Origin of the sequence: Bacillus sp. KICET-1 (assembly GCF_027721405.1) — a bacterium.
In the GTDB taxonomy this organism is placed as follows: Bacteria; Bacillota; Bacilli; order Bacillales; family Bacillaceae; genus Bacillus; species Bacillus velezensis.
In genome coordinates this window covers 2,878,438-2,993,780 of sequence record NZ_CP113515.1, presented here as the reverse complement: position 1 = coordinate 2,993,780, position 115,343 = coordinate 2,878,438, and the positions used below count along the sequence as shown (strand labels likewise).

General features: G+C 45.1%; 104 protein-coding genes, 1 tRNA gene and 5 pseudogenes (1 of these 110 running past the window's edge). 12 read left to right on the top strand and 98 right to left on the bottom strand.

From position 1 onward, the window contains the following. The 12 genes from bamA to OVA33_RS15315 form a co-directional block, all read right to left on the bottom strand. Positions 1–8,769, bottom strand: partial view of a bacillomycin D hybrid PKS/NRPS BamA gene (bamA, locus tag OVA33_RS15370; RefSeq protein WP_063636653.1) — the 5' portion only. The gene continues 3,180 nt to the left of window position 1, outside the view; the window shows 8,769 of its 11,949 coding nt (coding positions 1–8,769); its start codon is at positions 8,767–8,769; the stop codon falls past the left edge of the window. A gap of 19 nt (positions 8,770–8,788) precedes the next feature. Beyond that, positions 8,789–9,991, bottom strand: coding sequence for a bacillomycin D biosynthesis malonyl-CoA transacylase BamD (gene bamD, locus OVA33_RS15365; RefSeq protein ID WP_017417904.1), 1,203 nt, complete (start codon positions 9,989–9,991; stop codon positions 8,789–8,791). 559 nt (positions 9,992–10,550) lie between these two features. Beyond that, complete coding sequence (locus tag OVA33_RS15360) at positions 10,551–11,336, bottom strand: 3-hydroxybutyrate dehydrogenase (protein WP_014418050.1); 786 nt, start codon at positions 11,334–11,336, stop codon at positions 10,551–10,553. Positions 11,337–11,348: 12 nt separating this feature from the next. Beyond that, positions 11,349–12,011: a CoA transferase subunit B gene (locus OVA33_RS15355; protein ID WP_007410136.1), complete on the bottom strand. Its 663-nt coding sequence runs from the start codon at positions 12,009–12,011 to the stop codon at positions 11,349–11,351. 17 nt (positions 12,012–12,028) lie between these two features. Next, positions 12,029–12,730 (bottom strand): CoA transferase subunit A, encoded by a 702-nt coding sequence (locus OVA33_RS15350; protein ID WP_017417905.1) that lies wholly within the window; start codon positions 12,728–12,730, stop codon positions 12,029–12,031. Between the two features lie 24 nt (positions 12,731–12,754). Continuing rightward, positions 12,755–14,200, bottom strand: coding sequence for a GntP family permease (locus tag OVA33_RS15345; RefSeq protein WP_017417906.1), 1,446 nt, complete (start codon positions 14,198–14,200; stop codon positions 12,755–12,757). Positions 14,201–14,504: 304 nt separating this feature from the next. Continuing rightward, positions 14,505–15,701: a cytochrome P450 gene (locus OVA33_RS15340; protein WP_017417907.1), complete on the bottom strand. Its 1,197-nt coding sequence runs from the start codon at positions 15,699–15,701 to the stop codon at positions 14,505–14,507. 1 nt (position 15,702) lies between these two features. Continuing rightward, on the bottom strand, positions 15,703–16,722 hold the full coding sequence (gene bioB, locus OVA33_RS15335) for a biotin synthase BioB (protein WP_017417908.1): 1,020 nt from the start codon (positions 16,720–16,722) through the stop codon (positions 15,703–15,705). Positions 16,723–16,724: 2 nt separating this feature from the next. Then, positions 16,725–17,426, bottom strand: a complete 702-nt coding sequence (gene bioD, locus OVA33_RS15330) for a dethiobiotin synthase (RefSeq protein ID WP_025650125.1) — start codon at positions 17,424–17,426, stop codon at positions 16,725–16,727. After that, a complete protein-coding gene (gene bioF / locus OVA33_RS15325) occupies positions 17,423–18,583 on the bottom strand; it encodes an 8-amino-7-oxononanoate synthase (RefSeq protein WP_017417910.1) in 1,161 nt (386 codons plus the stop codon). The genes bioD and bioF overlap by 4 nt, the downstream gene beginning before the upstream one ends. After that, positions 18,573–19,919: an adenosylmethionine--8-amino-7-oxononanoate transaminase gene (gene bioA / locus OVA33_RS15320; RefSeq protein WP_017417911.1), complete on the bottom strand. Its 1,347-nt coding sequence runs from the start codon at positions 19,917–19,919 to the stop codon at positions 18,573–18,575. The genes bioF and bioA overlap by 11 nt, the downstream gene beginning before the upstream one ends. Next, positions 19,919–20,686: a 6-carboxyhexanoate--CoA ligase gene (locus OVA33_RS15315; protein ID WP_014418059.1), complete on the bottom strand. Its 768-nt coding sequence runs from the start codon at positions 20,684–20,686 to the stop codon at positions 19,919–19,921. The genes bioA and OVA33_RS15315 overlap by 1 nt, the downstream gene beginning before the upstream one ends. A 277-nt stretch (positions 20,687–20,963) precedes the next feature. Here OVA33_RS15315 and OVA33_RS15310 point away from each other — a divergent pair, with 277 nt between their 5' ends. From OVA33_RS15310 to OVA33_RS15300, 3 genes are all read left to right on the top strand, one after another. Beyond that, positions 20,964–21,371 (top strand): GtrA family protein, encoded by a 408-nt coding sequence (locus OVA33_RS15310; RefSeq protein WP_025650124.1) that lies wholly within the window; start codon positions 20,964–20,966, stop codon positions 21,369–21,371. A gap of 6 nt (positions 21,372–21,377) precedes the next feature. Next, positions 21,378–22,271, top strand: a complete 894-nt coding sequence (galU, locus tag OVA33_RS15305) for a UTP--glucose-1-phosphate uridylyltransferase GalU (protein ID WP_063636654.1) — start codon at positions 21,378–21,380, stop codon at positions 22,269–22,271. A gap of 74 nt (positions 22,272–22,345) precedes the next feature. Further along, entirely contained in the window at positions 22,346–22,936 is a 591-nt protein-coding gene (locus tag OVA33_RS15300) for an undecaprenyl phosphate transporter UptA (protein WP_007410125.1), read from the top strand. A gap of 55 nt (positions 22,937–22,991) precedes the next feature. Here OVA33_RS15300 and OVA33_RS15295 read toward each other — a convergent pair whose 3' ends face one another. The 24 genes and pseudogenes from OVA33_RS15295 to OVA33_RS15190 all read right to left on the bottom strand — a co-directional run bounded on the left by OVA33_RS15295 (position 22,992) and on the right by OVA33_RS15190 (position 57,283). Then, the gene (locus OVA33_RS15295; RefSeq protein WP_017417914.1) at positions 22,992–24,521 is read right to left on the bottom strand and encodes an acyl-CoA carboxylase subunit beta; all 1,530 of its coding nucleotides are present in this window, start codon (positions 24,519–24,521) and stop codon (positions 22,992–22,994) included. Positions 24,522–24,538: 17 nt separating this feature from the next. Then, positions 24,539–25,318, bottom strand: a complete 780-nt coding sequence (locus OVA33_RS15290; RefSeq protein WP_015239964.1) for an enoyl-CoA hydratase — start codon at positions 25,316–25,318, stop codon at positions 24,539–24,541. Positions 25,319–25,331: 13 nt separating this feature from the next. Next, positions 25,332–26,231 carry a hydroxymethylglutaryl-CoA lyase gene (locus OVA33_RS15285; RefSeq protein WP_007410122.1) on the bottom strand — a complete coding sequence of 300 codons (900 nt, stop codon included), beginning with the start codon at positions 26,229–26,231 and terminating at the stop codon, positions 25,332–25,334. A gap of 15 nt (positions 26,232–26,246) precedes the next feature. Further along, entirely contained in the window at positions 26,247–26,459 is a 213-nt protein-coding gene (locus OVA33_RS15280) for an acetyl-CoA carboxylase biotin carboxyl carrier protein subunit (RefSeq protein ID WP_007410121.1), read from the bottom strand. Continuing rightward, positions 26,456–27,805, bottom strand: coding sequence for an acetyl-CoA carboxylase biotin carboxylase subunit (locus OVA33_RS15275; RefSeq protein ID WP_063636655.1), 1,350 nt, complete (start codon positions 27,803–27,805; stop codon positions 26,456–26,458). The genes OVA33_RS15280 and OVA33_RS15275 overlap by 4 nt, the downstream gene beginning before the upstream one ends. 21 nt (positions 27,806–27,826) lie before the next feature. After that, positions 27,827–29,467, bottom strand: a complete 1,641-nt coding sequence (locus tag OVA33_RS15270) for an AMP-binding protein (protein ID WP_017417915.1) — start codon at positions 29,465–29,467, stop codon at positions 27,827–27,829. Between the two features lie 44 nt (positions 29,468–29,511). Then, on the bottom strand, positions 29,512–30,654 hold the full coding sequence (locus OVA33_RS15265; RefSeq protein ID WP_017417916.1) for an acyl-CoA dehydrogenase family protein: 1,143 nt from the start codon (positions 30,652–30,654) through the stop codon (positions 29,512–29,514). Between the two features lie 140 nt (positions 30,655–30,794). After that, a complete protein-coding gene (locus tag OVA33_RS15260) occupies positions 30,795–32,333 on the bottom strand; it encodes a glycoside hydrolase family 10-like protein (RefSeq protein WP_017417917.1) in 1,539 nt (512 codons plus the stop codon). A gap of 120 nt (positions 32,334–32,453) precedes the next feature. Continuing rightward, positions 32,454–32,834: a DUF1360 domain-containing protein gene (locus tag OVA33_RS15255; RefSeq protein WP_017417918.1), complete on the bottom strand. Its 381-nt coding sequence runs from the start codon at positions 32,832–32,834 to the stop codon at positions 32,454–32,456. A gap of 73 nt (positions 32,835–32,907) precedes the next feature. Continuing rightward, positions 32,908–36,711 (bottom strand): non-ribosomal peptide synthetase, encoded by a 3,804-nt coding sequence (locus OVA33_RS15250; protein WP_017417919.1) that lies wholly within the window; start codon positions 36,709–36,711, stop codon positions 32,908–32,910. An 18-nt stretch (positions 36,712–36,729) separates the two neighbouring features. Next, positions 36,730–45,720, bottom strand: a complete 8,991-nt coding sequence (locus tag OVA33_RS15245) for a non-ribosomal peptide synthetase (protein WP_423753182.1) — start codon at positions 45,718–45,720, stop codon at positions 36,730–36,732. Beyond that, complete coding sequence (locus tag OVA33_RS20700; RefSeq protein ID WP_423753181.1) at positions 45,707–47,515, bottom strand: condensation domain-containing protein; 1,809 nt, start codon at positions 47,513–47,515, stop codon at positions 45,707–45,709. The genes OVA33_RS15245 and OVA33_RS20700 overlap by 14 nt, the downstream gene beginning before the upstream one ends. A 25-nt stretch (positions 47,516–47,540) precedes the next feature. Next, a pseudogene (locus OVA33_RS15240) lies at positions 47,541–50,129 on the bottom strand (condensation domain-containing protein); the annotation flags it as partial. Positions 50,130–50,309: 180 nt separating this feature from the next. Next, the gene (locus tag OVA33_RS15235) at positions 50,310–50,720 is read right to left on the bottom strand and encodes a DUF421 domain-containing protein (protein WP_076983292.1); all 411 of its coding nucleotides are present in this window, start codon (positions 50,718–50,720) and stop codon (positions 50,310–50,312) included. A 60-nt stretch (positions 50,721–50,780) separates the two neighbouring features. Beyond that, positions 50,781–50,834: pseudogene (locus OVA33_RS20630) on the bottom strand (hypothetical protein); the annotation flags it as partial. A gap of 247 nt (positions 50,835–51,081) precedes the next feature. Then, positions 51,082–52,575 carry a phospholipase D-like domain-containing protein gene (locus tag OVA33_RS15230; protein ID WP_017417921.1) on the bottom strand — a complete coding sequence of 498 codons (1,494 nt, stop codon included), beginning with the start codon at positions 52,573–52,575 and terminating at the stop codon, positions 51,082–51,084. 351 nt (positions 52,576–52,926) lie between these two features. Continuing rightward, positions 52,927–53,434, bottom strand: a pseudogene (locus OVA33_RS15225) (DUF421 domain-containing protein). Between the two features lie 116 nt (positions 53,435–53,550). Continuing rightward, positions 53,551–54,411 carry a DUF421 domain-containing protein gene (locus tag OVA33_RS15220; RefSeq protein WP_017417922.1) on the bottom strand — a complete coding sequence of 287 codons (861 nt, stop codon included), beginning with the start codon at positions 54,409–54,411 and terminating at the stop codon, positions 53,551–53,553. Positions 54,412–54,440: 29 nt separating this feature from the next. After that, on the bottom strand, positions 54,441–54,647 hold the full coding sequence (locus tag OVA33_RS15215) for a DUF1657 domain-containing protein (RefSeq protein ID WP_009336483.1): 207 nt from the start codon (positions 54,645–54,647) through the stop codon (positions 54,441–54,443). An 11-nt stretch (positions 54,648–54,658) separates the two neighbouring features. Further along, positions 54,659–55,009 carry a stage V sporulation protein AE gene (gene spoVAE, locus OVA33_RS15210; protein WP_017417923.1) on the bottom strand — a complete coding sequence of 117 codons (351 nt, stop codon included), beginning with the start codon at positions 55,007–55,009 and terminating at the stop codon, positions 54,659–54,661. Continuing rightward, positions 55,006–56,025, bottom strand: a complete 1,020-nt coding sequence (spoVAD, locus tag OVA33_RS15205) for a stage V sporulation protein AD (RefSeq protein WP_013352386.1) — start codon at positions 56,023–56,025, stop codon at positions 55,006–55,008. The genes spoVAE and spoVAD overlap by 4 nt, the downstream gene beginning before the upstream one ends. Beyond that, complete coding sequence (gene spoVAC, locus OVA33_RS15200; protein ID WP_013352385.1) at positions 56,025–56,504, bottom strand: stage V sporulation protein AC; 480 nt, start codon at positions 56,502–56,504, stop codon at positions 56,025–56,027. The genes spoVAD and spoVAC overlap by 1 nt, the downstream gene beginning before the upstream one ends. Positions 56,505–56,521: 17 nt before the next feature. After that, on the bottom strand, positions 56,522–56,995 hold the full coding sequence (locus tag OVA33_RS15195; RefSeq protein WP_009336487.1) for a YhcN/YlaJ family sporulation lipoprotein: 474 nt from the start codon (positions 56,993–56,995) through the stop codon (positions 56,522–56,524). An 81-nt stretch (positions 56,996–57,076) separates the two neighbouring features. After that, a complete protein-coding gene (locus OVA33_RS15190) occupies positions 57,077–57,283 on the bottom strand; it encodes a DUF1657 domain-containing protein (protein WP_013352384.1) in 207 nt (68 codons plus the stop codon). A gap of 484 nt (positions 57,284–57,767) precedes the next feature. On the opposite strand from OVA33_RS15190, the gene OVA33_RS15185 reads away from it, so the two are divergent. After that, a complete protein-coding gene (locus OVA33_RS15185; protein WP_013354185.1) occupies positions 57,768–57,908 on the top strand; it encodes a hypothetical protein in 141 nt (46 codons plus the stop codon). Between the two features lie 401 nt (positions 57,909–58,309). After that, complete coding sequence (locus OVA33_RS15180; protein ID WP_000701228.1) at positions 58,310–58,762, top strand: hypothetical protein; 453 nt, start codon at positions 58,310–58,312, stop codon at positions 58,760–58,762. 249 nt (positions 58,763–59,011) lie between these two features. Here the strand turns inward: OVA33_RS15180 and OVA33_RS15175 are convergent, their stop codons facing one another. Next, on the bottom strand, positions 59,012–59,587 hold the full coding sequence (locus OVA33_RS15175; protein ID WP_001169292.1) for a recombinase family protein: 576 nt from the start codon (positions 59,585–59,587) through the stop codon (positions 59,012–59,014). A gap of 147 nt (positions 59,588–59,734) precedes the next feature. Between OVA33_RS15175 and OVA33_RS15170 the strand changes: the two genes are divergently transcribed. Next, positions 59,735–62,701, top strand: a complete 2,967-nt coding sequence (locus OVA33_RS15170; protein ID WP_128974092.1) for a Tn3 family transposase — start codon at positions 59,735–59,737, stop codon at positions 62,699–62,701. 87 nt (positions 62,702–62,788) lie between these two features. Here OVA33_RS15170 and OVA33_RS15165 read toward each other — a convergent pair. The 4 genes and pseudogenes from OVA33_RS15165 to OVA33_RS15150 form a co-directional block, all read right to left on the bottom strand. Next, positions 62,789–67,831, bottom strand: a pseudogene (locus tag OVA33_RS15165) (amino acid adenylation domain-containing protein); the annotation flags it as partial. A 479-nt stretch (positions 67,832–68,310) separates the two neighbouring features. Next, entirely contained in the window at positions 68,311–69,786 is a 1,476-nt protein-coding gene (gene dacB, locus OVA33_RS15160; protein WP_017417931.1) for a D-alanyl-D-alanine carboxypeptidase/D-alanyl-D-alanine endopeptidase, read from the bottom strand. A gap of 18 nt (positions 69,787–69,804) precedes the next feature. Further along, positions 69,805–70,773 carry an aldose 1-epimerase gene (locus OVA33_RS15155; protein ID WP_022553248.1) on the bottom strand — a complete coding sequence of 323 codons (969 nt, stop codon included), beginning with the start codon at positions 70,771–70,773 and terminating at the stop codon, positions 69,805–69,807. Between the two features lie 114 nt (positions 70,774–70,887). Next, complete coding sequence (locus OVA33_RS15150; RefSeq protein ID WP_017417933.1) at positions 70,888–72,276, bottom strand: MATE family efflux transporter; 1,389 nt, start codon at positions 72,274–72,276, stop codon at positions 70,888–70,890. Between the two features lie 228 nt (positions 72,277–72,504). Here OVA33_RS15150 and OVA33_RS15145 point away from each other — a divergent pair, with 228 nt between their 5' ends. The 4 genes from OVA33_RS15145 (at position 72,505) to OVA33_RS15130 (ending at position 76,590) form a co-directional block, all read left to right on the top strand. After that, a complete protein-coding gene (locus OVA33_RS15145; protein WP_017417934.1) occupies positions 72,505–73,047 on the top strand; it encodes an IseA DL-endopeptidase inhibitor family protein in 543 nt (180 codons plus the stop codon). Between the two features lie 342 nt (positions 73,048–73,389). Then, a complete protein-coding gene (locus OVA33_RS15140) occupies positions 73,390–75,216 on the top strand; it encodes a T7SS effector LXG polymorphic toxin (RefSeq protein ID WP_065180828.1) in 1,827 nt (608 codons plus the stop codon). Positions 75,217–75,231: 15 nt separating this feature from the next. Beyond that, positions 75,232–75,672, top strand: a complete 441-nt coding sequence (locus OVA33_RS15135) for an SMI1/KNR4 family protein (RefSeq protein ID WP_024085400.1) — start codon at positions 75,232–75,234, stop codon at positions 75,670–75,672. Between the two features lie 192 nt (positions 75,673–75,864). Further along, positions 75,865–76,590, top strand: a complete 726-nt coding sequence (locus OVA33_RS15130) for a hypothetical protein (protein ID WP_123117860.1) — start codon at positions 75,865–75,867, stop codon at positions 76,588–76,590. 570 nt (positions 76,591–77,160) lie between these two features. On the opposite strand, the pseudogene OVA33_RS15125 reads toward OVA33_RS15130, so the two are convergent. From OVA33_RS15125 to OVA33_RS14870, 52 genes and pseudogenes are all read right to left on the bottom strand, one after another. Beyond that, a pseudogene (locus tag OVA33_RS15125) lies at positions 77,161–77,643 on the bottom strand (peptidoglycan recognition protein family protein); the annotation flags it as partial. A gap of 48 nt (positions 77,644–77,691) precedes the next feature. Further along, positions 77,692–78,114 carry a phage holin family protein gene (locus OVA33_RS15120; protein WP_123117862.1) on the bottom strand — a complete coding sequence of 141 codons (423 nt, stop codon included), beginning with the start codon at positions 78,112–78,114 and terminating at the stop codon, positions 77,692–77,694. Between the two features lie 51 nt (positions 78,115–78,165). Then, on the bottom strand, positions 78,166–78,354 hold the full coding sequence (locus tag OVA33_RS15115) for an XkdX family protein (protein ID WP_043867136.1): 189 nt from the start codon (positions 78,352–78,354) through the stop codon (positions 78,166–78,168). Continuing rightward, complete coding sequence (locus OVA33_RS15110; RefSeq protein WP_063636435.1) at positions 78,351–78,713, bottom strand: hypothetical protein; 363 nt, start codon at positions 78,711–78,713, stop codon at positions 78,351–78,353. Before OVA33_RS15110 ends, OVA33_RS15115 begins: the two co-directional genes overlap by 4 nt. Then, positions 78,710–79,987 (bottom strand): phage baseplate upper protein, encoded by a 1,278-nt coding sequence (locus tag OVA33_RS15105; protein WP_123117353.1) that lies wholly within the window; start codon positions 79,985–79,987, stop codon positions 78,710–78,712. Before OVA33_RS15105 ends, OVA33_RS15110 begins: the two co-directional genes overlap by 4 nt. A gap of 16 nt (positions 79,988–80,003) precedes the next feature. Continuing rightward, positions 80,004–82,565: a peptidase G2 autoproteolytic cleavage domain-containing protein gene (locus OVA33_RS15100; protein ID WP_106067981.1), complete on the bottom strand. Its 2,562-nt coding sequence runs from the start codon at positions 82,563–82,565 to the stop codon at positions 80,004–80,006. A 39-nt stretch (positions 82,566–82,604) separates the two neighbouring features. Further along, positions 82,605–84,308: a phage tail spike protein gene (locus tag OVA33_RS15095; RefSeq protein WP_106067982.1), complete on the bottom strand. Its 1,704-nt coding sequence runs from the start codon at positions 84,306–84,308 to the stop codon at positions 82,605–82,607. A gap of 11 nt (positions 84,309–84,319) precedes the next feature. Continuing rightward, the gene (locus tag OVA33_RS15090; protein ID WP_063636439.1) at positions 84,320–85,159 is read right to left on the bottom strand and encodes a phage tail domain-containing protein; all 840 of its coding nucleotides are present in this window, start codon (positions 85,157–85,159) and stop codon (positions 84,320–84,322) included. Beyond that, positions 85,159–89,034, bottom strand: a complete 3,876-nt coding sequence (locus tag OVA33_RS15085) for a phage tail tape measure protein (RefSeq protein WP_065180835.1) — start codon at positions 89,032–89,034, stop codon at positions 85,159–85,161. The genes OVA33_RS15090 and OVA33_RS15085 overlap by 1 nt, the downstream gene beginning before the upstream one ends. A gap of 12 nt (positions 89,035–89,046) precedes the next feature. After that, positions 89,047–89,232: a hypothetical protein gene (locus OVA33_RS15080; protein WP_223255071.1), complete on the bottom strand. Its 186-nt coding sequence runs from the start codon at positions 89,230–89,232 to the stop codon at positions 89,047–89,049. Positions 89,233–89,234: 2 nt separating this feature from the next. Then, entirely contained in the window at positions 89,235–89,573 is a 339-nt protein-coding gene (gene gpG / locus OVA33_RS15075) for a phage tail assembly chaperone G (RefSeq protein ID WP_065180836.1), read from the bottom strand. A 51-nt stretch (positions 89,574–89,624) separates the two neighbouring features. Beyond that, positions 89,625–90,233: a major tail protein gene (locus OVA33_RS15070; RefSeq protein WP_065180837.1), complete on the bottom strand. Its 609-nt coding sequence runs from the start codon at positions 90,231–90,233 to the stop codon at positions 89,625–89,627. Beyond that, complete coding sequence (gene gp17 / locus OVA33_RS15065) at positions 90,234–90,722, bottom strand: tail completion protein gp17 (protein ID WP_079891351.1); 489 nt, start codon at positions 90,720–90,722, stop codon at positions 90,234–90,236. It lies immediately after the preceding gene. Further along, entirely contained in the window at positions 90,611–90,994 is a 384-nt protein-coding gene (locus OVA33_RS15060) for an HK97-gp10 family putative phage morphogenesis protein (RefSeq protein WP_065180839.1), read from the bottom strand. Before OVA33_RS15060 ends, gp17 begins: the two co-directional genes overlap by 112 nt. Then, on the bottom strand, positions 90,987–91,346 hold the full coding sequence (locus tag OVA33_RS15055) for a phage head closure protein (RefSeq protein ID WP_039251289.1): 360 nt from the start codon (positions 91,344–91,346) through the stop codon (positions 90,987–90,989). Before OVA33_RS15055 ends, OVA33_RS15060 begins: the two co-directional genes overlap by 8 nt. After that, a complete protein-coding gene (locus OVA33_RS15050) occupies positions 91,279–91,626 on the bottom strand; it encodes a head-tail connector protein (RefSeq protein WP_065180840.1) in 348 nt (115 codons plus the stop codon). The genes OVA33_RS15055 and OVA33_RS15050 overlap by 68 nt, the downstream gene beginning before the upstream one ends. A gap of 14 nt (positions 91,627–91,640) precedes the next feature. Beyond that, positions 91,641–92,051 (bottom strand): hypothetical protein, encoded by a 411-nt coding sequence (locus OVA33_RS15045; protein ID WP_065180841.1) that lies wholly within the window; start codon positions 92,049–92,051, stop codon positions 91,641–91,643. 27 nt (positions 92,052–92,078) lie between these two features. Beyond that, positions 92,079–92,390: a hypothetical protein gene (locus tag OVA33_RS15040; protein WP_063636446.1), complete on the bottom strand. Its 312-nt coding sequence runs from the start codon at positions 92,388–92,390 to the stop codon at positions 92,079–92,081. Between the two features lie 11 nt (positions 92,391–92,401). Further along, positions 92,402–93,595 carry a phage major capsid protein gene (locus OVA33_RS15035; protein ID WP_123117863.1) on the bottom strand — a complete coding sequence of 398 codons (1,194 nt, stop codon included), beginning with the start codon at positions 93,593–93,595 and terminating at the stop codon, positions 92,402–92,404. Between the two features lie 39 nt (positions 93,596–93,634). Then, on the bottom strand, positions 93,635–94,261 hold the full coding sequence (locus OVA33_RS15030; RefSeq protein WP_015968215.1) for an HK97 family phage prohead protease: 627 nt from the start codon (positions 94,259–94,261) through the stop codon (positions 93,635–93,637). Further along, positions 94,251–95,501 carry a phage portal protein gene (locus tag OVA33_RS15025; RefSeq protein ID WP_061046715.1) on the bottom strand — a complete coding sequence of 417 codons (1,251 nt, stop codon included), beginning with the start codon at positions 95,499–95,501 and terminating at the stop codon, positions 94,251–94,253. The genes OVA33_RS15030 and OVA33_RS15025 overlap by 11 nt, the downstream gene beginning before the upstream one ends. 247 nt (positions 95,502–95,748) lie before the next feature. Continuing rightward, positions 95,749–97,458 carry a terminase large subunit gene (locus tag OVA33_RS15020; protein WP_063636448.1) on the bottom strand — a complete coding sequence of 570 codons (1,710 nt, stop codon included), beginning with the start codon at positions 97,456–97,458 and terminating at the stop codon, positions 95,749–95,751. Then, positions 97,458–97,964 (bottom strand): phage terminase small subunit P27 family, encoded by a 507-nt coding sequence (locus OVA33_RS15015; protein ID WP_046559655.1) that lies wholly within the window; start codon positions 97,962–97,964, stop codon positions 97,458–97,460. Before OVA33_RS15015 ends, OVA33_RS15020 begins: the two co-directional genes overlap by 1 nt. Positions 97,965–98,050: 86 nt before the next feature. After that, positions 98,051–98,386: a transglycosylase gene (locus OVA33_RS15010; protein ID WP_223255067.1), complete on the bottom strand. Its 336-nt coding sequence runs from the start codon at positions 98,384–98,386 to the stop codon at positions 98,051–98,053. After that, positions 98,346–98,720: an HNH endonuclease signature motif containing protein gene (locus OVA33_RS15005; RefSeq protein ID WP_063636450.1), complete on the bottom strand. Its 375-nt coding sequence runs from the start codon at positions 98,718–98,720 to the stop codon at positions 98,346–98,348. The genes OVA33_RS15010 and OVA33_RS15005 overlap by 41 nt, the downstream gene beginning before the upstream one ends. Beyond that, positions 98,717–99,139, bottom strand: coding sequence for a hypothetical protein (locus tag OVA33_RS15000; protein ID WP_048367370.1), 423 nt, complete (start codon positions 99,137–99,139; stop codon positions 98,717–98,719). The genes OVA33_RS15005 and OVA33_RS15000 overlap by 4 nt, the downstream gene beginning before the upstream one ends. Then, on the bottom strand, positions 99,139–99,366 hold the full coding sequence (locus tag OVA33_RS14995) for a hypothetical protein (protein ID WP_063636451.1): 228 nt from the start codon (positions 99,364–99,366) through the stop codon (positions 99,139–99,141). The genes OVA33_RS15000 and OVA33_RS14995 overlap by 1 nt, the downstream gene beginning before the upstream one ends. A 565-nt stretch (positions 99,367–99,931) precedes the next feature. Further along, the gene (locus OVA33_RS14990) at positions 99,932–100,474 is read right to left on the bottom strand and encodes a site-specific integrase (RefSeq protein WP_017417279.1); all 543 of its coding nucleotides are present in this window, start codon (positions 100,472–100,474) and stop codon (positions 99,932–99,934) included. After that, positions 100,471–100,923 carry an ArpU family phage packaging/lysis transcriptional regulator gene (locus OVA33_RS14985; protein WP_017417278.1) on the bottom strand — a complete coding sequence of 151 codons (453 nt, stop codon included), beginning with the start codon at positions 100,921–100,923 and terminating at the stop codon, positions 100,471–100,473. Before OVA33_RS14985 ends, OVA33_RS14990 begins: the two co-directional genes overlap by 4 nt. 18 nt (positions 100,924–100,941) lie before the next feature. Further along, positions 100,942–101,118 (bottom strand): hypothetical protein, encoded by a 177-nt coding sequence (locus OVA33_RS14980; RefSeq protein ID WP_017417277.1) that lies wholly within the window; start codon positions 101,116–101,118, stop codon positions 100,942–100,944. A gap of 105 nt (positions 101,119–101,223) precedes the next feature. Continuing rightward, complete coding sequence (locus OVA33_RS14975) at positions 101,224–101,658, bottom strand: hypothetical protein (protein ID WP_017417276.1); 435 nt, start codon at positions 101,656–101,658, stop codon at positions 101,224–101,226. 2 nt (positions 101,659–101,660) lie between these two features. Further along, on the bottom strand, positions 101,661–101,906 hold the full coding sequence (locus OVA33_RS14970; RefSeq protein WP_026092239.1) for a hypothetical protein: 246 nt from the start codon (positions 101,904–101,906) through the stop codon (positions 101,661–101,663). Then, on the bottom strand, positions 101,903–102,211 hold the full coding sequence (locus OVA33_RS14965; protein WP_017417274.1) for a hypothetical protein: 309 nt from the start codon (positions 102,209–102,211) through the stop codon (positions 101,903–101,905). The genes OVA33_RS14970 and OVA33_RS14965 overlap by 4 nt, the downstream gene beginning before the upstream one ends. Before the next feature lie 189 nt (positions 102,212–102,400). After that, positions 102,401–102,583, bottom strand: coding sequence for a hypothetical protein (locus tag OVA33_RS14960; protein WP_110085345.1), 183 nt, complete (start codon positions 102,581–102,583; stop codon positions 102,401–102,403). 15 nt (positions 102,584–102,598) lie between these two features. After that, positions 102,599–102,826 (bottom strand): hypothetical protein, encoded by a 228-nt coding sequence (locus OVA33_RS14955; RefSeq protein WP_063636452.1) that lies wholly within the window; start codon positions 102,824–102,826, stop codon positions 102,599–102,601. Next, a complete protein-coding gene (locus tag OVA33_RS14950; protein WP_242490562.1) occupies positions 102,823–103,125 on the bottom strand; it encodes a hypothetical protein in 303 nt (100 codons plus the stop codon). The genes OVA33_RS14955 and OVA33_RS14950 overlap by 4 nt, the downstream gene beginning before the upstream one ends. 1 nt (position 103,126) lies before the next feature. After that, positions 103,127–103,804 carry a dUTP diphosphatase gene (locus OVA33_RS14945; RefSeq protein ID WP_063636454.1) on the bottom strand — a complete coding sequence of 226 codons (678 nt, stop codon included), beginning with the start codon at positions 103,802–103,804 and terminating at the stop codon, positions 103,127–103,129. Further along, entirely contained in the window at positions 103,801–104,124 is a 324-nt protein-coding gene (locus OVA33_RS14940; protein ID WP_063636455.1) for a hypothetical protein, read from the bottom strand. Before OVA33_RS14940 ends, OVA33_RS14945 begins: the two co-directional genes overlap by 4 nt. 109 nt (positions 104,125–104,233) lie before the next feature. Beyond that, positions 104,234–105,244, bottom strand: coding sequence for a DNA cytosine methyltransferase (locus tag OVA33_RS14935; protein ID WP_083058892.1), 1,011 nt, complete (start codon positions 105,242–105,244; stop codon positions 104,234–104,236). A 4-nt stretch (positions 105,245–105,248) separates the two neighbouring features. Continuing rightward, the gene (locus tag OVA33_RS14930; RefSeq protein WP_083058894.1) at positions 105,249–105,503 is read right to left on the bottom strand and encodes a YrzE family protein; all 255 of its coding nucleotides are present in this window, start codon (positions 105,501–105,503) and stop codon (positions 105,249–105,251) included. Beyond that, entirely contained in the window at positions 105,500–105,907 is a 408-nt protein-coding gene (locus tag OVA33_RS14925) for a hypothetical protein (protein ID WP_101605419.1), read from the bottom strand. The genes OVA33_RS14930 and OVA33_RS14925 overlap by 4 nt, the downstream gene beginning before the upstream one ends. Then, complete coding sequence (locus tag OVA33_RS14920) at positions 105,904–106,284, bottom strand: hypothetical protein (RefSeq protein ID WP_017417264.1); 381 nt, start codon at positions 106,282–106,284, stop codon at positions 105,904–105,906. The genes OVA33_RS14925 and OVA33_RS14920 overlap by 4 nt, the downstream gene beginning before the upstream one ends. A gap of 140 nt (positions 106,285–106,424) precedes the next feature. Next, positions 106,425–106,628 (bottom strand): XtrA/YqaO family protein, encoded by a 204-nt coding sequence (locus OVA33_RS14915; protein ID WP_024085436.1) that lies wholly within the window; start codon positions 106,626–106,628, stop codon positions 106,425–106,427. Between the two features lie 79 nt (positions 106,629–106,707). Further along, a complete protein-coding gene (locus OVA33_RS14910; protein ID WP_164461509.1) occupies positions 106,708–106,863 on the bottom strand; it encodes a hypothetical protein in 156 nt (51 codons plus the stop codon). Between the two features lie 12 nt (positions 106,864–106,875). Further along, positions 106,876–107,016: a BH0509 family protein gene (locus tag OVA33_RS14905; RefSeq protein ID WP_015387918.1), complete on the bottom strand. Its 141-nt coding sequence runs from the start codon at positions 107,014–107,016 to the stop codon at positions 106,876–106,878. A 108-nt stretch (positions 107,017–107,124) separates the two neighbouring features. Then, on the bottom strand, positions 107,125–107,673 hold the full coding sequence (locus tag OVA33_RS14900; RefSeq protein WP_065180849.1) for a hypothetical protein: 549 nt from the start codon (positions 107,671–107,673) through the stop codon (positions 107,125–107,127). Then, positions 107,670–107,828, bottom strand: coding sequence for a DUF6906 family protein (locus OVA33_RS14895; RefSeq protein ID WP_015387915.1), 159 nt, complete (start codon positions 107,826–107,828; stop codon positions 107,670–107,672). Before OVA33_RS14895 ends, OVA33_RS14900 begins: the two co-directional genes overlap by 4 nt. Continuing rightward, the gene (locus OVA33_RS14890; RefSeq protein WP_015387914.1) at positions 107,825–107,974 is read right to left on the bottom strand and encodes a hypothetical protein; all 150 of its coding nucleotides are present in this window, start codon (positions 107,972–107,974) and stop codon (positions 107,825–107,827) included. The genes OVA33_RS14895 and OVA33_RS14890 overlap by 4 nt, the downstream gene beginning before the upstream one ends. A gap of 14 nt (positions 107,975–107,988) precedes the next feature. Next, on the bottom strand, positions 107,989–108,822 hold the full coding sequence (locus tag OVA33_RS14885) for an ATP-binding protein (RefSeq protein ID WP_065180861.1): 834 nt from the start codon (positions 108,820–108,822) through the stop codon (positions 107,989–107,991). After that, entirely contained in the window at positions 108,806–109,678 is an 873-nt protein-coding gene (locus OVA33_RS14880; RefSeq protein ID WP_038458327.1) for a phage replisome organizer N-terminal domain-containing protein, read from the bottom strand. Before OVA33_RS14880 ends, OVA33_RS14885 begins: the two co-directional genes overlap by 17 nt. A 228-nt stretch (positions 109,679–109,906) precedes the next feature. Beyond that, positions 109,907–110,230: a DUF771 domain-containing protein gene (locus OVA33_RS14875; RefSeq protein ID WP_038458333.1), complete on the bottom strand. Its 324-nt coding sequence runs from the start codon at positions 110,228–110,230 to the stop codon at positions 109,907–109,909. Position 110,231: 1 nt separating this feature from the next. Beyond that, positions 110,232–110,471: a helix-turn-helix domain-containing protein gene (locus OVA33_RS14870; protein WP_051590111.1), complete on the bottom strand. Its 240-nt coding sequence runs from the start codon at positions 110,469–110,471 to the stop codon at positions 110,232–110,234. A gap of 174 nt (positions 110,472–110,645) precedes the next feature. Here OVA33_RS14870 and OVA33_RS14865 point away from each other — a divergent pair, with 174 nt between their 5' ends. Next, positions 110,646–111,059: a helix-turn-helix domain-containing protein gene (locus OVA33_RS14865; protein WP_038458336.1), complete on the top strand. Its 414-nt coding sequence runs from the start codon at positions 110,646–110,648 to the stop codon at positions 111,057–111,059. A gap of 260 nt (positions 111,060–111,319) precedes the next feature. On the opposite strand, the gene OVA33_RS14860 is transcribed toward OVA33_RS14865, so the two are convergent. Both OVA33_RS14860 and OVA33_RS14855 read right to left on the bottom strand, forming a co-directional pair. Then, a complete protein-coding gene (locus OVA33_RS14860; protein WP_257986730.1) occupies positions 111,320–111,448 on the bottom strand; it encodes a hypothetical protein in 129 nt (42 codons plus the stop codon). A gap of 18 nt (positions 111,449–111,466) precedes the next feature. Further along, the gene (locus tag OVA33_RS14855; RefSeq protein ID WP_065180850.1) at positions 111,467–112,567 is read right to left on the bottom strand and encodes an AimR family lysis-lysogeny pheromone receptor; all 1,101 of its coding nucleotides are present in this window, start codon (positions 112,565–112,567) and stop codon (positions 111,467–111,469) included. Between the two features lie 242 nt (positions 112,568–112,809). Here OVA33_RS14855 and OVA33_RS14850 point away from each other — a divergent pair, with 242 nt between their 5' ends. Then, entirely contained in the window at positions 112,810–113,916 is a 1,107-nt protein-coding gene (locus OVA33_RS14850; protein ID WP_024085448.1) for a tyrosine-type recombinase/integrase, read from the top strand. 158 nt (positions 113,917–114,074) lie between these two features. Here OVA33_RS14850 and OVA33_RS14845 read toward each other — a convergent pair. The 3 genes from OVA33_RS14845 to OVA33_RS14835 form a co-directional block, all read right to left on the bottom strand. Further along, positions 114,075–114,147: transfer RNA gene (locus tag OVA33_RS14845), tRNA-Arg, on the bottom strand. Positions 114,148–114,189: 42 nt separating this feature from the next. Continuing rightward, positions 114,190–114,735: a site-specific integrase gene (locus tag OVA33_RS14840; RefSeq protein WP_003153850.1), complete on the bottom strand. Its 546-nt coding sequence runs from the start codon at positions 114,733–114,735 to the stop codon at positions 114,190–114,192. A 316-nt stretch (positions 114,736–115,051) separates the two neighbouring features. Further along, complete coding sequence (locus OVA33_RS14835; protein ID WP_003153848.1) at positions 115,052–115,282, bottom strand: excisionase family DNA-binding protein; 231 nt, start codon at positions 115,280–115,282, stop codon at positions 115,052–115,054. Positions 115,283–115,343: the final 61 nt, after the last annotated feature.

Genomic DNA, 115,343 nt, shown 5'->3' with positions numbered 1-115,343 from the left:
AGACAATGTCATCTCCGGCTGCTCAACAAGGCTGTTTAAAATGGCGGTATAGTGTCTGGTGATCTGTTCAATGGTGTCTTTTGTGAATCGTCCCGGTTTATAATCAAAATGCATCTCTATCTGTTGACCGGCATCTTCGATCGTGAGCATCAAATCATATAAAGAGACCCCTGGATTTCGTTCTTTCACTTTAAATGTACATTCATTGTGCCGGATTTCATGAAATTCAATGTTTTGAAACACAAACATCGTGTTAAACAGAGACTTTCCGGTTGTTTCCCGCTGCACATTTAATTTTTCCACAAGCCGGTCGAATGGATAGTCTTGGTTTTCGAAAGCGTCAAGCGTCTGCCGCTTTACTTCTTCCAGATAATCCGTAAACGTTCTATTGGCGTGCGGCTTCGTCCGGATTCCGATGGTTTGTATGAAAATACCGATGATCTTTTCGATATCGGGATGATTTCTTCCTGAAGCAGGCGTGCCTACGACAATGTCTTCTTGTCCCGTATATTTATGAAGCAGCACATTATAGGCGGCCAGAAGCACCGTATAGAGAGTCGTTTCCGCCTTTTGTGCCAAGTCTTGAAGCGAACGGATGACATCCTGCTGTAAGGAGCATGTCACACGCTGTCCCTCAGAAGACCGTTCTGCCGCTTTTGAACCGTCTGTCGGCAGGTCAAGGATGGGAATTTCGTCTTGAAATTGTTCCAGCCAATATGTCTCCTGCCGCTTCATGGCATCGTCATTCAGCCGTTGGTTTTGCCATTCTGCGAAATCTTTATATTCAAATTCAATGTCCGGTAATGGTTTCTGATGATATAAAGCCAGCAATTCATTTGTCAGGATGTTGACGGAATAACCGTCCGAAATGATATGATGCATATCGATGAGCAGTTCGGCCTGCTCGTTTTCAATCTTGATCAGCTCCGCACGAACTAACGGAGCTTGGTCCAGGCGGAACGGTTTTACAAACCCTTCTGAATAGGCATCAAATTCGTCCCGGCTCATTGTCCGGACATGAACGTTAAAATCAACTTCGTTTTCAAGTTTCTGAACGATATCGCCATCTATAATGTCGAAATACGTGCGAAACGCTTCGTGCCGCTGCATCACTTGTTGAAGAGATGAGATCAGGGCTTGCTCATCGTACTTCCCTGTTATTGATATGTGGCCGAACATATTTTGCGCCAGCTGATCCGGTTCCAGTTGGTGCAGGAAATATACTCTTTGCTGCGCCGGCGATGTCGGGTAATACGCTTTTTTCTCGGCAGCCTTCATCGGGAGGTGCACGACTTTCGTTTCGTTCTGAATGAAACGTGCTAATTCCTTAACAGTCTGGTGATTAAAAAATTGTCCGATGGAAACCTTTTGATGAAATGTCTTCTGAACTTTGGAAAGCATAAGCGTCGCCTGGAGTGAGTTTCCTCCCAGAGCCAGGAAGCGATCTGATCTGCCGACCCGTTCAAGGCCGAAAAGTTCCTCCCAAATCCGCGCCAGCTGCCGCTCCGTTTCATTTACCGGCGCCTCATAGACTTCAGTAAAATTTGCCGTATTGCTTCCTATTGAAGAGACCCGCTTCTGGTGTTCGGCGTAAAGTGCTTGTAAATCATGCTGTTCTTCATCGGAAAACATCATCATGGCGTCAAGAGGGATTGAATCTCCCTCAACCATTTTTTGCAGCAATTTTGCAAAACCCGCTCCCCACTTTTTCATGATTTCCGGACTGATGACGTTCGTATTAAAATCGAAATCAAGAACATATTCTTGATGCGCGTCAGTTATGTTAAGAAATAAATCGTACAGGGTGCATTTTACCGGGTATGCAACGGGCTCCGCCTCCGCCTTTCCGAAATGCAGCTTTCGAAAAGGCCTGTCTAAATTAAAGATAATACGCATATCCGGCACTTGATCGTGCGGAAGCTCTCTGGCCACCAATGTCATCGGGACGGCTTGGTGCCGCATTGCAAGATTCACGCTTTCTTTCATATTGCCAAGATAACCGGATAAAGTGCTTTCTGAAGAAGACGTGTTCTTCACCGGAATCATATTGACGCAATTTCCAATCAGAGCATGCTGTTTCATATGCGATTGACCTGCTGCGGGGATCCCGATCACAAGGCCTGACTGTTTGGTAAGCCGGTGCAGAAAAAGATGAAATGCACCCAGCATCGTCACAAATACGCTATTTTTCATCTGAATGCTTAATGACCTTAAAGCCTCGCTCAATGGCCGTCCAAGCCTGACGGTACACCGGTCTCCCTCATACCCGTTCGGATAACGGACAGAAGCTGTGCTTGGCAGAATTGGCTGCTGTATCGGTTCAGAGAAATGACGCCGCCAATAACGGACCCCTTCTTCATAATGGCCGCTGTCAATCTGTGCCTGCTGCCAGTCTAAGTATTGGCGAAACGAAACATCTGCCTCTTTCGGTGAAATCGGTTTTCCTTGTACTATTGCCGCGTAGTTGCTCTCCAGTTCTTGAACAAAAACGGCGATTGACCATCCATCGGCAATGATATGATGGAACGTGAGCACAATCAGATGTTCATTGTGAGCCGATGTAAGCACATGGATTCTAAACAAAGGCTTTTGTTCATGGAAATGAAACGGCCGCTTGGCATCTTCTGTCAGCCATTTTTGGATTTCCGGCTCCCGATGTTCATGCGGGTGACCGGTAAAATCAATGACAGGTATTTCTATATTCATCCGTTCCTGCACTTGCTGTACCTCGTCATCGGGATGAATCACCGTACGTAAAGCTTCATGACGGTCAACGATATGCCGGACGGCTTGTTTTAATGATGTATACTGCAGTTCGCCCTTCACTTTCAGCATAATGGACTGGTTTAAAGCGGCGGAAGCTTCATTCCCGTAATGGGATGCCATAACCAACTGCTTTTGTTCAGGTGAAAGCTCGCGCGTCCCGGACTTTTTACGGCCTCCGCCATCAGGGGAATCCGGACCTTCCGGGATAAATCCGCCTCGGCGAAGATCCTCCACCGTGTCTTTCACCGCTTGAATAATATTTTCGATATCATCCGCGGTATGCGCGGCAGACAAGAAGCAGTTGCGTCCTTCCCACACATAGACCCCTTTATAGTTGAGGTGGTAAAAGAACAAGTCATTATCAAGCGATGAGACAAACCGGAATAAAGAACCGAATCGAACCATGCGGATAGGCACTTGCGCTTGTTCGAAGCAGCGATTCAGCTCATCGACCAGGTAGGCTGTTTTTTGATTAAGCTGCTCATACAGATGTTCTCCCTCGGTTTGCAAATGGCGAAGGACGGCTAATGACATCCTCATGGTAAGCGGGTGAGTATTGAAGGTGCCGGCCACAAACGTGCGCTTCGCCTCGTCTTGCGGGTAGGAATCGTCCCCATACTGCCAGGTACCCCCGTCGATCGCATTCATGAACTCAGCTTTTCCGGCAACTACCCCTAACGGCTGTCCGCCGCCGATGATTTTTCCGTAGGTCACTAAATCAGCCTGAATGCCGAACCATTCCTGTGCGCCGCCGAGACCGATCCGAAATCCGGTAATAATTTCATCCATAATCAGAGCTGTTCCGGATTGCCGCGTGATCGCCCGCAATTCTTTCAAAAATGCCTGCGGCTGCAAATCCGGTCTGCGGCTTTGTACCGGTTCCACCAGTACGGCTGCCAATTCATCACCAAGACTGCGGATCACATCCAGCGAATCGGGATTGTTGTAATGTAAAATAATCAAATCATCCATAAAGCTCTGCAATATGCCCGGAGCCAGCGGATTCGCAGACGCAGCCCCGCCTTTTGTGCCGGCAACCCCTAATACGCCGTCAAACGTGCCGTGATAAGATCCTGAGAACGCCACGACTTTCTTTCTTCCTGTTGCCGCCCGCGCCAAACGCAGGGCAACCATGACGGCCTCTGTTCCGGAATTATAGAAAGCGACCCTTTCCACTCCGGTACATGTGCGGATCCGGTCGGCAACTTCACCGGCGACATCTGACATCGGGCCCAGCGGAGGCAATGATGAACGGGTTGAATCATCGATAACCTGTGTAATAAAGGAAGGATGATGCCCGAAAAGGTTAACCCCGAATCCCATGGTGATATCGATATATTCATTTCCGTCAATATCCCACATTTTAGAACCGTCAGAACGTTCGGCGATAATCGGGTATACGATTTCTTTCCAATACGAACGGAAGCTGGACAAATTGCGGTTGTTTGCATGAGCAAATCGGGTGTTGTCCGTATATTGTTTGGAACCTTTCGTTTTATCTGCGTATTTCTTGATGAAATCTTCTAAGTATTGTTTTTGCCGTGCGGTATAGTGTCCCTGATCATTCAGGTTCTGAGGCTGGAAAGGAACATAGGGTTTCGCTTCTTGAGCCGCTTTCTGTTCTGCATTGACGGTCGGAGGCCCCTGCTTGACAGAAGGAATTGATTTCTCTTGCGCTTTAGCGTATTCTTTCTCACCGGAATGATGTCCGCTGTTTCTCAGCAAATTAAAGCTATTTAATTGAGCTTGCAAGGCATCCTGAATTAATTGATTCTGAGATGCGATTATTTTTTCGAGCGTATACTCTTGATGACCATCTCTGCGATCCGATTCAGGCTGCGCTTCTGAAATGACCTGTTTTTCCTGCGCCGGAACATTCTCTTGAGGCGGAGCGGATGCAAAGGACGATGGAACGGTATCAGCCAAGTAATCTATGACACTTTGAAGGTTGGTCAACGTATCAAAAAAACGATCCATCGGGATGTCTACCCCAAATTCGTCCGCGATGGCTTTTTTGACCTGTGACAGCATGATAGAATCCATTCCGAGCCCGATAAAATGAGCATTCAGATCGAGTTCCTCCGCTCTGATCCCCGAAGCATTGCTGATTACAGTTTTCAAGAAGGATTCAATGTGCGCTTTCGATTGATTGATATTCAATGCTGCTCCTCCTTTCTTTTCGCCCTCGTTTAAGCGCAATTGGTCAGCTTCAGCCCAGCATCGGCTCCGTTCAAACGGATACAGGGGCAATGGCGTCTTTTGTACAGTTTCACCGGAATAAAGCGCGCGCCAATCGATAACGGCTCCTTGCACAAATAATTCGGCTGCGCGATGCAGCCATGTGATCCGTTCATCTTGCGTACGTAAACGCTGCTTAATCAGAGCGGCTGCTTGTTGATTCAGCTCTTCTTTATGAGCAGGCAGCATTTCCTTCATATTCTTGTAACCGATGTATACACCGGGAAGGTTTCTGTCTCCCTGAATCAGGCGGGTCAGCTTATCCGATAGTTCTTGTTTACCGGATACAATCATGGCAATGCCATGATCCAAATGAGCCCTGCCCGTACTGGCTGTATAACAAATGGACTTTAATGAAGCTTGGCTGTCATCCGATACATATTGCCGGTACTGCTGTGCGAGTTCATAGAGTGATTTTTCAGTATGAGCGGATAAAACAAATAGGTGCGGCCCATGTTCATCCTCGGGCGCATACTCACTTTGAGAAATATATTCTTCCAGTACCACATGAGCGTTCGTTCCGCTAAAGCCAAATGAGCTGACTCCGCCTCGCAGCGGCTCATCACCCGATGTGAACTCCGAAACTTCCTGATTCACATAAAATGGTGATGAGTGAAAATGAATGAGCGGATTAGGTTCATTAAAGTGCGCTAACGGCGGATTTTTCTTGTGATTCAGCATGAGGACAGATTTGATCAATCCGACGATGCCTGCCGCTTCAAACAAATGACCGATGTTCGATTTAACAGAACCAATCGCACAAAATTGTTTTTTTGCCGTATACTTTTCAAACGCTTTACAAAGCCCGTTAAATTCAACCGGATCGCCGAGCTTCGTTCCGGTGCCATGCGCTTCGATGAAAGATAGTGTTTCAGGAGCAATGCCCGCGTCTTTCCAAGCCGTCTCAATGACCTCAGTCTGAGCTGCCGGATTCGGTGCTGTAATCCCGGCGGTTGTTCCGTCTTGATTCATCGCGCTTCCCTTGATTACGCCGTAAATATGGTCTCCGTCGCGAACAGCATCCTGCAAAGGTTTTAGCAGGACTGCGGCCGCGCCTTCACCTGTGCCCGTTCCGTCTGAATCTTTGCTGAACGTTTTCGTGTACCCGTCCGAAGATTCCATATCAAGCCCGATACAGATCGGCAAGAGCGATGTCCGGATACCGCCGGCAAGAGCCATTTCACAATCGCCGGACATTAAAGATTTACATGCCATATGAACGGCGGCAAGCGATGAGGAGCATGCCGTATCCACTGTGACCGCCGGCCCTTTTAAATTTAAGAAATAAGCGATTCGGCTGGCTAGCACGGAAGGGAGATTGCCCACGATATATTGATGAAGTTCCTCCGGATAATTCGCAGAAAGGAGACGTTCATAATCGTAGCCCACCTTCGAGTACCCTGCATATACCCCGACACGGCTCCCGTTCATGCTGCCGCCGGCATAGCCCGCATCTTCAATCGCATGCCATGCAGACTGCAAAAACAGTCTTTGGTTAGGGTCCATAAACTGAGCCGTTTTAGGAGCTAAACCGAAGAACGAATAATCAAAGCGGTCGATTTCATCTAAATAGCCGCCCTTCACAAACTGATTCTCATTGAATTCGCTTTGGATGGACTTTAAATAATCCGCCGCATCTTTCAGCCGGGATTCGGGGTATTCTCGAATGCTGTGCTCACCTTTTTCAAGCAGATTCCAAAAATCACTTTTCGTTGACGCTCCCGGGACATTGAGCGACATCCCGATAATGGCGATATCTTTCGGTGTCACATGGCTTGGTTTCGCTGCCGCGTCCTGCTTGATTTCAGCCCGGCTTTCAGACAGATATACCGCTAAATCAGTGATAGAAGGATACGTAAAGAGATCTGAAACGGAAAGCTCGCGTCCGAATTTCTGTTCTATGCGCTCGGCAATCTGCGATAACTGTAATGAATTTGCTCCCATATCAAAATAACTGTCAGCGAGGTGAACCTTTTTTCCATCGAGCACTTCGGAAAAGATAGACAGCAATTCCGTTTCTATCTCATGAATGGGTGTCTGTCCGGATGTTTCCGTGCTGCTCCCCAAACATTCATTGATGGCGGCAGACTCTGTTGAAAAATTCCCTGCCTCATACTGTCTGGCAAGTTCGTAGCGTTTAACCTTTCCGCTGGTTGTTTTAGGGAGTTTTCGGATCGGAAGGACTTCTTTTATGCTCCAGCCGCCCCGCTTGTACAAATGTTTTTTTATCTCTTTGACAAGCGGTGCGAATTTTTCAGGTGATTTTTTGTAAACAACAAAGAGCACGATTTCTCCGCTTTGTGTCTTTTGATCATATACACCGCAGGCGGCAACCCTTCCTAAGTCAACCTCTTCCATTTCAATCGCGACCCGTTCAATATCGTGCGGGTAGATATTTTTTCCGTTCACGAAAATAATGTCCTTTTCTCTTCCGGTTACGACTAAGTTACCACTTTCACTAATAAATCCGAGGTCTCCCGTTTTTACCCAGCCGTCAGAAGTCAGCGCTTTTTCCGTACTCTCGGGGTTGTTGTAATACCCTTGCGTCACATTGTCTCCTTTGATCTGGATATGGCCGATGATTCCGTCTTCTACTCTTTCATTTGTTTCATCGGAGATCCGAAGCTGACAATAGTCAATAGGTTGTCCCACCTCGACGAATGAAGCGCAATGTTGGTCCTCTTTGCTGACTTTTACAGCTCTTTCACCAAGATTTAAATAGTCACGATGCAAATAAACGGGAACGAATTCTTTACCTATTTTAGAGAACGCTGCGCCAACCGAAGCTTCCGCTAAACCGTAAACATTCAAAATGGCGGATCTTTTCAGATTGAATGCTGCGCATCTTTTTAAAAATTCGTCACACAGCTCCGGCAATATCGGTTCTGCACCGTTTGCGATGACCTTGATGTGGGATAAATCCCAGTCTGGTTCGTTTTTCAGAAATTTAAGGAAGTAGTTGTACCCGAAATTAGGAGATGATAGAATACTGGCTTTATGTTCATGAGCTTTTTTCATCCAAAGAATAGGTCTGCGAATAAATAACTCTGTAGGCATTAGATTTTGATTGATTCCGGTTATGAAGGGAACAAGGTGGCAGGCGATGAGCCCCATATCATGCGTTAAAGGCATCCATGATAAGAAAGAGTCTTTCGAATGAACGTGTAGGGCATTCCCAATGGCGCACGTGTTATGTATTAAGTTGTGATGCGTTAACATGACTCCTTTTGGATCTCCTGTCGATCCGGAAGAAAATTGGATAAAGGCGAGTTCATCCGCATCAGGTTCATAAAACGAAGCGGGGTAATCGTAGGTTTGATCTTGAATGACGTCAGATTTTTCGTTTAATTGATGATGGAAATCCTGTAAATCGTGTTCTGCAGCGTATTTCTTTATTTTGTCCAATACTTTTTCAGAGGCAATCAGAAACGGATGATTTAATATATTCCAAATGCGCCAGACCTTCAGCTTATGGTCATCATCTTCTCCGATACTGACCGGCACCGGGATCATTCCTCCTAATATACAGGCCCAAAAAGCAACGACAAATGATTTGTTTTCTTGGATTTGAAATACAATTTCCTGCTTCGGCTTAATGCCGAGATGCTGTAAATAGCCAAGATACCCTTGCGCCTCTTCAAACAATTGGCGGTAAGAGACAACCGTCTCGTTTTTATCGGATTCGATAAAACGGATCCCGCGATCAGAGATACTGCTTCTTTCCCGAATGACATCTACTAAGGTTTGGAATTGACTGGTATACATAGGTCCCCTCCTGGGCGCTTTATTTTAAAATCCGCAATTCTTCCCAAGCCGGAAGCTGTTTAGCTTCACAAATTAATTTGCATAAATGGATCGAATGTTCGAGTTCTTGTTCTGAAAGCACGTCTTCATGCCTTTTCATTCTCTCTTTCAGCTCTTGGATTTGCGTAAATAATGGCGTCGTCATATTGGAATAAGCCGCTGAATCCTTGTTGTAATTTCGCGCAATGACGGATTGAATCATCAATTTATTCAGTTGTTTTTTGCGTAAATGGACAATATGTTTCTTTCTTTCCGCTGGATTGGAAAGCGGGGGAACATCAGATGTCTGTCCTAAGGGATAAGGTACAATGTGATTCGTTGTTTTTCTCAGCAGACCGGATAAGACATTGTTCGGACCCATTTCGATGACTTCTGTGATTCTATGTAAAAGCAAGTAATGCATCGATTCTGTCCATCTAACCGGCATCGTCATGTGCTGCTTGAGATGTTCGCTGATCGAATTTCCGCTGCTGTAAGGGCGCGCGGTGACATTTGAAATGATCGGCCATGCGGCATCTCGGAAGGAATAGCGGTGTAAAACAGTCTGGAATTGTTCGGAGGCTGATCGTATCATCGAACTGTGAAAAGGCGCACTGACATTCAAATAAGTGTATGCCGCACCCTTTTCCTCCGCCATCTTGATGACACGTTCCACAGCTTGCCGGTGTCCGGAAATCACATGCTGCTGTTCTGAATTCATGCAGGCTACACCTGCCGGAAAGTCTTCCGTCGATACTTTCGAACATATTTCCTGCAACGTTTGGAGAGAGAGCTGTGTCACGGCGGCCATCGTCCCCTGCTGCTGGGGATCCGCATTTTGCATAAGAATTCCCCGCTCCCTTACAAGTGTAACGGCATCCTGAAAAGAAAGGGCGCCGGCACAGACAAGCGCTGAATATTCGCCTAAGCTATGGCCTGCCAGGAAGCGGGGCTCCACCCCTATTTCCTGCATATACACTTGAAAAGCAATCACACTGACCGTTAAAATAGCGGGCTGCGCGTTCATTGTCTTTGTCAATTCATTCATATCTCCGTTAAAACACAGTTTTTTTACATCCAAGGAGATCGCATCGCTCGCTTCTTCAAACAATCTCTTTGCGAGCACAAAATCATTCCAAAATTGTTTGCCCATTCCTACAAATTGAGACCCTTGTCCAGGAAATAAAAAGGCAAGATTGTTCATGAGATTCCTCCGATCATATTGAACAGGGGATACAATATCCTACAAAATATCCCTTTATCTAACATCCTAGCATGATTATAACAAATGTGTATAGAATACTTTCGGAGGAGTTATTGTTCGTTTTCACAAACGAATTAGATATATTTATTCATAAAATAAAACATGGGGGTTTCGCCGAAAATCAGTCTTAAAGAGAGATGATGAAAGCCGGGGTGGAGCCTGTTACCGGCTCTTCTTCACTTAGAACGCGCTCTTTATGTTTCATATGTTTTAGGGCTATCGGCATAATTGTGTCAGAAATTACATATTTTCTGTTTATTGTAAAAATTCATTTGTATATCTGTGAAGGATTGTAAACTGATTGCGCTTAATTATAAATGTGGTGCAAGAGATGGATCTGGATGGGGAAAATCCGCAAGGACGAAATACGCCGCAGAACATGCGAATGACCCTGCCCGGATACCGATTGACGCAGTAAATCGGCCTATTGAGTGAACAAGGTTTTCAGGCATAAAAAAACAGCCGTTCAGAGCGGCTGTTTTTTTAAAAAGTATAAGAACTATTGAGCGGTATACCCGCCGTCCATGACTACGGCCTGACCTGTGACCCCTTTTGCTTTGTCGCTGGCCAAAAATACGGCGTAATCAGCGATTTCCTTCACTGACAGCAGCCGTTTTTGGGGAACGAGCGGAAAGATGACGTCCTCAAGCACCCGTTCGTACGGTACATTCCTTGTTGCGGAAATGTCCTTTAACTGATTGCGGACAAGCTGAGTGTCCACATATCCCGGACAAAGCGCATTGACGGTAATGCCGTCAGCCGCGCCTTCAAGTGCGCCGACTTTCGTTAAACCGATGACGCCGTGCTTGGCGCTGTTATATGCCGCTTTCCCGTGAAAACCGATCAATCCGTTGACAGACGCCATATTAATGATTCGACCGAATTGCTGTTTTTTCATAATGGGGAATGCATGCTTCATTGCGATAAATGGCGCAGTCAGCATGAGACGAATGAGCCGTTCAAACTGTTCGGTGGGAAATTCCTCGATGGGCGCGACATGCTGAATGCCCGCATTATTCACAAGGATATCGAGACGTCCGAATTGTTTCTCGACCGTCTGCAGCATGTCAGCCACTTGTTTTTCATTTGTTACATCGCATGTGATGCTGACTGCTTCACAGCCTTCATCTTTCAGTCTTGCCGCCGCTTCTTTCCCCGCTTGTTCGTTTACATCAGAGATGATGACGGCTGCTCCTTCACGGGCGAATTCTTTTGCGATTTCAAGCCCGATTCCTCCGGCTGCTCCTGTTACAACGGCTGTTTTTTCAATAAGCAATGAATGCATGACGGCACCTCCTCATTTTGGTCTGACCCCGTTTTTTAACGACTGGCTGACAGTAAAATGACCTTCTGTTTTCTCAAAGACCTCCTCCATTGTTACACCTTCCTGCAGTTCGGTGAGCGTCATACGGCCATCATGAAAATCGAATACAGCCAAATCTGTGATCAGCCGATCGACCACCTGCCTGCCGGTTAAAGGCAGCGTACATTCCGTTCTCACTTTAGATTCCCCATATTTATTCACGTGCTCCATAATGACAATAATCCGTTTTGCTCCGTGGACCAAGTCCATGGCGCCGCCCATTCCTTTGATCATTTTTCCTGGGATCATCCAGTTCGCCAAATCTCCCCGTTCGGACACTTCCATCCCGCCGAGGATCGCTACATCAATGTGGCCGCCGCGAATCATGGCAAAGGATTCGGCACTGTCAAAATACGAGGCTCCCTTTACCTCGGTAATGGTTTCTTTTCCCGCATTGATCAGATCGGGGTCCTCCGTTCCTTCCGCCGGATAAGGCCCGATCCCGAGCAAGCCGTTTTCAGACTGAAGCAGGACGTTATAATCATTCGGTATCTCATTGGCTACAAGCGTCGGCATCCCTATCCCCAAGTTCACATTCATTCCGTCCTTAATTTCCTTTACAGCCCGTTTGATCATTCGTTTTCTGCTATCTCTCATTCTGTCAGCCTCCTTTATCATGCTTGCCGGACGGTGCGGCGTTCAATCCGTTTTTCATGAATCCCGCCGTGCAGCACGTGCTGCACAAAAATACCCGGCGTATGAATTTGATCCGGATCAAGCTCTCCGGCATCGACGATTTCTTCAGCCTCTGCAATCGTCACTTTGCCTGCCATTGCAGCGAGCGGATTGAAATTTCTCGCCGTCTTTCTGAACATCAGGTTGCCCAGAGGATCGGCTTTCCAGGCCTTTACGATGGCGGCGTTCCCTGTAATCCCTTTCTCCAGAAGATAGGTGCGCCCGTCAAATGTCTTATGTTCTTTTCCCTCGGCTACTGATGTTCCGACGCCCGCAGGTGTGTAAAACGCCGGAATGCCCGCCCCTCCCGCGCGAATTCTTTCTGCGAGCGTTCCTTGGGGCACCAATTCGACTTCCAGCTCCCCGCTTAAAAACTGCCGTTCAAAGGTTTTGTTTTCTCCCACATAGGATGCGACCATTTTTTTGATCTGCCGGTTTGCAAGCAAGAGGCCTAACCCCCAATCATCAACACCGCAGTTATTACTGACAACGGTCAAGTTTTTTACGCCGCTGTCCCTGATCGCGAGAATTAATTGTTCCGGAATGCCGCACAGGCCGAAGCCTCCTGCGATGAGGGTGTCTCCGTCCTTGATCAGTGCAGCAGCATCTTGATAAGAGTCCATCACTTTTCCTTTTCCCATATTCGTTTCCCCTTTCTGTTTTGGCTACACAAGGCCCGTCAGACTGTAAATGGCGATGATGACAAACACAGCGGCTGTTTTAATGACGGTTATGGCAAAGATATCCCTATAGGATTGGCGGTGGGTCAACCCGGTGACCGCGAGCAGCGTAATGACGGCGCCATTATGCGGAAGAGTGTCCATCCCGCCGGAGGCCATCGATATCACCCGGTGCATGACCTCCGGCGGGATGTGGAATGTATTGATTGCTTCTGTATACGCTGCTGACATCGTGCTTAAAGCGATGCCCATTCCTCCTGATGCCGATCCTGTAATCCCGGCAAGCGCAGTGGTCGTCACCGCTCCGTTGACGAGCGGATCTGTAAACGTCTGCGATATGCCGCTGCTGACCATTTTAAAGCCGGGAAGCGCCGCAATGATGCCGCCAAATCCGTATTCGGCTCCTGTATTCATCGACGCCAGCAAGGCGCCCCCGATGCCCTCATTCAGTCCTTCTTTCAAATTGAAGAGGACTTTTTTCCAATCGAACAAAATCGTTGTCATGATTCCGATGAACAGTGCGAGTTCTACTGACCAGATCGCAGTGACGGAGGAAAGGTCAATCTTCCCGAACGCTTCTAGCCCGAGCGGCGCAAAATCAAATCCGCTAGGGTACCAATGAGGGAGCCACATCGTGAAGCATTTGTTCATGACCCCCACAAGGATAAGCGGAACAAAGGCGAGAACTTGCCGCGCGGGGCTGGGTTCTGCCTCCTGCGGTAAAACAGGCGTATGTGTTTCATTAGCCAGACCTGAGGATTCCTCTGCAGCGGAAACTTCAGATTGAAATCCAGCATAGCCTTCTCCGGCATTAGCCGCTTTTTTGCGCCGGGATTCTAAATAAATCATTCCGGCCGTAAGCACAAATGCTGCACCAATCAGTCCGAGCCAGGGAGCGGCATAAATGTTTGTTTTAAAAAAAGCGGTCGGAATGACATTTTGAATTTGCGGTGTGCCGGGAAGCGCATCCATTGTAAATGTAAAGGCGCCCAATGCAATCGTACCGGGTATCAGACGCTTGGGAATATCAGCTTTAATAAATAGGTTTTTAGCAAACGGATAAATGGCAAACACCGCTACGAAGAGACTGACGCCGCTGTACGTTAAAATCGCACCCATTAAGACGATGGCGAGAATGGCTCTTTTTGCTCCCACAAGCTTGACGATTGTTTTTGCAATCGACTCGGCGAGCCCGGATATTTCAACAACCTTGCCAAAAACGGCCCCTAAAAGAAATACGGGAAAATACAGCTTAATAAATCCTACCATCTTCTCCATAAATATATTCGAGAAGAAAGGAAGTACGAAGCTTGGATCTGTCAGGAGCACGGCAAACAGCGCACAAATCGGGGCGAATAAAATGACTGAAAAGCCCCGGTAAGCCGCAAACATCAGCATGCCTAATGCCAATAAAATAATAACAATGTCCACAAATCCCCCTCTTTTCTGCTTAATATTAGTAAGCGCTTACAAAAAATCGAGAAAATAAAGCAAAAAACATGCCGGTTTTGCACAGTTTCTAAGGCTGAAAAAATGTGCATCATGATGAATGTTCCGTTTTGGCGAAAGAAAGGGAGACTCTTGCTGTATTAGATTGATTGGCTGAGCAGTGAGTTTTTTTAGGGATAGTGAGATGGATCAGAGAGGATTTTTGCTTTATAAATATGTATTCTTTTTTCTTTCATTTATTTCCTGCAAGAGGAACCGATAAAATCCGGCCCTCCTGCATGGTCATTCAGCCAATGACAACCGGGAGCTCTTTGAGCGACCTAAAACCAATGAGCTTGCGGTATTCAAGGCGGTGTGCAGCCAGCCGAAGCTTAGGCATCCGCTCAAACAGTGTGAGAATTGCAATTTGTGCTTCGATGCGCGCTAATGAGGAGCCTATGCAAAAATGGGCGTTCCTTCCGAATGCAAGATGCGGATTCGGTTTTCTTTGGATATCCATTTTGTGAGGTTGATCGAATATGCTTGGATCGCGATTGGCTGCCCCTAAAAGGATATATACCTGCTCTCCTTTTTTTATGGTCTTCCCATTTATTTCGCAGTCTTCTGAGGCGGTGCGTGCCGTCAGCTGCGCGGGGCTGTCGTAGCGCAGACATTCCTCAACTGCAGTTTCAATAAGCGAGGGGTTTTCTCTCAGTGCGCTAAGCTGTTCAGGGTGTTTCAATAAAGTAAACACACCGTTGCTTATGAGGTTTACCGTCGTCTCGTGTCCGGCTATGACAAGTAAGATACATGTCGCGAGCACTTCCTCTTTTGAAAGCTGTTCCTCCATAATAAACCTGCTGATCAAGTCTTGTTGAGGGTGCGCTTCCCGCTTGTGAATCAAATCTCTGAAATATGACGTCAGCCTGCCTGCGGTGTCGCTTGCTCTGACTAACGTCTTTCTTGATCGGGTAAGATCAATGGCCTGAATGACGTCTGCCGTCCATTGTCTGAATTGATATCTCTCCTCTTTCGGCACTCCGAGTATCTCCGCAATGATAAGGCTTGCCAATGGAAAGGCAAACTCTGAAACAAGGTCCGCGGTTTTTTTGATTTGGACTTGATCCAACAAGTCATGAACCGTTTCTTTTATACAAGGGCGAAGTGATTCCGCCGTCTTTGCGGTAAATTCTTTACCGATAAGCATCCGCATCCGCTTATGGTCTGATTGATTTTTAAATAACAGCATATCGTGCTGGATATGCGATAGATTTTGATATTTCGTTGAAGCTTCCGGAAGAGGAATGCGGTTTTTAAACCGAATGTCTTTCAGAATCGCTGCCGCTTCTTTGTACCCGGTGACATACCAGCCCGGATATTTTAATACGGTTCCTTTATAAACAGGATCAATGGATCGCAGTTTGTCATAAAACGGGTAAGGGTCATTCCAAAAATCCGAATCCGCATGAAGAGACGGATGTGCAATCGATAGGCCCGCCGTCATCTTATACCTCCGTATTGCAGGCGGATTGCAGGCCGGCTTTCATTTCTTCAACGGATTCGACTTCAAAACCTAAATCATGGAGCATTTGATGATCCTCTGTTTCTTGCTGCCCTGCTGTCGTTAAGTAATCTCCGACGAAAATCGAATTTGCGGCATAAAGTCCCAGCGGCTGCAGCGAACGAAGGTTGACTTCCCGGCCTCCTGAGATACGGATTTCTTTTGACGGATTGATAAAACGGAATAAGGCGAGCACTTTCAGGCAATACACCGGATGTAATTCGCTTACCCCTTCTAACGGAGTTCCGTCAATCGCATGCAGAAAATTAACCGGGATGCTGTCGGCGTCAAGCGCTTTTAAGCTGTTCGCCATATCAATGACGTCCTGTTTCGTCTCTTTCATGCCGACGATGACACCAGAACAAGGTGACATCCCTGATTGTTTCGCCGTTTCCACTGTGTTGACCCTGTCGTCATACGTGTGGGAGGTCGTAATGTTTGAGTGATTCCTTTGTGATGTATTGATGTTATGATTGTACCGGTCTACTCCTGCTTGTTTCAGCCGCTCTGCCTGTTCGGGCTTCAGCAGACCAAGGCATGCGCAGATTTTCAAACCGTACGTTTCTTTAATTTCTTTGACAGCATCAACAACTTGATCTACTTCTCTGTTCGACGGTCCCCGCCCGCTGGCGACGATACAGTATGTCCCTATATTCAGGTCGTGGGCGCGTTTTGCCCCCTTCAGCAATATATGCTTATCCACCATCCGATAAGACTCGATCGGCGCTTTTGATATTGAAGATTGTGAACAGTACCCGCAATTTTCCGGACACAGGCCTGATTTTGCATTCATAATCATATTCAGCTTTACTTTTTTTCCGTAAAATCGTTTTCTGATATGAAAAGCGGCATGCATCAGCAATAAAAGATCCTCATCAGGACAATTTAAAATGGCCAGCGCTTCTTGATCCGTTACTTCCGCCCCGTCCAGCACTCTCTCTGCAAGATCCATCCATTGATTCATGTTTATCTCCCCATTTGTGTCAGATTCATGAAAGAGGAAACATCTATATGTTTCTCAATCATGTGTTGAATGTTTTCCGGTGAAACGTGTTCCAGCTTCGGTGTGATTCCCAAAATCGGAACTTTGCATAATGTTTCAATCATGCTCGGATTTGTCTTTTCGTCCAGCCCCGGCCTGCTCCTTACGCCGTTGATAATAATGCCGAGAACCTCTATCCCCATGTTTTTCGCATATTCAACGGTTAAATATGTGTGGTTGATGGTTCCGAGATCAGGCCTGGCGACAATCACTGCCGGCAATTCCAAGGCTTTTATCAGATCACTGACTAAGTAATTTTCACCAAGCGGGACGGAAATGCCGCCTGCCCCCTCGACGATGAAACACTCATGACGATTTTTGATCTTACTCCAGTGGGCCATGACTTCATCCATGCTCACGGATTTCCCCTCAAGCATGGCGGCCGTGTACGGCGCAAGCGGCTCTTTCCATTCAAATGGCGTAATTTCTTCATGAGACAGTGCGGTTTGTGACATGTCTTTCAACAGCGAGGTGTCACTTTCCGGATGAGTCCGCGGCACGCCGCTTAAAAACGGCTTAAACACTCCGATATCCGCCTGTTTCTGCCGGAATGCCGCGGCAAGTCCGCAAGAAACGATGGTTTTTCCGACGCCGGTATCTGTTCCTGTGACAAAAAAACTTCTCATTTGTTTATATTCAGCTCTTTTCTAATGGAATCAAATGCTTCTGTCAGCTCGTCTATGTCCTGTAAGCTGCGATCCGCCGTAACGGTCAGCCTGATTCTGCTTTCGCCTTCCGGAACGGCGGGCGGGCGGATGGCCGGGGCGCAGATTCCCTTTTTCTCCAGCAGCGCAGCGGCTGAAACCGCTGTTTTTGCATCACCGATGATAACGGGGATAATCGGTGTATCTCCGCCTCTTACGGTAAAGCCCATATCGGCCAGACGCGTTTTTATCGTTTTGACAGACGACTGCAGCTCACGGCGCGTATCGTGCATATCTGATATGATGTCAAGTGCCGTATGCGAAGCTGCACAAATTGACGGCGGGAGGGCCGTCTGAAAAATAAACGTCCGCGCCTGATTCAGCAAAAAATCAATGAAAATGTTTGATCCCGCGGCAAAACCGCCTTCCGTTCCTACAGCTTTGCTTAATGTGCCGATGACAACATCAGGACAAACACCGAAATAGTCACTGGTTCCTCCGCCGTTTTCCCCGAGTACACCGGTTGCATGCGCGTCATCTGCTATCACAAATGCCTGGTACTGCTTTGCAAGCGCCATTATGCGGTCAAGAGGCGCGATGGTGCCGTCCATGCTGAAGACGCCGTCTGTGACGATAAAGCGGCGGTTCCGAGCCTGGACGGAGGCAAGTTTTTTCTCAAGATCAGCCATATCAATATGGCGGTACACGATGGTTTCCGCTTTTGATAAACGGCAGCCGTCAACAATGCTCGCATGGTTCAGTTGATCGCTTAAAATGACATCGCCTTTTTGAGGCAGTGAGGCAAGCACGCCGATATTCGCCAAGTAACCGCTTGAAAACAATAAAGCCGCTTCCGTCTGTTTAAAGTCCGCGATTGTTTGTTCAAGTTTTTCGTGCCACACAGTATTTCCTGTCGTTAACCGTGAGCCGCCGCTTCCCGCTCCGAACCGGCTCAGCGCCGTTTGCGCAGCTGTGATCAGCCGCTCATCTTTTGACAGGCCTAAATAGTCATTGGATGCCCAGGTCTGCCGCTTTTGCCCCTTGGTTTTGAGAGCGGTTTCCTGTGTTCGCAGCGTCCGATACAGCCCGTCTCTTTTCACCGCATCGAGCCTTTTGAGGAGCCATCCGTCAAAATCCACGGCCGGTCACCTCGGCTATCGCTTCTTTCATAATGGAGATCATGGCTTGTAACTGATCGGTTGTGCTGGCAAGCGGCGGCAGAAAGGCGATGACGTCTCCGAGCGGCCGTGTCAGCATACCAAGCTCTCTCATTTTCAAGGACACCTTGTATCCCATCCGCTTTTCAGGCGGATAAGGCTGTTTTGTCCCCTTATCCTGCACAAGCTCTATGCCGCACATGAAACCGAGCTGGCGGACATCGCCGACATGGGGAAGCTGCTTCAGATCATGAAGAAATTCCGCTGCCGTTTTTGATTTTTCGGCGACTCGTTCAACGATGCGTTCTGATTCGAATAATCGCAGATTTTCAATTGCCGCGGCACAGCCAAGCTGATTTCCTGTATAGGAATGGCCGTGGAAAAATGTTTTCATTTTGTCGTAGTCATCGTAGAAGGCTTCATAAATGGCTTCTGTGGCAAACGTCACAGCGATCGGCAAATAGCCTCCCGTAATGCCTTTCCCTGCCGCCATCAAGTCCGGCTGGACATTTTCATGCTCACAGGCAAACATTTTTCCGGTGCGGCCGAACCCCGTCGCCACTTCGTCAACGATCATTAACACATCATATGCCGTACACAGCTTTCGTACGCCTGCCAGAAAGCCTTCAGGCATGACGATCATCCCGGATGCGCCTTGCACCATCGATTCAATCGTAAGTGCGGCAATCTCTTCGTGGTGCTTTGCAAGCAGCTGTTCGAGCGCGTGAAGGCATTCATCCCGGCACTGTACGGGGGCGCCGCTTTCAGATCTGTATACATACGGAATCGGGGCTTTGTAGCTTTCAAACATCAGCGGGCCGTACACATGGTGGAAGAGTTCAATGGAGCCGACGCTGACGGCTCCGATCGTATCGCCGTGATAGCCGTTCTGCATAGAAATAAACGTCTGTTTCTCGGGTCTCCCTATGTTTTTCCAGTATTGAAAGGCCATTTTCAGAGCGATTTCCATTGCTTCCGCTCCGCTGTCGGAGTAAAAAACGCGTGTCAGCTTTTCCGGTGTGATGCCTGTCAGCATCTCGGCAAGTTCTGTTGCGGGAACGTTCGTCATACCCAGCAAAGTCGAATGAGCGATTTTTTCAAGCTGTTTTTGAATCGCTTCATCCATTTCTTTTTTGCGGTGGCCGTGTACATTGAGCCATACTGAAGAAAAGCCGTCATAATATTCTTTGCCGCTGATGTCTTTCAGCATGATCCCGTTTCCGCTTTCAATGATTAACGGATCTTCATCGTAATCTTTCATTTGTGTGAAAGGCAGCCAAAGATGCTGTTTGCTTTTTTCAATCATTGATTGTTTCATCATTTCTCCTCCCGCTGAATGAATACAGGCTGCTTCTCCAAAAAATGGATACAGCTCTCTGTATCTATGGAGCCATCTGTAAAGAAAATCCGGCAGCCGCTTTCATCTCCGGCATTTTTCATCTTGGCAATCCGCTGATATCCCAGCTTCTTTGCGGCAACGTAGCCTGTTATGTAATCAGGATCATCCGACCAGCACAATTCAGCAATAATCCCCGGATATGCGCAAACTTTTGCCGCGATGGCATGTGCTTCTTTTATTCGTGAATTTTCCGGCATGTTGTGAGTAAAAGCCCATTTTTGAAAATCATGTGACGGCCAATCCACTCGAGATACCCGCACACCTCTATTTCCTCTGCCGTCAATGCGTTTTCCTGCCCGGATATCAAACAGGACCGCTCCTCTTGCGTCTGCATATTCCGCAATGTTTTCGTACGCTTTCTCTATCATGTGCGGGGGAATTCCCGCCTTTTGCAGAAGCTTGCGGGCGATCGCTTGTCCTTTTTCCGGCGTGTCTGTTTGATGGAAAGCAACCGGCAAAGGGCGGATCGTTTCGATCGGTTCATTAACGCTTTCAAGCTGAATCTGCATAAAATCAGGTATCCCTCTTGAGTGCGAGAAGCCTTTATGTAATAAGCCATCTACCGCTTCCTGTAAACCGCCGTAAGTGATGAGCCGTTCTCCGCCGGAAATGTGTTTTCCGCCCTGCTCATGGGGGGCGTTTCGGGAAGCTCTCATTCTGACGCTGTAATAGGTTTCTTCCCGCATATATTCCCCTCCTTTCTCTTACTTTGAAAATTAATGTTAACCAAAATAATTAAAGGTTAACACTTATACAGAATATTAGTGCCCCTCACGGAATATGTCAACCTAAACTATCAAACTGTTAACTTAATGAGTTTTGCAAAGCCTCATTACGTTTTCATGTTTTGTTCATATTTTAGTAATTGTTTATTCAACACTGTCCGTTAAAGTAATCCATATCAACAAATAGGACAGCGATCCGCATCTTACTTATGAAGGGAGGTCAAAGCCGGATGCCGTTATGCTGAAAGAAAAAGTAAAGACAGCAGGCCGTTTTTGCACTGTAGGCGTCGGAAATACGCTGATTGATTTTGGTGTCTTCTTTCTTCTCGCCGCTTGTCATGTCCCCTATCTTCCGGCGCAGATCTGCTCCTATTCGGCAGGGATCATCAACAGCTATGTATGGAACCGTAAGTGGACGTTTCGTGTAAAGCGCAAGGCTGACGGGAAAGAGATCGTGCGCTTTCTCATCATTAATCTTGCCGCGTCGGGAATCACCTTTTTGCTGCTGTACGCGTTTCAAAAAGGCGGCTGTTCGCTTTTGGTGAGTAAGCTCGCCGCCACTATCGGCGGAATGATGATGAATTTTATCGGAAACCGAATCTGGGTATTTGGAGATTCGCTGAAAAACATACAGGATCAGGAGTGAAGATGAATGAGAAAAAAAGTGAGAAAAGCGGTCATCCCCGCAGCGGGTTTAGGAACGAGATTTCTGCCGGCGACAAAGGCGCAGCCGAAAGAAATGCTGCCGATCGTCGACAAACCGGCAATCCAATATATTGTCGAAGAGGCAGCAGCGTCAGGAATTGAAGATATACTGATTATTACAGGGAGAAACAAACGCTCGATTGAAGATCATTTTGACCGGTCGGCGGAGTTGGAATTCAATCTTGAGGAAAAAGGCAAGTCAGAGACGCTGAAGGAAATGCAGCGGATTGCCGATTTGGCCAATATTCATTACATCCGTCAGAAAGAACCGCTCGGACTAGGCCATGCCGTGCTGTGTGCGGAGCATTTTATCGGAGATGAGCCTTTTGCCGTTCTATTAGGTGATGATATTATGGTATCTGACACTCCCGCTCTTTCACAGCTCATAGACGTCTATAACCAACACGGCACAGAAACGATCGGCGTACAGCCCGTCGATCCTGCTGATGTCAGCAAATATGGTATTATACAGACGGGGCGGCAGAGCGGTCATGTATACCGGGTTGAGGATCTGATTGAGAAACCGGCTGTTGAAAAGGCGCCCTCTCATATTGCCGTGATGGGCCGCTACATATTAACCCCTGCCATTTTTAAAACGCTGAAGACGATCGGAAGAGGCGCGGGCAACGAAATCCAATTGACAGACGCGCTGCGCGAAGTGTGCCGCACCCGAAACATTTATGCGCGGGAGCTTGAAGGAAGCCGGTTTGATATAGGAGATAAGTTCGGCTGTTTTAAGGCCGGCACGGAGATCGGGCTTCTGCGGGAAGAAATGAGACCGAAACTTTTAGCTTATTTAGAAGAGGTGTTAAAAAGAGAATCTGAAGAAATCGTGCGTTAAAAAATAATTTGTAACCATTTTGCTTGTCAATCAGTCATATAATTGGGTAAAAAGATAAAGAGGTTGTGAACAGTGTGGGCAATTTTATTAGTGAAATATTATCCTGGCTGACAAGTATGGGCTATTTAGGGATTGCGCTCGGATTAATGATCGAAATCATTCCGAGTGAAATCGTTCTGGCTTACGGAGGCTATATGGTGTCAGAAGGCACGATCAGCTTTATCGGCGCCATTGTCGCCGGTGTGATCGGGGGAACGATCGCGCAGTGCTTTATATACTGGATCGCCCGTTATGGGGGACGGCCGTTTTTGGACAAGTACGGCAAGTACTTACTTCTGAAAAAGCATCATGTTGATGTTGCGGAAAACTGGTTTCGCCGTTACGGCGCCGGCGTTGTGTTCTCGGCGCGGTTTATCCCGGTCGTCAGACATGCGATTTCCATCCCGGCCGGCCTTGCGAAAATGCCTCTTTCCAAGTTTGTCATATTGACGACGCTTGCCATTATTCCGTGGTCTGTCATTTTCGTTTATCTCGGGTATCAGCTCGGGGGACAGTGGAAAGACGTAGACAGCTATGCCGGAATGTATACAACTCCGATCATTATCTTGGCGCTCGTATTTATTGTTGTTTATTTTGTTGTGAAGAAAATGAGATCAAGACTGTGAAAAAAGACTGCATAAGAACGGCTGTGAGCCGGATCTATGCAGTCTTTTTTTTTATTTATACCGGGTATACGGGGTGTTTCCGGTGTGTGAATGTCAGTTGTTTGGACATGTAAGCAGTGAGGCGTTTATTGAGTTCTTCCCGCAAGGAATCAGCAGGAACAATGCCGTCAATCACCATTTCAGAGGCAAGCCGGTAAAGGTTAATGTCTTCCTTATATTCATCACGCTTTTCTTGAATAAAAGCCGGCCTTTCTTCAGGGGCCAGCTCGCTGATTTTCTTTGCGTAGACCGCATTCACCGCTGCTTCAGGACCCATTACGGCAATTTGCGCAGTCGGAAGCGCTAAACAGCAGTCCGGTTCAAAAGCAGGCCCCGCCATCGCGTATAATCCGGCACCGTAGGCTTTTCTGACGATAACGGAAAGCTTCGGAACAGTCGCTTCCGCCATTGCGGAGATCATTTTTGCGCCATGCCTGATGATGCCCGCCTGCTCAACCTTCGTTCCGATCATGAATCCGGGAATGTCTGCTAAAAACAGAAGCGGAATATGGAATGCGTCGCACAAAGCGATAAATTTTGCGGCTTTATCCGCCGAATCGAGAAATAAAACCCCGCCTTTGACACGCGGCTGATTGGCGATAATGCCGACCGGCTGTCCGTGAATCCGCGCAAGCCCCGTTATTAATTCCTGCGCAAATAACGGTTTAATCTCAAAAAATGAGTCTTCATCAATGACACGTTCAATTAAATCCATCATGTTGAACGGTGCGTTTTGATATGCCGGGATGACATCTGAGAGCGGTTTTTCAAAAGCTTTCGGGTTCTTAGATTTGTTGACGGGCGCTTTTTCAGTATAATTTGCCGGAAAGTAGCTGAGATATGTCTGCGCCATCATGATTGCTTCCTGTTCCGTCGGGGCGAGGAGATCACCGCAGCCTGATACGGAACAATGCATACGGGCGCCGCCCATTTCTTCAAGCGATACTTTCTCGCCAATCACCATTTCCGCCATACGCGGGGAGCCTAAGTACATGGATGCATTGCCTTCGACCATAATGACAATGTCGCAAAAGGCCGGAATGTAAGCGCCGCCCGCAGCGGAAGGGCCGAACAATAAACAGATTTGCGGAATGCGGCCCGACAGCTTTACTTGATTATAAAAGATGCGGCCGGCTCCCCTTCTGCCCGGGAACATGTCGACCTGATCCGTAATTCTCGCACCTGCGGAATCGACTAAGTACAAGAGCGGACACTGAAGCTTTTCCGCCGTCTCCTGAATGCGGATGATTTTTTCCACCGTTTTCGCGCCCCACGAGCCCGCCTTTACGGTTGAGTCGTTTGCCATCACACAAACGGTTCTGCCGCCGATGGTTCCGATCCCGGTAACGACCCCGTCAGCCGGCAGTCCGTCTGACATGCACTCGGCGAAAAAAGCGTCTTCAACGGATATGCCGTCATCGAATAAAAGCTTCAGCCTGTCTCTTACAAAAAGTTTTCCCTTCTTTTCGTTGCTTGCGTGATATTTCGCGGCTCCTCCCTTTTCAATCGTTTTGCTGCGTGTCTGCCGTTCTTTTTCGTAATCCATCCGAGTCCCTCCATGTTTTATTTTCCTTTGTATTCAGGGGGTCTTTTTTCTTTAAAAGCGCGCAGGCCCTCTTCTCTGTCAAGTGTGGGGATGACTTGTTCATATGCTTTTCGTTCGATTTCGAGCCCTGTATTGAGATCTGTCTCCAGACCCTTGTTTATCGCGGATTTTGCTTGTCTGACGGCGATCGGCCCATTAGCGGCGATGCGGCCGGCCAGTGCTTTTGCTTTTTCCATAAGTTCATCGGCTTCACAAACATGCTCGATCAGCTTCATGTCTTTTCCCTCTTCGGCAGAAAGCCTTCGGCCGGTATAGATCAATTCTTTTGCCGCGCCGGGGCCGATAAGCCGGGGCAGTCTCTGCGTTCCGCCCGCTCCGGGAATGATCGCAAGCCCTGTTTCAGGAAGGCCGAGGCCCGCCCGGCTGACGGCGATTCTGATATCGCAGGCGAGAGCGAGTTCAAGGCCTCCTCCGACAGCGGTTCCGTTCAGCGCTGCAATGACCGGCTGCGGGAGAGCTTCAATGGATGCGGCCGTTTCACCGATACGCCTGACGCTTTGTTTGACTTGTTCATGATTCATCCCCGCTCTTTCTTTTAAATCAGCACCGGCACAAAATGTGTTCCCGGTGCCGGTGAGAATGACACAACGAATGGACGGCGAGTTTTTGATGTCTTCAATCACACGCTGTAAATGATCAATCATTTCTGAAGACAGCGAGTTGGCCGCATGCGGGCGGTTCAGCGTGATCAGACCGATCGTTTCTTGACAGACGGAATACAAGACGCAATCTCCCATGGCTTCTCCTTTCTCATTTCGTTCTGAATGCCTGCAGGTTTCTGCTTGGCAGGTCTTTGCCTATTTTATCCGCGATCCAGCCGGCGGCATAAAGAAGTTTATTCATGTCCGTCCCGGTATCAATCCCCATTTGTTCGAGCATATAAATGACATCTTCTGTGGCAGCGTTGCCTGCTGATCCAGGGGCGTACGGGCAGCCGCCAAGCCCGCCTGAGGAAGTATCAAAGGATGTGATGCCCATATCAAGAGCGGGAATGATATTCGCTAGAGCCGTTCCTCTTGTATCATGGAAATGGAGTGCGATTTTTGAGGCGGGAATTCTCGGCAAAAGGGCTTCAAGCACGGCTATGACCTGCAAGGGGTTTGCCGCGCCGATCGTGTCGCCGAGCGATATTTCATCAACACCCATTTCGAGCAGGGTGTCTGACAGGCGGATGACTTGTTCGACCGGCACGTTCTGTTCGTACGGACAGCCGAACACAGTGGACAGATAAGCTCTCGTCGCCATTTTTTCAGCTTTTGCTTCAGTAATAACCCGCCTGAGCTCTTGAACGGTCCGGTCAATCGGTTTGTTTACGTTTTTTTGGTTATGGGTTTCGCTTGCAGATAAAAATACACATGCCTGATCGATTCCGCCTTCTGCCGCATGCTCCAGCCCGATGAGGTTCGGAACGAGAGCCGCGTAGACCGTATGTTCAGATCTGGCAATGCCTTTTGCGACGTCCAGGCTGTCACGAAGAGCCGGAATCCATCTCGGATGCACGAATGATGTCACTTCGATATAGGGAAGGCCTGTTTTTGAAAGCATATTGATCCACTCAATCTTATCTTCTGTATCCACCCACGCCGATTCATTCTGCAAGCCGTCACGCGGTCCTACTTCATTGATGCGGACATGTTTCGGACAGTTCATGCTGCACCTCCCGTTTTATTGAAGTTCAATCAGGACCTCTCCTTCATCAGTGAAATCACCTTCTGATTTTTTCACTTCTTTCACCGTACCCGCTGCATCAGCGATAATCGGAATTTCCATTTTCATAGATTCCAAGATGGCCACTTCCTGTCCTTCTTCAATGACATCACCCGGCTTCACATGAATTTTCCACAGGTTTCCCGCCATCTGAATTTTTATGACGCTCATTTTGACGCCCCCTCGTTCATTGTTTGTAAAAAACCGGTTGTCGCCTCACCCTTTTCAAACACTTCTGAATGGGCAATTTTTGTCAGCAGCGGAATGTTGGTTTTAATCCCTTCTACATGATATTCGCCAAGGGCGGTTTTCAGTTGTTCAATGGCTTGTTTTCTCGTATTCGCCGTGACGATCATTTTGGCAATCATCGGATCGTAAAACGGAGAAATGACGCTTCCCTTTTCGACGGCGCATTCGTGTCGCACTGACGGGTGTCTTAAAACGGAAAAAGACGAGATGGCACCGGGTGACGGGTAAAAGGTGACCGGATCTTCCGCATAAATCCGCACTTCTATCGCATGACCGCGGTGGTTGATATCTTTCTGCGAGAAAGTCAGCGCCTGCCCAGCGGCAATTTTCAGCTGTTCTTCCACAAGATCCAGTCCTGTAATTTCTTCTGTCACCGGATGCTCCACCTGCAGTCTTGTGTTCATCTCTAAAAAATAGATTTGTTTCTTTTGATCGACGAGAAATTCTATTGTGCCTGCATTTTGGTAGCCGATCGATTTTGCGGCTTTAACGGCGGTTTCACCGAGTCTTTGTCTTAATTCATCGTCAACAAACGGTGACGGCGCTTCTTCTATCACTTTTTGGTGGCGCCTTTGGACTGAACAGTCACGTTCAAACAGATGAACGGTGTTGCCGAAAGAATCTGCGAGTATCTGAATTTCAATATGACGGGCATTTTCAATGACCTTTTCCATGTACATTGCGCCGTCTCCAAAAAAGGAGGCGGCCCGCTTTTGATTGCCTTCGAACGCTTTGGCCAGCTCTTCTTCTGAATGTACGATCTGCATGCCGATTCCGCCGCCACCTGCGGACGCTTTCAGCATGACCGGAAAACCGATGGCACGGGCTTCGGCTAAGGCGGAGTGAACATCGGGCAATGGCTCTGGAACACCGGGAACGATCGGGACCTTTGCTTTTTGCATCGTTTTTCGGGCTTCTATCTTGCTGCCCATCTTGGCGATGATATCACCGGGCGGACCGATAAATGTGATTTGTTCCTTCCGGCAGCGTTCGGCGAACAGGCTGTTTTCTGACAGCAGCCCGTAGCCCGGATGAATGGCGTCCGCTCCGGCGGATTTAGCGGCTTCTATGATTCTGTCGATATGTAAATAGCTTTCATTTACTCTCGATTTTCCGATCGGATAGGCCTCATCAGCCGCTTTTACGTGCAGCGCGTCCCGGTCGGCTTCTGAATAGACAGCTGCCGAGGGGATGCCGAGACGTTTGCAGGTGCGGATAATTCTTAAGGCGATTTCTCCTCTGTTGGCAATCAGGACTTTTTTAAACAAATGTGAAGCACTCCTTTTTCATTAAGTTAACTTGAGCTCTTCAATCGTTTTTTCCCGCAGCTTGAATTTCTGAATTTTTCCGGAGGCTGTCATTGGATATTCATCTGTAAACAAAACATACCTGGGGACTTTATAGCGGGCGATATGTTCTTTGCAAAAGGCTCTGATGTCTTCTGCGGAAGCGGTTTGTCCGTCTTTGAGCCTGATCCACGCCGCGGCCTCTTCTCCGTATTTCGGATCAGGCACGCCGACGACCTGAACGTCTGCTACCGCGGGATGCCGATATAACATTTCCTCAATCTCGCGCGGATAGATATTTTCGCCGCCCCTGATCAGCATGTCTTTCAGACGGCCCGTGATTTTGCAGTACCCGTCCTCGTCCATGACCGCCAAATCACCGGTATGCAGCCAGCCGTCTTTGTCTATCGCTTCTTCGGTCGCTTCTTGATTTTTATAATAGCCTTTCATGACATGATATCCGCGGGTGCAGAGCTCTCCTTGTTCGCCCCGGGCGGCTTCTTGGGATGTTCCGGGACGAACGATTCTGACTTCGATATGGGGAAGCGCGCGCCCCGCTGTTTCCACTCTTCTTTCAAATGAATCATCCGTTCTTGTCTGCGTAATAACAGGTGATGCTTCGGTCTGTCCGTAGGCAATGGTAATGTCGGTCATCCCCATTTTGCCGATCACTTCTCTCATGCCTTCCGCCGGGCATGGCGAGCCTGCCATAATCCCGGTTCGGACGTGGGAAAGATCATATTCAGAAAAATGGCTGTCATTTAGGAGGGCGATAAACATCGTCGGTACACCGTGCAGAGCCGTGCAGGCTTCTTTCTCCACCGTTTTCAGAACGGCCGGCGGAGAAAACTGTTCGATCGGAATCATCGCCGCACCCGCGGAAACACATGCCAGCACGCCGAGCACACACCCAAAGCAGTGGAAAAACGGCACGGGAATACATAAACGGTCACATGAAGTAAGCTTCATGCATTCTGCGATATTGGCCGCGTTATTTACGATATTAAAATGTGAGAGCATGACGCCTTTCGGAAATCCGGTCGTACCTGATGTATATTGCATATGAATGCAATCACCCTTTTCCAGGCTGTCCATCCTTCCGTCAAGCTCTGCATCCGTTACAGACTCGGCATCCTTCAGCAAAGAATCCCAACGGTGCATCCCGGTCGGGCTTTTATCACCGATATATAACACCGTCCGTAAAAATGGATAACGTTTCGAACGCAGCCTGCCGCGCTCACAAGTTTTCAGCTCCGGAATCAGCTTATTCACCATCTCAACATAAGATGTCTGCCGGTAGGAATCCATGATTATCAGGGACGAGACATCTGAATGTGCCAGCAGGTAATCGAGCTCTGCGATTTGAAAATTGGTATTAATGGTGACCAGAACGGCGCCGATTTTCGCCGTTGCAAATTGCGCCGCGAGCCATTCCGGAATGTTGGATGCCCATATGGCCACATGATCTCCTTTTTCAACTCCCAGCTTCATCAGCCCTTTTGCGGTTTGCCGGCATAACCGGTCAAACTCGGCATACGTATAACGAAGGCTGCGCTCAGGGTAAACAACCGCTTCATGATCCGGAAAAAGCTTCGCGGTCCGCTCAAGCAGCTTTCCGGCTGTTAAATGGATAAGTTCAGCCATATGACCTGCCCCCTTCCATCCCTGTCTTGGTAAACGTTTTCATTTCACTTCAAAAGCTGTCTTGCGATGACCATTCTTTGAATTTCTGACGTTCCTTCGCCAATCTCCATCAGCTTTGCGTCACGAAGCATACGTTCGACACCGCATTCCTTCATATAACCGGAACCGCCATGAATTTGGATGGCCTGAAGGCACGTTCTGACGGCCATTTCTGAAGCATAAAGCTTGGCGAATGCCGCTTCTTTCGTAAATGGCAGGTTTTGATCCTTCAGCCATGCCGCTTTAAGCACCATCTGTCTGGCAAGGTCAATTTCCATCGCCATATCGGCCAGCTTAAATTGAATGGCTTGAAATGACGATATCGGACTGCCGAACTGCTTGCGTTCCTTCGCATATGACAGCGACGCCTCCAGCGCGCCTTGAGCGATACCGACAGCCAGTGCCGCAATCGAGATCCGCCCGCCGTCTAATGTATATAAAAATTGTTTAAAACCTTTTTCAGGATCACCGAGCAGGTTATCGGCAGGCACCCTGACATCCTCAAGCACAAGCTCGGCCGTATCCGACCCTCTCACACCCATCTTGTCGTACGGATTTGTGATCGTAAATCCCGGTGTGTCTGTGGGGACGATGAGAGCTGAAATGATCGGTTTTCCGGCGGAGTTTTTTCCCGTAACGGCGGTGACAATGACCGTGCGGGCGTAATTTGCGTTTGTGATCCAGCATTTCTCTCCGTTTATCACATAGTCATCGCCCTTTTTCTCGGCTCTTGTCTGGGTGCCGCCGGCATCTGAACCGGCATTCGGCTCTGTCAGCCCGAATGATCCGAGCGCTTTTCCCGAAGCAAGCGGAATAAGATGTTCTTGCTTTTGCTGTTCAGTACCGAAATAGTATAATGGGCTTGCGCCGAGTGACACGGCTGCCGCGTAGCTCAGCCCCGTGCTGCCGCAGGCTTTTCCGATTTCTTCGACCGCTGCTGCATATGAAATGGTATCACCGCCCGCCCCGCCGTATTCTTCCGGAAACGGAATTCCGAGCAGCCCGAGTTCGCCTATTTTTTTAAATGTGTCTATCGGGAAGACGGCTGATTGATCAACCTCATGGGCTTTCGGGGCAATTTCATTTTTGGCGAAATCTCTGACCATTTCGCGCACCATCTGCTGTTCTTTTGTCAGTTGAAAATTCATTAACCTTCCTCCTTCTGCTGCTTTCTACATTTTATTAATGGGGGTCTTTATTCATTCCATCCAAATGAAGTCTGAACATTCGGACTCATCCGCCGCAAAAAAACTGACAGCGCCGCAACTGTCAGTTTTATTAATAATGGCTATTTAATCGTCCGTTTTGCGGAGGGACGGCTCTCATGGTGTAGCCTGTCAACGGAAGTAACGATATAGGTGCAGGCTTCTTCCGCCCGAATATCAGTATCTGAAAATGTCTGCGTCCGTGACGATGTTTTTCTGACTGTATCCACTAAATAAGGCTGCTTTCCCTTTTCTGCGCGGTAAATGGCGTAATAAGCCGTTTTTTTACCGTTGGATTTCGCATCTTCAATATAGAGTGTATGGCCTGAATCGTTCTTCTCCGCCCGTTTGACAGCCGGTTTTTTTAAAGCGGAATGTCCGAGCCAAGGCATCTCGGGAATTAATGCGGGCCGGCTGTACATGTCTTTGATCAAACGGTTTTTCACATCGAGCGGATTACGGTTTAAATCCTTTAAACTGAAATGCATGCTGCCTTTTATCCATGCTGATCCCCTGTTAAGAGCAATCTGTCTTCCGTATTCCCCCGGGTCGGCCCAGGCCGGATCAGCATTGTTGTTGATTTTATAAGCTGCCTGCCCGATATATAAATGCACCGGCCGATTGTTCACTTCTTTTCCCCACCAATCCGCTAAGACGTCATATGCCGCCGCTTTAAATCCGATGCTCCAGTAAATTTGCGGTGCGATGTAATCAATGTATCCTTTTTGGATCCATTCTCTCGTATCAGCATATAAATCATCGTAGTTCCGCACCCCGGCGGCCGTTTCGGAGCCTGTCGGGTCATCTGCGGCATTTCTCCATACGCCGAACGGGCTGATTCCGAATTTGACATAAGGTTTTTCTCGTTTGATGGTTTGGTTGATTTCTTTTACAAGCCGGTTGACGTTATCCCTGCGCCAGTCATCAACTGATGCAAAGTGAGCTTTTCCGTACCGTTCGTATTCCGCCTGATCGGGGAATTCCTGTCCGGCAATTTTATAAGGATAAAAATAATCATCCATATGAACCGCATCAATGTCATAACGGCTGACCACCTCTTTGATTCCATCCGTTATAAATTGTCTTACTTCCGGAATGCCCGGATTATAGTACAGCTGTTTTCCGTATGCAGCGACCCAGTCCGGATGGGAACGCGCGGGATGATCGTCTGAAAGCGCATTCAAATTTGTGTGGTTCATCGTGATCCGGTAAGGATTGAACCAAGCGTGAAATTCAAGATTCCGTTTATGTGTCTCTTCAACTAAAAAAGCAAGCGGATCGTAGCCGGGATTTTTGCCTTGTGTTCCTGTCAGATACTCTGACCAAGGCCCGTAATCTGATGGATAAAAAGCATCAGCCGCAGGCTTAATTTGGACGATAACGGCGTTCATCCCCATCTCCTGAACGTCATCCAGCAGCTTGCTGTATTCTCTTTTTTGCTCTTCCGGTGACAGCCCTTTTTTAGAGGGCCAGTCGATATTGGTGACAGACGCGATCCAGACGGCTCTCATTTCTCTCTCCGGCTGAGTGCCGCTTGCTTGTGCGGATGCTGAGAATGTAAAGATGCCGGCTGTCAGTACAACGGCCAAAAACCATATCATGCTAAAACGGCAGCTTTTCATGTTTTTCCCCCTCTCTGCTTTACGGTATTCCGAAGCATTCCGGGCGGTGAATCAGAAAGCCTGCTTTGCTCCTCTCAGCCTAAAAGGGAAAGAAAAAAGTCCTAAAGCGAATAAAACGCTTCAGGACTTTTTATGTTTCATGGCGGCGAGCACGTCAATGATCTTCGTTCCGACGCCGACACAAGTTTCAAGAATGGCCTGCGCTCCGGCGATGGATAAAATGAAAATAACCGGATGTGCATAGCGGGGCCAGACCAAGTAGCAGATGCCGATCAATATGGCGCACCAGACACCCGCACACCAATAACATTGCAGCATATAACCGAATGCGGAGGAAGGGACTTTTTTTTGGACGGCGCGCCCGTTTTGATCGACGGTTTTTTCTTGCTTTATAAAGGGTTTTCTTATGAATTCCGTAATCTTATCAAATACGATCAAATGGGTCATCCGGTAGCTGGCAAGAATAATCATTACATACGTAAGCCAAGATAGGTTCGTCATGTCAAAGCCTCCAAAAAACTGAGTTTGATTCCCCTATCTTGCCCTTTGTCTTCTTCAGCCATTCTGCCGGATGTTACAGATTCCGCGCCAAGCGTCTTCCGCTGTTTGCAATGATGTCCAGTATGACCTCAGCATTCTGCTGTGCAAAGGCGGGTTCAAACATATCTTTATGGGCGCCCCCGCCTTGATATTCCTGATAGAGTCCCGTTGTGGCGCCTTCCCATTTCATCGGCTCGGTCTTATCACTGTGCTCTTCCTTTATGCCGGCCTCGATAAAATGGAGGTTTGCCGCGATTTGGCCGTCATTTATCAGTTCCGCCCAGTACGTTTGATAGCGCTCTGTTTTTCGGATGACCGCTTCCCTGACGGCTTCCGGGACATTTTCGGCTGTTGCGTTTGTTGGCTGCGGCGGCAATGTGTCAAGCTTTCTGTACGCGTCTGCGATAATGACGTCGCTGATTTCTAAGCCGCGCTTTTCCATCGCTTTTGCCGCCTCGAATGCCGTATTGCCGCCTGCCGAATATCCGAAGAGGATATAAGGGCCTTCCGGCTGGATTTCCAGCATTTTATCAATGTATTGTTCCATTCTGCTGTCTTCTTCAATAAAGTTAAAACCGTACACAGCAGCCCGTCCATTTAATGCCGCCGCAAGATCTTTAAAGAAAATGCCGAAACCTGAGATAGGCGGAAAACAGAAAAGATTGCGGCCTTTCGACTGGTTCAGTCTGCTGATATGCTGCTCTGCAGCTTCTGTCAGTGTGTTTGAATACAGCTTTTCAGCCAATTGTTCAATTGTCGGATATTCAAATATCATTTCAATCGGCACATCCATTTGCTGCCTGGTCTTCAGCTGATGAATCACTTGCAATGCTTTCAAAGAATGGCCGCCCAGCTCAAAGAAGTCATCCTGTATGCCCAGCTCCCTGCAGCCGAGGATCGGCGTCCAAATGTCGATCAGCTCACGCTCTACCCAGTTTCGTGGCGGAACGGCTTTTGATGACGTTTTTTTCCGTTCTGGCGCAGGCAGCCCGCGGCGGTCCACTTTGCCGTTTGCGGTAAGCGGCATACGGTCAAGCTTCATCACATACTGAGGAATCATATAGTCGGGAAGCGACCTGGCCAACAGGGATCGAATGGCTCTTTCTTCAACATGTGCGCCTGTATAATACGCACAAAGGATTGCTTCTTGTCCTTCGTCTGACACGATGACTGCCGCTTCCCTGATTCCATCAATTTCAGTCAAGCGCGCTTCGATTTCGGCCGGCTCAATCCGCTTCCCGCGAATCTTGAATTGGCGGTCGATACGGCTGATGTATCCGATGCTTCCATCAGGCAGCCAGTGTGCCAAGTCGCCTGTTTTGTAGATCTTTTCTTCAGGATGAACCGGGTGGCTGACAAACGCTTCACTTGTTAAGTCAGGCCTGTTTAAATAGCCTTTGGCAACCCCGTCACCGCCGACACAAAGCTCACCGGGCACGCCGATCGGCGCAAGTCCGCCATTTTTATCAATGATATACGCGGTTGAATTGCTGATCGGTTTTCCGATTGGGATCGGCTGAGAAAAATCGTGCCTGATTTCGTAAAAGGTGGAAAACGTCGTATTTTCCGTCGGTCCGTATATGTTATAAAGGCTGAGATTTGGACAGCGGTGTCTGACCTTATTGATGAGCGCCGGGGACAATGCTTCTCCGCCGACATATAAGGTGTGCAACCCAGAAAACATCTCCGGATCTGCCTGGGCGAACTGGTTAAAGAGCGCCGTCGTCAAAAACAGAATCGTAATACGGTTGGAAGAAAGATAATTGCCGAACCTCTCAGGGGCAAGCATTGTCGAGCGGTCAACCACATGAAGACATGCTCCGTTCAAAAGCGCTCCGAAGATTTCAAACGTCACTGCATCAAAACCGATGGACCCTGTCAGAATGAGACGGTCCGACATGCCAGCCGACGTGTAATTGCTGTTTGACACGAGCGATACGACGTTTCGGTTGGAAATCATCACGCCCTTCGGTTTTCCTGTTGAACCGGATGTATACATAATATAGGCAAGGTCATCAGGTGCTGTATCGGTATTCAGTTTTCCCGCATCAGGTGTTTGTTTTTCAGCTGCAGCCGGGATAGAGATGATGTGAGAAAAGTCAATGTCAGTCTCAATTCCTTTTTGTACCGTTAACAGCTGTGCTCCGCTCTCAGTGAGCATATCGGCGATCCTGTCGGTTGGCAGTTCTGCATCAAGAGGAAGGTACGTCCCTCCCGCTTTCAATACAGCGAGAACAGCGATGATAAATTCCGGTGAGCGTTCGGCCAGAATCCCGGCAATTCCCTTTGGCGCCAAACCGTTTTCCAGCAGGGTGCGGGCGAATGCAGTTGACCGTTCATCGAGCTCCCTGTACGTCATCGTCAGCCCGCCGGCGTGAAGCGCCTGATGGTCCGGGGTTTTCTTCACCTGTCGGCTGAACAGGCTGATGATGCTTTCATCTCTTTCATAAGTTGTTTTCGTGTCATTAAATTCGCCGATTATTCTTGATTTTTCCTTTTGTCCGAGCATCGGAAGCCGATCAGCCGGAACATCGGGATTGAAGGCGGCGCCGCGCAGAGCTTCTTCCAAGTGTCCTTTTACGCTCTCTATCCATACTTCGTCATAAACGTTCGCATTGTAGCTGAATTTGATGAGCAGCTCATCGCCAGGCGCTATGATGAGGTTAAAATCGTAGCCCGATTGTTCCGAAACGTTGACATTCCCGATCCGGAACGGTGCATCCGATTCCTTTTCCGCGTCTTTCATCTGCTGCTGAATCGGATAATTTTCAAACACGATAATATGGTCAATTAAATCCTGTTTCAGCTCAGTCTGCGATTGGATGTCAGCAAGCGGATGATAGCTGAACGCCTCTGAGTCAAGCATTTCTTTCTGCAAGCGGCCCAGCAGTTCTCTAAAGCTTTCGTCACCCGTTTTAATGCGTACCGGAACGGTATTGATAAACAGCCCGATCATGCTTTCCACGCCGTCAATGACGGAAGGCCGCCCTGATACGACGGCGCCGAATACGGCATCGTCCGTCCGGTTGTAGCGCTGCAGCATCAGGCCCCATACAGTCTGCATAAGAACCGCGAGCGTAGCGCCCTCTTCTTTGGCGATGGTTTTCAGCTTGTCCGTCAGGTTTTGATCTATAGAAAACAGCAGCTCTTCCTTGCGGTAGCCTTTTTCCTGGGGACGGGCCGATATTTTCGGGAGTCCTGAGGGTGTCTCGCAGCCTGCTAAATATCCTTTCCAATACTCAGAAGCCGCGTCTTTGTCCTGATCAGTCAGCCATGTAATATAAGTGCTGTAAGGCTTTGCGGGTGCCAGTGTGACGGGTGAGCCTGATTCAATCGCCCGGTACATATGCATGAATTCCTGAAGGACGATGCCGAGGCACCAGCCGTCCATAAGGATGTGATGGTGGCTCCAGACGCATACATATTTTTCGTCAGCCGTTTTAAACAAAGAAACACGCATCAGCATATCCTTTTGCAAGTCAAAGCCTTTTAAGCGGTCACGTTCCTTAAATCGCTGTAAATAGATGCTCTGTTCCGCTTCGTCCAAATGTGTAAGATCTTCGCGGTGCAGCCGGAATTCCCGCTCACGCAGCACAACTTGGCGGGGGCCGTTCAGCTGAGCGACATGAGGTAAAAAAACCGTTCTGAAAATATCGTGGCGGCTGATGACAGACTGTACGCTTTGCTCAAACAATTCCGGACGAAGCCGGCCTTTTATGGTGAAGACGGATTGCTCGATATATGCAGCCCCCTCCTTTTGCAGAAAGGAATGAAAAAGCATTCCTTCCTGCATTCGGCTGAGGGGATAAATATTTTGGATATTTTTTGTTTTGTCCATGTGTTCCTCCCGCTCGGTTTAGTGGAAGCTGAGTAAGTCGGCAATATCCTGCAATGCTTCCTCAGTCAGCTCCCGATCATCAAAGTCACTGACGGTCTTCTCCGTATCGGTTTTGCCGAGGCAGTGTTCCGACAGTTTCAGGAGATAATATCGGCAGCTTTCGGACAGCCGTTCGATCGTATCTTGCCGGAAGCGCTCCGTTTCATAGGAAATGCTGACGGTCATCCGGCCTTTTGCCGCAATCGCGCTGATTTCAAGTGACTGCTCCCGTTTCCATGTATCTGTCACATCATCTCCGCCTCCCAAAGGAGAAAACTGAAACGCGTCAGGCTGTTCCGTTTCTGCCGGGTTCCCGCCGGGCGCATCGAATTGTCCGAGATAATTAAAGCTGATCTCCGGTGCTTTCCCGAAAGTCATCCCGGCAAGCTTCGGCGGTGTTAAATATTTGAGGACGCCGTATCCGTTCCCTTTATCCGGAATGCGCCGCAATGTGTCTTTGACGGTTTTCAATGTGCGAATTTCATATTCTTCAAGAGGTTCATAAGCTCCGCTCCGGAAAAGCACCGGGTAAATGGAAGTGAACCACCCCACTGTCCTGCTGATGTCCGCACCTGCCTGCTCCGATTGGCGTCCGTGTCCTTCAAGGGCGATTTTCAAAGCGTGCCGCGGCGACCACTTTTGAATGGCAAGCACGGCGGAAGCCAAAAGCACATCTTGCGTATCCGTATTGTAGGCGCTGTGTACATCTTTCAACAGGGCGTCCGTTTCACTTTCTGTCAGAGTGAAGGATACCGTGTTCCGTTTTTTTGCAGGAGTTTGAGATAAATCTGCCTGTTCGTAAGGAAGACTTTCTGTTTCATAGTGTTCAATCTCCCGCCAATACTCCGCCTGCTGAAGAAGCTGTTTACTTTCGGCATAATCGGCCAGCTGCTCCGTATATGTTTTGAATGACATGGTTTTCGGAGGGAGTTTGATTTCCTGTCCAGAGATGGCCTGTTCATAAGCAGAAGCCAAGTCTTCCAATAAAATCCGCCATGATATCCCGTCGACAGCGAGATGATGGACCGTCAGAAACAAGTAATCTTCTGCTTCAGAGCGGAACAGCCCCGCCTGTACCAGCGGCCCGTTCTCTAAATCCATGTTTCTCTGAAGCTCTGCGACGCGGCGTTTTACAAAACGTTCCTTCTCATGCTCATCGCCTTCCGTTTCTAAAATGGTCAGGCTGTAAAGCTGTTCATCTGCGAGGTCAGCCGGTCTGTTGAAGAGGAGAAGACCTTTCTCTTCGTCTTTTTTGCAGACAAGGCGCAAGGAATCATGATGAACGGTAATGGCTTTTAACGTTTTCCTCAGGGCCTCTTCATCTATTGAATTTGTTCTCGTCAGCATGACGGACTGGTTAAAATGGTTTGCTTCCTTCATGTCTTGTGTGAAGAACCATTTGTGGACCGGCGACCACTTCACTTCTCCTTCTGCAGGAGCTTGGCTGACCGGCTGCCGCTCTGTACGGACATAAGGCGCCAGCTCTCTAATTGTCGGCCGGCTGAAAATATCTTTTACGGCGATTTGTTTTCCTGCCTGATGTAATCGGGCTGATACTTGCAGGGCTTTGATGGAATCGCCGCCCAGTTCAAAAAATGATTGATCCGCGGCAATATTTTCAGTCCCGAGCACTTCGCTCCAAATCGCGGAAAGCTCTTTTTCCATGTCGCTTTCAGGCTCGGTAAATGCCCGTCCGGTGTGCGCTTTTTTCTGCGGCTCAGGAAGCGCGCGGCGGTCAAGCTTCCCGTTCGGTGTGACAGGCAGGGCTTCAAGTGTTTCAAAGAACGCCGGCACCATATAAGCGGGCATTTCATTTCTGAGCGCCTGCTGCACGGTTTCACTTTCTGTTCCTTCTTCTGTCACGATATAAGCGCATAGTTCCGTTTGGCCTGCTGATGCGGGCAGAGCGGTGACGGCTGCTTCTTTGACACCTTTTATGCCTGTTAAGGCGGATTCAATTTCTTTCAGTTCCACCCGGTAGCCTCTGATTTTGACTTGCTCGTCCATTCGGCCGATATATTGCAGCGTGCCGTCCGGCAGCCATTTTGCCAAGTCGCCCGTGCGGTACATGCGCCGGTTCTTCCGGAACGGGTCTTGGACAAAGGCTTGAGCCGTTTGCTTAGGAAGATTGCGGTACCCTCTTGCAAGGCCGGAACCCGAAATGCAAAGTTCTCCCGTTACACCGATCGGCTGCGGGTGATCTCCGTTTAAAATATAAACGTGTGAATGCTCAATCGGACGGCCGATCGTGATGTTCTCACTTTGTTCTATATGTCTTGCCGCTGTAGTGGCGACGCTGTTTTCCGTCGGTCCGTACTCATTGGCAAGCTCAGTGTGTGGACAAACTGATAAACTGCGGCTGATAACGTTTTGGTCGACGGCTTCTCCCGCTAATGTGACAATCCGGAGAGACTCGGCATCACCCGGCTCCAGTACGTCAAGCAGTGTGCGATACAGCACGGGAACAATGATCATGTGAGTGATGCGGTAAGATGCAAGATAGTGTTTAATAGCAAGAATATCTTTCGCTTCATCTTCAGCTAAAACGGCCGCTTTCGCACCGGAAATCAGCGGTGTGAACATGCTTGTTACAAACCCGTCAAATGAAAATGAAAAGAGCTGAAGAATCGTATCTTTCTCATTCAGATCATAAAATCCGCTCCGCCATTGAAGGGTTTGGCTGACGGAACGATGTTCGACCATAACCCCTTTCGGCCTGCCTGTCGTCCCGGACGTGTAAATGATGTAAGCCAAATCTTCCGGTGCTGATAATGACTGAACCGGTGATGCGTCTTGTTCTTGGATATCCTCCAGTGCGAGCACTTCACCTTTAAAATGATCAGGCACTTGATCTATTGCGCCGTGTACGGTAAGGAGAAGCGCTGTGCCGCTGTCTGAGATGATATATTGCTTGCGTTCCTCCGGATATTCAGGATCTATCGGGACGTAGGCGCCCCCGGCTTTCCAAACCCCGAAGACTGCCGCGACTTGTTCCGGTGATCTTGGTATCACAATGCCGACGGCGGCATCCGGTCCGATCTGCCGTTTTTGCAGAGCTCTGGCGATTTTATTCGACCATTCATCTAATTCTTTATATGTGATTAAAGTTTCCCCGCTGATAAGGGCTGCCGCATCCGGTGTTTTTCGCGCCTGGGTGATGAACAGTTCATGAACTGTTTTTTCAGGCAGCTGTTGATCCGCCATGCCGTTAAAGTCCGAAAGAATCCGGTTCCGTTCCGGAGCAGTCAGCATGCTGATCGCTTGTATAGAAGTTTCCGGTTCACGGACAATGTGTTCAAGCATCGTCATAAAGTGGGAAGCCCAGCGCTGCATCGTTTCTTTCCGGAATAATGACGCCGCATATTCAAACAGAAAATGAATCTGTCCCCCGCCTTCAGAAGCCTGCAAAGTGACATCAAATTTGGAAACCGGACGGGACACGTCCGCATTCTGAATATGCAAACCGTCCAACAGCAGTTCCTCATGCTCCATATTCTGAACGACAAGCATGGCGTCAAACAGCGGATTGCGGCTCATGTCCCGCTGCACGCCGAGCCGTTCCACAAGCTCTTCAAACGGGTAGTCCTGATGCTCATACGCTTCAAGCGCCGCCTGGCGGACTTCCGCCAAGTAATCGGTAAACCGTTTGTCTCCTTTCGGCTCCGTTCTGATGGCCAGCGTGTTGACGAACATGCCGAGAATCGGTTCAAGGTCTTTGTGCGGACGCCCGGCAATCGGCGAGCCGACAATGATGTCTTCCTGCCCGCTCAATCTCGCGAGTAACGTATTGTACGCGGCGAGAAGAACCATATACAAAGTGGAGCCGTGATCGCGTGCGATGCGGTGAAGGCCGGATGCCGTTTCAGCGTCAAGCGTGCACGATACGCTGCCGCCCGCAAAGCTTCTGACAGCCGGACGGGGCTTGTCAGCCGGAAGCTCCAGCACCGGAAGCTCTCCTTCTAACCGCTTCAGCCAATAGGCTTCCTGCTTCTGATACCCTTCTTTCTGCTGAAACGACCGCTGCCAGACGGCATAGTCTTTATATTGAAGGCGCATCGGCGCAAGCGAACGGCCTGCGTACAGCTCGCCGAATTCTTTTATCAAGGTGTTGACGGACACACCGTCAGAAATAATATGATGCATATCCGTTAATAAAAGATGGCGTTCGTCCGATTCTTTCACGAGAGCCGCACGGAAGAGCGGCGCTTCCTCCAGACAAAACGGCCGGACGAATGCGTCAGCTGACTCGGCCTCATCGAGCTGAAAGGGTACGCTGTCATGGATGCGCTGCACCGGTTCGCCGTCAGGCCCTGTTTCAAAGGACGTTCTAAGCGATTCGTGCCGCTCCACAAGCTGCCGGAACGTCTCCTCCAGCCGGCTGCGGTCAAGCGGGCCCGTCAGTTCCAGCACAGCCGGCATATTGTAGCCGACACCGCCGTCTTCAAGCTGCTGGAGCACATACATCCGTTTCTGCGCCGAAGACACCGGGTAGGTATCTTGTGTTTGCGCAGGCTGAATCGCTTCATACGGGCTCTCTTCCAAGTCCTGAATAACCGAAGCGAGCTCTTCCACCGTCGGCCGGGCGAAGATGTCCTGTAACGGCACCTGAACACCGAACTCTTTGGCGATGCGGGAGACGAGAGCCGTCGCTTTTAACGAATGGCCGCCCCGCTCAAAAAAGTGATCCCGGATGCCGACGGGTCCGTTTTTCAGCACCTCTTCCCAAAGGGCGCAAAGCTTCATTTCCGTGACGTTCCGCGGGGCGGTGTACACCTGTCTGTCTGCCGCTCCGCCGGGAGCCGGCAGCGCGCGGCGGTCAAGCTTTCCGCTCGGCGTGACCGGCCATTCGCTCATCTCTATAAACTGAGCCGGCATCATGTAGGCCGGAAGGCGTGTTGCAAGCTCCGCCCGCACGTCATCGCTTTTTCGTCCTTCAATATAGGCGTAAAGCGCGGTTTCGCCGTGTTCGGTCCGGGCGGTGACCGCCGCCTCACGAATGCCGTCGATGCGCCGGATCGCCGCTTCGATTTCTCCCGGTTCAATCCGGTAGCCGCGGACTTTCACCTGTCCGTCTGAACGACCGAGCCATTCGACAAGGCCGTCTTCTGTCCAGCGTGCGATATCACCCGTCTGATACATGCGTTCTCCCGGATAAAACGGATCATCGACAAAACGCTCCTCCGTCAGCTCAGGCCGGTTCAGATAGCCGCGGGCCACGCCTGTCCCTGCGATATACAGCTCTCCGATACAGCCCGGCGGCAGAAGCTGTTTCTTTTGATTTAAAATATACAGCCGCATGTTATGTCCGGAACTGCCGATCGGAACATTGTGAAATTCCTTTCCTTGCGGCAAATCGAAGTACGCCGCTTCTACCGTCGCTTCCGTCGGACCGTAGGAATTTGTCAATTCCGTTCCCGGCAGAAGGTCATAAAAACGGGAAACCAAGTGCGGGCCCAATTGTTCGCCCCCGGCAAAAACCCTTTTTAAGCAGGTCTTTTTGATCGGCTGTTTTCTGGAATTTATATATTCCAAGAAAGCATGAAGCATGGATGGCACAAAATGAGCTGCCGTTATGCGGTTTTTCTCCAATGCGTTCAGTATCATTTCAGGGTCTTTCTCGCCGCCTTGCGGAAGGAGAAAAACAGAAGCTCCCGCGATCGGCCACCAAAACAGCTCCCAAATCGAAGCATCGAAAGAGTATGATGTTTTATGCAAAATGGTGTCGGAATCCTTTAATCCATAACGCGTTTGCAGCGAGTATAAAAAGTTTACGGCTGACTGATGTTCAACCTGCACGCCTTTTGGGCGTCCCGTAGAACCGGATGTATAGATGATATAAGCCAATGAATCAGGTTTTACCGGAACATTGGGGTTGGCCGCAGCTTCCGGGTTTCCTGTTTGCCCGCTTTTCAGAGAGATCGTTTCTCCCTCAAAAAGATCTGGTGCGAAAAGTTCTGGTTCTGCCAGTAAGAATTTCACGCCGCTGTCTTTCAGTAAAAAGCGAATCCGCTCTTCCGGATAATCCGGATCAATCGGCAGATATGCACCGCCTGCTTTTAAGACAGCGTAAATGCCGATCAGCATGTCAGGAGAACGCCGGCCCATAATGGCAGTTTTATCCTCCAGCCTTATTCCCCGCTTGATCAGCCGGTGCGCAAGCTCATTCGCTCTTTCGTTCAGCTCCTGATACGTAATCGAAATGTCATCAGTTAAAATCGCCGGACGGTCCGGCGTTTTTTCCGCCTGTTGTTCCAGCAGATCATGAAGAGGCTGATGAAGCGGAAACGCCGTTTTCTGCAAGGGGCTGAATTCTTGAAGCAGAGACACTTCTTCTTTTTCTGACAAAACAGAAATATCGTCTAATTCCAAACTCGGATCAGCTGCGGCGTTTTCGGCAAGTGTCGTGAAAAATCCCGCCCATTTTTGAATCGTTTTTCTCTTAAACAAATCGGTGCTGTATTCAAACTGGCAGTACAATTCACCGGCGTTTTCGGAGATGTACAGCGATAAGTCAAATTTAGAAATCGGCAGGCTGACGTCTGCCGGCTGCAGTTCAAGTCCGGCTGCCCTAAGCTTCTGCTGTTCCATATTTTGCAGCGCAAATGTTGTGTCAAACAGCGGATTTCTGGACATGTCCCGCGGCACACCGAGCTTATCGACGAGCTCTTCTAACGGGTAATCCTGATGTTCGTAAGCCTCAAGCGCTGTTTGGCGAATTTCCTTTAAATATTCTTTGAACGTCATGCTTCCGTCGGGACGCGTCCTGAAAGCGAGCGTATTGACAAACATGCCCAGAACGGCGTCAAGGTCGGCATGAGGCCTTCCTGCAATCGGAGACCCGACAATCATATCTTCCTGTCCGCTTAAACGGGCTAACAGAACCGTGTACACACCGAGCAGCGTCATATAAAGTGTGCATTTGTTTTCTTTCGCCAGCTTTTTCAACTGTGCTGTATGTTTTTCGCTGATGACAAATGACACCCGGTCACCGGAAAAGCTCCGCACCGGGGGACGCGGCTTATCAGCCGGCAATTCAAGCACGGGAATCTCCCCGGCAAGCCGGTTCAGCCAGTATTCCTCTTGTTTCCGATATGCGGCGCCCGCCTTAAATGATTGCTGCCAGACGGCATAATCTTTGTATTGAATCCGTAACGGCGGCAGACTTCTCTCAGCATACAGCTCACTGAATTCACGTATCAAAAGATTGACGGATACGCCGTCTGAAATAATATGATGCATGTCAGCTAAAAGCAGATGCCGGTCTTTTTCTATTTGGACAAATCCCGCCCGGAAAAGAGGCGCTTTGCCGAGATCGAACGGCCGGATAAACGCTTCGGCTGATTGTTCTTTTGTAAATGCAAACGGCACTTCGTCATGAATCCTCTGCACAGGCCGGCCGTTTTTTTCTTCAAAGGACGTTCTGAGCGGTTCATGCCGCCGGATCAGCTCCTTGAACACGGCTTCCATCCTGTCTCGGTCAAACGGCCCCTTCACCTCTAAAACGGCTGGAATGTTATAGCTGACACCGCCATTTTCAAGCTGGTGAAGGACATACATCCGTTTTTGGGCGGATGAGACAGGATAAGTTTCTTTTGTTTCTGTCTTTTCTATGGATGCGAACGGATTCTCTTCTGCTTCACCGATGATTTTGGCGAGTTCTTCTACAGTCGGATAGCTGAAGACATCACTCAGCGGGATTTGCACGCTGCACTCTTTAGCTATTTTTGCAACGAGTGCCGTCGCCTTTAATGAATGGCCGCCAAGCTCGAAAAAGTGATCGTGAACGCCGATCGGGCCGGTTTGAAGCACTTCTTCCCATATGCGGGTAAGCTTCAGTTCGGTCACATTCCGGGGAGCTGTATATCGACGGCCCGCTGCGTACGCTGAAGCTTCCGGAAGGGCCCGCTGATCGACTTTGCCGTTTCCAGTGAGCGGAATCGCGTCAACGAAAGCCCATTTGACCGGAATCATATAATCAGGCAGCTCTTTAGCCAAATCTCTTCGCAGCTGAGAAGGATCAGTCGCTTGTGAGACGCTGCAGTAAGCGCATAATTCATTTTCGCCCGACTCATTCGTTTGAATCAGAACGGCAGCTTCTTTCACGGCATGATGATTTGCCAGGACGGTTTCAATTTCCTTCGGTTCAATCCGGTACCCTCTGATCTTCACTTGATCATCTGTCCGGCCGATGTATTCAATTTGGCCGTCCGCACGCAGTCTTGCCAAATCTCCGGTCCGGTACATGACGGCGTCCGTTCTGAACGGATCGGGCAAAAATTTCTCTTCGGTCAGCGCCGGATTGTTCACATAGCCTCTTCCTGTATTCGCCCCGGAAATATACAATTCTCCCGCAATTCCGTGAGGCTGAAGCTGCCTGTTTTTGCTGAGAATATACATCTTGTTATGATGGATCGGTTTCCCGATCGGCGGATGTTCAGGTATGTCATCTCCCGCAGAAATCGTATACGTTGAAACCACATGAGTTTCTGACGGGCCGTAATGATTATGCAGATGCATACCGTGTAAACGGAGCGTCTGCCTGAACAAACGCGAAACGGTCAGCTGCTCCCCGGCCGTAATGACATGCTTCACACAGCGGGGAAAAGACTGTGCATAACCTTCTTCATTGAAAAGCATCTTGACAAACGCAGTCGGGAAAAACACCACTTCCGTGTTGTGCTGATCAATAAACGAAAACAGCTGAGAAACATCCCGTTTGATTGATTCCGGCACGATACAGAGGGTGCCGCCGCTCAAGAGTACTGAAAATAACTCCTGATAGCAGACGTCAAACGCCAAAGATGCGTACTGCAGCACATTTGTGCAAAAATCAATGTCTGTGTTCGTCAATTGGTGAGAAAGCAGGTTGGCCATATTTTTATGTTCGAGCAGCACGCCCTTCGGTTTCCCTGTCGTACCGGATGTATAAATCATATAAAGGAGGTCGTCCGCCGTATTAATGGATTGCACATTGCTTCCGTCCGCTTCCGTCCGCTTCCGTCCCGGCCTCTTCTATGTATGTAACTTGCAGCGTTTGTTCCGCGGGGACTGACTGATGCCGCTCTGTTACAACATGGACGCAGCCGCTGTTTTCAATGACATATCGGATACGCTCCTTTGGACTGCCCGGATCTATCGGGACAAAGGCGCCGCCCGCTTTTAAAATACCGAGAACAGCCGCCGCTAAAGAAGGGGAACGGCCGAGCATGACGCCTACCGGCTCCTCCCGCTTTAATCCGCGTTTTTGCAGCAGACGGGCCAGCTTATTAGCCGATTCATTCAGCTCTTTGTACGTCACTGACCCGCCTTCATACCGGATCGCGATTTGATCCGGCGTTTGTGCGGCCTGCCGTTCAAACATCGCATGAATCGTGTCATACTCAGGCATTTCAGTTTCTTCAGAAATCGGAGCAAGCAGCTGCTCTTTTTCCTCAGGAGTGATGATTTCAAGCTTGTCCGGCGTGATGTCCGGTTTGTCGAGAACTTGGGAGACGATGTGTGCCAAATGGCCTTTGATATTTTCGATAAATTGGCGGTCATACACGCTTGAATCGAATCTCATTTTCAAGTGAATCTCGTCACCCGGCGCCACCATCAGGTAAAAACTGTAATTGGTTTCGTCTTCCATGCTGAAATCATGGATGTGAAAAAGGTCTTTCGTGTCCCCCTTGCTGTTCAGCACATCAAGCTCCTGTTCAACCGGATAATTCTCAAAGACAAGAATGTGGTCAATTAAGCCTTGTTTTACCTGTGAATTCGCCTGTATGTCATAAAGCGGATGATAGCTGTAAGCCTGTCCTTTCAAAGCGTCCTTTTGCACGTTTTTGATCAGCTTTTGAAACGGGATGTCCGCCCCGCTGATCCGGACAGGCACGGTATTAATGAACAGGCCGATCATTCGCTCGATGCCTTCGATTTCAGACGGCCTTCCGGAAATGACAGAACCAAAAACCGCATCTTCTGTCTGGTTATACGCCTGAAGCAAAATGCCCCAGAGCGTGTGGAAAATGGTGCTCAGCGTGACCTCTTCTTTTACGGCCAGCTCTTTCAGCTTAGCCGTGTCCTCTTTTGAAAAGGAAAACGTCACTTCCTCTTGTCTGCTTTTACCGGCTTTTTTCTGCTTCGGCAGTACAGTCTGCTGCTCAAAGCCTTCAAGATACCGCTCCCAGTACGAAGCGGCTTTTTCTTTATCTTGCTCCATCAGCCACTTGATGTAGGTCCCGTACGGCACAGCGGGCTCAAGCGTTAACGGTGTCCGGCGGAGCCGCGAGGCGTATATCTGGAAGAACTCTTTCAGCACGATTCCGAGACACCAGCCATCCATAATGATGTGATGGAAACTCCATATGCACGTATATTCACATTCTCCGGTTTGAAGCAGCGTCACCCGCATCAGCATGTCTTTTTGCAGATGAAACCCTTTCTCACGGTCTCTTCGTTTGGCTTCTTCGATATACTTGATTTGATCAGCCTTATTTAAATTAGTGAGATTTTCCTCAATAATGCTGACGTTCCGCTCTTTTAATACGACCTGCTGCGGCACTGACACGTTCTGGCTGATAAAGATCGTTCTGAAAATATCATGTCTTTCGAAAAGGGCATGAACGCTCTCTTCAAACACGCGGGTGTCAACCTTCCCCGTTATTGAAAAGGAGGCCTGCTCGGCGTAAGCCTGTGATTCCTTTTGCAGGAGGGAATGAAAAAGCATTCCTTCCTGCATATAAGACAGCGGATAAATATCCTGAATTGCATTCTTTTTTGTCATGTTATAATCTCCCCGTCGCCTTTTTCTACAGTTCCTCGACAAAACTCGCTATGCTGTCCAAATCATCAGATGTTAACGTTTTGCTGCTAAAATCACTAACGGTTTTTTCTGCTTCCTCTTTGCCTGTGCAGTGCGCCATAATATCACGCAAATATTGCTGTAAAGTTTGCAGCAGATGTTCCATCGTTTCTTTGCGGAAGCGGCTCGGCGGATAGCTCAAACTGAAGTGCAGTTTATGTTGTGCAGCCATCGCGCTCATTTCCACCGCTTGTTCCCGCTGCCATGTCGGCGTGATGTCGTGCCCGCTCGCAAGACCGGATAAACTGAATGTGTGCTGATCTTCTGTATCATTGAATTGCCCTAAATAGTTAAAGCTGATTTCAGGCGCTTGTCTGAAGCGGATTGTTTTTTGTTCAGATGGTGTCATGTATTTTAAAATGCCGTAGCCTATTCCTTTATCCGGTATTCTTCCGAGTGTGTCTTTGACCGTTTTTACAGCCGTTCCAAGCTCAGCGCCTGCTGTGTTCAAGTCAATGAGCACCGGGTACATGGAGGTAAACCAGCCTACGGTGCGGCTGATGTCGAGCTCCGGCATGATGTGCTCTCTCCCGTGCCCTTCCATCGCGATGCGCAGTCTGCCGCCCCCTGTCCAGTCCCGTAAAGCCAAAGCTGCGGCAGTCAGAAGAATATCTTGCGTATCGGTATGGTAGGCCCGGTTGACCTGCTGAAGCAAAACGTACGTTTCTTCTTCTGTAAGCGTAAAGCTTACCGTTTGCCGAATGCTGTCGGCTCCCGTCTGATACTGCGGTTTTTCATAAGGAAGTTCGGCGGCTGTTTCCTCTTCAATAAAACGCCAATATTCTTCTTCACGCATCAGCTTGCTGCTTTTTGCGTATTCTGAAAGCCTTACGGCGTATTGCTTAAACGAATCGGTCTTTGGCGGAAGCTGGACCGGCTGACCTTTTACGGCTTGTGTGTAAGCGGCAGATAAATCCTCCAGCAGAATACGCCATGACACTCCGTCAACCGCCAGGTGATGTACGGTGATGAATAAATAATCCCCTGACCGGGTTTTGAACCAGCCGGCTGTTAATAACGGCCCTTTTTCAATATCCATCCGCTGTTGGAGCGCAGTAACTTCATCTTCTATTTCTCTTTCCCAAGTATCTGTCTCAGACAGATCCCAAATGTCCAAGCTGTACAGTTCATCTTTTTGAATACCGTGATTGATTTGTCTGATACTTTCGTTTTCTGAACTGACGGTGATCCGGAGTGCATCATGATGAATGACAAGATGCTCCAAAGCTTGTTTGAGCGGCTGTTTATGCAATGCGTCAGAGCTGAACATCATGACGGACTGATTGAAATGATTTCTGTTTTCCATCCGCTGTGATAAAAACCAGTGCTGAATGGGTGTCCAAGGTATGTCTCCTTCCACCGGCCGCTGATCGATGACTCTTTCCGCTTTCCGGATAAGAGGCGCGAGTTCCTTAATGGACGGATGCCGGAATAAGTCACTTGCCGTCATTTTCCGCCCATAGCGTCCGAGCCGTGCGGCAACTTGCAGCGCTTTGATTGAATCGCCGCCCAACTCAAAAAATGAGTCCTCAATCCCGACTTGTTTTGTGCCGAGCACTTCCTGCCAGATCACGGAAAGCTGTTCTTCAAGCTCATTGCGGGGAGCTGTGTACGCGGTTTGAAGCGCGAGCTGCGGTTCGGGCAGATTTTTCCGATCCAATTTACCGTTCGGCGTAAGCGGCAGCTTCTCAAGTTCCATCATATAGGCCGGAACCATGTAATTCGGCAGTTGCTTAGACAGTGAAGAACGCACTTTTTCTGTATCCATGTCCGCCTGCAGACTCATATATGCGATCAGTTCTTTATTGCCGGACTGCCCGGTTCTGACTGACACGGCAGCTTCTTTCACGCCGTCCAGGCTCCTCAGTGCGGCTTCAATCTCTCCCAGCTCGACCCGATAACCGCGGATTTTCACTTGATCATCCATCCGCCCGGCATATTCGATCGTTCCGTCCGGCAGCCAGCGGGCTAAATCTCCGGTGCGGTACATCCGTTCTCCTGGAACAAAAGGATTTGGGACGAATTTTTCTTCCGTCAGCTCAGGGCGGCCGAAGTATCCTCTTGCCACACCGTCTCCTCCAGTGCATAATTCGCCGATGACGCCGATCGGCTGCGGTGTTCCCCTGCTGTTTATGATATATGCGGTTGAATTTCCGACAGGGCGGCCGATCGGGATTGAATGATCGTATGATTGTTCAATCAAAAAGCAAGTCGAGAACGTCGTGTTTTCAGTCGGTCCGTATCCATTCCATACTGAGAGATGCGGCAGCGCATTCCGAACCCGGTTTACATGGCTCGGGGACAGTGCTTCCCCGCCGATAATCAATCGGGATAATCCGGAAAACACGTGTTCATTTTGTTCTGATAAATGGTTGAACAGAGACGATGTCAGCCACAGTGTCGTAATGCCGTTTTGCTGTATAAATGTTTCCAGAACATCAGAGTCGAGATAGGTTTCCTGGTCACTTACATATAAAGAAGCGCCGTTTAAAAGCGGACCGAATATTTCAAATGTCGTAACGTCAAATCCTAATGATGGGGTAGCGTCAGGAAAATGCGGATTTACAACGTTAAGGAAACCAAAATATAAAAAGTCTAATTTCTCGGTGTTATAAGTGAAAAATTAGGCTTTAGTTACTTCATTAAAGCGCCTGATTGTTGAAGACTAAAGTTTATATTCACCAAGAAAATTGATGTGCTCTTATCCTAACAAATTTTATTTAGGACTTACATGTATGCCTTCACTCTCTCGCCAATCTGCGTAAAGTATACGCTTTACATTATCATATCCATTGGTAGTTAATTGGTTATCTAACCACTGTTGATCAAATCCGAGTTCATGTAAATTATCCCATAAAATTTCCCCATCTATAATTAACGATGTTGGGAGGTCTACTGGACTTTCTGGAAGATTGAGATCTGGTTTTTGATACTTGGATTTTAATAATAAACTTATTTGCCCATTAGCTTCCAATATACCGTATTTGACTTCGCGAACTGAAAAGACATTATTTTGACGGAGTATACTCAATACTTGATTTACATCTCTGTCCATAACACCATCTCGAATGATGATGTTAGGATTGCCTAATAAGAGAGAACGTGTCGATTTATTTTTTAGAGTCATAAACTCTATTCCCAACATAAGAAACGTCCACAATCCGATGGCATATAAAAAATGAAAAATCCCTACCTTATCTTCATAAATGTTATTTCCTAAAAAATCTCCAAGTACTAACACAAAAACTAAGTGAAACGGGGTTTAACTGATAGATGGATGTTCTGCCTGTTATGATAATGATAAAAAATAAAGTTGCAAAACCTACTATGACTTTGATTGTCAGTAAACCCAAAAAAACTTCACCCAAAATTTATTCCTCCATTTTATATTTCACTCGATTTCAAAAATCCTCATGTTTTAAAATATTTATATTACAACATGTAAGCTAATTAAAATCAGAAAGATAAATAATACCGGTTTTTTCAACTTATAATAATGGAGAAAGCACGCGAGCACCCTGTTCAACAATGCGCTCGGTCAGGGATCGTTGCAACAAGTCTTCAATTCTTAATGGTACAGAATCAGTAAGATCCCTCTCGAACTGCTCTGTGAGTTCCCTTGCCACATCAGCACTGTACACGACTTGACACACCTCATAATTCAGGCGAAAACTTCTCATATCATAGTTTGCTGAGCCTACGGCAGCAATCTCCTCATCGATGGTCAACACCTTCGCATGTATCATTCCTTTGTCGTACTGGTAGATTTGAACTCCAGCTTCTATAAGTTCTCCGTAATAAGTACGGCTTGCAAGACCCACGATTTTTTGATTATTGTGGCGAGGAACCAGCAATCTTACACGGACACCACGAGTTACTGCTGTCTTTAATGCCATGATAATATCCGTTTCTGGTACAAAATAGGGTGTTGTTAAATCAATAGTCTTGGTCGCCTGTGTTATACATATAAAGTAAGCTTGCCGAATGACTGGGGTAGGAATTCCAGGGTTTCCTTCCAACGTATGGATATACGCTTTATGCAATGTCCTAGTTTTTCCGGATATGTCCATTTCTTTATCATCAAGGGTGCTCAACTCTGATCCCAATTCGGCTGACCATTTGGAATGATCTGCTCTGCCGATTGAATTGATTTTCGTTACCTCTGATTTTGTTTTCAAATTTGTTTTTGATTTTATCCTTTCCGGCACAGCGATTTCCCAATGAACATCAAAAACAGTCTGCAAGTCGCCTGTTGCTTCCCCTATAATTTGCAAATGAGTGTCCCTCCAAAATCCTACGTCTGGCTTTAATCCTGTATATTCATACCCAACGTTCATACCGCCAGTAAAGGATTCCTTTCTGTCAATCGTCACAATCTTACAATGATCCCGATAATTCCAATTGGACAAAATCCAGGGAAATCGCAGAGGAAATATTGTCCTGCATTCTATCCCTGCTTCAACCATCTGCCGGATTTTTTCACGCGGGAATTTATAACTCCCCAAGCTATCTCTCATAAAACGAACCTGCACTCCATTTAATGCTTTTTCGATTAGCAGTTCTGTGATTCGATTACCAATTTGGTCGTTCCGATAGATGAAATATTCCAGATCAATGGTTTCTTGGGCTTTTTGCAGGGATACAAGGAGTTGATCATATTTTGCTATCCCATTGTTAAACACTTGGACTTGGCCCATTCGAAGCCCATTCACAGTGAAATGCCGTAAAGCATTGGCAATTACCGATGCTGAAGCACCGAATGTCTCAGGTAATTTGTTAGATTCATTTTTAGAACAGGTCAATCTTTTTCGATGAATAAACTTAGGGTTTGATATGCTAAGATATAGCCAGAAACCAATGACAGGTAAAAAAAGGACGATTATTATCCAATTCAAAGCCTTGGCAGGCCGACGAACTTCCCAAATTGCTATGAATAAGATAAAGAACGTATTTAACAGGTATAGATAAAAAATCCACTCCAACTGGAATCCCTCCTTCTGTTACTCTTAACATGTACAAACTATGTAACCAGTATACGTATGGATATGAAGGGATTGTCTGTTATATATTATGGACTACCTTTATAAGAACTTGTATAAGATATTAAGAACGAAAAAAAGAGAATTAAGGTTGGGAAAGTTCTGACATCAAGAAAGGCGTAATGATCTGGGCACTGTCCTAACTAGAGACTTAGTGATTTTGAAAATTACCATCTGGTAAATTCCTAAATATAGGTATAATTTTTTATAAATTTGGAAAATGAAAGTGGTAAATGCAATAAGAAGTAAATAAGAGAAAACATTAATTTATATTGGGAGGAAATCGTCTTAAAATTAGTCGTTAACATCTTTTTTGTTAATGGTTAATGAATGATCGGTATCTCTAACAGCAGCATAAAAAAAATCTTTGATTTGAAGATATCCCTTTGCCTTTAGTTCTTCCTTTAACCACTTTTCATTTTTGTTGATAAATTTTAATTTACGCTTTTGCACTTTCCCTTCAATGACAACGGCTATGGGTAATCCGCGGTATTCCACTTTCATATGTAAATCTTTTGGAGTAATAGGAACTAATTCTTTTCTTGGAAAAATGCTAATTTCACCTGTTGCTTCCAAAATCGCATATTCATTATCGTGAATATCCGGATATCCTGTTGTTCTTAAATTAGACAACAGCTCAGGTAAAGGATATCTACTTTCCTTTAACTTTCGATTAAGATAAAAAAAGAATCGCTCCAAAATCATGAGGGGTAAGTTGGGCTAGAGCTGATTTCCCTAAAATATTTACTGCTACAATAAACACAATATAGATAAAAATAACTTTAACTAAAAAAATAGACACTTCTAACACCTCGTAAAAAAAATTCACCTTAGTCCGAAATTGGACTAAGGTTTTTAAACTTATTTCAATTAAAAATGGTATCTTTTTTTCGTCATGTATGAATCTAAGCTAAATCCTTATCCTTTTAAAATAGGGGTCACTTTATCAATGGCTTCTTGTAATTTTTCACTGTTTAACCTATACATTTGTTTGGCGTCTTTTGATTCCGTTCCAAGAGCAAATAGTTCTAAGTCTGCTTGACATTTTTTCAAGGTTGAAAGAATTAAGGGTCTTTCTTGTGGGGGTGCGACTTGTAATTTATCGTCAAACAGATCAATCGTTAACTCTCCGTAAGAATTAACCTGTCCCAGAAATACATTTTCAATCGTTACCCCTAGTTTTTCTAATTCAGTTTGTAACCAAGCCCGACTTCGTCCAATCGTGGCTAGTGGTTCATCCATTATTGTACCATCCATAATAATGGTCTGAGGCTCCTTGATTGAAGCAACCTTCAAGTTTATATCCTTTGCTGTTAAAGGTTGATTTTCTTTCTTTAGCATCACAGATAAATCACCTGTTGCCTCTAAAACAGCAAATTCTACATCAGAGACTTGAAAGACATCCTTCTTGCGAAGGAGATCTAACAGTTCATCTGTCGTATATCTTTCCTTTTTTAAATTATCTTCCATAATCTTCCCATCTTTGATAAATACAGTTGCTTTTCCTTCTATAAAATTGCGAAAACGTTTACTTTTTAATGAAATTAAACCAGCGAAAAAGGGAATAGCCGCAAAAATGACAATTCCAATAATTCCGTGAAAAATGTTCCGTTCAAGTCCTATAGTTACTTCTGCACCAATATTCCCAATAGAAATACCGGTGACATATTCAAAGAAAGTTAGTTCGGAAATTTGCTTTTTCCTTAACCATTTTGTAACGAAAAATAAAAGAGCAACAAATAATGCTGAGCGTACAGCTACATCTAACCATTCAGGCACTGCTTACACCTCCTGTAAATATAGTTTTTCTAGAAACCTTTGTACTGAAGTTCCTCTCCTTCTAGTTCTCCTACTCTTTTTTTTAAATCTTTTGTTACTTCGTGTACTACCATCATAGCCTCATGCAAAGTTCGCTTCGATTCATCATCAAGAGTCCGTAATGCTAAACTTGAGAGACTTGCTTCTACCCCTTTTAGACTGGCAAAACACTGTTTAACATCTGATCCTACTGTCATCCTAATTCTCCTTATCCTTTTGGCTTAAAAATTAAAGCTCCTATCATGCCGAAAACAATGGCAGCTGAAATACCAGAACTAGTTACTTCAAACATTCCTGTCAGTATACCAACTAACCCATGTTTTTCTGCTTCCTGCATCGCACCATGAACAAGCGAATTCCCAAAATTTGTAATCGGAACGGTAGCCCCTGCCCCAGCAAAATCAATCAAAGGCTCGTATAGTCCAAATCCATCTAAAAGCGCCCCAATCACTACAAGAGCACTTAAGGTATGACCTGGTGTCAATTTAAATACATCAAACATAATTTGCCCAATGATACAAATTAAACCGCCTACGACAAAAGCCCAAAAATAGATCATGTTAATTGTTCACCTCCGTATTCAATTGACACTGCATGGGCGATACAAGGAATTGTTTCATTTTGCTGAAAGGACAACGGTGAAAGCAAAGCACCTGTAGCCACAACTAACATGCGTTTAAATTCACCATTTTTCATGCGGTTTAATAAATGCCCATAAACTACCGTTGCTGAACAGCCTGCACCGCTTGCCCCTGCAAGAACGGGTTGTCCTTCCCGATAAATCATAAGGCCACAATCTTGGTATTGTTCTTCACTAATAGGAGTTCCATGCTTTTTAAATAGATCCATGGACACTTCCTGTCCGATTTGGCCAAGGTCACCGGTTACAATTAAATCGTAATAAGATGGCTCAACATTTCGTTCCTTTAAATGGGCTTCAATGGTATCAACCGCAGCTGGCGCCATAGCTCCTCCCATGTTAAATGGATCTGTCAATCCCATATCGATTACACGACCAATTGTGGCAGATGTGACATGAGGTCCTTCCCCAGAATCACTTAATAGGGCTGCACCTGCACCAGTAACCGTCCATTGTGCCGTAGGTGGCTTTTGTCCACCATACTCAGTTGGATACCGAAATTGTTTTTCAACAGCTGTATCATGACTGGAAGCTCCTGTTAACAAATATTTCGCTCCTTTTGTATTTACAATATAAGCACCTAGAGCCAGTCCTTCCATCGAGGTAGAGCAAGCACCGAATAAGCCAAAATAAGGCGCTCCAATCGTTCTGCTAGCGAAACTTGTTGGGGTGATTTGATTGATTAAGTCCCCAGCTAGGATAAATTGAACTTGATCCTTTTGTATGCCCCCTTTTTCCATGGCTTTTTGGCAAGCCTCTTCAAAAAGGATTTTATGTGCTTTCTCATAGGAATCCTGCCCAAGCCATAAATCAGCATGAAGAGTATCGAAATCATCTGGGATAGCACCATTGGCTTCAAATGGTCCACCAACGGTTCCAGTGGAGATAATGACAGGCTTTTGTTCGAAGATCCATGTACGATGACCTGCTAGCATTATAAACCACCCCACTGGATTAAAGTGGTTTTAATTAAGGCAATGACAAAAGCAGAAAAAACACCAAATAAAATAACCGCCCCCGCTAATTTAAATATGTTGCCACCTACGCCCAGTACAAATCCTTCGCTTCGATGCTCAATGGCAGGCGATATAACCGCATTGCCAAAACCTGTTACAGGTACAGCTGTTCCAGCCCCACCAAATTGGGCCATTCGATCATATACGCCAAAACCAGTAAGAAGCATTGTAATAAAAATTAACGTACCCACCGTCGGATTTCCGGCCGTTTGCTCAGTAAAATCGAAATAATAAATGTAAAAGTCTGAAATAAGCTGACCAATCAAACAAATAAGTCCACCGATTAAAAAGGCCTTAATACAATTTTTAACAACCGGTCTTTTGATCTCTCGTTGTTTTTGCAATTTTTGATATTCCTGTTGCACAGGAGTAAGTTGTTTCTTTTGATTGTTAGACATAACTCGATCCTTCCTCTTTAGGTTTGTTCCTTCATAAGACTTTTCAGTTTGTTCAAATCATTTTTTAAGTTCTTCTTATTCATATCGTTTTTTTTCAGTCTTTGCTCGACCTTTTCAAGTTCCCAGAATATTTTTTTATCAGTCGAAACAAAAACTTTATAGTCGGGATATTTTTTTTCTAAGTCGGATTTTACTGACTTCTCGATACTCTTTAATCGAAATCGATCAAAATTCTCAACTTTAATCGCTGCCATAAGCTCTTTATCAGTATTCACAGCTTTTACGTCTGTAATATCTTCCTTGGCAATTATCTTTTCTTTCGCATGATTGGCAACGGATTGATCAATTGGCTTACTTGTATGTACTTGCGAAATACCAAAAGTACTATTACCTTGAATAAATTCATTTTGATTACCATTACATCCTGATGCGAAACCAATGACCATTATAATAAAAAGTAGGTTTTTCAATGTGGTTATTTTATCTTTCAAAAAAATCACCTCCATGTTTTTCCATTATTTGAACAGCTGAAAAAGGTTGGTTAAGAGGCCAACCTTTTTTCGCCTTACTAATTACTGTTGTTTGTATTGAGGTTCTTCTTGTTCGATTTGTTGAACACGTGGTTCAATGCTGTCTACAACGGATTGGGTTTGCTTAGCTGCATCTTGGTAAAGTTGCTTAGCTTGTTGATTATCTGTACTAAGAGCAAATGTTTCAAAACTTGCTTGAGCACTTTTCAATCCTGCTAGAGCTGTTTTAACGTCATTTATTACTGTCATGATAATTTCCTCCTTCTTGAATTTTTTTTTACTCTTTTATTTTGCTTTATGGAGAATTTTTTATTCAATGATTTTTGGGAAATTTAAATCTAAATTATTTTTGACGTATAGCTCCATTTTTTCGATAATAACCCCTTTTCCATATCCCCATCATTTCTTCTATTTCTCGTTGACAGCAATAGCTCTTATAACTTTTCATTTTTTCTTTTCTCAACTTCAATTTCTTTTACACCCCTACCTTTATAAAATAAGATGATTGTATTTCCTGAAAGGACTAATATTTTTCCCATTTTTCGGATATTGTCCCAAAGTTTTAAGAGTTTCTCCCTCTTAATCATCCTATTTATGGGTATTTAACATTGAAAATGTAATAACAAAGATAAACGCATGCATTTGTCGCCGTATTAAGGTTTGTCTAATACATAAAAAGGAACTGTTTTGTTATTAAACATCAAATTTTTCATACATTTTAGAAGGTGAAAAAATGACAACAAAACAAAAAAGGAAATCCTTTCAACGTTTAACGTTAAAACCAAAAAAGGACATTGAAGAAATAAAACTTGGGATTAAACTGGGAGAAAAAAAGGAAACCAAAAATCCGAGATTGGGCGAAAGAGATGTATAGCTATATTTGATGGGGATTAATACAGAATTACAGGTAGGTGACATTGTCAAATTAAAAGTTGAAGATGTGAAAGGGAAAAATTCTTTTATATTCTGGAAGGCAAGACAACAAAAAACAGAAAGTAAATATTAGTATGCTATCTAATAGAATTGATAAAAAAATTGGATACATAATTGTTTCAAACTGGTAGAGACCATATGTATGAGCAGCAATTAATGTTCCATATTTTTCGTGGGTCAGGCAAACTCTTGTTCATCTAGACAGTAGGCTGATTGATTATTGATGCTTCTTTCTTAACAAAACACCTAAGTGATTCTCTGTGCATATACTGTATCATTACTACAGGATTATGATTAAATACAACTCAATCCATACATAAAATAATCAAGGAGAGGTTAATTTTGAAAATTCCAAAGACAGCCAAAGTTAGTATCCCCTTTCCATCCGTATGGGGGATTGATGCTTCTATTGCGGGGAGATCCATTATTAGAGGTATACTTACCATTGATTCCATTGTAGACAACAAAGTAGTAGGTACAGTTAATTTTCGTGGTATACCTATTCCGATTAATGGGTATTGGGACGAAAGCGCTAAACAAATAAGTTTCGATTCACCATATGCCTCCTTTTTTGGCAACTTGACAATAATTGATGAGACCGCTATAAGCATTCGGCATTTCATTTTAAGTGGACGGTTTATAATGAAACCTCCCTCTTTGCTGGCTGGTGAATACGGAAATTGGATTGCTACAACCTTTACAACCCGTTTGGGACCTCCCATATATACTAATGTTTTACCACCTGCTGGTGCCTTTTCAGTCTCAAGTATGCTCTTGGGACAGCAATTGTTTTAATTAGACCATGACTTTATAAAAACAACCTTCCTTTGTGACTAAGGTTGTTTTTTAAAAGTGTTCTCGAAAAATACAGCCTTGCTTTAAATCTGAGTTTAGCGTATATCTCCGTTAAAATGTACTCGGAACCCTTTGATGATCGTGCCTAGTTAGATAAACAAATATTGATACTTCCTTATAGAAATAGCCTGCTTGGTTAGGTACGTTGTTTCACAATCCCCGGAAATTTTTAATATAAGTAATGAATGCTTATTTTTTTCCTTCCGATAGCTTTCTATATAAAGAAGCTCTAGATACATTTGTAATTTCACAAATTTGATTTACAGTCATATTTCCTTCTTTATATAGCTTTACTGCATAATTCATTCCTGCGTGATTTTTATGATATTTCTTTAACCGTCCTTTAAACTTCCCTTCTTTCTTTGCGAGCTCAATTCCTTCACGCTGACGCATACGAATAAGGTCTCGCTCTAATTGGTTAACACCAGCCATTACCGTAATTAAGAATTGGCTATATGGATTATCTTCTGATAAATCTAGCCATGTATCCTTAAGTGATTTTAAGCTTGCCTTTTTATTTCGTATTAAATCAATCAATTCAAATAAATCTTGCGTACTTCGAGTGATCCGAGTTAAATCTGTAACATAAATAATGTCACCTTCCTGTAAATCCTCTAACATTTTTTGAAGTTGTTCACGATCTTTTGTGGCTCCTGAAATTTTTTCTTCATAAATAATATCCATTCCAATTTCGTTCAATTGCCGAAATTGCCTTGAAGGATTTTGGCTAGTCGAACTGACGCGTACATAACCGATTTTCTGCAAAATTTCACCTCGTTTTTGAGACAAGTCTTATGAGACACTCTTAACTATGATTTTATCAGTCTACTATACTTGTATCAATAGAGTACACTCTATTGATATATAATTGAACTAATTAACTGAATAATTATGGAAATGGGATGATACTGAATGAAAATTGCGAGAGGTAGAGAATTGCTTACACTGGAACAGAGGCAGGATTTTATGCAAATCCCTGAAGATGAATGGATATTGGGGACCTACTTCACTTTTTCCAAACGGGATTTAGAAATAGTTAATAAGCGAAGGAGAGAAGAAAACCGTTTAGGGTTTGCTGTTCAATTAGCTGTTCTTCGGTATCCCGGTTGGCCATACACTCATATCAAAAGCATCCCGGAATCAGTCATACATTATATATCGAAACAAATCGGTGCCACTCCATCTTCGATTAGTCTTTATCCTCAAAGAGAAAATACACTTTGGGATCATTTGAAAGAACTTCGAAGTGAATACGACTTTGTAACTTTTACTCTAAGAGAATATCGAATAGCATTTAAGCATCTTCATCAATTAGCTTTTGAAAATGGCGATGCCATACATCTACTACATGAATGTATAGATTTTCTAAGAAAAAACAAAATCATACTGCCTGCTATTACTACACTTGAAAGAATGGTGTGGGAGGCAAGGGCAATGGCTGAAAAGAAACTGTTTAATACTGTTAGTCAATCTCTTACAAATGAACAAAAAGGAAAGCTTGAAGAGATCATTACTTCGCAGCATCCATCCGAATCCAATAAAACGATATTGGGTTGGTTAAAGGAACCGCCGGGTCATCCTTCACCCGAAACATTTCTAAAAGTAATAGAACGACTCGAATACATACGAGGAATGGAATTAGAAACGGTACAAATTAGTCATTTGCATCGCAATCGCCTGTTTCAACTATCTCGCTTAGGCTCAAGATATGAGCCATATGCATTCCGTGACTTTCAAGAAAATAAGCGATATTCGATATTAACCGTCTATTTATTACATCTTACTCAAGAGTTAACGGATAAAGCTTTTGAAATTCATGATAGACAAATACTTAGTCTGTTATCAAAAGGCCGTAAGGCTCAAGAGGAAATTCAGAAACAAAACGGTAAAAAGCTGAATGAGAAAGTTATACACTTTACGAACATCGGACAAGCTTTAATCAAAGCAAAAAAGGAAAAATTAGACGTTTTTGAGGTTTTAGAATCCGTTATCGAATGGAATTCTTTTGTCTCTTCGGTCGAAGAAGCTCAGGAGCTTGCACGCCCTGACGACTATGATTATTTAGACTTACTGCAAAAACGATTTTATTCACTTAGAAAATATACGCCAACGCTATTAAGGGTATTGGAATTTCATTCTACAAAAGCAAATGAGCCACTTTTACAAGCTGTTGAGATTATCCGTGGAATGAACGAATCCGGAAAGCGAAAAGTGCCTGATAACTCACCTGTGGATTTTATTTCAAAACGTTGGAAAAAGCATTTATACGAGGATGATGGTACAACAATCAATCGTCATTACTATGAAATGGCTGTTTTAACAGAACTTATGGAGCATGTTAGGGCAGGAGATGTTTCCATTGTTGGCAGCAGACAATATAGAGACTTTGAAGAATATTTGTTTTCAGAAGATACATGGAATCAAACGAAGGAGAATACAAGATTATCAGTTAGTTTATCATTCGAGGATTATATGACGGAGAGAACCAGCAGCCTTAACAAAAGGTTAAAGTGGTTAGCTACCAATTCCAACAAGTTAGACGGGGTTTCTCTTGAAAAAGGAAAGCTGTCAATTGAACGCTTAGAAAAAGATGTTCCAGAAGAAGCAAAAAAATTTAGCGCAAGCCTGTATCAGATGCTACCAAGAATAAAATTAACCGATTTACTGATGGATATTGCTTATATAACAGGATTTCATGAGCAATTTATTCATGCTTCCAATAATCGAAAACCGGATAAAGAAGAAACAATTATTATTATGGCTGCTCTTTTAGGAATGGGAATGAATATTGGTTTAAGCAAAATGGCTGAAGCAACACCCGGACTTACATATAAGCAATTGGCCAATGTATCACAATGGCGCATGTATGAAGATGCAATGAATAAAGCCCAAGCCGTATTAGTAAATTTTCATCACAAATTGCAATTGTCCTCCTATTGGGGAGACGGTACAACATCCTCGTCCGATGGTATGAGAATGCAGATAGGCGTTTCATCGCTACATGCAGATGCAAACCCACATTATGGAACTGGAAAAGGAGCCACCATCTATCGTTTTACAAGTGATCAATTTTCTTCTTATTACACAAAGATTATTCATACTAATTCAAGGGATGCGATTCATGTTTTGGATGGTTTGTTACACCATGAGACGGATCTAAATATAGTAGAGCATTATACAGACACGGCTGGTTACACAGACCAAATATTCGGACTGACCCATTTATTAGGATTTAAATTTGCTCCAAGAATACGAGATTTATCAGACTCGAAATTATTTACAATAGATAAGGCAAGTGAGTATCCAAAATTAGAAGTCATTTTACGTGGACAAATAAATACAAAGGTCATTAAAGAGAATTATGAGGATGTTTTGCGATTAGCTCATTCTATAAGGGAAGGAACAGTTTCAGCATCCCTTATTATGGGGAAATTAGGTTCTTATTCAAGACAAAACAGCTTGGCTACAGCCTTACGTGAGATGGGCCGAATAGAAAAAACGATCTTTATTTTGAATTATATTTCGGATGAATCATTAAGAAGAAAAATACAAAAAGGATTGAATAAAGGAGAAGCCATGAATGGACTGGCAAGAGCTATTTTCTTCGGAAAACAAGGAGAGCTTAGGGAACGAACCATACAGCATCAATTGCAAAGAGCCAGTGCCTTAAACATCATTATCAATGCCATCAGTATCTGGAATACTTTACATCTAACAAAGGCAGTTGAATATCAAAAACGGTCAGGTAGTTTTAATGAAGAATTATTGCACCATATGTCACCTCTAGGTTGGGAACATATTAATTTACTTGGAGAATACCATTTTAATTCGGAGAAAATGGTCTCGTTAGATTCTTTAAGACCCTTGAAACTTTCTTAACGTTGTTAAAACTGGGGGAATAGTCGGGGAAATGGGCTTAGCGTTGTAAATCCGCATTTTCCTGACTGTACCCCATGATGAAGTAAACAACAGTCTATCTTCCGGCGTAAAATCAATATAATTGCTGTTTTTCACAAGGCGGATCACGCTTCGCTGTTCAATCATGACGCCTTTTGGCGCACCTGTTGATCCGGACGTATAAATCATGTAGGCCAATGATTCAGGTCCGCCGAGCGGTTCGGGATTTTCCGAACTCAAGCCGGCCTTTGTTTGAATATCCTCTATGAATAAACGTTTTCCTGAAAGCGGCAGACCGTCAAGTTTATCAGATTGGAGAAGAATATCAGCTTTACAGTCTTTAAGCATCCATTCAGCCCGTTCCCGCGGCACATCGTCACCGATAGGCAAGTAGGCGCCTCCCGCTTTTAATATTCCGAGGATTCCGGAGGCAAGCTCTGTTGTGCGGCCGGTTAGTAAGGCGACAACGCTTTCCGGACCGACGCCATTTGATCGGAGAGCCGCCGCTATTCTGTTAGCCCGTTCGTTCAGCTCACGGTATGTCAAGATTTGTCCATCATATACAACTGCCCGGGCATCGGGGGTTTCTTTTGCCTGCCGCTCAAATAAACGGCTGATGGTTTCGTGTCTTGGGTAATCGCTTTTCGTCTGATTAAACTGATAAATGACGCGATTTGTTTCAGCATCATCCAGTACGTGAATGTCACCAAGCGGTATCGCTTGGTTTTCAATTACTTTTGTAAGAATACGGGTAAAATAAGAAAGCCATTTTTCAATTGTCTGTTTTTGATAGATATCTGTATTGAATTCAAAATCAAAGCTGATGGAACCGTCAGACCCTTCTGACGCGTAAAGCGTGGCATCAAACTTTGCGGTTTTATGACTTGTATCCGCAGCTTGAGCCAAATGCAGCTTATTTAACACCAGGGATTCATGCTCCATATTTTGGAGCACAAACATCACATCAAACAGCGGATTGCGGCTTGTGTCCCGCTGCACGCCAAGCCGTTCCACTAGCTCTTCAAACGGATAGTCCTGATGTTCATACGCCTCAAGCGCGGCCTGGCGGACTTCCGCCAAATAATCAGTAAACCGTTTGCCTCCTTTCGGCTCCGTTCTGATGGCGAGCGTGTTGACGAACATGCCGAGAATCGGTTCAAGGTCTTTGTGCGGACGCCCGGCAATCGGCGAGCCGACGATGATGTCTTCCTGTCCGCTCAATCTCGCGAGCAGCGTATTGTACGCGGCGAGAAGAACCATATACAAAGTGGAGCCGTGATCCCGGGCGATGCGGTGAAGGCCGGATGCCGTTTCAGCGTCAAGCGTGCACGATACGCTGCCGCCCGCAAAGCTTCTGACAGCCGGACGGGGCTTGTCAGCCGGAAGCTCCAGCACCGGAAGCTCTCCTTCTAGCCGCTTCAGCCAATACGCTTCCTGCTTCTGATACCCTTCTTTCTCCTGAAACGACCGCTGCCAGACGGCATAGTCTTTATATTGAAGGCGCATCGGCGCAAGCGAACGGCCTGCGTACAGCTCGCCGAATTCTTTTATCAAGGTGTTGACGGACACACCGTCAGAAATAATATGATGCATATCCGTTAATAAAAGATGGTGTTCTTCCGATTCTTTCACGAGGGCCGCACGGAAGAGCGGCGCTTCCTCCAGACAAAACGGCCGGACGAATGCGTCTGCTGACTCGGCCTCATCGAGCTGAAACGGCACGCTGTCATGAATGCGCTGCACCGGTTCGCCGTCAGGCCCCGTTTCAAAGGACGTTCTGAGCGACTCGTGCCGCTCCACAAGCTGCCGGAACGTCTCCTCCAGCCGGCTGCGGTCAAGCGGGCCCGTCAGTTCCAGCACAGCCGGCATATTGTAGCCGACACCGCCGTCTTCAAGCTGCTGGAGCACATACATCCGTTTCTGCGCCGAAGACACCGGGTAGGTATCTTGTGTTTGCGCAGGCTGAATCGCTTCATACGGGCTCTCTTCCAAGTCCTGAATAACCGAAGCGAGCTCTTCCACCGTCGGCCGGGCGAAGATGTCCTGTAACGGCACCTGAACACCGAACTCCTTGGCGATGCGGGAGACGAGAGCCGTCGCTTTTAACGAATGGCCGCCCCGCTCAAAAAAGTGATCCCGGATGCCGACGGGTCCGTTTTTCAGCACCTCTTCCCAAAGGGCGCAAAGCTTCATTTCCGTGACGTTCCGCGGGGCTGTGTACGCCCGTCTGTCTGCCGATCTGCCGGGAGCCGGCAGCGCGCGGCGGTCAAGCTTTCCGCTCGGCGTGACCGGCCATTCGCTCATCTCTATAAACTGAGCCGGCATCATGTAGGCCGGAAGGCGTGCCGCAAGCTCCGCCCGCACGTCATCGCTTTTTCGTCCTTCAATATAGGCGTAAAGCGCGGTTTCGCCGTGTTCGGTCCGGGCGGTGACCGCCGCCTCACGAATGCCGTCGATGCGCCGGATCGCCGCTTCGATCTCCCCCGGTTCAATCCGGTAGCCGCGGACTTTCACTTGTCCGTCTGAACGGCCGAGCCATTCGACAAGGCCGTCTTCTGTCCATCGTGCGATATCACCCGTCTGATACATGCGTTCTCCCGGATAAAACGGATCATCGAGAAAACGCTCCTCCGTCAGCTCAGGCCGGTTCAGATAGCCGCGGGCCACTCCTGTCCCTGCGATGTACAGCTCTCCTGCCACGCCCGCAGGCTGGATGGTTCCCCCGCTATCTAATACATACAGACGGGCACCAGGAACGGGTTTTCCGATCGGAAGCCGCGTCCGTCCGCTGTCCCGTTTTCGGTCACAGACGTAAAAGGCCGCATCGACCGTCGCTTCTGTCGGTCCATAGCCGTGAATAAGCATGGTCTCAGGCAGAAGATCGGCAAACCGGGAAGCCGTAAGCGGGGAAAGAGCTTCCCCTCCGGCAAACACGCGTGTCAGTGTTCTGCCGAGGCGTGTTCTTGTTTCTGCAGGCTCTGTTTCCAGCGCGTCTAAAAAGCTGTTGACCATCGCCGGAATAAAATGCGCGGTCGTCACCTTTTCTGAGGCAAACGCTTCAATCATCCGCACAGGATCTTTCTCCCATCCGGCAGGAAGCAGATACACGGAAGCGCCGGACATCGTCCACCAAAACAATTGCCAGATGGAAGCATCGAAAGAAAAGGATGATTTCATCACGATAATATCCTCTTCCGTCAACGGGAACTGCCCTTGCATCCCTGATAAAAAGGCGGCGGCCTGACGGTGTTCAACAGCCACTCCCTTCGGTGTTCCCGTCGAACCGGACGTATAAATGATATAAGCGAGCGAATCGCTATCCGCTTCTTCAGAAACAGCCCCTGTCTCCGTCTCGCCTGTCAGAGCAGAAAGAGACACTTCAAGCGTCTCGCCGGAAAAACCGGAAACGGATAACCCCGGCTGTGCAAGCAGGAGACAAGCGCCGCAGTCATCGAGCATATAACGCAGCCTGTCCTCAGGATACTCCGGGTCAAGCGGCACGTAGGCGCCGCCCGCTTTTAACACGGCAAGCACTGAAACCACCATCTCCGGCGAGCGTTCAGCGAGCACGCCGACCATGCTTTCTTTGCGGACGCCTTTTTGTCGGAGCCAAACAGCGAGTCTGTCTGTGTACTGGTCAAGCTCGGCGTACGTCAGCATACCGCCCGGAAAACAAAGCGCCGGACGATGCGGCGAAAGCGCGGCACGGCGGGTGAACAGCCCGTGAAGCGTCGGAGCCGGCGGTTCAACCGCTTCTGTACGGTTAAACGAAGATAACACCCGTTTCTTTTCTTTTTCATCCGCCATATCAATATGCCGAATCAGCCGGTCTGGATTTCTAACGGCATTTTCAACGATCGTCAGCAAATGAGTTTGAATGCGTTTAATTGATGTTTCAGTAAATAAAGCGGATTGGTAATCAAAATTCAGCTCAATCAATCCCGTATCTGTCCGCTCCTTAATTAAAATGGAGAGCTCGTTTGCGGTATGTCCGCTGAAAAACATGGCCGTTTCATAATCGAAACCTTCTGCCTGACGCCACGCGAGAGGCTGGTATTGCATCGAAATCCCGATGATATTTTGCAGGTCATGATGAGTCTGCCTTAATTCATTCACAAAAAGATTAGATTGTAAGGATATTTCTGGTGCCGCATAACAGACAGCTGCTCTTTTCCTACGCTGCGGACAAAGGACAGGAACTCTGCATCAGGATCTGCCGTCATTCTGATCGGCAGTGTGCTGACGAACATGCCGAGCATATCCTTTTCGAGCCTGGAGCCCCGGTTTCCGTAATAAGTGCCGATGGCAATATCCTTTTTAGCCGTCAGACGGCTGATGCATATGTATAACGAAGCCATAAACAGAGAGATGATGCTGATATTATTTTCTTTGCAAAAAAGCCGGATTGATTGTTCTAAGGAGTGAGAAAGAGTGATTGTATCTCTGGAAGCCGCAGTGCTTTGTCTAAGATGAGAGGTTCGTTCCGCCAGTGAAAGGTGTTCCGGAACGGTTCGGTATGTTTCAGTCCAAAATGAACGGTCCTTTTGAAAACGGGAAGACTGTAAGTATTGCTGTTCTTTTTCCATGTAGCTGAGATAGGAAGGCCTGTGATGTTCAGCTAAATCCTCGCCCCGCATGATCTTTTGGTAGATATCAATGAGCTGGTTGCCGAGCAGGTTGAGCGAGATGCCGTCCATGATAATATGGTGAAATTTTGAATAAAGCCAAACTTCTTCGTCTGACATGACAAGCAGAGTAAATTGATACAGAGGTGAATGAAACAGCTTGAACGGAACACGGGTCTGCGTGTCAATCCATGCGTCCCGCTCTGAGTTATCAGTATGAGTAAAATCAACAGTCTCTAAAGAAATCGGCCGATGTCCCGCCAGATACAGCTGGGGTTCTGATCCGTCCCCTTCTGTCAGTTGAAACCTGAGCGAATCATTTTGCGAGATAGAAAAATCTAAAGCATGGCGCAGTACGTCAAAATCAATGTCCCCCCCTGAATTTGACGCATGCCGCGAGATTGCAGATACTTGTGCCCGGTTCGAGCAGCTCGGTAAACCACACTCTTCTTTGTGCGTGAGTTAAAGAATAAACAGTGTTCTTCAATGGAATCCCTCCGCTTCAATTTAAGAGGATAAGAAAGTGAAATAATTACAATTAAATTTCGACAGCATATGACTAAATCATCCATATAAGCATTATTTTAAAACATATTTTAGAAATCACAATAAAAAATTAAATTTTCTCTAACATTTTTTAGAATATAGTATATATTCCTCACTTCATTTCTTCATTTCTATATCTTTATACCATGTAAAACGGTATGTATGCACACTGCAAACTGGTTCTTAAACACTATAATAAGGAATAAAATGTATAATTAATTGCGCTTTTAAAAAGGTTTTTCCTCCTGAAAAGAAGTTTCATGTTAGAAAATGAAAAATCGGTGAACAAGTAAGAAAGTAGCATGTAAAAAAAAGGAAGTGTATTGCGATATTACTTTTTGAAAAGATTGATTCATAATCGCAATATAATGTTTTACAGACATCAAAAAAAAGCCGAACCCTCTAAGGATCCGGCCCTTCTTATTGATTTGCCAGCACGACTGCGATTTTGTCTTCAATGTCTTTTCCGTCATCTTCGTCAATCAGCCCGTTTTGAAGCACGGAAAAAATAAGCGTATCTCCTGTTTTTGTGTCTGCATAGCCGGCAATCGAACTGACTGATGTTAGTGACCCGGTTTTCGCTTTAATTTTGCCCTCTGCCGGAGTATTCTTCAGCCGGTTCCGAAGAGTGCCTCCCGTCATTCTGTCGCTTGCACCGGCGACAGGGAGCGAACGAAGGAAAGCCGGGTACCACTTTTCTTTCTGAACCGCATACAAAAGCTCTCCGATTTGGCCGGCGGATACGCCGTTAATATGAGAAACGCCGGATCCGTCTCTTGCAATCAATTCATCCGGATTCAGCCCGAACGATTTGAGCTCCGATTTCATCACGTCCAAGCCCTTTTCCCAGCTGCCCTCCCCTTTTTTCACTTTTCCCATTTCCTTGATCAGAATTTCGGCGTGCCCGTTGTTGCTCAGTTTCATAAACGGAATCAATAATTCTGAAAGAGGCATGGATGTCCGTGATGTGACAAGTTGGGTGCGGTGCGGCATTCTCCCTGTTCTGATTTTCCCTTTTACAGTTATACCCTGTTTAGTAAGCGCTTGTTTCCATAAATCTAAAGCATAGGACGACGGATCCCACACCGCCGCCCATTCTCTTGCCTGTGCCGAGCCGACAGGTATGGTTCCCTTTATCGTAATCACATTGCCACCGTGCTCCCGTTCAACCGTCAATTCTTTCTTTTCATCAGAAGCGACGGTTTTCACTTCATTTTTCACACGAACGACGTCCGTATGGGGAGAAATCGAAATGCGCGGCTTTTTACCGGGCTGTTTTGCCGGGCTGATTTCCGCAATCACCGTTCCGGTATCATAATCCTCATTTGGGGAAGCGGTAAGAGCTGATACTTGCGCACCATAATATTGGCCTTCATCGCTCCACGGAAGATCAACTGAATACCTGGTCTCGTCATACCACGAGTCATCCCCGACCAGATCTCCTTTAATGACATGGATGCCTCTGGCTTTGACCTGTTTAGCCATCTTCTCAAAATCAGAAACCAATAGGGTCGGATCGCCTTTTCCCCTGAGATAAAGGTTTCCGCGCAGCTGTTTTCCTTTCACGGCGCCGTCTGCCCGTACTTCTGTCTTAAAGGTGTAATCTTCTCCGAGAACGGAAAGCGCCGCAGATGCCGTCAGCAGCTTCATCAGTGATGCAGGCCTCAGCCGCATATCTTCCCGGCTGCCGAACAGCACCTCCCCTGTTTTTGCTGACCGGACACTGACGCCCGCTGAAGCCCCCTTTAAAGCAGGTTCTTCATCCAGAATGTGTTCCAGCTCTTTTTGCAAAGTATTTTTTTGTTCAGCCGCCTTAGCCGCATCATCAATATAAGGAACTGCGGCAATGATCAAAAGCAGAATCACCGCGCTCAAGCGTTTCACATATATTTTCAATGTTATCCCGCCTCTTTCCTATTCTTCGTCATGCAAAATGGTGATCCTGGATGACGCAGCCGCTTCTTCGCCCGGTTTCAGAATCTGAAGCCCTGTCAGTGATGCAGGCTGATTCAGATTAAATGCATCTGTAACGGAAGTATAAGGCTCAAGACTGACAAACCCCTGCTTTCCGTCACCGTTATATACTACCCAATGCTTGAAAGACGTGTCTGCCTGATACAAAACGGATAATTTCTCATCCGGATGAGAAATAACAGCTTCGTTATTGCCGCCGTTCCGTCCGGAAGAAAGAAAAACATCGTCAAACTGTTTATTTTTCAAAGACATCCCATGACGGAACGCTTCTTTATCAGGCACATCCAATAAACGGCCCGTCGGCACGAAACGTTCATTTAATTCCCACATGCGGTCAGCCGTCAGAAAAAGACGGGATCGCTCTTCATTGAAAACAAATGTGGAATGATAGCCGAGCCCCCAAGGAAAAGCCTCCGTTCCATTGTTGGTAATCAGCGCCCGCTGCGTAAACACATTGTCTTTTAATGTATAGGTCATCCGGACAATGACATCGTGCGGAAATTGTTTATGAACACGGGGAATCTTTGAAAGATCAATTTCTGTTTCGACTGTCATTCCATCCCCCTCTTCTTTCGCTGCCGCCGCTTTCCAATGCTGATTGTGAAGAAAGCCGTGAATATGATTATGTTTATCCTCTTCGTTTATCTCGAATTGATACGCGCGGCCGTCAAAACGAAACGTCCCGTCCGTAATCCGGTTCGGCGGGAATAAAACGGGAATGCCGTACAGCATCGGTTTTGCGCGGAATTGCTCCGCAGTTTCCGGTTCTCTGAGAAGCCGCATACCGGTTCTTTTATCCCGAAGCGATATGACATTTGATCCCCACTCCGGCACAATGATGCATTCAGCCTGATCAGTCTCCGCTTTTATGGCTGAAACCCCTAAATAAGTCGTATGTTCAATCGTCATAAGCACCTGCCCTTTCCTTGTTTTCTAGCATGTATAGGAATTCCATTTTCTAAACTCATTTTCCTGCTCTAAAAAAACATCGCCCGTATGAACTGAGCGATGTGCGGTAAAACCTTATTGAATCAGCCGGGTAATCTGTTTTTTCTTCCATACAAACCGGTAATATCCGTATTGCAGCAGCAGGCTGATGACAAAAGCCGCCGGATAACCGACCCAAATGCCGAGAATGCCGAGATTCGTATAATGAGAAAGAATAAAGGCCACAGGCACTTCAATTCCCCAAATCGCAAAAATGCTGATAATCGTCGGCCATAACACCGTACCGCTCGCCCGCATTGTTGCTGAAACGATCTGAGCGTGACCGAAAATCAAATAGCTCCAAAGGGTAATCATAATCAGATTGCGGGCAATGTGGAGTGTATCCTGATCTGTTAAAAACAAAGCCAGTATCTGCCGGGAGAAGGTGTAAATCAGCAGGATCAACACCCCGCCGATCAAATAATTCAGGCCGATGCCGACTTTGATGACCTGTTTCAGCCGGCCGAATTGATTGGCGCCAATGGATTGGGCGGCAAAAATTGAAACGGCGATACCGAGGCTTACCGCCGGCATCTGCACATAACTCGCCACTTGGTTGACGACCCCGTAAGCAGCCGTCGCGTTTGATCCGTAATGATTGACAAATGAAATGACCGCAATTTCAGAAAGTGACACGAGAATCATATTGATGCTCGACGGAATACCGAGACGGAGTAAAAGCGCGAGCAGCTTTTTGTCCATTTTAAGAGAACGGAGCGCAGTCCGGTCAAATGCCAATGGATGTTTTCTTTTCCGTAAATAAACCATGAGTACGATAAATGTCACGATGTTTGAAATCACGGTTGCATACGCCGAACCGTAAATGCCGAACTTCGGAAGTCCGAAAAGCCCGAGAATCAATAAGGGCAAAAGCCCGATGTTTATGACTGTACTGACGATTAACGTATAAAACGGAGTCTTTGAATCTCCCGTTCCGCGTAAAAATGTCGTATACGCAAAATATAAAAACATCAGCGGCATTGCGCAAAACAAAATGCGCGCATATCGGACACTGACATCTATTACGTTTTCCGGCGTTCCCATCAGCCGCAGAATATCAAGCGTAAACACACTGCCGACAACTGCCAGAACAACACCGAGCATAAAGGTAAAAGTCAGTGTAGTGCCGACAATCGCCTTCATCCTCTCTTCGTTTTTCGCGCCGTAAGCCTGCCCGATCAAAATGGAACTTCCCGAACCGATTCCGATCGTAAAGGAGATCAGCAGAAAAAACAGCGGAAAAAAAGACGATACGGCGGCAAGCGCATCAACTCCGAGCCACCTTCCGACAAATACCATTCCGACCAATTGGCCGACAGATTGCAATACATTGCTTAAAAGCAGCGGCACTAAAAACAGTGACATCGATCGCCAGACAGACTGGCCGCGGCCTTCCGCTGTTTCTAAATGATCTTGTACTTCCATATGTAGGACTCCTTTTTTGATTTTCTTCCATTTTATTATTCAGCAGACAGCTTGTAAAAACCTTTTGTTCAATGAAACTCTTTATCTTTTTCTCACGTCTTACATGGAAATAAACCATAAAAATAAAAAGTCCGGAAAATATTTCTGAAAAGGTATTGTAATCTTACCGTAATTATTGTAACATTTGTAACATAAGAGAAAGAGATTGATTGAAGGAGAGATTATATCATGAAAAAATGGCTATTATTCCTCACTACTATTACATTGATTCTGTCACTGGGCACTGCGGCGACCGCAAAAAATGCACCTAATGACCTTACACAAAAACAAGCGCTTCAGCTGGCCCTGTCAGCGAGAGAACATTTCTGGAACACAATGAGCGGCGGTTCGCTTAAATCAAACGCAAATTGCACTTCTGAACCGTTTGAATATCAAAATCTGCAATATGTATTTATGTGCAAAGACCTCGGAACAAAAGCGAAAGCCGTAAAATATCTGACACCCGCTTTTACAAAGCAAGCGATTGACAAAGGGCTCAAAGATTACCACTTCACTGTAAAAGACGGCAAATTGGCTGTTCCGGTCGGCGACGGAGATAACCTCCTGAATTGGAAAAAAGCAAAAATGACTCTTCTTTCTAAAAAAGGAAGCGCTCAAACATACCGCTTCACTGTACCGACTCTTGACGGTTCTCCGTCAGCAAAACGCGATGTAACATTCGTAAAAGAAAACAACGTTTGGAAAGTCAATCAATTTGATGCTGTCATATAAGAAAAAGCCCGCTTGCTTACAGCGGGCTTTTTTCACATCATTTCCACCAGGTTCTCACAAAATATTCAACTCAAAAACCCCTTGTATAAAAAGGGGTTTTCTGTTTTGCCGACATTATTAATCTGCGCCTATCTTATACAAAAAACGCTCTAGGAGAACGTACAATATACCTCTATATACGTTGATATATAAGCTTTTTTAACAATGCTTGTGCTAAATTTGCGAAAAATATTTTAAGTGTTTTTATCTGTGTGAATTTCGAATTCTTAAAGATATTTATTTTACTCCGAGTTTCAACGTGGTAAAATTTTGAATAACATTTTATCGCGAAAGGATATGAGCATGAAAATCTTTGAAGCAACCACCCTGCTTTCTGCCGCTAAACAACGCGCAAACGAATATAAAGAACTCCGCGGCCAGATGGTTAACCTGAAAAAAGCATTTCAAGGCATGGCTGATCTCGGTGACGGCGATTTCTCTGGCCGGGGCGCAGATAACATCAAAGCCTTTTTCCAGGACCACGCCGGCGTCACAGACAGCTGGCTTGATCTGATCGATATGAAAATCGCATTTCTCACAAGCCTTCCCGGCAAAGTCGAAGACGCAGGCCTTTCCGAATCTCATGTAGAAGAATCTTTTCTGGAGCACGAACTCACCCATGCCCTCAGTAAATCAAAGGCGATTATGGAAGAGCAGAAAAAGGACATGCGCTCCATCCTCGGAGAGATCGAAGACATCATCTCGCTTGATCTGTTTTCAACCGAAAACACGGATCAGAAGCTCTCTTCAGCTGACAAAAAAAGAAGCGAAACCATACATAAGCTCGGCAAGCTTGATCACGATTTAACGAAAGAATACGCAGAAACCGAAGCGAACGAACAGTTCATCCAAGCTGACTTCCAGCAGCTTCAAAACGCCACGGGCAAAGGAAAAAGCGCAACTCCGCTTCATTACAATGCCAAGGCGTACCGTGAAAGCGACATCCATAAGAAAAAAGGCGAGATTGCTAGGCATTCGGATGCTTACCTTACGATTAAGAAAGAAGAAGCAAGAGAACGTGAGGTTGAAAAACTAAAAGAAAGGCTAAACAATTTCGACTATGCGAATGCCGATGAGTTCTACTCAATGGCTAAAACAATCGGCTATGAAAACCTGACAAAAGAACAGCAGCGTTATTTCACTCAAATTGAAAACACGCAAGAACTCACAGACGGTTTCAAAGGGGTTGCAGTCGGCCTTTATGATGTTGGGAAAGATACTGTGTTAGGTCTGAAAGACCTCGCTGTCGGCGCCTGGGACTTTTATCAGCTCTCTGATGAACAAAAGGTTGTTAAAACGATTTCTACCGTATTGAATACTCCGTCTTACGCAAAAATCATATGGACAAACCTAGCCGATTCGTGGAATGATCAAATGGTGAATGGTGATACGTACTCTCGAGCGCACTATGTCTCCTATGCGGTGGGCAGCCTTGTCGGCCTGAAAGGTGTGGGCTCGACGGTTAAAGTATCAAACAAACTCGCAAAAACAGGCTTCTCCAAGGTGGGAAAATTATTGGAGCCTGGCGCTGCAAGCCATGTACACACAGGAATAAAAAACGGAACAGACTATATCAACTCTTTATTGAAAAATAAAAACGAACCTGCCCTTGTTGGAATAGCAAAAGATATTGAAAACACCCATAATGTAAAAAACACCCCGCTTTTAAAGAAAGAAATTCAAAAAAAGCAAGATATGCTGACACAGGCCGCGCCGTTCACACATAAAGATGCCTTTGGAAATACAGTAACAACTAACTTAAAAAATGGTCATTTAAAAAATGATGTGCATCCTATAACAGGTATACCCTATGATAAAGATGGTTTTCCAATATTTGAGCCCGTTGCAGAAGTGAAAATTGATAAGTCATTATATCTTGAAAAAGATACTGTACAGTTTAAAAAAGCAACCGAACTCCTGTTGCAAGAAATCAACAAAAATCCCGAGTTGAAAAATCACTTTACAGAAATGCAGTTGAAGCAAATTTTAAAAGGGAAAAAACCAAAAGGGTTTACGTGGCATCATCATCAAAATGAAGGTATAATGCAGCTAGTTGATTCAGATATACATGGTAAAACAGGTCACACTGGTGGAAGAAACATCTGGGGCGGAGGTTCCGAATACAGATAAAAGGAGAGTAATAACATGGTTGAATGGGATTTCGGAGAACATCCTATCAGTAACGAAGAAATTCAAGAAGTAGAAAATACGCTACAAGTAAAGTTCCCAAAAGATTACTTAGAATATGTCAAAAGTTATTCTGGCGCAACACCAACTCCTGAGACTTTTGATTTTGAAGGAAGAAAAGGGATTGCTTTCGGATACTTACATAGTTTTCATGAGGATAGTGAGTCATACATAATAAACGTTTCTAATCGTTATCGAGACGGCAGAATGCCTGATAAAGTAATTCCTATTGCTGATGATGTGTTTGGTAATGAGATCTGTTTCGATTTTAGAAAGAATCATAGTAATCCCCCTCTTGTTTTTTGGGATCATGAAATTGCATTTGAAAATCCAGAGGGGGCTCTGAGTCATATATGTAATTCGTTTACGGAATTGGTAGATAAGCTCTACGAAGAATAGAAACAAAAAGTCCATATAAACAAAGCCCTTCCCTTTTGAGAAGGGTTTTTTGTTATTTTGATAATATTTCCAGTATTGCTTTTGTCTTCGGTTCGCAATTCCATTCATTATCAAATCCTTTACAAAGCATAGAAATGAATCCTCCTTTGCTTTAAAATGTAAACGTTCGTTTTAAAATAAGAGGGGGATCATATGATTATTCTTGGTATTGTTGCAACATTAGCAACCTTTGTCTTTATTACAGCATTGATTTTTATCTTCTTTGAAAAAACTAAGAAAATAGGTAAACAAATAGCTCCAATAAGCCTTGTTTTGGCTTTATCTCTTTTTTTTATTATGGTTACGTTAAATCGAGATTCTCACAAATCCAAAACCGAGGATGTCACTGCTGCCACAGAAAGCACTACAGAGGAGCCAATGAATTCTGAAGACGAGGGGGACTCTTACGTTCAGAGCGTTGAGGATAGCCAAAAAGAATTTAACTTTAGTCTTGATGAATTTGTACAAACTTTCAATGAAACTGCCCAAGATATTGAAAACAATGACCTTAGCCTAATTAATAAAGATGATATCGGAGATTTTAAACTTACCGAAGTCAAAGATGTTACAGTTTACACAAGAGAGCTAAAAACAGATACTGATGGCTCCGGTGGAAATTTCACTTTGGCAGCATGGTATGACAACAATCATAAATTCTACCGTTTACAGTTAAGCACCTCTGGTTCAGATAATATGGCTTCTCCAATAGGTCTGGCTAATATATTTGCTGTTTTTCAAACTTTAGGAATTGATGAAGATCATTTATATGACCTTTTAAAAAGTGACGAAGAAATTCTTAATGCAATTGATGGAGACTACTCTGTTACTATGGCTAAAATTCCATCAATATCGCTAATAATAAATATTGAACCAAAATAAAAACCCCCTCAAAAGGGGGCTTTTTCGTTATTGCTTTACTTAAACCATTTTTCCATATTGTCCAGACACATACCGCCGTTTGCCGCCGTGGATGACTTCCCAATAGCCTTTAGAGTTGTTTGAACCTTTAACAGAACCTGAGATGTTAATTGTCTTGCCGAGACCAATTGTATCCACATTCTTGGCGTTTTTACGGTCTGGTTTGTCCATAATAATGGCTGCACTTTTAACACCAACAATTTTAATTTTGCCTACAGACTTAATACCCCCGCTAGTCTTGTTTGAAGGTTTAGCAGGAGCAGATTTTGAAGGGGTTTTCCCTAACTCTGCATCGCTCTTGATATATCTTACGTTAACGTAACCGCTGTATGTGGCTCCTTTAGAATTGGTATATTTAATGTAACCCCAACCATTTTGAGTCGATCCTTTTTTATATTGGACAGTCGAACCTTTAGGAAGAGCAAGCACAATAGACGAGTTGGCATTGCGTTGAGTTCTCACATTAAGGCTGTCAGCAACAACTGTATTTTTAATATAAGATTCTTTTGTTTTATCAACAGGAGAATTTTTCGTTTTAGACGGGGCGCCGCTGATCCCGGCTTTAAAGGAGTCCCATCTATCAAGGAGCTTGCGTGGACAATACTTGCCGGACCAATGTTGGTGAGGGACCACGTTTGCAAGGGAAATGCCCTGCTCCTTCATGAGCTTTTTGATCAGCCATTGAGCATTCGCCACGGCTTTCTCAAAATCCCCATCGCTATTCTCGCAAATTTCAATGCCGATAGATTTCCGGTTGCCAGTTCCGTGGTTTCCGTCTCCCGCGTGCCATCCGTTTTCATTCAATGGCAGATGCTGATAAATCTCTTTGTCGTCTACTGTAAAATGCCAACTTGTGGCCGTTTCCGGATTCTTTACATAACGGGCGTGCATGGCTGCGTTTGCCCCTTTTGCCGTGTTCGCCGTGTTGTGAACGGTGATGTATGCCGGGTCCATTGCGTATCCCGGTCTGTTATTGTGTCCTACTGGAATAAAGTCCTTTGTGATTTTCACCATGTTTCATCGTCTCCTATTCTATTTTTGGAATTTAAAAAGCCGCTGGATTTACTCAGCAGCTTTGTCCTCTTTTTCTGTTTTCTGATCGTTGTCACTTTCAATTACATGAAGCCGGTCAGTAATGGCGGCCGGAATTTTAACGCCGATCTGCGCTAAATTCTCTGTGATGGAAAGGCCCTCATTTGCAATATAAAAAAGAACGGTTCCAAAGGTAAGGACACCGTTCAGATCCATAATCGTATCAATAGCATTCGCCACAATAACCACAAGGAAACTGAGCATCTTACGCACATAGCCGAACCATGCGCTACGGCTCCGAAGCTCCTTGAATTTCCATGCCTTTATCACACCGGTAATGATGTCAATGATGTTCAGCACCAGCATTAAATCAAGATATTTCACCTCCCCAAAAAGATATGCTCTTGCGATCTGTAAGCTCTCAAAATTCATCCACACGTATATTCCCTCCAATTGTTATCACCTCCTTCGAGGCAAAATAAAAAACACCTCTCCGGGTGTTGATCAGTTTGCGGCGCCGCCTAAATCCACACTGACAGGTTGTTTTGTCATCGGATAGGTTAAGCCGGTTATTTGTTTGTATTGATCTTCTGTAATTCTCCCCCATTCAACAAAACGGGCCACGTCTGCATTACTGTAATACTGCGGCCCCCATCCGTAGATAGTTTTAACGCTTGTAAACCAATCCATCATACCCCTTTCCCTCCCTCCGCCAGCATTAGATACAGATTGGCAATCATTTGCACTTGTGATTCGGCCAAGCTCTGCGCTTCCGCAAGCTGCGTTGTAATGGCCGCATTTTGAGCTTTCAATTCATCGACGGGAGAAGGTGCCCGCCCGCTTTCAATTTGCTTTTCCAGGGCTTTTTTTTCTTCCTGGGTGGCCGCCTCCGTCCATGTCTTCTCAGCGGGATGATACATCGCCTTTATGAAAGACGGAGGCTGGACGGTTGTACAATTCTCAGGGATTGTGTAGTTCCCTTCTTCATCAGGCTCAACCGGAACGGGTTTAGTCAAAATGAAATTTTCATCGTATTCATAAACCTGAATCATGCTGTCCCTCCTTCCTGAAAGCCGACGACCACATCCAGATAGTAGCCTCCGCCCATCTTACTTGAGTCCGCCGGGTCCGGGTATTTTATTTTTAAATCCCCATTATCATAAATGATCAAATCGGCTGTGCCGCCTGTACCACTTAACGGCACTGTTATAACGGAACCGCCAGCAGGTGCGTATTCCGCGGGGATGGAGCCGAATATAATTTCGGCGTCTGTTTTCACATGCCCCCGTAAGATTAAAAACGCCCCCCACTTTGCGTACATCGGTGTCCGCGTCCCTGCGGCGGCTCCATTCTTCAGCATGATGTTGGCATAGGTGGCAGCTCCGTTCCATGTCTTCCGTTCAGCTTTAGAAATATGTCGTTCTTGGTTGTAATTATGGGCCGTGAACTGACGTAATAATTCTTCCAGTTCATCTTTAAAACCCGCTGTGAACAGCTTTGATAATTCTTCTAATGTATCTTTGAAAGGTTTGGTAACATGAATGTCCGTATTATTGGCGTGAGTATTTACCTTCTCTTGCGCCCCGCTTTCTGTTTCTTTACTGTCCCAAGCCTTCCGATCTGCTGAAGAAACATGCTTTTCTTGATCGTTCGCATGGGCGTCTACTTTCTTTTGCGCGCCGGAGGGAGTTTCCTTGGCATTCCACGCCTTTCTTTCGGCAGCTGTAATGTGCTTTTCTTCGTCATTCGCATGTTCATCCGTATAAGCTCTGGCCTTTTCCTCTGCATCATCCGCCTTCTGCTGCGCGCCCTCTTTCGTTTCAATAGCTTCCAGATCGGCAAATTTCTTCTGTAATTCCTCGATAGTCTGACTGATTTCTTCGACGATGCGGTTTATCCCGTCTCTCAGCGTTTCAAAATCATCAATGTAATAGTCAGCTGTCGGAACGATGTTCTGATCCTCTAACGTTTTGGCGATAGAGAAAGTAAAAAATGAAGTCGCCAGCGCTTGGCCGTTTGTGTAATATAGTTTGATTTCAGCCTTAACCGTCCCATAATGCTTGAGTTCTTCATTCGACAACACATATTCCGCTGTGCCATTTACCTTATCAGTGATAGTGAGGCTCTTTTTATAAAACGATCCATCATCATACAGGAGGACAATTTTTGCGTCTACGGCTGACAGTGGCAACGGTACACCGTCCTTTGTAAAAGAAAAAAACAGCTTTGCGCTGCCCGTGTCCTGCGTCATAAATTGTATATTTGTACTCCGGCCATTGATTGGATTTGTATTAATGTTGATCGGCACGCTGCCCGTTTTATACATCGTCGCTTATCCCTCCTTAGTGCTGCGGCGTAACCATCATTTGCGCCACGCCGTATCCTTTTTCTGCATCATACGGGGATTCAAATCTCATCACGGTTCCGTATCCGCCGCTTTCCGCCTTTGTCGCGATGCCGTCAACTGCCGAAACACTGTCACCGACGTTAACGGTATCATCAACGCGCACGTAGACTTGACCAATCAAACCAATAATATGCCACTCGTCTCGTTCCTCTCGTGGCTTGTACTCAGCTTCCGGATCATAGTTCGGGTTCTCAGCTGGAATCGTAATGATGTCGTCGCCGTCAAATACTTCACGGTAGATAATGCCGCCAAATTCATCACGAAGAAAACGATCATTCCAATAGAAGGCAGCTCCGCCAAGCACAACACCGGCAGTCTTGGAAACGACGCCGAGTATCTTATCTCCTTCTCGCGCTTTTCGGATTTTGTCGCCCTCTAATGCTACAAGATAAGACGCCCCTATCTTTGCTCCGTCAGCCGATTCAAAATACTCCGCCAAGTCTTTTAAATTCGACACGCTCTCGATAGCGCCAGTGGCCTTGACTGTTCCGCCCTTTGCGTTAAATTCAATTTTTTTGTTGGCTTCGGAGGCTTTGCCGTTTCCATGTCCTAAAACCATTGTGTAAGATTTGCTGTTCTTAGTGGCCTTGGAGAACATGACACCCGAGGACGGCCCGTCTCCTGTTGTATGAGAATCGTATGAAAACATGACACTGTTACGTGAGCCTTCTGAGGAAGAGCCGCCGGCGTTTCCTGCAAGCAGGTTGCGCTCACCTTTCGCGTACGTCGGCCCTGTACACGCAATAATCGCACTGTATTTCGTAAGTGCATGTCCTGAGCTGGAAGCTGCTCGAAAGCCTCCCTTGACGTTATTCGGAACGACTGAATGTTTTTCTCCGGCAAGGACAGCCGCATCTTTATAGCCGTAAGCTCTGACAAGAAAAATATTGGTCTGGGTGTTCGGGGATGTAATGCCGGCCGTTCCGCTTGCCACATGCATAAGGCCATTTAACAAGTTGACATTATATACGCCACCCCCTATCGCGATGCCGGTTCTTGCGGAATCATGGATAACAAAATCAGAAATAAACACGTCGTCAGTCATCTGATCGCCGCCGGTAATATAGATGTCACAATCAGCCTTTTTAAATCCGGTTATATGCAAGTTGTTTACTGTTATCTTCCTACTCTTATACTGGAAAGCAACGATCGAGCCGTCTTTGTAATCATATGTTGGATCACCTATGGCTTTGAATCCGATAATCTGAACACGCTGGTACGCCGAAACGACAAGGGCTTTCGGAGCTAATCCTTCATAAAGCGAATTATAGACGGGTTCCCGGGATGTGCAATCTACTAACGTCACATCACGAGCCGTCTCGCTCCAAGGGTCTTTTACAAGATGGTGATCAATATGCCGTAAATCAAATGAGCGAACGTCACGAAAAGATTCGTGGCCGCGGATATGAACGTCACAAGGTGCCGGCCATTTCTTGTGGGCTTTTACTTCTACGCCCCGCACATTCCCCTCTGTATAATTATCTATAACCCAGACATGCTTAGAGCCGTCGTCCACTTCAATTCCGTTTGAATTGGCTCCCCCTTTACGGTGTGCAGTGCCGCGGGGGTTCGTCATCACATTATTTGTGATGAAAATATACTCGCTGTAATGGGTCGTAATGCCGTCGTCACCATACCCCGAACCGACACACTTGTCGATCCAAATATATTTGCTCCCCGTTGCCGTGTAATCTTTTGCTGTGATGTCATAAGAAGGCGCTGATACATCGAAACAATGTAAGCCGGGATTAATGCCTTCAACGCCGCGCGCAATACCAAACTTTACTTGTGCGAAAAGAAGACAGCTTGAATGTACACCTCCCGTTGCGCCTACTCCGCCCTGACGATCAGGATTCCAGTCAAGCGACATACCTTCCACAACGATATTCCGGTTGCCTTTCGCATGATCAGCATTTGTGACAACCCACTCACTGGCCGGGGTGTCTTCGTGCAGTTTTAGCGTGGTGACGCCCATGCCCTGGCCGATCAAATATGTCCATGACGGCAGTTTGGCGCCTCTTATGACATATTCGCCGGCTGACAGATTGAGCCGCACCTTTCCGTTTCCAATCGCTCTTTTAAATGCTTCTGTGCTGTCTGTCTCTCCGGTCGGGTCGGCCCCGTAGTCGTCTACGTTAACGTTTCTGGTGATCTTGCGCAGAAGTTTGTTATATTCCTTATCAAGACGCTCTTTCAACAATGGGGCAATTTCCCCATCAGCAGTAACACGGGCATCCACTACTTCTTTTACATTTGTCCCGTCGGCATTAAGAATGAGATTGCGCACCCGATTATAGAGGCCGTCAATATAGGTTCGTAAAGAAAAGCCCCCGTGATCAATTTGCTCAGAAGTATGCGCTGTAGCAGCTTTCTTATGACGGGTAATTTCACTTTCAAGTCCGTTTATGCTACTCTCGATCGCTTCCATATCACCAGATAGCTCATCCTCATAACGAGAGTTTCTAGTGGTATCGTAATTTTTTTTCAACCTCAACACTGTATTCACTCTCCTTTTCGACAAAATAAAAAACGCCTATCAAAGCGCTGTCAGTATTTGATCAATATATCGTTTTTGTTCTCTCAGCTTCTTGGCCTGATTCACCGCAATATCTTGTATGTCTTTTCTGAAATTGGCAAAAGTCAGCTTCGGGCTGCTGTATGGATTTAACGGATTGTATTGAATCGTTAAGAGCCGCACATCATCCTCATAAGTAGTTCCGTCTGCTGTGTCGGCTAAAATGTGGACTGTATCACCCTTCCAGAACGGTTTTTCAATTTTGAGCAATTTTGGTTCGTATACATATTGATAATCCACACTGACGACTGTTTCCGGATATGGATTCACATGTTTTTTCAGCGCAGAAACCATGCTGCCCGACTTTTTTATAGTTTCGTCTCTGATCGGATCGGCCCACTTCGGTTTACCTTCCCGCAGGAATTTCTTTTCCTCTGGATGGATGTACAAGATCGGCTCAAATACGTATTTCGGTTTTTTGTCTGTGCTCTTACTGTCTTTAGACATCGCACCATATCCCCATGCACGAGTAGAACAGTTTTGCGAGTTGGTTTTGATACTGATGCCCGGCATATTATAACGGGAGTCAAATGTGAAAGGGATCTCTTTCCCCATTTTCTTATAGACATGAATTTTATAATTATCCACGTCAAGCTCTAACTCATAATCATTTATGAGCTGATCTATTAATTCGGTAGAGTTTTTATCACCAAAATTCTCTTCTTCGGAAGTGGCGAATTTGCTTTCAGGCTCTTCCAGCACATATGAAAAATCAGTACCTTTTAACGCAATGTCAAAGGCCCCTTTTACAGTCAGTTTCTTCGTTACTGTATCATCCACTCGATTCTCAGCAAGCAAAACGGTAAATATATGATTGGCCGTGATTGTTTTTGTCAGGACGTTTTTAGCCTGCTTCAAGTCTACATCTGTAATATAGTATTTTTGTTGTTTGAATCTCCTTTCGTCAATGTAAAGAATATTGTCGTTGATCAGTAAATCGAATTCAGTCGCATTGCTCTCTGTTTTGGTAATCGTAAAGGTAAAGCTCTTTTTCCCGGTAGTATCGTCTGTAAGATCAACGATCACGCCTGTTACTTCCACAACGTCATTTCCGTCTTTCGTGGAAACATGCAGCTGAGGAAAGTCCACATCTGACGGCAGTTTTTTATTAAGAGGGATGTCGTTACCCGCATATTCTTTACTCGGAAAGCTCGGTTCCTCTTCTGGGGTCTCCGGGGATTCTGGATCATCAGGCTCGTTCGGCAATTCTGACGTATCGTCATATTGCATCAACTTATACTGTTCGATCATGATAATTAATTTATTAGCATAGTTGATGTCTGTTGCGTAGCCAGCTTTTTGAACGGCCCGGCATGCTTTTTTATAATCCGTTTCCCCTACCACTGCTTTATACCGATCAAGACGATTATATAAGCTTCCCAGATCGGCCAAACTCTCAGCGTATGAAGGGTACTTTCTGAATTTAGCTTGTACCCTCTCAACATTTCCGTATTTGTCCTGCTCGCTGGTCCACATCAAAACGTATTTTCCGTTATAGGTTCCCTTTATCCCAAACAAATTGTAAGCTTGTTTGGAAAGGCCGCTCGTGCCGAACCCACTTTCCAGACAGCCTTGAGCAATGACAAGACTGGCAAGGACGTTATATTTTTTCCGTACCTTCTGCGCTCCTGGTACCAGACTTTTAATAAAGTCAGCCGCAGCCATGTCACCCCTCCTTACTTATAATAAAAACGAGTATCAAATAAAATTTCAAAGTCATTTGAGTTTATAATTTCAAAATCGTTCCATCCTACATCCAGTGTCGGCAGACGGCCGGATGTTTTCAGACGCTTATCCCCGATTACAGTGTACTGCCTGATGAATGTGACTTTTTGCGAGCGTTTTAGCTCCTGCTCAATTTTTAATTTTTCCCCGTTCGTTCGGTTCGCAATGGTTACGTTTGTCCCTTTGGCCCAGAGAAAGACCTTATAATCATGCTGCAGAGTGTTGACCGCGCCGCCGCCGGGGTTGTAAACGCTGAATCGTTTTTGGTTCTTGAAATGATATTCAAGATCATCTCTCCGAAGGATTCCCATGCCGGGACTCCAATGCTCCCCATTGAAATTCTGGATGGTAGAAGAGGTATATTTCGACTCGGCAAGCCCCAGAATGTCCGTGAACCCTACTGTAAATGTGGCATGATTTTTCTGTTTGTCCTTAGTGATAGTAAAATTCCCGTCACACGTAACAAGGAACCGACGGTTAGGCAGAAGGTCCGTCGAAATATAATAAGGAAACGGCTGCACTAACAATGAATAAAGTTCATGCCTGTTCTGATAAAAGGTTTCGGGAATGATGGAATCTAATAAAAAATCAACCTTGATGTCTCTCTCTTTGTAGACAACGTCCCGGGGGTGCTGCGGCAGCACTAAACCGTTTATCCTTGGGAGGGTCGTTGTTTCTCGTTCAATATTCGGTGAGTCAGGCGTGAAGCTGCGCACCTTAAAACGGGGGAGAATGCCTGTTAAACTTTGTTCCCCCATACCGTTATTAAAATCAATATATAAATCTAGCATTATGATCTGACACCGCCTTTATAGGCATTCTGGTTGTATCGGTCTGCAGCTTTCTGATCAAGTATCCTGCCATCTCCTTTTTCAAAAGCGATCGTCGCAATTTGTTGGCCGTCCATATGCACCGCAGCCGGATGGATGATAATAGGCTGCTGAGGTAATGCGGCCTGGCCTGCCCCGCCAGACTGTTGCTGAGACAGGAGTGTGATTAGAGCATCGAGCTTTTGATTTAAGGCAGGCGTGTCAACTTCATTCCGAATGGTAAGCTCCGACTTCATTGAAATGAGCTGATCAGCAGCCCCCTTTATGTTGAAAGCCATCTGATTTAATTCCTGCTTAAACGAGGTCATCGCGTTCTGCGCCATAAAAGCAGCGCTTTGTTTTACGTTTTTGGCTTTGTCCTCTATCCCTAACGCAAACCCATCAGAAAAGTTGTTTCCTTCCGCTTTTGTTAGTTTGGAGGGAGAATGAGAGTCAATTGACTTCTTTAAAGTCCGCAAGGCGGATTTCCCCAAGTTCCATGCCGCGCTGAAGAGAGAGCCGTTTTGCGATCCCATTCCATTTATAAAGCCGGTTACAAAGTCAGAACCGACACTTTGTGTCTTAACGCTTTTCAGCCCTGTTTTTGCGCTGTTTGCAACACTTTTTCCGGCGCTGTTTGCTGTGCCTTTTTTACTGAGAACGCCGCTGGCCAATTCAGTTCCGGCCTTTTTACCGCCTCCGCCGTCTGAGGTTTTGGCTAAATTATTCGTTACAGATAAGCTGAGAGACCCGGCCGCAGATGTATTAGCGCCTTTGGTAGACGTTAAACCAGCTTTATGCTTATTTCCTTTGTTTTGTCCTGCTGCATTTGCTTGCCCGCCGCCTTTCCTCATCTCATTTAAAGCAGATTGAAGTATAGATGATCCTGCTTGTGCATTACCGGGCCTCGTAGAATTGATACCGGTACGAAAGGCATTACCTTTATTTTGTCCGGCCTGTGCGGGCGTGGTATTATCTGCGGAAAGCGAATTGTTAAGGGCCTGCTGTAAGACCGTTCCCCCGCCAATAACTGCTGGTGTGGACTGCTTCAAGCCAGCGGAAAAGTCCTCGGCAACCTTTTTCCCTGATTGCTCGGCGCTTGTCGGCTTATCTAATTCCCCTTCAACATTGGCAACCATCTGACTTGCTTCTTCACGGGCTTGTTCTTGGGTCATCCCCATGCCTTGGTAAAACTCTTCTAAAGCCTGTTGGGTAGTCTCAATTGCTTCTTCTTTGGATTGTCCTAATTTTTGAAGAAAATCTATTTGCCGGGCTGCCCATCGTTCTTGATATTGAGCTTCAGACTCTTCAGTTTTGACCATAATCCCCATTGAATTAGATATAAATTCATCTTGTCTATCCAATGCCTTTCCGGTCTCTAAATCAAGCAACTTGCCGTCTCGTGACATTTTGGAAAATAAGGCTCTTGAATTTTTTTCATAGGCATCCGTGTTTTTTGCTAATGCGGTATTATAGTCAGCCGTGCTTTTGCTCAGTAATGATCTTCTTTGTTCAGCCTCTATATATCCCTGTGCAAACAACTTCTCAATAACATCATTTCTGTATTCCATGTCTTTCTTGGCGGCCTGTTTACCATCGTCATAGACTTTTTTAATGTCGTTGTTGTACTTCTGAGCTTGTTTAAATGAAAGCTGTCCTTGCTGATCCGTTACCACTTTTTGCATTGCTAAAGCTTCTTTTTGATTGGCCGCAAATTTACTTGTAGACAATTCAAAATAGGAAACAATGTCATTGAATTGCTTCTTTTGTGAGGCATTCATGTTGGAAGTGACGAGGCCCGTCTCTTTTTGTAGAGCATTTAACTGTTTCAGCTTATTTCTAGCCTCTTGCATATCTTTATCAATTGCGCCAACCATCTTGTCAGTCATCTTTTCGCCGGCTTTTTTTGTTTTCTCATCGGTGTCTGCGTATAGCCCTTTTAAGACAACCAGAGCATCCTTTTTAAGCCCTTCAAGTTCTTGTATTAGCTGGTCGCGCATACTGGCATAAGTTTCAACTAATTTAGCTGACATCTTCTGAGCTTCTGAACCAGATACCCGGGTCAATTCAAACAGCTGCAGTTCTGCCTTTTCTCTTAAATCCACATAGGCGGAAGCAGATTTTTGTGTTGCTTTAGAAACGCCCTCCCCGTAAAGCAAGGCGGATTCTCGCGCCTCTTCTTGCTGCTTTTTCTGGTTCTTCAATTGCTCAGTGTAAGCGTATGTAGCAACTGAAATGCCGCCAAGCAACGCTGTGCCTCCGACAATCGCAAGGCCAACAGGGCCGGTAAACGCTAAAAGCGCCCCTATTCCAGCTGTAAGCGTGGCGACGGCTGTCGTAACCCCTAATACACCTGTCGCCAGAACGGCTGTTTTCGCTATGGTTTGCACGGTGCCGGAATCCAGATTATTAAACATCATAATCAAGTCGCTGCCTTTGTTTGCTAAATCGCCCAGGGCAGGCAAAAGGCTTTCCGTCAGCTTGATTTTTGCCCCTTCAAGTGCTGACTGAAAAGCTACTATGCTTCCGTGTGCATTGTCCAGCATCGTATCCGCCATCTTTTTGGCGGCTCCATCTGATTTTTCAAGCGCCTTAGTATTATCCCCCAGAGCCTTTGAACCTTTTTGAAGAAGGACAGCCCAATGTTTATATGCTTCAGCGCCCACGATCGTTTTTAATGCGGCCGCCTGTTGCTCTTTGGTCATGCCTTTCAGACCTTTTTCCATTTCCTCAACGACTTCCGGCATACTTTTCATGTTTCCGGCCGCATCGAAGAAATCAAAACCTAATTTTTTGACAAGTTTCGAAGCCTTACCGGTTGGTGAAGCGAGACGGATCAAGGATGTACCAAAAGCCTGCCCAGCAATTGAACCTTGAAGACCTGCGTCACCAAAAGCCATAATGGCGGCTGCTGATTCTTCCATACCCCAACCAAGAGAATTGGCGTTCGGCGCCAAAAACTTCATGGCTTCGCCCATCTGTTCAACGTTGGTGTTTGCGTTGGCTGCGGCGTAAGCAATGACATCCGAGGCGTGCCCTGACTCTTTTGCTTTTAGAGCAAAGGCAGACATGATATTTGATGTAATATCCGCGGCTGCGCCTAATTCCAGTTGGCCAGCTGCCGCCAGACTGAGCATCCCGGGCATTGCGTCATAAATGTCATTAACCTTAAATCCAGCCATTGCCAAAAAACCCTGTGCATCCGCTGCCTGACTTGCTGTAAAGACAGTGGTTGCACCGAGTTCTTTTGCTTGCTCTCTCAATTTTGCGATCTCTGCCGCCGATCCGCCGGAAATGGCCTGGACTTTACTCATTTGCTTTTCAAAGTCCATACCGACCTGAACAGCATCACGTAGAGACAGAGCCAGCGCACCAAAGGCGATGCCCGATGTCATAGCTACTGACGAACCAACGGAACGCATTTTTCCACCAATTGAATCCATTCGTTCGCCCATGATCCGAACACGGGAGGAAGCTCTTTTCGCTGCCTCCTCTAACGTTTTTATCCTCTGAGTCGTACTATTTAGCGCGTTTTGCGTCTTATTCATTGCGGCAGTAGCATTATTTAAACGGCGGGCGAGGGTTTGCGTTTCTTTTATGTCTTTCCCTTTTTTTATAGCCGCGTCTGCGTAAGCTCTCTCAAGAGCCTTTACTCTGCGTTTATGTGTTTCCAATTGTTGTGTTAATGTTTTTTCGGTTACTTGAGCAGTTTTTAATTCGTTTCCCCACACACCCACTGCCGTACGGTTTTTTTCAAATTCCGACTTCAAATTTTTCATTTGAACAGCACAGGCGCTCATTTCTTTTTTAAACTCAGATGAATTCGAATACAGCCTGACCTTTATGTCTTTGCTCAACCGGGCACCTCCTTATCCGAGAAATTGATCAATATATACAGGTTCATCATTGTTTTTTGCCTTCGTTTGGGCCTTCTCTTGCGATTTTCTCCGAGCCAGTCTTTTCAGATGATAGACAATGTCCATTTCGTCAATTTGATTCTGCGTATATCCTATTTCCTCAAGGGCGTTATACATATCAAGGACTGACTCAGACAGACTTACTCCCCCGGCTCTTCACCACTGGGAATTTCTTCGCCATTTAAAAGAGCCGTTGCATCTGCAATGTTCCCCAACACATACTGTGCAGCAGCAAAAATTGTCCTTCCTGCTAACCGGGAGTCAATCCCTTCTTCAAACTCATCAGGCGTGAATTTCTGGCCAAATGTATTACAGACAAATTCAATTTGTTCATCAGTAAAAAGGCGTTCTGAATCTTGGGATTCAAAATCATCAGTGATTTTTGCAGCCTTCCGGAACAATAAACCTGTAATGTGGTCAGGTGTAACAAATTTTTTATCTTTACCATCAAGCCGAAGTGTAATAGACAAAGCTTCCATGTAGGTTCCTCCTTTTTCATATAAAAAGAGCGCTCTCAGGCGCTCAATTAATTATTTACCGACATCAACGACAGGCGTTCCCTCTTTCGTGATGTCCTTATAGACAACTTGTTTGAACCATGTTTCAGCGTTAATCCCATTGGCCTTATCTTCTTCTGCTTTTGCATCCCATCTGCGCTTACCCTCTTTTACATTAGTAAGAGGCATGAATTTAATTTTGACCTGCGCTGTTTGGGGCGTAGCTTTCCCCTCGTCCGTTTTGTGTTCAACCGGTACTAATTCTGGGGTTCCTTTAAGCACCCAATAGTATCTGTACCCGCCGGTAGAGAGCTTGGCCCGGAAACCAAGAGCAATCTCCAATGTCTTATCATCAGCACTAGAAAAATGGATGCCATTCTCCACTTGCTTACCGAAAATCCTTGACTGCATGTCAAGAGGGAGGTCGGCAACTTCCATTTCACCATCAATATCACCTAAACTATTAACAGTGGCATATGCCACGTTGTCAGCATAAAAAACCTCTTGTTCGGATTTAGGATCAATTTTCAAGTTAACGGCACCCGGTAATTCTTGCGGATCAGAGAATTTCAATTCATCTTTCGTGTCTTTCAATACTTCGGCGATATGAAACATATCCAAGCCGGATAATACTTTCCCCATCTACTTTCCCTCCTGATAATAGGTTTTTTTATAACGTCTGGCCTTATGAAAGACCTTTGTATCTGTTTCGTATAAATCTTGAGAATCATATCTGCTGTATCCGATTTCCCGCATAAGCCTGTCTATTTCGGCAGCAATCGCTGTTTCTTTGCCGCGGGTACTCGCTTGAGTGAAAATGCTGATCTGATAACGCACCTCAAACGAATAGACCTTGTTGTCTGCAAAATCCGCATCAGCATCTTGAATCTCCGAAAAAACTACTCTTGGAAATGCGCTGACATCATTCGCAACGAGGTTATGAATTCCGCCAGATGCAAGGCTTTTTATTAAGGCACTGGAATTAAGTGTACTCACCAATTCAATTTTAGGAGAGTAGGTCATTTGATCGGCGCTGTAAGTATTCGCTCCATTAATTCCACAGCAGGCCCCTCCCCTTCTTTCCCGCCTTTTTCTATGAACGGTTGCGGCGGCATTTTTGAAGTTCCCCACTCCAAGAAACTCCCGCGATACGCTACCTTTTTATTCGGACCAACGGCCACAAACCTCACTCCGTCCTTGGATTCTCTGACATTGGAGACTGTGATGTTGTCCTGCATATGAGGTTGTTTTTTATCACTCCGGTTAACGTGGGAGCGTTGCTGTTCAGCGATAATTTCACCGCCGACCTTTAGCGCTACGGGTTCCACCTTTTCGACGTCTCCGCCGATTTTTTCAAAATACTGCGTTAGATCATCTATGCCGTCAAAGCTCATATCAGCCATTGATTCCCACCTCCTGACAAAGAATCTCAAGCTCTTCCCCTTGATCATCCGGATCGTTAGTGTCCAAAATATCAAAAACGCGTTCCGTCTTTTCTTTAGGAACGCGCTTAACAATCCGCATATTCGGTTTTATATCCTTCCGGTAACGCACCGTGATTTTTTTGGGGGTCTTGACTCCCAATGCCCCGGCAATCATAGTTTCGCTATTTCCGAGAGAGCCAGCCCCCTCTACAGCTCCCCAGACCGTGAATAAGTCCACATAGGTTGCATTCCAATTACCTTCTTCATCCTGTGTCTCGGTTTTCTTTTGAAAGGTCAGACGGTGCCGGAGTTGACTGATCTTTTTTCTCATTTTCTTGTTCCTCCACAGATACATAACGCAGCTGCGTCAATATATTTTCAGCAGTAAAAGGGATAGATAAGCCGGTTCCCCCGGACTCATATATCCCTTTGTTTTCATACCAATGTTGGACAAGCATTTGAAGCACCAGCTCAAATTGCGGGTGCCCTTCAATATACCGGCCTATCCCGTTGATAATATAGCTTTTGGCCGCCGCCATTTGATTCAAAAGCTGACGATCATCTTCTTCATGCTCGACTTTTAAATAATTTTTAATAGCCTCTAAATCCATTCAGGACACACCGCCTATTCTGTCGGTTCTTCTTCGGTTCCTTTCAAAGCAGCCAGGTCACTTTCAAGGTTATTCATTTTTTGTTTCAATTCATCAAGCACTTTTGTAATTTCGCTGTTTAGATGCTCCGGCATCACGCTGCCAGTTCCAATGTTTTTACTCCGAACGGATTTTTCCCCAAGCATTTCATGCACAATGCTTCCCTCTTCAATAACAGCCGGATCGCCCTTTTGACCTGGCTCACCTGGAGGGCCTGGTTCACCTTGAGGACCCGGCTCACCTTTTTCACCCTGCAACCCTTTTACAAAAAGAGGATTTTCTTCGCTATTTTCTTTGAGATAGACTGGCGTTATCGCTTTGCCGTCTTTTCCTTTTTCAGATGAAGTTTTGACTCCATTACTTTCATATAAATAATCTTCAGCCATCTGTAATCATCCTTTTCCTTTTATTTTTTATTCCGTTTTTCCGTCAGACTGAGAACCGGCAAGCTCTTTCAATTTATCTTCTATAGCCTTGAGACGATCTAAAACAGATGAATTTAAGTGTTCTTCCATTACACTGCCGGTGCCGATATTCCTGCTGCGGACCGACTTATCCGCCAACATTTCATTGGTTACGCTTCCGGGTCCTGGTTCAGATTGGTTACCGCCTAAACTGACCTCTTGTCCATCTTTAATGACCTTGCCCCCGGCAATTTCTAAAACACCGCCGATGACGGTACGATTTCCCCCGTCGGCGGTGTAGTTTTTTGTTGAATAGCTCATATTATCTCTCCTTATTCAACCGTGATTTGTCCGAATACTACAGCATCCTCATCCCATTTACGGACATCTTCTCGTTCAATCCCTCTGACTTTTGTTGAATTTGTTTCAAATGCTCCTGCCCCTGTGTCTGTGGATGCAATTGACTGTTGTTCACGATCAAACAGAACAATCGCTTCTTTTAAATTCCCGATGATGAGAGGAGCTTTACCTTTTAGAGTTTTTAATACTCTGTTAGTAAAAGGCACGACAGGTCGTCCATCAAGCAACTTCTTTGTAGGATTGGTTGGGTCCGGCTGTAATAGGTATCTTCCTGTTCCATCTTTAAGCGTGTCTAACCAGTCATATCCGTCTTGGTTTGTCAGCACGATAGAACCCGGCGCCACCATCGGATCAAGCGTGACATTTAATGCTTTTTTAATACCATCCAAACCATCAATATCTACTTTTTTCAATGATGCAATTGCAGCCAAAATCAAATTGTTACGGGTAACAACTGATTTCTTTGCGAACCATTTTGCTACATATGTCATGATCGCTTGGTCAGAGTCATTCAACATTGAATTAGATAGAGTCATGATGCCACCATAATCTATGATTGAGTAGGATACTTTTGTGAATCTAGGCTGATCAATCTCAGGTAAATTCCCCAATTCCTCTACAGGTGAAAACGGCACCATATCAGCATTTTTCTCAAGTAAACGAGTTCCAGATCGAGTTGTGACAGGTTCAACGGTTACATATTGTTCCAACGGCTCAAACTGACGTTTAAATTCATGGATTTGCCTTCCAATATCCTCTGGGATCAAAATTCCGCCATCTTCATCATTTATACCGGACATCGCTCTAAATTCTGGACTATCCAGAAGGTCACGCTCTTCGTCGGTAAGTCTTTTGCCTCTCAATCCTTTAAGGAAAGCTTTGCTGTATTGCTGTTGCCTTTCCTCATTTCCTTGACCTTGTGAACGCTGCCCCTCTGGGTTGCGCTCTTGCTCGGGCACAAAGTTTACACCGCCCGGTAAATCCGGGACATCAAGTGAACGTCCTTCGGTCATCAATTCGATTTGATTTTTAAGCTGTTTCACTTCATCAAGCAATGCACGCGCTTCATCGGTATTGCCCTCCTGCAGTGCCTTGTCTGCTTGCTGCTTCTTTTCAGTAAACTGTTGTCTTAATGCGATTTCTTTTTTGCTCATTTGCATTGGCATAAAATCATTTCCTCCTTGTTTTCTGAACTAAAAAAGACCTTACTCCGGGAGTACAAGGCCTAATAGTTCCAATTCCATTTTTAACGCTTCATCTGATGAATTACGTCTTTCTTTCAGCTGCTCTACCTTTTCTAAACTGCGGGCACCTACAACCGCCTCAGTATCGCTGTAAGCAGGCGTAGTGACGAGCGAAATATCAAAAATACGATTGATTTTATTAATTCGTCGCTCGTAAATGTCCTCATCTTCATTGATACGCCATTCATCTGCCTCAGCATCCCCATAATCAAGTGAAAAAGCAAAGGAGCACTGATTGATCACACCGCTCCTGACATTCTCCATTAAATCACGCGCATATGACGTGTCTGAGGGCTTGAATCGGAATTTGAGGCCTATCCCATCTGTTTCTAATTCAAGGCGGCCAGTATCCCCGGAAACAGTATTTCTCGCTAAGGGGAAATCTTGCTGATGGTTGAAAAGGGCGATGACGTTAGACATGTCAGCTGAGTCAAGAGCTGTTCTGCTGATTATCTCTTTAAACCAGCCCAAACGTTCTGACCATTTTTCGAATTTGAGAGCGTACCCTTCGATATATTCACTCTGCCCTTCACCTTCGGAACGCAGTTCAATCGGCGTCGTCAGATGCCGCACCTCTTTATCCTTCATTCTTGTTGTCACCCCCCTTCATGGCGCCGCCAGCTTTAAGCCGCTGATATTCTTCCACAAAATCGAGGAACACATAGTTTAAGCTGGAGATATATTTATCGCCGTTTTCAATAGGGTTGCGCTCAAGTAATTCTCTGATTTCGTCTTTATTCAGCACTCCTGTTTCATGAAGTGTTTTCAAATACTCCGCTTGCGTCTTACTGTCGCCGCGCAGCTCGCTATCTATATTGAATTTCACGTAATGGCCGCTTTTCTGATCGTGATCCAAGAACAATTTAACGTTTAGTTCTTGTTCAAAATTCACAATCCACGGCTGCAGCGTGTTTCTGACATATTCAATGGACTGATGCTCAATATTTGAAAATGTCGCTTTATCCAATTCGTTCAGCTTATGCAACGGTACTTTATAAATCATGGAAATCTGTGCTTTGTTAAACTTCATAGACTCAACGAATTGAGCTTCTTGCAGAGGCATAGAAATAGATTGATATTCCAGTCCGTTATCTATAATGGCGATATTTTCACCTTGATTCACCCGTTTCCACTCTTTGCGCACGTTCTCTTTTGGTTTTTCATCCAGGAACGCCGGGACTTTCAATATCCCCCGAGGAGTTGCCTCGTTCTTGTACAGTTTGGCGTTATATTTTGTGGCAGCCGCTTGCGCCCCGATATGCTCCCGAACAACGCCAATAGGTGATTTACCATGTATTCCGTCAGTCGAAAGCCCCTTAAAATGTAGTACTTCGTAGTCGTATAATTCAACGGCTTCCCCGTTTATCACAGTTTGATACCACAGCATGCCTGTTGTCGGATGAACGTAAGCATTCGTGTAATCAGGGCGCAAGGGAAAGAGCGCTTCCGGGTAACCATGTGGTCCGAATTGAATATAGGAATATGCATTTCCCCAAGTCAGAACATGAGTCATCATAAGCTTTTTCCATGTGAAGGCTGTCATGTAAGGATTCGGCCGAGCATAAACAGCATGCGCGGACAGGTGCTCGGGTTTCCGCTCTATGCCGCCGTCCGTTCTTTTATATGTGTGAATCGGCAGTTTTGCAATGTCATCCGACAATACATTGACACATGCAAATATGTCCGGCTGCACAAGTGAGTTGCTTGCACTCACTCTTTCGCCGCTTGCTGTTTTCCGGCCGCCGAACATGTTTAATAAAATGTTGTTAAAACCATCTTCATGATCTGACGAGCCAGAACGTTTCTCAAACATTCGTTCAAGCAGCATTTATATCACCTCGCTTTCTTTGATATGAGGTAAGCATAAAACATTAAAAAGACACCCGTCAGAATAAGACCGATGTTTGTGCTCCATCTATAGACAGCTGTCAGGATAAAGGCGGCTCCCGCCATAAACAGCAGATCATTTATTATCAAGCAGAAAAAAGAAAGCAGGGCTTTCATATACTTGGGGTGAAAAAACCACTTAAAAAAAGCTTTGATCTTTTTCCTGACTTTTTTCATTTTCTCACATCCTAAAAACTGAAATTCCCAGAGCCGAAGTGATTATTTAAATCTACTCTATGGTTTGTGTCATGATACATCGCTCTGGCGTAAGCATTTATAACAGCCGCAATAGGGTCAATTCTCTGCGGTGATTTTGCTTTGTCCAGCATGATATTTTCTTGCGGGTCCATTTTTATAATTGCGTTATTAACCGCCCATGTTAAAACCGGATCATTACCATGTACGATTTTTCCTTCATATACCTTCTCACGAAAGCTTTTTGTAGGTAATGAAAGATGATTGATTCTCTGTGGCAGTTCCACCATTGTATGCCCTTTTGATTCGAGCCGTTGTGCTAAATGAAGAGCATTCCACTTGTCATACGCGGTCTCTTGTGGCCGAAAACGGTTTTTATGGATAAATTCAATGATCCACTGTTCGACTAATTGATAGTCAACTGCTTCGCCAGACGTATAAGTGATAAATCCCATCTCTCTCCACAAATCATATGGCACTTTATCCGTCGCCATTTTTTCTTTGGCTCGGGCTTCAGGCATAAAGGAATGTTGACCGACATAGAAAAAGCCGTCTTGCACGGCCACATATCCAACGGAGGTTAAGTCTGTTGTCATTGATAAATCTAGGCCCAAATAAACGGGCAGTCCTTGCAGATCAGGAATTCCCCCGCTGCAAGCGCGCCATTTTGTCATATTCATATAACCATTGTCCTTCTTGTCAACCCATCGGTTCATATTTTTGGTAAGGAAACTGCGCATCTTTTCCGGCACCTCCAGAGCCACTTTTAAAGCAGAACGTAATGATTCCATCCCCTCGGGGTACGTTGCTACAATCGGATTCGCCTTGATCCAGTTTGATTCATCTTTTATGTCATCTTCCGGGTCCAGTTCACAGATCATAACAAAATAATCATCATTCTCCGTGTCAATGTCTGGATCAAGAATTTTGCTTGTATATTGATATTCCTTAAAGCATGGCCGCTCCATGTTGAAACCCGCTGTCGTAATAACAGCCATTAACGGGCTGCGCCGGGCGACCATCCCGCTGTCCAGGACGTCATAAATCTCACTTGTTTCATGTGCGTGGTATTCATCCACAATTCCCAATGATGGGTTTTTACCATCCCCGAGCTTCCGGGCCTCACGGGAAAGAGGCTGGATAATAGAGTTTGTTTTATATTTTTTCACGCGGCCGTTAGCAGAGGTATATTTCCCTTTGAGTATCGGCGCGTGATGCAGCTGCTCAAGAATTGCTTGATATACTTCATCTGATTGTTCGCGGGACCAGCCTGCGATAAATACCCGGTGTTTTTCTTGTGTCGGGAAAATCTCATATGACGCTATTAAAGCTAAAAATTGCGATTTCGCATTTTTACGTGCCAGCTGGATATAAGCTTTCCGGAACCGGCGGGCGCCATTTTCTTTTTTATAGAATCCGTATATATTGGCTGCAATAAAAAGCTGAAAGTCTGTTAGTTCAATCGGCTGCCCCGCAAGTATACCTTCGACATGATTAAATTGCCGCGACCATTCATAAAAATCTACAACAGCTTCAGCATCAAAGTAATAAGGGCAGTCATCTTCTGCGAGCCGGTCAACATCTTTAAAAAATCGCTCTACAGCCCATTTTTGCTTTTTGCCTGCCTTAATTTCCCCGGAGCGAATTTTCTCAGCATATGACCAAACCCGCTCAATGAGAATTTCGGCTGTAATCTCTTCCATTACATGCGGCCCCCAAACCGTTCTTCCTCTTTTGACTTCGGTTTCCCATCATCTTTTTTCGGGATAATAAGTTTACAGCGAGAGGAAATGGTCAGCCCTAAATCACTAGAAGCTTGCCTGCATTGTTTGAACAGCTTGTCTTGATTGATAAGCAAATCACTGTATGTCTTGTTCGCTACTTCAAATTTATTTCCGTCATCATCCTCAACTAATGCAGTAATGGGCGTTTCGAGTAAGACTTCGGTCATTTCCAAGTATTGTTTTCGAGCAAACAAAAAACGGGCAAGCGCGTCCACATCTAAATTAGTCATAATTCCGATGTTTTTTAGCTCATCCGCTATCTTTTTAAACTCTCTTTTTAAGTCTTTTGGCAAATATGATGGAGCTTTTACTTTGTCGTTTGGTGCCTTTATTTCTTGTTCCCGACGTTCCTCAATCTCTTGCTTTGTCAAGTTTTTCTTACCTTTATAAAGTAACAAATCCAAAGGTTCCCGCGGTCTGGCCATTCCCTCACCTCCTTCCGAATTTTCATTTAGGGAATTTTTCAAAATGGGGAGGGGAGCGCGGTCTCCGGCAAACGTCCTCTAGGGATTTAAGGGTGGGGGGTCTCCATCTCCTTCTTCAGCTGGCTCATGGCTGTTTGAATTTCTGTTTGTGCTGCTTCTATTTTCTTTGAATATAGATCAACAGCTGATTCCTTTTTCATGTTACGACGAAGAGCAAACATCTTTCTTATTCTGTGCTGCATTCGTCTGATGTCCTCGTTTGTATAGAAGGATGTATACTCTGCCTTGCAGCGTGGACACTTGATGTAATGCTCTTTGATTCCGTTGTCGTGCTTCCTGATCTTTGAACAGCCTTTGATAAGAAGTCTGGTCATGCATTGATCACACACGCACGTTTGATGTTCTGTTCCCAAATCCTCCATCCTCCTTTGCCGTCTTCCGGCTATGGCACGGCCCGCAGAGAGGCTGCCAGTTACCCGAGTCCCAGAATAGTTTTTTGTCGCCTTTATGCGGAACGATATGATCGACAACTGTCGCCGGGGTTCTTCTGCCTTGCATCAAGCAGGCAGCACATAACGGATGCTTGGACAGGTAGCCAGCGCGCGCCTGCCTCCACTTGCTGTTATACCCCCGTTTGGCAGCAGACTCCCGGTATTGATCATAGGCCGACTTGATTCGCTTATGCTGTTCACAGTAGCCCTCTCGCGTCAGGCTAGGACAGCCGGGTTCATTGCAGGGCTTTAAAGCTTTCTTCATGATTGAATGCCCCCATGAGGAAAATGTATAGTTGTGAATTTTTGATCATCACAATAAAGTGTTTCGGCTACAGCATCATTAACCGGCATTTCATGTCTATCCTCATCTCTTTTTTTGATCGCATCTTGGTATGAATATCCATCCTTATCGGCTAGGAATTCTTTATTCAAAAACAGCAGATAGCCACAATCGAGACCCCGTTCACCTAAAAAGAATTGTTTAACAAAATCAAATTTTTCAATAGCCTCTTCTACAAAGCCCTTGTCTTCATCTAACATTTCACAAAGACGTTCCTTTTGCTTTTTTAGCCGTTCAATTCTTTGATCTATGCCTTTAATTGATTCTTCAAGAGTAGGTATTTTCTCTTCTAAAGCATAACGCGCTTGCTCATAGACCTTGTTTCTCAATATATTTTTCATTACTCATTCACCCCTTCAGCTCTAATCGAACTAATCAACAAATTGTATTCCTCAATCCATTCAGTGGGAATCTCGCAGTTTGCGTCAATGTATCTATTAATAGCTGCCTTTAAATCTTCTGCTCTGCGTTCATTATGCAACCAATTGGGCATTACACCCAACGGCTGCACAGTACACTTTTTCAATGGTCTGAAGGTGCAATGCGTCAATCCTTTTACAACACTCATGCTTATCCTCCTTCATATTCTTTCTAAACTGCCCCCGCACTCAAGCCGTTAACCGCCGATTGTCTATCCTGAGACTTACCGGACGCAGTTTACAGAGAACATAAAAAAGCGACCCCGCTCATCAGCAGTGCCGCTTCCTTTGATTTATTACCTATTACCATAATACCTTATCTAAAACAAAATGGTGTGCCGTTATCGTGCCATCTTTCTGCCAAAATCTTTTTAGTACATTCCTTTTTGCTCTGCAGCAGTCATCCCGCTCACCCCTTCATTACTTGGTATCGTTATATCAAACCATGCCTTTCTCTTCTAACGCTGAACCTGTTGCGCCTCTACTCATGCCGCTCACCTCCTGTAACACGATGATACCACGAAAGGTGTACAAGATTTTCCACATAACCCAATTAATCATAACTTATATTGTGTCCAATTCCCCGAATCGCTGAATCCTTTGCCACCACTATGTTTAATTCATTTCTCTGAAATGAGTTTGACATTTTCTCAATATGGTTTATTCATAGGAAAAAGCATAAAAAAAGCCCGTCTGTTTTTTAAACAGATGAGCTTATAAGCTGAATGCATCCATTGTTTGATCCATGGTGTCTTGAGTAATTCCGATGTATCTGAGCGTAATGTCAGGGCTTGAATGATTAAATATCTCCTGCAGCAAGGCAACGTCTTTGAATTTCTTATAGTGCCAGTATCCGAAGGTTTTTCTCATTGTATGAGTCCCGATACCATCAAGACCAACATAATCAGCCGCTTCCCTTAAAATATTATATGCCATACTGCGGCTTATCGGTTTATTTAGTCCTTCGCGGCTTTTGAATAAGAATTCTTGATCATCCTTGTCCTTGATATAATCGGCAAAAGCCTTCCTTAATGCTTTATTGATTTTGATTCGCTTTTGTTTACTGGTCTTTTGCTCTCGCAGGTCGATATACATGCGCTTCACGTCCCTAACCCTTAAAAGCCGCAAGTCTGATATACGCAGACCTGAATTAATTCCGGCCACAAAAAGAAGGTGATTCCGTTCGCTCCGTTCTTTCAGGTACTTTTTAATATAATATATCTGATCTAAGTCCCTTATAGGCTGAACAAAATTCATTCCGGCGCGCCCCCGTCCTTATAAACTTCCACGCGAAGAGCAAAGGCCAGCCGGTAAAATGCTTTTGCTTTCGTCCGGTAGTAGCTCCGCTGACTGAGTCTCATCTCTGCATAGACTTCATAATCATACATTTCTTCATTCTGCATATAGAGCATGACAAGTATTTGCCGCTCCTTTTGGGAAAGCCGGTTAACCGCTCTTTGCATTCTCTTTAAAAACCGTTCCCTCTCAATTTCCCAATCCATGCGTTTTAATGCTGCGTCTTCTGTGGAGGAATGAAATTCATTCGAAAAGCTGGGTGGAACAAGGCTGTATGTTGCGGTCACTTTCGGCAAAAAATCTTCCGGCACTTGTAGTAAGTACATGCGATATTGTTCGAGCAGCTTTTCAGCTTTCATTCTCGTAGCTTCTTCGTCAATTTGAGGTATGTTCAGTGTCATTTGATTCATCAAAAATCCCTCCCGTTATTATTTCTGTCTAAAAGCTCCACCACGGCCTCTTTTATATGTAGGCCTGTTTACACCCATGAGGTTCTCCAACTCTCTCTCAGTAAGCTTCTGCGGCTTTTTTTCGATACTTTTGTGTGACGATGGCTGTTTTTCTTTAAAATCAATGCTCAGCGTGGCGTTTTTCTTCGTTTTCATGCCGTCCCTCCGTTCAAATAAAAAACGGACACCAATCAGAGCACAGTGATTCTGTGCAATGATCAGTGTCCGCAGGCTCTCCGTCTTGGACATATTGATTTTTGATTACTTCACGTAAAATTTTGCTGATTCAAATGTTCCAATATAGTTCCGCTTGCCGGAATCAGAGTAGCAGTCCAGCTGGATGACATATGTTCCTTTCCCGGTCTTATTCCGGATCGTTTTCACGTTGAATGATTTCAGAGGCGTTGCCGTTTTGAAGCTGCCCCGCTGTACTAAGTTCGTATCAGTCAGCCCGCCGCCGCTTCGCTTCTTGTATACGCCGGCCGTGTAATAAAGTGTGCTTGATCCTTTTTTCTCGGCTTTCCAGTCCACCGTTGAGGCGCCGGCCGTGTAAGTCGCGGCATCCGTAAACACCCGGCCGCTGTACCTAGATTCATTTTGCCAGCCTGACCATGCTGCGGAAGCAGACGGCGCAACCGCCACCGCTCCCGTAAGTAATGCAGCTGATAGAATGATTGATTTGAATAGTTTTTTCATGATTACTCTCCCCTCATTGCTGTTAATACATCATGGACATAAAAATTCTGCTCCAACGCTTCCCACAGTTCGTCTGTCATGCCTTCTTCTGCTGTCATGTCTTCAAAGTCGGCGCCTGTATACTGGATACTTGATCCGCTTTCTGTTGGTGAAGTTTCCTGCCTGTTAATTTCTTCCCCATTCTCGTTAAACAATTTCACAATGCCTTTTTCTGCTGTGATTTCGATTACGACTTTGTTGATCATCATTCTTCCCCCTTAACGATATATCCCTTCAAAATCGCCTTATTTAGATCATAAGCAGACATGCTGTTCAGCGGATCAAACAATCCGGTCCACGGTTCGACATCACCTATTTTAATGACAAAGTGTTTCCCGACGAATTGAAGGCGCGCAAATTCTTTTTTGTCTCCTTTGGTCAACGTGTTCACTCTTTCAGGTTCGTCATCAGCCATTTTCAAATAAAACTTCATGCCTTCCTCTATCGCCCGCGCCTGTTCCCGTGTGACCTCAACCTTATCGCTTGTTTTGATTATGATTTTTGTCTTTGTCATTCCGCGCCCTCCTTCTTTTTTAACGGCCACCATCCACGAACCAAGTACCCACTGATAACTGCGGCAACTGCCACACAATTTATTCTCGAACTCTGATTGTCGAAATACTGATCCAGGATTGCTCCTATGGAATTGGCAATGACCGACATCATGAGAAGCATCAACATTCTAAATGTGAATTTCATTCCATCACCCCCAGAAATAATTCACAGCACTCACAGCGCCATATACAATCCAAGAGAGGGCGAAAGACAGAATTCGCCAGTTTTGCCCCCGGATCATTTTGTTTTGCTCCTGAATCGTCCGCGCTAAATCTTCGTTACGCGTTTCCAGTTCGATGCACCTTGCTTGCAGTTCTTCGTTTTCTGTCATTGTTCCGCGCCCTCCTCAATAATTCCCTGTCAAAAGACAACCATCCCATGGTCCGGATTCGTGTATCTCCTCAAACTTTTCTATGATGCATTGAAGCGCTTTTTTCGGAAGTAAGTCAATTAGTTCGTTCTCAAAGAAGTCCTGAAGCATGTTATTGTACTCATCATATTCGGCAATTCCTCCGTCTTCATATCCGGCACTTATCATATGTCTGACCTTGTCTCTCATCTGATCGTTTGTCATTTTTCCCCCTCCGGCTCTTCAAACGCTATTTCCTCTTGATCATCCATAAGCGGACTTAACGTAATTGTTACTTCAAGGTAGCTTTCACAAGATTCTTCATCAAAGAAATACTCAACATCGGCTGATAAAATGTGTGTGAAAGTAACGTTCGTTGTCCCTTCTATTTTCAAAGACAATTCATCCCATAGAGGTAATGCGGCCATTACCTCCAAAAATTCAGGAACCTCTTTTAATATTTTTTCTGCATTTTTGAAGTCGACCCGCAATCCGTCTTTTGTTCTAATCGTGTGTTTTTTCATTTCATTTGCCCTCCTGCTGCCGCTGATGATTGACGGCGTTTTTGTCCATGTAAGCCGCTTCAATTTGTTCATGCGTTAACCCAAACATTTTACCTAGACCGATAAAACCCGCAAAAAACTCATCGTAAGTATCAAATAACTTTTCTTCAAACCAATCTTCATGTATTGCTTTATATAAGTCCGATGCATATCCAAACAAGTGGTTAAACTGGTTTACAATAGTGAAGTCAGTCCACTTCCCTAAATTTTCGTGTGCATATCCAATTCGATTCCCAATACTCAAGACAAAATGTAGGCAGTCCACGTATTCCTCAAGTAGTGGGTTTTTATCACGAAAAGCCGTTACATCACCCACGTTACAAACAGGACATATTTCATAATCCGGATCTAATAAGTGTTTAAAATCATCTTTGTTTAAATTTTCTCCGCAATAGTGATTTTCACAACGGAAAAAGGCTGCGTTTTCAGGATTCGCACCAACATTTGTTGATACTTTTGTTCTTGGCTTTTGGTTATTACTCCAATGCTTAAAGCCGCGCCATTCATTCGCACACTCGGCAAGCTCGACCTGTAGAGCAAGAATGAGGTTCGGTAGCAAGTCCTGCCCCTCAAGCCCCTTTTCTTTGATGATCCGATCATCAAGCACCTTTTGCATTTCGAACATTTTTTGTAGATTCATGATTCAACTTTCTCCCTTCTCCGTTTACGCGGAATGCCTATTTTTCTTGCATGATAGAAATAAGTATCAATACATTCGAAACCGAAATGCTGTGCAATTTGGAAGTGTGTCCAATTCTGGTTACGAAGCTCCGTCCATTCTGCCAGAGTGAACAGGCGATACGGTTTCTGGATTACTATGCCGTTAGCCTTTTTCCAGACAGAAAGAGTGGATGGAGAGCAATGCAGTTCCTCTCTCGCTATTTCCGTGTCAGACATACCGCGTTCATGAAGCTCTCGATATTGCTCCTCTGTGAAGCCGATGTCATCAAGTAAAGTCACACTATTTCCTCCTCAACGCCCATGCAGCGCCCACAATGCGGGCAGCGGGCATCTGCGCGGATTTCTAAATCAAGTTTTTTATAATCGCAGTCCGGGCAATGGTATTCGATCATGATGCAGTCTCCTGGTCCATAATTGCCTTAAATATCGGGTAAATCTGCTGCGGCACAACCGCGTTTCCTAATCCTTTAATTCTGTCCACCCGATCGGGAACCCCATGAGCCACTCGACCCACGTCGGGTTCAGTTGCCCAGCATTGCCCGCCGTCATCTGTTTCCGTTCCTGCTCTGAAATAACTCCCTTTTCCTGTAGTTCGCACATCGTTTGAAAAGATCCCGTGCCGCCGCACATCCCTTTTGTTCTCGGAGTGGGCCACATCACAGAATCGTTTAGATTGAGACTCCATCCCTGCTCCGTCTTCCTCTGTGCACGTTTCGAATTGGGCTTGTCTCCCGATCTGTAATCTCTTGACTGCGGGGTCGGGAAAAACTGAACATACCTCCCCAGGCCTATTGATCCGTCTGTTCCGTTGCCTGTCCTCTTCCGTAGCGTTCCCGATGAGTTGATTGTGAAATTGTCGTTCTTCCCTATTATTTTGCCTGTTGTGCCGTCCGAAGCTGTCGGAGTAGGCAACAACGAAAGTTCGATCTCTTCGATGTTTGGCGTCGACGGCACAAGCCGGTATAATAAACGATTGCCCTTTGTAACCCGCACTTTCCAAGTCAAATAGCGTGCGGTCGAGTTCCATGTTTGCGAAGTTAGCAACGTTTTCACCAACAACCCAAGTGGGTCTAAGCTCTTTGATGATCCTAAACATTTCCGGCCAGAGGTCGCGGTCATCTTCCGTGCCTCTTCGCTTCCCGGCAATACTGTAAGGCTGGCAAGGGAATCCCCCTGAAATAATGTCAATTGTTCCACCTGGCTCAATCACTCCTTTTTCTTCTAAAAGCTGTCTATTCAAGGTGCATACATCATCGAAGATAGGTACGCCCGGGAAATTTTTGTTTAATACCTTTTGACAAAAGGGTTCACGCTCGCAGAATGCTACCGTCTCAACGCCGGCCCATTCAGCGGCAAGAGCGATCCCCCCAATGCCGGCGAACAATTCAATACTTTTCATCCCGTCACCCCAACATTCCCGGCAACACGGAGATAGTGAAGAAGATGAGTCCCACGCATGCCCCGACCAGCCAAATATTTGTTTTATCCCGTTTAGCGATAATGGTATCGCCGATCATTTTCAGATCGTCAGACCGAGCGACAAGCGTCGGGATGTAGTCCGGGTGAACCTTTAAAAGCTCGGCCGCCTGCTCGACGGTCATTGCTTCGTCCTTCGTGGCCTTCACATTCCGTTGCAGTTCTACTTGTAATGGCATCATTTTGCAGCACCCTCCATGTCAAAAACTTCAATCGGCGGCATTTCGCCAAGCATGCTGAATATGATTCTTCTTTTCTCAATAAGACTTTTATCAAGATCAGCCGCACTTTGCTTTTTAATGATTTTGATTAAATCCTCACCGACACTTTCAAAAAGTTTCAGTGTGTCTTCTTTGTCGAGTGTCTTTTGATAGATTGAAGGGGTCATCGGAATTTTAAGAATCTGTAGTCCGGTTGTTACCTCTGACACGTTAATATGATCGAAAGTTGGAATCGCGCAGAAACGGTATTTTCCAACTTGAATTTCATGGCCAACCGCCGGCTTCCATTTGCCATCCTTTGGCTTACGTGTATTACTAAAGGCTAGATAGAACTTCTTCACTTTTTTGTCTACTGTAATTTTCATTCCGCAGCCCCCTCCAATGCTATTTTCGCAACGGCGCCCCAATCCATATCAATAGCGGGCGGACAGTCTTCAAATTCATTTGTGTATGTCGTGTCATCAGCGTAAAATTCTAATGCGTTTCTATAACGCTTGTTCTCCGCCTGCAGCAACTTAATATCTTTCTGTGCCTGCCGGAATTGATTGGCCGCAATATCTTGCTGCCGCTGGTGCTCCCGATTCATAGCCTGCTGCATGATTAATTCTTCCGCGAGCTTTTCGGCTGCTGCTTCTAAAGAAATTTGCTCAGGTGCACTGGCCGCCGTTTTCGAAAGGGTGCAAATGTAAGAGCCGGTATATAAAACTTCACCTTTTGATAAGTTGATTTTGAATTCTTTCATGCCCGGGCCTCCCGGTCTAAAAGACATGTTTTACATACAACCCAATGAGCTGAATAATATATTTTTCCGCAGCGTTCACACTTGCGGGCAATTTCGTTTCGATACATTTTCCGTTCCTCCCCCGCAGGGGAAAACCCCTGCTAATTGAATTTATGGCCGATCTCGTAATCACAACGAGCCAGACCGCCTTTTACTGTTTGAATGATTGTTTTACCGTGTTCCGGTGCCTCAACGACATATGCGGCGTTTTGGTTGCCGTCTAACACGATGACAGACACCTTCCCCGGCTCAATAAATTGAGAAACACTTGTATTTTGATTGAGTGATATATGTTTTGGCTGCATGTTCAAAGCCTCCGTATGGTATAATAAAAGTGTCTAGGTTTTATTATTCATACAGTGGCGGTTGCTTTAGCGGCCGTCCTTACATCCAATAGTTTGACGGGAATAGTTGTATGCCAACCTTTGGTTTTTCCGTCGAAATGATTGGGTGTTTTTTTATATACTCAACGCGTTCTTCTTCGCTCATCACCCGTGTTGTAACCTCGCCGTGCTGACGCAAGTTTTTGTTTTCTGTCATGGTGCTGTCCTCCTATTCTTTGTTCATACCTTTGATTTGAAGATTATATAAGCGCTCAAGCTCTTCATCTGTCTGGCGGTTTAAAAAATCTCTGCCATAAGAGCCGATAAGCAAAAGCCATTCCATTAAATGCTTTCGTTCTGCCTGTCCCAAACGTCTGCCACTCCCTTCATAATCAGCATTTGTAAAGCCGCGTTCCTTACCTCTGGGGTACAGTCTTCATATCGCACGATGACCATAAGTTGCTGGACGGTTGCTTTTTCAAAATGGAAGCTTTTGCTTGTTGCGTTCATCTTCTGACGCTTCCTTTCCGAGCAAGCCGGATTCCCGAGGCTCAATGAGGTCTCTTTTTGCTTGGTCGATGATAAGGAATAACGTTTCATCTTCATTCCGTTTCAGCTCTTTTGCTATGTTGAGGTAAGACTCATCTGCCGCCCACAGCTCCCGGAAACGCCTGATTTCACTGTCATAAAACATGAAGTTTAGGTCCTGAAAAGGGATATACACCGGGCTTTCTTCAAACAAATAGCGTAGTCGGTACATTTTATCTTTCATCGTTTTCTCGGATATTCTAATTCTTTTGTTAGCGCGTAAGCCGTTTTTACGGGCGGGCAGGATGTTTTTTCTTGCAAAGTCCATGACCAGCAAAATGATTTCATCCGAATCTCTGTTTAATAATTCCGACATATCAAGAATTGATTTCCCATCATGCCAGTATTGAACGACCTTTTTTAGCTGGACCATTGACCATTCATAATTCATATCCTCCAAAGCCAGTTCGAACGGTTCAGCATTGACCGCCTGACTCATGCCCAACACCTCCGGACCGTTCCTGTATTCCGATGAACGATAATAAGCCGGTGTTCATGCTGCAGATTTTTGCTTACAAGCCAGTTATTCGGGTTTAAGCCGTTTGCCTTAATGACATTTTTCTGTGCGCGCGTCGGGCGCTTCCCGTGTTTCACACTGCATTCCCCCTAAAGTTCTGATAGTCTGCTATTTTTTGATCAAGAATCTTGATAAGCTCGTCTATTTCTTTTTTGCGCTGGTCATCCGTTAATTTGCGTTCAGGGACGATCTGCAGCACGCCGGGCATGATTGCCTGTATCAACTGTTTTCACCTCCTTAAAAGGACAGGGCGGGCGCAGTACGGCCTTTTCTTTCCTTCTGCTTCTCTTCGAATTTGACTGTTTCCAAGTGTGCCGTGAGCCGGCTTACGACTTTCTTGTCATAAAGTTTAGTCAGAGCCACGCCGGATAGATTAGTTGTAACGATCGTGAATTTGCCTTGTCGCCCCGTAGAGACGCCGTACCATACGCGATGAATAAAATCATTTGCCGCCCTGTTTTCGTTGTCTGTGTCGCCCACCTCGGCCCCGAGATCGTCAATGACAAGATAATCAACCCTTGTCAGCAGTTCGATCGCAAAAGCTTCCGTAAGCCTTTCAGAGCTGTCCTTGAATGAGTTCTTTATTCGCCTCATAAGGGCGTCACTGTTTACAAACAACGCTGATTTAGCGTATCCTTCTGCGTCCCTCTTGTTCAGCTCTTTAATGGCTGACATAGCGAGATGGCTTTTTCCTGCGTTAGATTCACCCGTTAAGAAGATATTCATGACGGCTCCTGCCCTCACTTGCTTAACAAGCTCCATCATCCGGCGCTTGTTCCGCTCGTCTTCATGGTTATAACTTTGGAATGTCGAGAACGTCGCTTCTTTGAGTGTGGGATCAGCGATTAGTGAATACATAGATAAAACCTTTTGATCCATCCGGCGGCGCCATTCCTCGGTTTCATGCTCAATCTCCTTATTGCGCTGTTCCCGTTCGCACATGGGACACTTTGCAGAGCCATCCCGAAGTTTAATGAGCTGAACTGGATACGGCTTTTCTTCTCCACCGATAATCCGGGTGTGTTTATCGCAGTAAACAGGATTGCCGTGCTCATCAGTATGGAATGTCATCCTCCGAGATATTTCGCCCTGGACTGCGGCCGCTTGTTCCTTTGTAAAATCCTTCATTCGCTGATCCTCCTTTTTGATTTAGGTAAGATTCAAATTTTGTACCGAACAATGTTTCAGGGCGCAAAAATCTATTCATAGCAGGATCATTGAGCCATTCCTCAGTTTTTACTAGAATGACATGTTTAAAATCTTCAAAGCGAAAACCTTCGTTCCAGCGTGCCTTGATGTCTTTTTTTGTTTTTGGTGTAGTAGGTCGGTATCGTTTGCCCGCTACTTTGTTCAGTAAATCAATGATCAGTTTGTAAGGAATCTCGTCCTTTTCGTTTTTGGAAGAAGATGCGTCGTCGGGTTTACCCGACAATATATCTTTTAATTCTTTTTCTTTATCTAATTCTTTATCTATATCTGCACCGTCACGTGACGTCACGCTAACGTCATTCTCTTTTTCTGGTGCAGAAAGCTGCAATTGCTTCTTTCGTTCCCTGTATTGTCTGTTTCTTTCCGCAGCTAATTTCCTTACCCTATCCATACCTTCGACGTTCTGATGTTTCTCCCAATTTGCGATGGAAATAAATTTATTTTCGTCAACTTCAATCATTCCGAATTGTTGAAAGGTGTTGAGGGCCATTCTAACAATTGGCAAAGGCCTGTTGAAAATAGTTGCCAGCATTTCATCTGTATACGGGATATTCTGATTTAGGTAAATGTAACCTGATGCATTGGTCTTACCGGCTTGAGCAAGGAGTTTAACCCAAATAATTAGGATCGTGTCTGACTCTGGCATTTGCTCAATGAGCTTGATTTTTTCATCCTCGAACATCTTGGTACTTAACTTGATCCATTTAACCTCAGACAATAGGATCAACTCCTTCCGCCTTCGTCAAAGGCCATACAGACCGTTTGCCGTTTACAATTACAGAGCCGAGGGTGTTTTGCTGACATTGATCAGACATGCAGGCGCCGCCTTGAGCTTTTAGTTCGGCAATAGCCCTTTCATGAGTATTAACAGACTCACTTATAACTACGTGAATTTGATTATGTAGCCAGATGCGGCTTTCTAAAATCACATGTATTCTCCTTTCGATTATTTGTTGAAAATCTCAGCAAAGTGTTTATCTAAAAAGGCAGCCATTTTAGAAGCTTGAAAGCTCCAGTTTTGCCCTTTAGCTTGCGGATAAAATACAAAACCCCCGTTTGCTGAATCTAAAAATTTGCGGAACCGACTTGGGTATAAAATGTTTTCTTTAATCCACTCGCTTTTGCGCGCTGTCTTTTTCTCAAGGTCTTTCATGTTCCAATAGACGCCGGACAGTGATTGCTCTCTTAGTTCCTGAAGCTCCACCCTACTGATGAGAATTTTGTCAGCAGGGATCGGAATTGACAGGCTAACATCAAGAAGTTGTTCCAAATTATTTGCCCTCCTCAATATTCCTACAAGAAACTTTTTGATTAAAAAAATATCCTGCAGGTACATTTAGTTTTTTACAGAATTGGTTAATGCTTTTGAAAGTTGGATTTATTTTTCCATTCTCTAACTTATAGATATAGGAGGTAGTAAACCCTGTAAAGTTAGCAAATTCATTGAATGACATGTTTTTTTCTTTGCGAATTTTTTTGATTTTTTCACCAAATAGCATATTGCTGTCCAATGTTTCCCCTCCTTTATTATTCCTACAGGAATATTACAAACTCAATATATCACCTTGCCTATAGCTTTGTAAACCCCTAATTTATGAATTTTTATCCTATCGGAAACAATGCATGTTATAATATTACTACAGTAAAAAACAAAATCTGTTGAGTGGAAAGGTGATTGCTTTCTGATGGAAAAAAATAAGATTATTGGACGGAATATAGCAAAATTAAGAAAGCAAAAAAAGCTTACTCTCCGTCAACTCGCCGATGCAACAGGTGTAACGCAGGGGTATCTCTCGAAACTTGAAGCAGGAGATAAAATAAAAAAACCTTCTTATGAGAAATTAAACGCAATTGCAAAATATTTTAATGTCGATGTTTCATACTTCGCAACAGACGAAGATGAATTAAATAAAATGAGCGATGAAGAAAAAGAATTAGTATTTGCAAGGAATTTAACTCTTGATGTAATAAAGAAAGCAAACATTATTGATAATGAAGGCAATATAATAACAGAAGATGAAAGAGAATTTATGCTTAACGCCCTAAAGTCTTACCGTGAATCTAAGGCTAAATTCTTGGATGACTTAGCCGAAGATTGATTTTGCTGGTTTTTGTTATTCGGTTTGATAATAGTTAAAAGTTCTTCAAATACAATTGTCATTTTCTTGTTACCTCCGAAAGAACATTTGTTCCTGTATATTATATTTTAAAAAAGAATTAAAAAAAATAGTTTTTAAACAATTTCCTGTTTTCGTTTTTTTTGAAAACAGGAAACTTCCCCAAAAAGCACGAAAGACGTTGCCAACAAAGGCATCGTCTTTTTTTAAGTCTGTATCTACTTTTCAGGGTGTTGATGAAATTATGCGCCTACTATAATCTCGGCTGTTTGGAATTCACCTTCTGCATTTGAATGGTCAAATGAACCATTTATGGCCTCTGCAGTCAGTATACCGAACGCCAAGATCAAGACTATTGACATCTTTTTCATCTAAAACACCTCCTGTTACTAAATATTAAAATTAAATCCTAACTTTATCAAGTATATTTTTGGAAGATTAGAACGAAATTGATCTTTTTGCTGTGAAAAAAAGTAAAGCGATAACAGCAACTTTTCTGATGACTCTTCTCTAATTCCGTCAAAAAGCAGCGCGTAGCTTTTATAAAAATCATGCTGATAAAAAGAACTCAATGAATCCTTTTTCGCTAGTGACTTAGCAAAAGTAGTCACCTGATAATCTTCCGGAATCTCCTTATCCCAAAATGCTTGCAGGATGGCTATTTCTTCTTTATTCTGAACTAATTCTTTTTTTCTGTCTGGAAAAGTGCTGAGCAGTTGAATACACTTCTTATAGTATTCATAAGATAGAAAATAAGATTCGTTCATGTAGGACAACGCTAATATGTACAATGCTGTCAAATTTAAATTAACACTAAGGTTTTTCTCACGAAGAGAGTGAGCAACTTCCCTAGCCTTAAAAACAGCATTATCCTGCTTCAAATACAGATTCACAGAAACCTCTTCTAAACGAGCAGAGAATGCCATTTTTAGAAACGGATCAGATATCATATTGATATTCTTTTGAATCGTTCCAATTTTATCAATTGTTAATTCATACTTTCTGCTTTGGTAATTAGCATACATTTCTAAGACAAGAAGTAGTGTTTTTGTATCATGACAATCTGATTTGAGGTCGTTAAGTTTCTCAATATATTCCGAGCTTCCAAGTGACAATCTGTATTCCAACATGAATTTATAGATTCCAGACCACGAACTGATCTTACCCTCTTTTTTAATTTGCCTATCAATTAAGTTTTCTATAACTGAAAAGAGTCTCTTGGCATAACAATATTCTAATGCTGCAGGATAATTCTTCTTCTTAACTCCGTTTAAACAATATTGCTTTATCAGTTCAGTTTCATTATCCGGGTCAAGATACCTTATGATCTCTCGAACCATCCAAAAGTTTATCTCTTTCCCACTGAGAAACTTACTTAAATAACCTTCACTTATCCCAATTTTTGCAGCAATCATATTCTGCTTTTCATTGGATGACTTTATCAATTCTTTTATATGAATCCTTATATCTCTAGTTGCTACTGATTCCATATGATCACCTTTTCACCTCAAATTTAACATAATCACAAAGAAAATTTTGTCGAACGATGGCGATAAGATTTAGAATTTTTTGATTTTTTACGTTATAATTTATTCCTCTCAATACTTATTATACCTTATTTTACAATGGTTAACTAAGCGAAAAGCCTTATTTGAAACAATCTTTTAAATAAATTAAGATAGTGCTATCCTATTATTGGAGAATTAAAGTTCCCCCTATAGGAGTGAATGAAATGGCTAGTTTCCTAAAACGCGGTAAAACGTGGCAGTATTGCGTTAGCGCTAAACCCAAGCCCATCAGGAAAGGCGGATTTAAAACTAAGAAGGAAGCTCAAGTGGCTGCCGCAGAGGTTGAAGATAAATTGAGGAAATATAAAACGCCGGGCACAAAAAAAGTCCTCTTTGATGAATACTTTAAAAGTTGGGTAAATGTTTATAGAGCTGATATTGGTGCCATCACTCGTGAAGGTTACTATATTACACTTAGAGAAATTTCAGAGAATTTTGCAGGAAGATATATCAATGACATCACTAAACGAGAATATCAAGAGTTTTTAAATAAGTTTGGATCTCAACACGCAAAAGAAACTGTTAGAAAAATAAATACGCACATTAGAGCTTGTGTGCAAGAGGCAATTGAAGAAGGGATTATTCAGTTTGATTTTACCAGGAAAGCAAAATTGATTGGAAGCGTGGAATCAAAACGCCCGGAAGAAAAACACTTGAATTATGTTGATAGTCAAAAGCTTTTAAATGAATTATATGTGCGCAAGGATCAGTCTATCGGATATTATTTATTAATACTGGCCCTCACTTCAGGAATGCGTTTTTCTGAAATGTTGGGATTAACACTCGAGGATTTCAACTTTGAATTAAATGAGATTACAATCAACAAAACCTGGGATTATAAAAAAGGAACGGGTTTTGCTACGACAAAAAATGCGTCTTCAAATAGGACCATTAAAATGGATTCTAATACAATGGATTTATTCAAAAAGTTGTTATCCGAAATGCCTGATAACATACATAATCTTGTATTTTATAGTCCTCGCAGTTCTAGAAAAGTCATCACTAACGAATTTGTCAACAAAATATTGAAAAAGACATTGACTGACTTGAAAATAGAACCAATTTCGATACATGGGTTGAGACATACACATGCCAGCGTGTTACTCTACAAGAGGATTTCAATTTATTATGTCTCAGAGCGTTTAGGACATGCTAAGATAGATACCACGCATAATTATTATTCACATGTAATTAAAGAACTACGTGAAGAAGACACCCAAAACACCCTTGATTTATTTGAAAAAATGCCTGACGTGAAAACATCTGTATAGAAATGTGCAAAAAATGTGCAAAAAAAAATAAAATCGCATCGTTTTTCAGCGGATTCTCACAAAAATAAAAAGCTTGCAAAAACGACGAAAACCCTTGTGTGACAAGGGTTTTTCTGTTTTACCGCCATTATTAATCTGCACTTATCTTATGCGGAAAACGCTCTAGGAGAGATTCGAACTCCCGACCTGCAGTTTAGGAAACTGCTGCACTATCCGCTGTGCTACTAGAGCCTGCTTCTATTATAGTAACGCTGGCGGCCGTTTTTTTCAAGTCTACAGCCCTCCGAACACTTTATAGGCGGCTCTCGTCGTATCTTCATCTATTCCGATATAACGCATTGTAATAGACGGAGAAGAATGATTCAAAATCCTCTGCAGTTCAGCAATGTCTTTTGTCCTCTGATAAAAATGATACCCGAACGTCTTTCTAAGCGTATGCGTCCCGATTTCCTCCAACCCGCAAGCGGCAGCCGCTTCCTTTAATATTCTGTATGCCTGAATCCGGGATATGGGCTTATTCGTCCGTTTCGATTTAAACAAATAGTCATCCTCTTTCATGTCTTTTGTATAAGCGTATATGTCGGCCTTTAAAGACTCCAGTATCAGAATTTTTCTTTTCTTTCTCGTTTTGCTTTCGGTTGCCCACACATGGTCTTTGTTCCTTACATCCCTCACGCGAAGCGGCAGAACATCTGAAATCCGCAGTGCGCTGTTCATGCCGAAAATAAATAAAAAATAATCACGATCACTTTTTTTCATTAAATACTGTTTGACTTCCTGGATCTTCTCCAAACTTCGGATCGGCTGTACGATATGCATCAAAAAACCCCTTATAATTGGTAAAGTAACATATTGAGCATTATGTTACTATTATAACCGAAACCCGTTGAATGATAAAGGATAAAGGGTCTTATGTAACATAATATACATAGTGTTACATAAGGTGAATCAGATACGCAGCTTCAACGAATTCCTCAAAAACATCATTTTCAGACCGTTGACAAGCTTTTAAACAAATAGAGACTCAAGGTATTAAAAAATGAAAACATAGGCCTTAAAATGAAATCTGAGCATCCGTTTTTTGTGAGCAACCGAAAAAAAGTGAAAAAAAAAAGACACAATATGAAATTGTGTCCTAATCTTCATCTTTTACATCAATGTCCTCAGGAAGCGGCTCATTTAAAAACTCTTGAATCATTTCCTTATATTTTTCCAGCTGCTCGAGATGTGTTTGAAATTGTTCCTTGTTGATTAAATATTGCTGCCCGTCATGGACGGCTCTTATTTTATTCGTCAAAACAAGATTGTGCACATATTCTTCAGGAAGACTGGTAAACTCAGCTGTCTCTTTGATCGTTAAATACATGGCTCACGTTCCTTTCATATGTCATATGAGTGAATTCTGTTTTGTTTATTGTAGCTTATTT

Excerpts from the sequence above, each read along its gene's own strand:
- bamD (WP_017417904.1), bottom strand. The coding sequence starts at position 9,991 with ATGAACAATCTTGCCTTTTTATTTCCTGGACAAGGGTCTCAATTTGTA.
- OVA33_RS15360 (WP_014418050.1), bottom strand. The coding sequence starts at position 11,336 with ATGCATTCATTGCTTATTGAAAAAACAGCCGTTGTAACAGGAGCAGCC.
- OVA33_RS15355 (WP_007410136.1), bottom strand. The coding sequence starts at position 12,011 with ATGAGAGATAGCAGAAAACGAATGATCAAACGGGCTGTAAAGGAAATT.
- OVA33_RS15350 (WP_017417905.1), bottom strand. The coding sequence starts at position 12,730 with ATGGGAAAAGGAAAAGTGATGGACTCTTATCAAGATGCTGCTGCACTG.
- OVA33_RS15340 (WP_017417907.1), bottom strand. The coding sequence starts at position 15,701 with ATGACGGCGGGCCTATCGATTGCACATCCGTCTCTTCATGCGGATTCG.
- bioB (WP_017417908.1), bottom strand. The coding sequence starts at position 16,722 with ATGAATCAATGGATGGATCTTGCAGAGAGAGTGCTGGACGGGGCGGAA.
- bioD (WP_025650125.1), bottom strand. The coding sequence starts at position 17,426 with ATGAGAAGTTTTTTTGTCACAGGAACAGATACCGGCGTCGGAAAAACC.
- bioA (WP_017417911.1), bottom strand. The coding sequence starts at position 19,919 with ATGAAACAATCAATGATTGAAAAAAGCAAACAGCATCTTTGGCTGCCT.
- OVA33_RS15315 (WP_014418059.1), bottom strand. The coding sequence starts at position 20,686 with ATGCGGGAAGAAACCTATTACAGCGTCAGAATGAGAGCTTCCCGAAAC.
- OVA33_RS15310 (WP_025650124.1), top strand. The coding sequence starts at position 20,964 with ATGCTGAAAGAAAAAGTAAAGACAGCAGGCCGTTTTTGCACTGTAGGC.
- galU (WP_063636654.1), top strand. The coding sequence starts at position 21,378 with ATGAGAAAAAAAGTGAGAAAAGCGGTCATCCCCGCAGCGGGTTTAGGA.
- OVA33_RS15295 (WP_017417914.1), bottom strand. The coding sequence starts at position 24,521 with ATGGATTACGAAAAAGAACGGCAGACACGCAGCAAAACGATTGAAAAG.
- OVA33_RS15290 (WP_015239964.1), bottom strand. The coding sequence starts at position 25,318 with ATGGGAGATTGCGTCTTGTATTCCGTCTGTCAAGAAACGATCGGTCTG.
- OVA33_RS15285 (WP_007410122.1), bottom strand. The coding sequence starts at position 26,231 with ATGAACTGTCCGAAACATGTCCGCATCAATGAAGTAGGACCGCGTGAC.
- OVA33_RS15280 (WP_007410121.1), bottom strand. The coding sequence starts at position 26,459 with ATGAGCGTCATAAAAATTCAGATGGCGGGAAACCTGTGGAAAATTCAT.
- OVA33_RS15270 (WP_017417915.1), bottom strand. The coding sequence starts at position 29,467 with ATGGCTGAACTTATCCATTTAACAGCCGGAAAGCTGCTTGAGCGGACC.
- OVA33_RS15265 (WP_017417916.1), bottom strand. The coding sequence starts at position 30,654 with ATGAATTTTCAACTGACAAAAGAACAGCAGATGGTGCGCGAAATGGTC.
- OVA33_RS15260 (WP_017417917.1), bottom strand. The coding sequence starts at position 32,333 with ATGAAAAGCTGCCGTTTTAGCATGATATGGTTTTTGGCCGTTGTACTG.
- OVA33_RS15255 (WP_017417918.1), bottom strand. The coding sequence starts at position 32,834 with ATGACGAACCTATCTTGGCTTACGTATGTAATGATTATTCTTGCCAGC.
- OVA33_RS15250 (WP_017417919.1), bottom strand. The coding sequence starts at position 36,711 with ATGGACAAAACAAAAAATATCCAAAATATTTATCCCCTCAGCCGAATG.
- OVA33_RS20700 (WP_423753181.1), bottom strand. The coding sequence starts at position 47,515 with ATGACAAAAAAGAATGCAATTCAGGATATTTATCCGCTGTCTTATATG.
- OVA33_RS15235 (WP_076983292.1), bottom strand. The coding sequence starts at position 50,720 with ATGACTCTAAAAAATAAATCGACACGTTCTCTCTTATTAGGCAATCCT.
- OVA33_RS15215 (WP_009336483.1), bottom strand. The coding sequence starts at position 54,647 with ATGACAGTAGGATCAGATGTTAAACAGTGTTTTGCCAGTCTAAAAGGG.
- spoVAE (WP_017417923.1), bottom strand. The coding sequence starts at position 55,009 with ATGATCTATTTTTGGGCTTTTGTCGTAGGCGGTTTAATTTGTATCATT.
- spoVAD (WP_013352386.1), bottom strand. The coding sequence starts at position 56,025 with ATGCTAGCAGGTCATCGTACATGGATCTTCGAACAAAAGCCTGTCATT.
- spoVAC (WP_013352385.1), bottom strand. The coding sequence starts at position 56,504 with ATGTCTAACAATCAAAAGAAACAACTTACTCCTGTGCAACAGGAATAT.
- OVA33_RS15190 (WP_013352384.1), bottom strand. The coding sequence starts at position 57,283 with ATGACAGTAATAAATGACGTTAAAACAGCTCTAGCAGGATTGAAAAGT.
- OVA33_RS15185 (WP_013354185.1), top strand. The coding sequence starts at position 57,768 with ATGACAACAAAACAAAAAAGGAAATCCTTTCAACGTTTAACGTTAAAA.
- OVA33_RS15170 (WP_128974092.1), top strand. The coding sequence starts at position 59,735 with ATGAAAATTGCGAGAGGTAGAGAATTGCTTACACTGGAACAGAGGCAG.
- OVA33_RS15155 (WP_022553248.1), bottom strand. The coding sequence starts at position 70,773 with ATGACGATTGAACATACGACTTATTTAGGGGTTTCAGCCATAAAAGCG.
- OVA33_RS15150 (WP_017417933.1), bottom strand. The coding sequence starts at position 72,276 with ATGGAAGTACAAGATCATTTAGAAACAGCGGAAGGCCGCGGCCAGTCT.
- OVA33_RS15145 (WP_017417934.1), top strand. The coding sequence starts at position 72,505 with ATGAAAAAATGGCTATTATTCCTCACTACTATTACATTGATTCTGTCA.
- OVA33_RS15140 (WP_065180828.1), top strand. The coding sequence starts at position 73,390 with ATGAAAATCTTTGAAGCAACCACCCTGCTTTCTGCCGCTAAACAACGC.
- OVA33_RS15135 (WP_024085400.1), top strand. The coding sequence starts at position 75,232 with ATGGTTGAATGGGATTTCGGAGAACATCCTATCAGTAACGAAGAAATT.
- OVA33_RS15130 (WP_123117860.1), top strand. The coding sequence starts at position 75,865 with ATGATTATTCTTGGTATTGTTGCAACATTAGCAACCTTTGTCTTTATT.
- OVA33_RS15115 (WP_043867136.1), bottom strand. The coding sequence starts at position 78,354 with ATGATGGATTGGTTTACAAGCGTTAAAACTATCTACGGATGGGGGCCG.
- OVA33_RS15110 (WP_063636435.1), bottom strand. The coding sequence starts at position 78,713 with ATGATTCAGGTTTATGAATACGATGAAAATTTCATTTTGACTAAACCC.
- OVA33_RS15105 (WP_123117353.1), bottom strand. The coding sequence starts at position 79,987 with ATGTATAAAACGGGCAGCGTGCCGATCAACATTAATACAAATCCAATC.
- OVA33_RS15095 (WP_106067982.1), bottom strand. The coding sequence starts at position 84,308 with ATGGCTGCGGCTGACTTTATTAAAAGTCTGGTACCAGGAGCGCAGAAG.
- OVA33_RS15090 (WP_063636439.1), bottom strand. The coding sequence starts at position 85,159 with ATGCTAGATTTATATATTGATTTTAATAACGGTATGGGGGAACAAAGT.
- gpG (WP_065180836.1), bottom strand. The coding sequence starts at position 89,573 with ATGGAAGCTTTGTCTATTACACTTCGGCTTGATGGTAAAGATAAAAAA.
- OVA33_RS15070 (WP_065180837.1), bottom strand. The coding sequence starts at position 90,233 with ATGGGGAAAGTATTATCCGGCTTGGATATGTTTCATATCGCCGAAGTA.
- OVA33_RS15060 (WP_065180839.1), bottom strand. The coding sequence starts at position 90,994 with ATGGCTGATATGAGCTTTGACGGCATAGATGATCTAACGCAGTATTTT.
- OVA33_RS15055 (WP_039251289.1), bottom strand. The coding sequence starts at position 91,346 with ATGAGAAAAAAGATCAGTCAACTCCGGCACCGTCTGACCTTTCAAAAG.
- OVA33_RS15050 (WP_065180840.1), bottom strand. The coding sequence starts at position 91,626 with ATGGATTTAGAGGCTATTAAAAATTATTTAAAAGTCGAGCATGAAGAA.
- OVA33_RS15045 (WP_065180841.1), bottom strand. The coding sequence starts at position 92,051 with ATGGCTGAAGATTATTTATATGAAAGTAATGGAGTCAAAACTTCATCT.
- OVA33_RS15040 (WP_063636446.1), bottom strand. The coding sequence starts at position 92,390 with ATGAGCTATTCAACAAAAAACTACACCGCCGACGGGGGAAATCGTACC.
- OVA33_RS15035 (WP_123117863.1), bottom strand. The coding sequence starts at position 93,595 with ATGCCAATGCAAATGAGCAAAAAAGAAATCGCATTAAGACAACAGTTT.
- OVA33_RS15030 (WP_015968215.1), bottom strand. The coding sequence starts at position 94,261 with ATGAAGGATAAAGAGGTGCGGCATCTGACGACGCCGATTGAACTGCGT.
- OVA33_RS15025 (WP_061046715.1), bottom strand. The coding sequence starts at position 95,501 with ATGCTGCTTGAACGAATGTTTGAGAAACGTTCTGGCTCGTCAGATCAT.
- OVA33_RS15020 (WP_063636448.1), bottom strand. The coding sequence starts at position 97,458 with ATGGAAGAGATTACAGCCGAAATTCTCATTGAGCGGGTTTGGTCATAT.
- OVA33_RS15015 (WP_046559655.1), bottom strand. The coding sequence starts at position 97,964 with ATGGCCAGACCGCGGGAACCTTTGGATTTGTTACTTTATAAAGGTAAG.
- OVA33_RS15010 (WP_223255067.1), bottom strand. The coding sequence starts at position 98,386 with ATGGAGGATTTGGGAACAGAACATCAAACGTGCGTGTGTGATCAATGC.
- OVA33_RS15005 (WP_063636450.1), bottom strand. The coding sequence starts at position 98,720 with ATGAAGAAAGCTTTAAAGCCCTGCAATGAACCCGGCTGTCCTAGCCTG.
- OVA33_RS15000 (WP_048367370.1), bottom strand. The coding sequence starts at position 99,139 with ATGAAAAATATATTGAGAAACAAGGTCTATGAGCAAGCGCGTTATGCT.
- OVA33_RS14995 (WP_063636451.1), bottom strand. The coding sequence starts at position 99,366 with ATGAGTGTTGTAAAAGGATTGACGCATTGCACCTTCAGACCATTGAAA.
- OVA33_RS14990 (WP_017417279.1), bottom strand. The coding sequence starts at position 100,474 with ATGAATTTTGTTCAGCCTATAAGGGACTTAGATCAGATATATTATATT.
- OVA33_RS14985 (WP_017417278.1), bottom strand. The coding sequence starts at position 100,923 with ATGAATCAAATGACACTGAACATACCTCAAATTGACGAAGAAGCTACG.
- OVA33_RS14980 (WP_017417277.1), bottom strand. The coding sequence starts at position 101,118 with ATGAAAACGAAGAAAAACGCCACGCTGAGCATTGATTTTAAAGAAAAA.
- OVA33_RS14975 (WP_017417276.1), bottom strand. The coding sequence starts at position 101,658 with ATGAAAAAACTATTCAAATCAATCATTCTATCAGCTGCATTACTTACG.
- OVA33_RS14970 (WP_026092239.1), bottom strand. The coding sequence starts at position 101,906 with ATGATGATCAACAAAGTCGTAATCGAAATCACAGCAGAAAAAGGCATT.
- OVA33_RS14965 (WP_017417274.1), bottom strand. The coding sequence starts at position 102,211 with ATGACAAAGACAAAAATCATAATCAAAACAAGCGATAAGGTTGAGGTC.
- OVA33_RS14960 (WP_110085345.1), bottom strand. The coding sequence starts at position 102,583 with ATGACAGAAAACGAAGAACTGCAAGCAAGGTGCATCGAACTGGAAACG.
- OVA33_RS14955 (WP_063636452.1), bottom strand. The coding sequence starts at position 102,826 with ATGACAAACGATCAGATGAGAGACAAGGTCAGACATATGATAAGTGCC.
- OVA33_RS14950 (WP_242490562.1), bottom strand. The coding sequence starts at position 103,125 with ATGAAAAAACACACGATTAGAACAAAAGACGGATTGCGGGTCGACTTC.
- OVA33_RS14945 (WP_063636454.1), bottom strand. The coding sequence starts at position 103,804 with ATGAATCTACAAAAAATGTTCGAAATGCAAAAGGTGCTTGATGATCGG.
- OVA33_RS14935 (WP_083058892.1), bottom strand. The coding sequence starts at position 105,244 with ATGAAAAGTATTGAATTGTTCGCCGGCATTGGGGGGATCGCTCTTGCC.
- OVA33_RS14930 (WP_083058894.1), bottom strand. The coding sequence starts at position 105,503 with ATGATGCCATTACAAGTAGAACTGCAACGGAATGTGAAGGCCACGAAG.
- OVA33_RS14925 (WP_101605419.1), bottom strand. The coding sequence starts at position 105,907 with ATGAAAATTACAGTAGACAAAAAAGTGAAGAAGTTCTATCTAGCCTTT.
- OVA33_RS14920 (WP_017417264.1), bottom strand. The coding sequence starts at position 106,284 with ATGAAAGAATTCAAAATCAACTTATCAAAAGGTGAAGTTTTATATACC.
- OVA33_RS14915 (WP_024085436.1), bottom strand. The coding sequence starts at position 106,628 with ATGCAGCCAAAACATATATCACTCAATCAAAATACAAGTGTTTCTCAA.
- OVA33_RS14910 (WP_164461509.1), bottom strand. The coding sequence starts at position 106,863 with ATGACAGAAAACAAAAACTTGCGTCAGCACGGCGAGGTTACAACACGG.
- OVA33_RS14900 (WP_065180849.1), bottom strand. The coding sequence starts at position 107,673 with ATGAGTCAGGCGGTCAATGCTGAACCGTTCGAACTGGCTTTGGAGGAT.
- OVA33_RS14885 (WP_065180861.1), bottom strand. The coding sequence starts at position 108,822 with ATGACATTCCATACTGATGAGCACGGCAATCCTGTTTACTGCGATAAA.
- OVA33_RS14865 (WP_038458336.1), top strand. The coding sequence starts at position 110,646 with ATGGAAAAAAATAAGATTATTGGACGGAATATAGCAAAATTAAGAAAG.
- OVA33_RS14860 (WP_257986730.1), bottom strand. The coding sequence starts at position 111,448 with ATGAAAAAGATGTCAATAGTCTTGATCTTGGCGTTCGGTATACTGACT.
- OVA33_RS14855 (WP_065180850.1), bottom strand. The coding sequence starts at position 112,567 with ATGGAATCAGTAGCAACTAGAGATATAAGGATTCATATAAAAGAATTG.
- OVA33_RS14850 (WP_024085448.1), top strand. The coding sequence starts at position 112,810 with ATGGCTAGTTTCCTAAAACGCGGTAAAACGTGGCAGTATTGCGTTAGC.
- OVA33_RS14840 (WP_003153850.1), bottom strand. The coding sequence starts at position 114,735 with ATGCATATCGTACAGCCGATCCGAAGTTTGGAGAAGATCCAGGAAGTC.
- OVA33_RS14835 (WP_003153848.1), bottom strand. The coding sequence starts at position 115,282 with ATGTATTTAACGATCAAAGAGACAGCTGAGTTTACCAGTCTTCCTGAA.